This is a genomic window from Pseudomonas sp. 13159349, assembly GCF_013305685.1.
In the GTDB taxonomy this organism is placed as follows: domain Bacteria; phylum Pseudomonadota; class Gammaproteobacteria; order Pseudomonadales; family Pseudomonadaceae; genus Aquipseudomonas; species Aquipseudomonas asiatica.
The window spans coordinates 4,509,995-4,607,500 of the sequence record NZ_CP045553.1; the positions used below are offsets into that span (position 1 = coordinate 4,509,995).

Genomic DNA, 97,506 nt, shown 5'->3' on the forward strand with positions numbered 1-97,506 from the left:
CCACCAGCCCCACTGCTCGAGCAAGTACTCGGTATCGCCCAGCATCTTGTCCACGTAGGTTCTTTTCTTCATGCAGCCCTCCGGGGCGTTGGGTCGGTGTCCAGGCCGAACAGCTCGCGCAGCAGCTTGTCAGCGTGTTTGTTCTTGGCGTTGCCTTCGGTGATCCAGCCCTTGGCGAATTGCTCGAAGCCCACATTGGCGCGCGCGGCGTGCCAGTCAGCCACGATATCCATCAGTGCTGCCGAGGCGATCCGGCCGTTGTTCTGCTCCAGCAGCATGCGGTTGCCGACCTTGAGGAACTTGCACTCCACTGGGGTCAGGCTTTTGCGCGGCATTGCCGCTGCGACGTTACTCATGGTCGTCTCCTGGCTTGAAATCTTGATCGTGCATCCTCCCTTGGGATGGATGCTGTGAGGCGCTGCAACCCGCGCCGCTATTAGCGTCAACGGCTACAGTCCCGGTTTTCTGTCCCGGCAATGTCTCGGTGTGAATGGCGGCGAATCCCTGCCCGTCGAGGTGCTTGTGCCAGGCCTCCAGCGCCTGACGCTTCAGCCCTTCTGCCGTGGTGTGGATGTAGGTGGCGTCGAGATCCTTCATGGCGTGGTTCAGCAGCAGCTCGCCCACCATGTAGTCAACGCCAAGGTCGGTCCACGCCGTGCGTGCCACCTTGCGCAGGTCGTGGCTCGACCACTCGCCCTTGGCCAGATCGGTGAACAAGGTGTTGGCCTTGCTCGGGCTCAGCGGTGCACCATGGCTGCCCGGGAACAGCAGCAGGCCGGTGTAACCCTGGGCGGCCTGCAGGCGCTGGTACCGGCGCAGCAGTGCGCAGGCTTGGGTGGTCAGCGGCAGGGTGTGCTCGGCCTTCGTCTTCGTGTCACCCGCCGGAATGAACCAGCGCCCCGCTTCAAGGTTGACGTTGCGCCAGCGCGCCAGCCGGGTCTCGCCCAGCCGCGAACCGTGGCACAGCATCATCAAAGCCAGCATGCAGCCCGCCGGCTCCACCTCGAAGCGCTCGGCGACCACCATCAGTAGGCCCGGCACATCATCCCCGCGCAGTCGCGCAGGTCGCGGCCTGATCCGGGTCCGCACGAAGTCGGTGAACTTCAATGAGGCCATGGGGTTGGCGGGCAGCATGTCCAGACGCAGGGCCTGGCGGAACGCGACCGAAAGCACGCCGTAGACCGAACGCACGAATGACAGGGCATAACGCTCCTGCAGCGGCCACATCAGGCGTTGGTCGATCGCCTGCTTGTTGATCTCGGCCAGCAGCAGGTCACCCAGACGCGGCACCAGGTGGCGGTCCAGCGCCGACTTGGCACTGGCCTTGCGCTTGGCGGACAGGCCTCGATCACGGTTCATACGGTCGCGGTACCACGCCAGCACATCGCCCACCGTGGCCCAGCTGGTGGTGGTGGACTTGGCGTCGGCATCGGCGGCACGGCGGGCCAGGATCGCCGGCAACGTGGCCAGCATGGTCTTGGTGTTGATCCCAGGGTAATCGCCGGCCTTGCCCCAGCGACCGCGCACCACGACGTGCCAAGCGCCGCGGGAACGGTCAACTGTCGAGAACCGGAACCGCAGCTCCCGGTGGCGGGTATCGCGCAGCTGGAAGACCTCGCCGGTGGCATGCCGGCGGATCTCCGCATCACTGAGGGTCACGGTGAGAGTCTTGGCAGCGCTCATGTGTCCCTCCTCGGCCAGAGATTGAGGCCTTTCTGATCGCCAGCGTCGTAGCAGGCGCGGGCCTTCGCGTGGCGATTGTTCCAGCTCTCGACAGCGATCCGCATCACATCCGCCACCTGCAGGTCATACAGGTGCTCGAACGTGCCCAGGGTCAGCGTGTCGATGTTCGGCCCCTGTGCGCCGCAGTCGTGGCACCAGACGTGCGCCGAGACCATCGGGAACTCGTCAGAGGGGTCGAAGGTGTGGCCCTCAGAAATTTCGGTACCGGCCTCATCCTTCGCCGTGATGCAGGGCGGCCCTTCGCAGAATGGGCATGGCGCCATCTTGATTGGCTCGATCACAGGTCAGCCCCCTTGTAGCGCTGCGCATATGTGCCACGCCCCATCTCCACCTCGTCATCGCTTGGCGGGCGACCCTGAAACGGCACAAAGCGCACGTATTCGCCCATGGCCTGCACCAGGCAGGTGCCGGGCTTTCCGTGTCGGCATTTGCCCACGATCAGCTCGGTGACGCCGTTCTGACCCTCTTCGCTGTCAGGGTCGCGGTGCACCAGGATCACAGCGTCGGCATCCTGCTCGATCTGCCCCGAATCCCGCAGGTCGCTCGGGCGCGGGCGTTTGTCAGGTCGGTTGGCCGGGCCGCGGTTCAACTGCGCCAGCACGATCACCGGCACGCCGAGCTCCTTGGCCAAGTTCTTCAGCGCCGTGCTGATCCTGCCGACTTCCAATGCGCGGTTCTGGCCGCCCTCCGAAGCGATTAGGGTCAGGTAGTCCACCACCAGCACATCAAGGCCTTCACGCTTCTGGCACTGCCTGGCGATCGAGCGGATGCGCGCCATCGTCATCCCCGGCTGGTCGTTGACGAAGAGCCGGGCCTTGCCCAGCAGGCCAACCGCGCTGGTGATCCTGGGCCAGTCGTCATCTTGCAGGGTTGTACCGGCATCCAGGCGCGACAGGCTGACACCGCCCAAGGAGGCAATGCCCCGGGCGGTCAGTTCTTCCTTCGTCATCTCCATCGAGAACACCAGACCAGAATGGCCGTGGCGGGTAGAGACATGCTGAGCGATCTGCAGGCCGAGAATGGTTTTCCCCGAACCTGGCAGCCCAGCAACCACGATCATGTGCCCAGGCCGCAACCCGCACAGGATGGCATCCAGATCGTCCAGACCAGTCGTCAGTCCGCGCGAAACTGCGCCGTTGAACCGCGCGTCAATCCCGTCAATCACCGTCGGCAGCACCTCGCTGATGCGGTAGTACTCCGGCTCGCCACTGTCGAGGTTGCGGAGGTCGGCGGTAGCCTGCTGAGCCAGCGCGATGATTTCCTCGACGGGCTTGTCATCGTGAGCGCTATCGCGAATGACTTCGGCCACCTCAACCACCCGCCGTAGCGTCGAGCGCTCGAGCACGGTGTTGAGGTAAGACTTCCAGTTCGCCGTGCTGGGCGTGTTCTTGGCAATCGTGCCGGCGTAGAAGATCGTGCTTTCGCCGCTCGGCAGCGTCGGATAGCGCGTTCCCACGGTCACGGCGTCGACGGCATGGCCGGCATCATGGGTATTACGAATCGCCTGGTACAGCGCAGCGTTTTCTAGATCGCTGAAATCCTCGGTGGTCAGCTTGCTGGTGATCTCATCGAAGAGGCTGGCGTCGAGCAGCAGCGCTCCCAGCAGCGCGTGCTCCGCCTCGATACTGAACAGTTCCCTCATGCCACAGCCCTCATCGAGGACCAGGTGAAGCCAACCTGCTGGCCACCATTCTGACGCAAGCGGTCAAGGGCGCGGTCGCCGATGTAGGATTTCAGTCCGTCGTGCCCCAAGTTCGAGATCAGCACGGTAGGCCGCACGGCCTGGTACCGGCGATCGATGATGTTGTGCAACAGCCCCAGCTCGTACTCGCTACCTTTCTGACAGCCGATTTCATCGATAACCAACAGGTCAAGGCCGGCGAGGTGCATCACCACGTCGTGGTCGGTGTAGCCAGATCCAGGCGTCATCGACGCACGGGCAATGCTCACGATGTCGCCAGCCGGAATGATCAGCGCCTCGCCGCGGTCGGCCACCACCGCGCGGACGATCGCGCTGCCCAGGTGCGTTTTGCCGCACCCGACGTTACCGGTCAACAAGAGGCAACGGCCAGCACGGAAATTGGCCGGGAACTGATCGGCATACGCCCGGCACTTCGCCAGTGCCTTGCGCTGTGGATCGGTTTCAGCCCGATAGCTCTCGAAGGTCGCTTCAGCGAAGCGCGGCGTGATTCCGGCGCCGATCAGCGCGGCCATGGTGTCCTCGGCCTTACGCTGGGCGGTGGCGAGGGTGCGCTCTGCCGAGTCGCGAGGCGTGGTGTGCAGGGCCTCCCAGGCGCAGCGCTTGCAGCCACGCGCCAGCATCGAGCCGTCCAGCTGTTCGACTTCGGTCATATCGACTTGGCCGTGCACGGCGCACTCGCCGGAGAAGATGCGCATGAAGGGGCGACGGTGGAACAGATCAGAAATTCGAGCGGCCATCGTGGCTCTCCTGGTACATGTCATCGGTGTGGTGAGGGAGATTGTTGAATGCGCCGCCCTGGGCAGCTGCGCCAGCTGGTTGCAGAACGTCGTGCCAGCGCTCGCCGTTGAGCCAGGTGGAGGCCATCGGGATGTACTGGCCGGCATCCTTGGTCCAGTCCCGCGACACGCAGTGCTGCGCCAGAGCAGTGATCATCACCACCTGCAGTTCTGCGTCAGGGTTGATCTTGTTCCAGGCCTTCAGCGCGTCCTTCCGGCTCTTCTTTTTCGGGTACAGCTTCCAGAACTGCTCGAACCCATCCGCCACCGAAGTGCACGTAGGTTTAGGTTCATTGACTGGTTCAGAAGGGTGACTGGTTCTGGTGCTTTCTGGGCCTACACCCCCTGTAGGCTGTGGGCCTACCCCTGTGCTTTCTGGGCCTACAGGGGTGCTGTTTCGGCCTACACCGGAAAGGGTCAGGTAATACAGGTTGGTGGAGTTCCCTTTCGGCCCCTCTCTATTCTCGATACGCAGCAGGCCCTGAGCCGCAAGCTGCTTGATGTGCTTGCGCACGGTGCTGCGGTCGATCTCGCATTGATCGGCAACGTGCTGATAGGACGGCCAGCACTCGCCCTGGTCGCTGGCGTTGTCCGCCAGCTTGATCAGCACCAACTTGCGCAGCGGGTTACCGACCTTGGTCTTCATGGCCTTGACCATCAATTCCATGCTCATGGGTTCAGATCTCCAACTCAGCGGTAACCCGCTGGACAAACTGGTCGTAGGGTTCGGCCATGGTGATGCCCTGTTCTTCCATTGCGGCCCGATATGCTTTGGCCGTGCTGTAAACCACCCAACGCTCGCGCTCAGGCAAATGTCGAGCCCCGGCGTAACTGGGCCATGGGCCCATCACCAATGATTCGGCGCCGCAGGGCTCAGTCGCTGTAGCCAGTCCGTCCGGATCGATTGCAAGCCGTTCAAGAAACGCCTTGTTCACCTGCTCCCGAAGCTCAAGGGCAGGGAACCCGGTTAGTCGCCGAACCAGCACCCGCAAAGCCCACTGCGCCATGAGCACTTCAAACTTGGCTTCGCGTAGGGAGTCTTCCTCTGCCTCATCCGAGAAGAAGATTTCCTCAGCCAGGTCGCAGTGGTTCCAGGCTCGGTACGCGAGCTGGTCGTTGGTCAATGGTTCGAAATACGCCTCGTTGATCACCACCGGATCGGTGGGCTTCCGGCCAAACAGAGGAATCACGTTGTCGGTCATTGCGGCGCCCTCGGGTTGATCTTGAATCGCCCTTGTGGGATCTCCGGATGGGTTGCACGCTCGGATGTGACGTACGCGCATTGCTCCACGAACTGGTCAAATCGGCGCGTGATTGCCGGCTTGGGCCAGATCGCAAAAGGCTGTCCCCCTTCGTCGGAATGGCGGCTGCGCACCATGGCAAATGGCAGCGGTGCCCCTGGCACCTCACGCATCACCGCGTTGACCACCCAGGCCGGCAGGCCATGGCGATTGTTGATGCGGTCGCGGATCGTGGTGATGGTCTCGAAGCCGCTGGGCACGGAATCGAGATAGCGGACCTGTTCAAGCTTGGTCGTGCGATCTTCGACGCGCTCCAGCGCCACCTGTTGGGCCGCCTGCTGCCGCTCGATGGCGACCAGCTGGTTCGCACTGGCGGCGATGAGCTCGGCCTGGGTCATCGGTCGGGCCTGCTGCCCCTCCAGTTCGTTCAGGCGGGCAAGCACGCGACGGCGCACGCCCTTCGACTCGCGCATGGCGACCAGCTTGCATTGGTCAGCGGTGAGTCGAAGCCCTTCGGACTGCGTGTTGTTCAAATTTTGCACTACGAAAGTTTCGTAGTGCTCCCCGTCGAGCTCATCCCTGCAGCGAGCAACGAAATCGTTATGACGGACCGCCCCTTCGCCGAACGCAGCGCGGACTTCATTGACGATCGCCAGCAGCTCAGGGGTGTCCATGGTGGTGAAGGCGGTAGAAGGCAGATTCATGCCGCACCTCCCACATCTTTTGCATCATGGAAGGCAGCGGCGTTTCGGTGGGGGTACAGGAAATTCCGCGTGTCGAAGACGACTCGCTCCATCAGGCGCTCGAGCTCGCACACTACAGGATTATCAAATCCGCCAAGCCCTGGGACAATCTTCGACCAATACAGGCTTTTGATAGCCCGGAACGCTTCGCGGGCTTCGTTGAACTTCGCAATCTCTTCCGCCGAGAGGGTCACGTCCTGCAGAAGCTCGCCGGAAACCGCAACCGGTAATAGTTGGGTGCGCACAGTCAGCATGCCGCACCTCCCGCGCCACGAACTGGCGAAGTAGGTTCCTGTGGCGCAACACCGGCATGCGCAGCGATCACTAGCGCTAATGCACTTTCTGCTGCGAAGAAAACCAAGGATGCCTGGATCGATACTGAGGAGACCTGGATAAGCTCGCGAACTCCACCAATTGCCACCTGAAGTCGATCAATTGCCGCATCAAGAGATTCGTGAACTGGTATGCCTCCGGCAGCTTGCAGAACATCATGCCGGCCGTGCACTGAGAAAGGATGATCAACGGTTTCAGGGGTGGTATTCATCGTGCCCCCTCCGCTAGCTCGACCGAAATAACGCTAGAATCGATCAACGCCTTGGCCTCGCGCACCAGGGCCCGAATCGCATAGGCCTGATGAACGCTGTCGCCGTCGGCAACCAGGTCGCCGAGTAGAGCCTCAGCAGAGGAAAGACTGGCACTGGCTACATTCATAGCGTCACCGCAGCTGATGCCTTCTACGACGGCAAACAGACAGCCACCGCTGACCGGGCTGAATTCTGATACTCGAGTCACCAGCAGACTTGCAAGCACGCTCTCTTGCGCGCTTGAAGCTGTAGTGTTATTTTTTGAGTGCATGAAATCGTCTCCAAGTGACGAAGATTCAAGAAGGTCCCCGGCAAGGGACCGGATCTAAAGAACCCGCCGGCAAGCGGGTTTTTTGTTGCCTGCTGAAAAGTCAGCCGGATAACAAAAACTGGGCAGCGCAGGCGCTCATAAGCTCGCCCGCCCCGTACTGGATGAATTCACAGCAGATTCGTTGGGCTGCGCGTGATGGCTTCTTGCTGGTACCTTTTGTTCCAAGGTCGGAAGCGATTCCGCCAGCGATGGACGGATGCACGAAGCGGCGAAACGCCCATGAGTTTTCGCCTGAATGATCAGCGCCATATCAGCAGAGCAGCCATGGACGCCGCGCACCCAACCGCTGACAGTTCCTTGCGTCACGCCAAGCGCTTTCGCTGTTGCCACCTGGCCGCCAAAAAACTTGACCAGGTCATTGAAGATTTCATTCATGGGCTTAACGCCGAATAGAGGTATGCCTTTACTGTATTTTAGAGGCATACCTTTTTGCAAGGAAAAAGGCTAACCATTAGATTGGTGCGTTATGGAACTCAAAGATCGACTCAAACACGCCCGCCGCCTGAAAGGGCTTACCCAGACCGAGCTGGCCGAAAGGGCTGGCATCGCGCAAGCCTCAATCTCGGAAATCGAGAGAGGGCTCTCCCGATCCAGTAGCCACCTGGTGAAGATCGCCCAGATCTGCGGGGTTGACGCGCTATGGTTGGCGGAGGGAGTGGGTAGCATCCCCGCTCCAACCGAGCCTGGCTACGCTCTCGTCGGCGAGGAGATACAGAAGCTCTCGGCTGCTGACATGGTCAGGCAGATGCTGGCAAAAACGGGCTCGGGCCTGTCGGAAGAGGCGCGCAATCGTCTACTCCAAGCTGCCGAAGAGACCGACTCACACTCTAGCGGCGGCGCTGCAAAGGCGGGTGCTACTCATGGCTCCGCTGGCGATATGATCCGGATTGCACACTATGACGTGCGAGGAGCAATGGGTGGCGGCCAAGTGACGCACGACTACCCGGAAATGCTCAGAGACGTTCGCGTTAGCTTGAGCCACCTGCGAGAACTGGGGCTTGACTTCAAAGAGCCACATCACCTGAAGCTCGTCACTGGATGGGGCCAGTCGATGGCTCCAACCATCAAGGACCGCGATCCGTTGATTGTCGATGTGACTGTTCGCGAGTTCGTCGGCGATGGGGTGTATTTCATCTCCTGGGGTGGCCACGAATACATCAAGCGCCTACAGGTTGCTGATGATGAGCATTTTGAGATGATCTCCGACAACCCGAAACACAAGGATCGGATGATCCGCAAGGAAGAGACCTACATTCAGGCGAAAGTCCTATACGTCTGGAATGGCAATCTGCTGTAGCGCGCCGAGCCAGGACCCAGCGCGCCCCTCCCCCTAAAACGGGGCGGCGACCTCTTCCTCGACTTCTACTCCCTCCATCGCCAAGGTGGAGGTCTGCTCTTCATCAGCCTCCCACTGAAGCGTCACGTTTCCATCATCGCTGAAGGTCATTTCTATCCCTGGGGTTTCAGCGATCATGCTCATAACCTCCTCCCAATTCAGATCGCTATCTGTGTCAAGCTGGTGAATTGTGACCCATCTCTGGGTCTGCGCTATCGGGTGGTTGATCATCGACGAAACCCTCAAGACTAGACGCTCCATGCCTGTCATCTCCGTGCGCTGCTCTGCCGCTTGTTTTTTTTGCTTGGCCACAACCTTCTCCCGATTACTGTATATCCATACAGCCTAGGGTACTCAAGCGATACCTCCGGAGGGAAGCATCGAGAAAAAATAAAGGCATACCTGTTGACAGGAAAATAAAGGCAAACCATTATTTGCTCCATCAACTCACTCGCACGGAGCGAAGCACATGAACGCACTGACTTTCGGAAACTGGACTGGCAGCCTTGGGCTGGGCCTGGCGGAGCGGGAGCTCCAGTGCGTTATGGCTGTAGCATGTGGGCTGACAAGTAAAGAGGCCGCACGGGAACTAGGTATAGCCAAGGACACCATCGACAAGCGATTACTTGCCGCCAGCACTAAGCTCGGCGTCATCAAGCGTGCCCAGCTTGTGGCTGAAGCAATGCGCCGCGGACTGATCTCCCCGATGATTGTTGCTCTGTGTGCCATCCTCGTCGGCCACTCTGTCGCTAGCACTGATGAATTCACCCGCATCCGCCGAGGTGGCAACAGTGGCGAAAGAAAGATTGAAACCCGTGTAGCAAACCGGCGCGCCGAATGCGCCTTGGCGGTGGCGTGACGCTCCCCGCCTGACTTAATCCAACCCTGATTTTTGCGAAAGCCAACAAACGCGGCGGGCCTTTGCTCGCCCTGGAGAAAGTGATGAAGCCATCCCCCATTAGAACGCTGGACCTGCTGATCAGCCTGACCTGCGCATTTCTGTACGTGGTCATTTCGCTGGCGATACTGCGCTTCGTTGCGCCTGCCTTGGTCAGCAGCGACTCCGACGCCCTGGTGGCCATCGGCCTGGCACTGATCGCTATCTGGCTGATCGGATCGCTCACCCTCGCCTACCACCTTTTCAACAAGCGCCGCGTTTCTGCGGCAATCACCAAAGAGGAAGACCAATGAAGCGTTTACTCGCTGCTGTATCGCTGTGTGCTCTAGCCGTCCTGGGCGGATGCTCGAAGGTTCCGGCCGGCAACGTCGGCGTCATCGTGAACCTGTACGGATCGGAAAAGGGCGTCGAGCTCAAGGAAGTCGGTACCGGCAAGTACTGGGTTGGCATCAACGAAGAGCTGTATCTGTTCCCCACCTTCACCCAGACCGAGACCTGGACTGGCGACGAGACGATCACCTTCCAAACCGTCGAGGGCATGAAGGTCGGTGGCGACGTGGGCATCACCTATGCCGTTGCCCCGGACAAGGTCACCACCCTGTTCCAGAAGTATCGCGCCGGCATCGACGAGATCACCAACAAGTTCCTGCGCAACATGGTTCGCGACGCGTTCAACGACGTGGCCTCCACACTTCCAGTGGAAAGCGTGTACGGCGCAGGCAAGGCCGACCTCCTTACTGCAGTGGAAAAGCGTGTGCGCGCCCAGGTTGCACCGATCGGCATCAACCTCGAACGAATCTACTACGCGTCCGATCTGGCCCTGCCGCCTCAGGTTACCAACAGCCTAAACGCCAAGATCCAGGCAACCCAGATGGCTGAACAGCGCCGTAATGAGGTCGCACAAGCCAAGGCCGAGGCTGACAAGGAGCGCGCTCGCGCCCAAGGCGAAGCCGACGCCAAGCTGTTGATCGCGCAGGCAGACGCCAAGGCGATCGAGGTCCGCGCCCAGGCTCTGCGCGCCAACCCTGACGTAGTGACCCTGAATGCGGTGGAAAAGTGGGACGGCAAGCTGCCGACCTACACCGGCGGCCAAGCCCCACTGCCCTTCATTGGCATCAAGTAACAGCCACTTTGGGGCGGTAACCGCCGCCCCGTTCTAATACAGGAGTTTGAACATGTTGATCCTCACCCGTCGCGTTGGCGAAGCCATCAAGATTTCCGACAACATCACCGTAGTCGTGCTGGGCGTCAAAGGTGGCCAGGTCCGCCTTGGCATCGAGGCGCCGCAAGGCGTGGCAGTCGACCGCGAGGAGATTGCCGAGCGCAAGGCTGCCGGCCTGCCGAAGTCTGGAGCGCCAGCACCGAGCGTAGGAGCTGCGGAACGCGAGCAGCTTTACGGCAACCGCACTGAAGCTGAGTGGCGAAAGCTGCTGCAGGACGAGGCCGACCAACAAACACAGGGCGATCGGGAGAGTGGCCATGAAGCAGCCTGAACGCATCACCCTGGTGCTGCGCGCCTGCGACGCATCTCCCCTGTCGAACATCCTGCCGTACGCAGAGCCTGGCCAATTGGCCTCAGCTGGCCGTGGCCTGGCGGCGATCGTCAGCATCACCGAGGGCGACCTGCAGGCAAAGCTGGCAGAGCGCGAGGAGCAACTGAAAGAGGCTGATGTACTGCTGAGGGAGGCGATCGCGTTCATCAACGAGTACCAGGGCAATGACAATTTCCGCGACATGCTAATTGCCCGCATCGATAAGCTCATCGATCGCGACAAGGAGCCAGAGTCGGAGGAGCAGCCATGAGCCAGGCCGGCCTGCTCCTGCTGCTGTGGGATGCCCTGCAGCAGCGCGAAACCACCTTTGGGCAGGTCCTCGACCTGTCCGCCGCCTGCGGCTTGGACGGGCGACAAGTGCTGGCCGACCACTTCCGGGGGTGCTCATGAGCAAACGGGATGTGAGCCCGGCGGCGATGGAAATCATCGAGTCGATGGGGCTCAAGCGGGTCCTCGGCCGAGCGAACTCGATCGTGTCGAGATCGGCCGCAAAGGCACCGGCTCCGCATACCAACCAGGGCATCAAGGCCTCAGGCGTATCAATCCCTGCAACTGGGCCAATTAACCGGCTCATGTACTTGGAGGCGAGGCGCTGGGCCGTTGACTTGGTCGCCTCGCTGCGGGGGTCGCCGGTCGAGGTGGTAGTAGAGCGATTGGCCGGAGCGACGGCAGGCCGGCCTGGCAGCTATGTGGCTGGCATCGAATCAGTGATCAATGAACTGAAGACGACTGACGTGACAGATCAACGTGACAACCAGAATCTGGCGCGTCAGACCGGGAGGAAGGTATGAGTGAAGAGACTGAGGTGTTGACGGTCGATGGTCTGGCCAAGCTGCTGGGCCGCACCGAGGCGTCAATCAGGGAGGGGATTCGCCGCGGCGTGCCGTGGCTGCCCAAAAGCTTCAAGATGGGCAACCGGCACTGCTGGCTGAAAGAGGACGTGCGCACGTTCCTGCGCGAATTTAGGGATGGCGAGCACCAGAAGCCAAAGCCTGGCCGCAAGCGGAAAGCTCCGCCGTCTCTGCGTGTGGCCTAGCGAATCAGATCAATAGCCGTGACCAAATCGTCCAGCCAGTCAACATCTTCGATCGTCTGGTCAACGCTGATGTCATTGAACACCACATGTCGCGGCCTGGATTTCCTCATGATGTCTCCCTCATGAACAATCTGATTTCGCCTGTGAACTATGTGGTTCAGCCGAGCCTTGAGTGCTGCCGTTGGCTCTCCAAGTTGCTCGGAAATCTTCTTCCAGCCGCCACTAATACCTGCCATGGACATCGCCACACTCAGCTGGTCGAATGACTGGAAAGTCTCCGATAGCAGCTTCTTCTGCATAGCATTCTTTACTTGCACCCAAGGGCGAATCTTGTTCCTGTTCTCTACTACCGAGTCAGCCAGAAGCGCCATGCTCGAAAAGGGAACGGCCAACTTTGCCAATGCCGGAGGAAGGTCTTTCCCCTTTCGCACGTCAGATAGTTTGTCGTATACCAGCCAATGCATATATGAATCGACCGCACTGACTGCCATCACCAGAACGGACCGGCAGATATCATCCTTGACGTGATCCTGGCCTGGTTCAAAGGTTGAAAGCATGAGCAAGTTGCAACGCGCAAAGCAGGCGCCAGAAGCATCGATGGGCTTGAATGACAACTCAACGTTCCCTGTGTGTTAACCGAGTTTCTCAGCGAGGTCCTGCGGGCTGAGGTGTGTGTACCGCTTGAGCATCGCCAGGGTCTTGTGGCCCGTGATACTTGCGACTTCCATCATGGTGAATCCGCGCTCGAAGAAACGACTGGTCGCCTCATGGCGAAGGTCGTGAAGGCGTAGCCCTTCAATCCCGGCAGTCTGGCAGGCCCGGGGGAAGTAGTTGCTGATCGTGTTGAGTGCCAGGCTGAAGTATCGGCCGCCACCGATTGGCGTAGGCAAGCCCTCCAGCAGGGCGATCGCCCGGGAGGACAATGGCACGGCGCGCCGCTCGCCGTTCTTGGTGTCTTCCAGATAGGCCACTTTGCCGCGTACCTGGTCGCGACGCAGCATCAACAGCTCAGACCGGCGCATCGCCGTCTCCACCGCCAACTCAATGAACACGGGAAGCTGGGCATTCATCTGGCCGGCGGCCTTGTACAGCGCGGTGAGCTCCGCCGGCGTCGGGCGCCGATCCCTTTCCTTGCTGCCCTTGGGCATCCGGATAGCTCGGCACGGGTTGGTCAGTCCTTCGATTCCCCATTCCTTGGTGGCCACCGTGTAGAGATGGCTAATCACCGCCAGGTTGAGGCGCACTGTCGCCGTCGACTTCCCTTCCTTCAACTCAGCATCGCGATACGCGGCCATGTCGCTTGAGCGGATCGCGGCCAGGCCCTTGCTGGCCAGCTTGTGCTCTTTCCACTTCTTGATGCGGACCTGCTCCTGCTTGGCGCCCTTCTTGGTGGAAGTGACTTCTGACAGGTAGCGGTCCAGGGCCTCGGCGAGCGTGGTGCTCTCGGCCTCGCGCATGTCGACGAATCGAGCGCGCGACATATCGCCTTCGATCTCGGCGGCCCATCGCTGGGCTTCTGCCTTGGTGTCAAAGGTGGCGGAAAGGGTTGGATATCCTTTGCGGCGGATCTGGGCGCGCCAAGCGTCCCCGCGCTTCTCGTAGTAGGCCATGGGGGAAATGATAGCGAACGCTTGGGGGAAATACACGCTCCCCCATTCCCCCAAAATTCCCCCAAATGAAAAAGGCCCCGAGTGCTATACAGCGCTCGGGGCCTTTAATATGGCGGAGAGATAGGGATTTGAACCCTAGGTACTGTTGCCAGTACAACGGATTTCGAATCCGTCCCGTTCGACCACTCCGGCATCTCTCCAATGCCGCGCATCATACCAGCGTTCTTTTAAAACGCAAACCTTTTTTTAAAAAAAATCGCGTGGTATCAGGCGCTTGCGTGAACGCGCCGCTTACAGCGGCACGCCCAGGCGCTTGGCAACTTCTTCGTAGGCTTCGATAACGTCGCCCAGGCCCTGACGGAAGCGGTCCTTGTCCATCTTCTTGCGGGTCTCTTTGTCCCACAGGCGGCAGCCGTCCGGGCTGAACTCGTCGCCCAGCACGATCTGGCCATGGAATACGCCGAATTCCAGCTTGAAGTCGACCAGCAGCAGGCCGGCATCATCGAACAGCTTGCTCAGCACTTCGTTGACTTTCAGCGACAGCTTTTTCATTTCGGCCAGCTGCTCGGCAGTGCCCCAGCCAAACGCGACAACGTGGGATTCGTTGATGAAGGGGTCGCCCTTCTCGTCGTTCTTCAGGAACAGTTCGAAGGTGGACGGCTCCAGCTTGATGCCCTCCTCCACGCCCAAGCGCTTGACCAGGCTGCCGGCGGCGTAGTTGCGCACCACGCACTCGACCGGAATCATGTCCAGCTTCTTCACCAGGCACTCATTGTCGCCCAGCAGTTTGTCGAACTGGGTCGGCACGCCGGCTTCTTCCAGTTTCTGCATGATGAAGGCGTTGAACTTGTTGTTCACCATGCCTTTGCGGTCGAGCTGTTCGATGCGCTTGCCGTCGAACGCCGAAGTGTCGTTACGGAACAGCAGGATCAAGCGGTCGGCGTCGTCGGTCTTGTAAACCGATTTGGCCTTGCCGCGGTAGAGTTCGTCGCGTTTTTCCATGATTGGGCTCCGCTTGCTTGAGGTGTTGGGCTAGGCGATTTCGCGCCAGTCGAGCCCGTGTTCCTGATTCGCCACCTGGAGCCAGTCCGGGTCGCACCCAAGGGTATCGACGAAGCACTGGCGAGCCAAGTGTGGCAGGTTGTTCTTGCTGCTGAGGTGGGCCAGCACCAGGTGTTGCAGGTTGCTCCAGCCCAACTCGTGCACCAGGCGCGCGGCCTGGTGATTGTTCAAATGTCCTTGCATGCCACCCACCCGCTGCTTCAGGAAGGCCGGGTAGTGACCGCGTGCCAGCAGGTCGCGGCAGTGGTTGGCCTCGATCAGCAGCGCATCCAGGCCCTGGTAACGCTCCAGCAGCAGCGCGTCGTACGAGCCCAGGTCGGTCAGCATGCCGAAGCGCCGCTGGCCGTCACTGACCACATACTGCAGCGGCTCGTAGGCGTCGTGCTCGACCCGCGCCGCGGTCACTTCCAGGCTGCCGATACGCAGGCTTTGGCCACAAGCGAGAAAACCGGCCACCTCCACCGGCTTGCGCATGCCGCGCAAGGTCCCCTGGCTGAGGTAGACCGGTACATTGTAGCGCCGTGACAGCAAGCCGACCCCATGCACGTGGTCGGCATGTTCGTGGGTGACCAGTACCGCACTGAGCTGGGCTGCCGACACGCCGAGCAGCGCCAGGCGCCGCTCGGTCTCGCGCAGGGAGAACCCGCAATCGACCAGGATGAACGTGTCACCACTGGCGATCAGCGTGCCGTTTCCCTGGCTGCCGCTTCCGAGTACCGCGAAGCGCACTTAGCCCAGGTGGTCCTGAATGGCGCTCAGCACGCGGCGGGCGACATCGGCCGGGGCCACGGTGTTGATGTTCTTCTCGACCGTGACCTGCACGCTCTCACCCACCTTGCTCAGGCGAACCTGGTAGCGCTCGGCACGGGCTTCACGCTCTTCCTTGGTCGGTTCGCTGCCGAACATGCGGCCGAAGAAGCCAGGCTGGTTCTGCTTGTCTTCAGGCTTTTCAGACAGGTTGATGTAGTACAGGCCAAGGCTGCGGTTGATGTCCTCGACACGCCACTCGCCACCCTGCTCCAGGGCACGACCCACGCTGGACCAGGCGCGGTCCAGGTCGGCGCCCAGGTACAGCACCGGGTTGCCACTGCCGTCTTCGCTCAGGCTGACGCGGCTTGGCGCGTCGAAATCGCGCGCGGCCAGCAGCGATACCGAACCGCCCTTCTCGGCGCTGCGATTCATGCTGGCAAGCATTTCGTCGACCAGCAGGGCATCGGCACCGGTGTTGCTGGAGGTGGACGGGAAATCGGGCTCGGCAGTGCTGCCAGCCGGGCGCTCGACGCTGACCACATACACCTCGGAGGTGTTGCGCTGCACGCCAGGCTCCATGCGTACACGCACGCGCACTTCGCTGTCAGCGCTGCTGGCAGTGCTGGCCAGGCGCTGGCCGAGCGAAGCCGACAGTTCGTCGAAACGCTGCCAGGTGGTGTTGAATTCACCGGTCTGCGGGCGCTCTTCGGCGATGCGGAAGCCATTGTCCTCGAAGAACTGGCGAGCCACCGGCCATACCTCGGCCGGCGAATGCTGGGCCAGCACCCAACGGCTGCTGCCGCTGCGCTGCAGGCTGTAGTCGGTAACCTGGGCGGCGCCACCGGTCATCGGTTGCGGGCGAGGCACCTCGAATTCGCCGGTGGCGCTGTCGTCGGCGACGTTGCGTGGGATCGGCAGCAGCGGGTCAAGGCGCTTGACGTTGCTGGCGTCCGGCGGCAGCTGCATCGGCGCAGTCGGGCGCGCCTGCAGGTAATCGCTGCCGCGGTCGCGGAAATAGCCATCCTCGCCCCACAGCCAGCCACACCCACTGGTGCTGGAAATGATCAGGGCAAGGGCGGAAAGACCAGCCAGTCGCTTCATGCGGTGTACTTCCTCTTAAACCAGTACGCCGGACTGGCGCAAGGCAGTACGGACTTTTTCGTGGCAGCCTTCGCTCAGCCAGGTCAGCGGCAGGCGAATGCCTTTGTGCATCAGGCCCATTTCGACGAGCGCCCATTTCACCGGGATCGGGTTGGACTCGCAGAACAGGTCTTTGTGCAGCGGCATGAGTTTTTCGTTGATTGCGCGGGCCTTCTCGGCATTGCCCTCAAGGGCGGCCTCGCACAGGTCGGCCATTTCGCGCGGGGCGACGTTGGCGGTGACGGAGATGTTGCCCTTGCCGCCCATCAGGATCAGCTCGACGGCGGTCGGGTCGTCGCCGGACATGACGATGAAGTCTTTGTCGACGCCATCGAGGATGGCCTTGGCGCGTACCAGGTCGCCGGTGGCTTCCTTGATGCCGATGATGTTCTTGACCTTCGACAGGCGGATCACGGTATCGGCCTGCATGTCGCAGGAGGTGCGGCCGGGTACGTTGTAGAGAATCTGCGGGATGTCGACGGCTTCGGCGATGTGCTTGAAGTGCTGGTACAGGCCTTCTTGCGTCGGCTTGTTGTAGTACGGAACCACCAGCAGGCAGGCGTCGGCACCAGCGCTCTTGGCGTTCTGGGTCAGGTGCACGGCTTCGGCAGTGGAGTTGGCACCGGTGCCGGCGATGACCGGGATGCGGCGGCTGCTGCGCTTGACGCGCTCAACCACGTGCTTGATGACCAGGATGTGTTCTTCGACATCCAGCGTGGCGGACTCACCGGTGGTGCCGACAGCGACGATCGCATGGGTGCCGTTTTCCAGGTGGAAGTCTACAAGTTTGTCGAGGCTGTCCCAGTCAAGACGCCCTTGTGCATCCATGGGAGTGACCAATGCCACCATACTGCCCGCAATCATGTAACTGCTCCTGCCGGAAAAAGAGAGCGGTAATGGTACTGGGGGCATCGGCCTTGCACAAGCGAAGCAGGCGGGCGGAGCATTCCCCTCGGCGCCTTATTTCGCTACCCTTGATGCTTTGATCGGTGCAGCGCGGCCCGCCGGGCCGTCGACCTTGCTCCCCGCCAGCGTCCACGACCTCGCATGCGAGCCCCGGGCCCTGCCGACAGGAGGCTTTCGCCCGTCCTGTGCCGACCGCTCATCGCTTTAGGAATGCTGCATGTCCACCCCCACCGTCCGCGAACAATTCCTTGTCATCAGTGCCCTGGGCCCGAACCCCATGGAACTGGCCAACGTCCTCAGCCGCGCTGCGTTCGAGAACCGCTGCGCGGTGGTCACCTCGCGCCTGAGCCGCCACGGCGAGACCAGCGCCCTGGTACTGCAGGTTGGTGGCAGCTGGGACGCCCTGGCACGCCTCGAAGCCATGCTGCCGGGCCTGGGCAAGAAGCACGGCCTGACCCTGGACGTGGTGCGCAGCGCCGACCAGGAAGTGCGCCCGCAGGCCCTGCCCTACGTCGCCTACGTCAGCGCCGCCTACCGGCCGGACATCATCAACGAGCTGTGCCAGTTCTTCCTCGACCACCGCGTCGAGCTGGAAGCCATGACCTGCGATACCTACCTGGCACCGCAGACCGGCAGCAGCATGCTCAACGCCCAGTTCACCGTGATTCTGCCGGCCGGCACCCAGATCAGCTGGCTGCGTGACCAGTTCCTGGACTTTGCCGATGCCCTGAACCTCGATGCGCTGATCGAGCCATGGCGTCCACAGAACCCAATGTAAGGAAACCGACCATGGCCGTAGCACTCGACCAACCCGTTGCCGACTTCCAGGCCCAGGCCACCAGCGGGCAAACCGTCAGCCTGGCCGAGCTCAAGGGCCGGCAGGTGGTGGTGTACTTCTACCCGAAGGACAGTACCCCGGGCTGCACCACCGAGGGCCAGGGTTTTCGTGACCAGCACGATGCCTTTGCCGCAGCCAACACCGTGGTGTTCGGCGTGTCGCGCGATGGCATCAAGTCGCACGAGAACTTCAAGGCCAAGCAAGGCTTCCCGTTCGAGCTGATCAGCGACAAGGACGAAGCCCTGTGCCAGCTGTTCGATGTGATCAAGCTGAAGAAGCTGTATGGCAAGGAATATATGGGCGTTGACCGCAGCACCTTCCTGATCGACAAGGACGGTGTGCTGCGCCACGAATGGCGCGGGGTGAAGGTGCCCGGGCATGTGGATGCAGTACTGGCTGCTGCCCAGGCCCTGAACAAGGCTTGAGATCGTTGGGGGCGCTTTGCGCCCCTTTCGCGACACAAGGCCGATCCTACAGGAAATCGCGTATCCCTGTAGGAGCGGCCTTGTGTCGCGATGGGCTGCAAAGCAGCCCCAAAATTACAGCATCGGTGACACACTAGGCTCCTGCCGCGGCCAGGCATCCAGCACGGCCTTGATCAAGGTCGCCAGCGGGATGGCAAAGAAAATCCCCCAGAACCCCCACAACCCGCCAAACAGCAACACCGCGCAGATGATCGCCACCGGGTGCAGGCTCACCGCCTCGGAGAACAGCAGCGGCACCAGCACGTTGCCGTCCAGCGCCTGGATGATCGCGTACACCGTCATCAGGTAGATGAACTGGTCACCCCAGCCCCACTGGAACAATGCGATCAACGTCACCGGCACGGTCACCACAACCGCGCCCACGTAAGGCACCACCACCGACAGCCCCACCAGCAGCGCCAGCAACGCGGCGTAGTTGAGCCCCAGGCTGATGAAGGCGATGTAGGTGGCAATGCCGCAGATCAGGATCTCGATGCCCTTGCCGCGGATGTAGTTGGCGATCTGCCGGTTCATCTCGCTGCCCACCCGGTTCAGCAGGCTGCGCTGACGCGGCAGGTAGCCGCTGACCCAACGGCCGATCAGTTCGCGGTCCTTGAGAAAGAAAAACACCAGGATCGGCACCAGCACCAGGTAGATCATGGCGTTGACCAGTAGCGGCAGGCTCGATAGCGAGAAGGTCAGCGCCCACTGGCCGAACTTGCCGATTTCCCCGCGCACCGACTCGATGGCATGCAGCACCTGCTCGTCCGACACCAGGTGCGGGTAGCGCTCGGGCAACAGCAACAACAGCGACTGCCACTTGCCGAGCATGCCCGGCAGTTCGTTGAACAGGGTGATCAACTGGTGCCACAGCAGCGGCACCAGCACCAGCATGAACACCGCCAACGCGCCCATGAACAGGGCGAACACCAGCATCACCGCCAACCGGGTGGGTACCCGCAAGCGCTCCAGGGCATTGACCAGCCCCTGCATCAGAAACGCCAGCACCATGCCCGCCAGCACCGGCGCAAGCATGCCACCGAGGGTGAGTACCGCAGTAAAAGCCAGGAACAACAGGACCGCCAGCACCACCGCTTCCTCATCGGAGAAGTAGCGCTGCATCCAGTCGCGAAGCACTTTGAACATTGACGATCCTTGGAAAGACTCAGGCCTTGCGTAGCCAGTAAGTGTAGGTACCGGCCTCGGCCGTTTCCCGCAGCAGGGTATGACCGGCCAACTGGGCAAAAGTGCGGAAGTCGCGCTGGGAGCCGGCGTCGGTGGCGATTACCTTGAGCACCGCGCCGCTGGCCAGGCGGTTGAGTTCCATCTTGGCCTTCAGCAGCGGCAAAGGGCAATTCAGCCCGCTGGCGTCCAGTTCGGCGTCACAGGTCAGGGTTTCACTCATTGCGGGGCTCTCCAAAGGCATTGCCAGGCTGTATCTGGATTTGGCCGGCTAGGATAGCGCCACTGGTCGCCAACGTGTGAGCCCGCTACAGTAGGTATCTTTGACCGACGCGAGCTTCATGCATGAATCTACTGCGCCCTACCCTGCTGACGCTGGCCTGCCTGTTGGCCCTTCCTGGCCATGCTGACGACCTGCCATCACTGGGTGATGCCAGTTCCGCGATCGTCTCGCCGCAACAGGAGCACCAGCTCGGCCGTGCCTGGCTGAGCCTGCTGCGCGGCCAGGTCAACCAGCTCAACGACCCACAGCTGAAGGACTACGTCGAGACCAGCGTGTATCGCCTGGCCGAAACCAGCCAGCTGCAGGACCGCCGCCTGGAATTCATCCTCATCGATAGCCGCGAGCTCAACGCCTTTGCCGCCCCGGGCGGCATCGTCGGGGTAAACGGCGGGCTGTTCCTCAACGCCCAGACGGAAGGCGAGTACGCCTCGGTACTGGCCCACGAACTGGCGCACTTGTCGCAGCGCCACTTCGCCCGCGGCGTCGAGGCCCAGCAGCGCATGCAACTGCCGATGATGGCGGCGCTGCTGGCCGGTATCGTGCTGGCGGCCGGTGGCGGCGGTGATGCCGGTATCGGTGTGATCGCCGGCACCCAGGCGGCGGCGATCCAGGAACAGCGGCGCTTCTCGCGGCAGAACGAACAGGAAGCCGACCGTATCGGCATCCAGAACTTGGAAAAGGCCGGCTACGACCCACGCAACATGCCGACCATGTTCGAGCGCCTGGCCCGGCAGTACCGCTACGACGCCAAGCCGCCGGAATTCCTGCTGACTCACCCGGTAACCGAGTCGCGTATCGCCGACACCCGCAACCGTGCCGAGCAGGCCCCCAAGGGCGGCGTCGAGGACAGCATGCGCTACCAGTTGATCCGTGCCCGGGTGGCGCTTACCTACGAAGGCACCCCGGGGCTGGCGGCCAAACGCTTCCGCGCCCAGCTGGACGAAGACCCCAAGCTGGACGCCGCGCGTTACGGCCTGGCCCTGGCGCAGATCAAAGGTGGCCAGCTGAACGAGGCGCGCGAGCTGCTAAAGCCGCTGCTGGCCAAGGCGCCCAACGACATTACCTACAACCTGGCGCAGATCGACCTGGACATCACCAACAACCGCCTGGCGGATGCGCAGCAGCGTGCTGAACGCATGCAGGGGCTGTACCCGGGCAACTACCCGCTGAAGCAGGTGCGTGCCGATCTGCTGGTGAAACTGAACAAGCCCGCCGAGGCGGAAAAGGTGCTGAACGAACTGGTGAAGAGCCGGCCGGATGACCCGGACGTGTGGTACGACATGGCCGAAGTGCGGGGCCTTTCAGGAAATACCATTGGCTTGCACCGGGCGCGGGCAGAGTACTTCACCCTGGTGGGCGATTTCGACCAGGCGATCCAGCAGCTGGATTACGCCAAGCGCAGGTCGGGCGCAAACTTCCCGCTGGCAGCACAGATTGACCAGCGCCAGCGCGAGATCATGGAGCAGCAGCGCATGGTTCAGGAAATGATGGGGCGCTGAATATTGAGGGAGCGCTTCGCGCTCCATTCGCAGCACAAGGCTGCTCCTACAAGGGAATGTGATCTCTTGTAGGAGCAGCCTTGTGCTGCGAATGGGCCGCAGAGCGGCCCCAGCAATCTCAGGCGTTACCGGACAACTTCAGGCGCGCTGCCTGGGTAAAGTCCAGCATCCGGTTCAACGGCTTGATCGCCTTCGGCACCAGCGCCGGGTCGACAAAGATCTCGTTCGTGCCATTACGCAGGCAATCCAGCACACGCTCCAGGGTGTTCATCGCCATCCACGGGCAGTGCGCGCAACTGCGGCATGCCGCGCCGTTACCGGCGGTGGGGGCTTCGACGAACTCCTTGTCCGGGCACAGCTGCTGCATCTTGTAGAAGATGCCGCGGTCGGTGGCGACGATGAAGGTCTTGTTCGGCAGGGTCTGGGCAGCCTTGATCAGCTGGCTGGTGGAGCCCACCGCGTCGGCCAGCTCGATCACCGCTTCAGGCGACTCGGGGTGCACCAGAATCGCCGCATCCGGATACAGCGCCTTCATGTCGGCCAACTGGCGCGACTTGAACTCTTCGTGAACGATGCAGGCACCGTCCCACAGCAGCATGTCGGCACCGGTTTGCTTCTGGATGTAGCGCCCCAGGTGCTGGTCCGGGCCCCAGATGATGGTTTCGCCGTTGTCCATCAGGCTTTCGACGATTTCCAGCGCGCAGCTCGAGGTCACCACCCAGTCGGCACGGGCCTTCACGGCTGCGGAAGTGTTGGCGTAAACCACCACGGTGCGCTCGGGGTGCTGGTCACAGAAGGCCGAGAACTCTTCCACCGGGCAGCCCAGATCGAGCGAACAGGTGGCCTCCAGGGTGGGCATCAGCACGCGCTTTTCCGGGGTTAGGATTTTCGCCGTCTCGCCCATGAAGCGCACACCGGCAACGATCACGGTTTCGGCCGGGTGGTTCTTGCCGAAACGGGCCATTTCCAGCGAGTCGGACACGCAGCCGCCGGTTTCTTCGGCCAGCGCCTGGATGACCGGGTCGCAGTAATAGTGGGCGACCAGCACGGCGTTCTGGGCCTTGAGCTCGGCAGCGATGGCCGCACGGTATTCGGCCTCCTGCTCGGCTGTCAGCGGGTTTGGCTGCTTGGCGTCGAGGTGGGCCTGAACCAACAGGCGTTCGGAAATCTGGGTCATGATCGCTGGACCTGCAGGCGCGTGCGCGCGTCAAATCGAGTGTATCACCCGGCCCTGACAGATCGGCTAAGGGTGCCGGACGGCACAAAGGCCGCCACGGCCCTCTGCGGGCGCGGATTATTATCGGAGGCCGAAGGCTACAGACAATCCAGCGAATTCTAAAGTGGTTTTTGTGTTGCCTGTGCTGGCCCTATCGCCGGCAAGCCAGCTCCCACAGGATCACTACTGCCAGCAACATTTGTGCAATCCCTGTGGGAGCCGGCTTGCCGGCGATAGGGCCGGTACAGGCCTAGCCGATCAGCCCTGCGGAGACAGGGCCGCCAGCTGCGCCGCCATGAGCATGGCAAACTCTTCCACGGTCATCTTCTTGCCGTTGAAGTCGACCATGCCGTCGGCATAGTGCAGGCTGCTCACCACATCATTGCCCTGCACGGTGGCCATGCCGCTCTGCAGCGCCATCATGCCGACCATTTCCCCGGCCTGGCTCGATTGCATGGCGATGGCCTGGGCGTCGGTCTGGCCATCCAGCAGTGCCTGCAAGGTTGCCAGGTCACCGATCATCGGCTTGGACAACGACAGCTTGCTCTTCACCTCGGTGATCAGTTGCTTGCTCAACTGGTCAGGCGGCAGGTCGAAGCTGGCCGGGGCGGCGAAGCCCATCGACAGGTCGAAGCGGCTTTCACCATTGGCAGTCCTGAACGACAGGTTTTCCACCGCCACCCGGGGCTTGGCAGCCAGCAGTTTCTGCAGCTCGCCCTGGAACCTTGCCTTCTCCTCATCGTCCATCTGGATTTCCGGCACCGGCTGGCCAGCGGCAGCTGCGGCCTCGAATTCCGGCAGATGCGCCTGGTACCACGTCGACAACGCCTGTAGCGCCGGCGCGTTGACCGACGTGATGCTCACCGCCATCTGCGCCTTGCCCACCGCACGGCCATCCCAGGTGATATCCCCGACCTTGTACTCCACGCGGCCACCCACGGTATCCGGGCCCTCAAGGGTTTGCAGGGCGTTCTGCTCCAGCCCCTTGACCACCAGCACCTGCTGTTTCGGCCCTAGGGTGACCTTGGTTTCGGCCAGCGCCAGGTCGACGTTGCCCACGTAGATGGCCTCGTGCGCGGTGGCCGCCAGTTGGCCGCCGACCTTCAGCCCATTGAGCTCGAAGGTGGCAGGCGGCTGGTCATCGCGTACCAGTTTCATCACGAACCGATCGGCCTGGCCGTGGAAGCTCGAGGCCTTGCCTTCCTGATCACCACTGACTTGCAGTTGCATGCCCGAGAAGTCGAGGCTGTTGCCATCCGCTTGGTCGAGCTTGACCGGGGCCAGGTGCACCTGGCTGACCACATTGCCGTCGTAGCCCAGGCTGGTCTGTGCGCTGACCGGGGCCTGCTCGCCCGCTGCGGCGAACCACGGCGCGGTGGCGTCGTCCTTCTGCAACGTGCTGTTGCTGACTGCCAGCACCGGCATCAGCTTCAGTGCCTTTACCCGCGACCAGGGGAACGGGCCGTGCTCGATCTGGTCGGTCACGCCAACGTCGAAACTCACCACTTCGCCTTCGCCCAGGTTGATATCGCGGGCCTTGAGCCGGTACTGGGCGGTACTGCTGAAGAAATGCTGCTCCAGCGATACCCGTTCGATGCTCATGCTGCCACCGGTACTCACCAGGGCCTTCTTGAGTTCCGCGTTGCTGCGGACCAGGGCGTTGTCCAGCTCCGCAGGCAGCTGCTTGCCGGTGTACCAGGCGCCAGCGGTGGTTGCGACGGCGATGGCGATAGCCAGGCCGGAAAGGATGCCAACTGATTTCTTCATGAATAGAACCGATTGCTGTCCATATGGGCTTCGTAGGCGGCCAAGGGCCACACAGGACGCCAAGAGTACCACTGCCGCCCAGCCCTGGCGCTGGCCAGGCTCGAGAAATCCGGTTTTTGGGAAACGCCTGACAGACCTGCCAAGGGAGACGGGCATTCGTTAATTTTTGCGAACACCAAAATTGATCACAACCGCAAAAAAACGCGCAAAAACCGAACAAAACCCCACTTTAATCGATAAGTATTTCAATCCAGCAACATCTTGTCATGTTTAACTTGACACTAAGCTACCCATCGTTTTTTATTTTCACCACTTTGCGCGCTCCCCCGCGCCCCCGCTGCTCCAACAATAAAGGTGAACAACATGGAGCCCACCCGCTCGCCCTTGCCGCATGCGCAGTACACCGTGCCCGCCGTTTACGCCCAGCCGCAGGAGCCATGCCAGCATGCAGCCTGACCACAGCGCTTCCGGCAACGGCCAACTCCGTAAAACCCTGCGTCTCTGGCACGTTATCATCATCGGTCTGGCCTACCTGACCCCGATGACCGTGTTCGACACCTTCGGCATCGTTTCCGGTATAACTGCCGGCCACGTACCCAGCGCCTACATCCTGGCACTGGCGGGGATCCTGTTCACCGCCGTGAGCTACGGCACCCTGGTAAGGCGCTTCCCGCAGTCGGGCTCGGCCTACACCTACACCCAGCGCGCGATCAACCCGCACGTCGGCTTTCTGGTCGGCTGGTCGTCGTTGCTGGACTACCTGCTGCTGCCAATGGTCAACGCCTTGCTGGCCAAGCTGTACCTTTCGGCCATGTTCCCGGAAGTACCGGAATGGATGTGGGTGGCAGGCTTCGTAACCCTGATCAGCCTGATCAACATGCGCAGCGTGAACCTGGTGGCGCACTTCAACCTGCTGTTCGTGGCCGTGCAGGTGGCGATCATCGCCGTGTTCATCTACCTGTGCGTGCGCGGCCTGGACCAGGGTGAAGGGCTAGGTACCGCCTGGAGCCTGCTGCCGTTCGCCGACAATCAGACCCAGCTCAGCGCCCTGGCCGCCGGTGCGACCATCCTGTGCTTCTCGTTCCTCGGCTTCGACGCGGTGACCTGCCTGTCCGAAGAAACCCGCGACCCGGGCAAGACCATCCCTCGCGCGATCTTCCTCACCGCCCTGATTGGCGGCCTGGTGTTCATCACCGTGTCGTACTTCATCCAGGCCTACTTCCCGACCATGTCCCGTTTCCACGACCAGGAAGCAGCACTGCCGGAAATCGCCCTGTACGTCGGCGGCAAGCTGTTCCAGTCGATCTTCATCGCCTGCACCGTGATCAACACCATCGCCTCGGGCCTGGCCTCGCAGACCAGCGTGTCGCGCCTGCTGTACGTGATGGGCCGCGACAATGTGATCCCGGCCAGCCTGTTCGCCCGCCTGCACTCGCGTTACAAGACGCCAGTGCTGAATATTGCGGTGGTGGGGCTGATTTCACTGTCGGCGATCTTCTTCGACCTGGTTACCGCCACCTCGATCATCAACTTCGGTGCGCTGGTCGCGTTCAGCTTCGTCAACCTGTCGGTGATCAACCACTGCTACCTGCGCGAAGGCAAGCGCCAGGGCCTGGCCAACCAGCTGACATACCTGGTGGCACCCACCATCGGCTTCTGCATCATCGTCTCGCTGTGGCTGGACCTGAACGCACACTCGCTGCTGTTCGGTGGCGTCTGGGCACTGCTCGGCCTGCTGTACCTGGCCTGGCTGACCAAAGCCTTCAGGGACTCTCCGCCCAACTACATCGCTGAATGACCCATGCTGCCGACAACGCCCGCGCCTGATCGCGGGCGTTGCATTTGCTCGAAAAGGAAAGCCCTCATGCCGCTGCGTCGCCTCTCCATCCAGTGGAAGATCACCCTGCTCGCCGGCCTCTGCCTGCTGGCCATCGTCGCCCTGCTGGTAACCACATCGCTGGCCCAGGCGCGGCGCAGCGCGGCTTTGGTCAACCAGGCCAATACCGAAATGCTCGACAGCAGCGCACGCCTGCGCCTGCAGGCCCATGCCGAAACCCAGGCCCTGCGCATCCAGCGCTATTTCATGGACGCCTACCAGTACGGCAATGGCTTTGCCCGCCTGGTGCAGGTGCTCAAGGCCCGTGGCGGCAACGACCTGCGCGCCGAACTGACGCGCCAGGCCCGTGCCAGCCTGGCGGGCAACCCGGATGTGATCGGCCTGTACCTGGTGTTCCAGCCCAACGCCCTGGACCCGGACAGCCAGTACCTCGGCCAGGATGCATTGGGCAGCAATGAGAGCGGGCGCTTCTCGCTGTACTGGTCACAACCCCGCCCCGGCACCCTGGAGCTTGAAGCCATGCCGGAGTCGATGCTCGGAGACGCCAGCATCGGCAGCAACGGCGTGGCGAAGAACCGCTGGCTGACCTGCCCGCAGGACACCGCCAGAACCTGCATGCTCGAGCCATATCTCGACGAGGTGAATGGCCGCCAGGTACTGATGACCAGCATCGCCCTGCCGCTGCAGGAGCACGGCAAGGTGGTCGGCGTGGTCGGTCTGGACATCGGCCTGGCCAACCTGCAGCAGTTGAGCGTGGATGGCCGCCGGGAGCTGTTCGACGGCCAGGGCCAGGTCAGTATCGCCAGCGCGGCCGGTTTGCTGGCCGGCAACAGCCGCGACGACAGCAAGCTCGGCGAGCCGATGGACAAGGCGGTAGCCGACGGCCTGCTGCGTGTTGCCCACCCGTTCACGCCAATCCCTGATGCAGCCCCTTGGCAGGTATTGCTGGAACTGCCGGAAAGCGTGCTGCAGGCGCCTGCCGTCGCCCTCAACCAGCGCCTGGATGCGCACAACCACAGCGCCAACCTCACCAGCCTGCTGGTTGGTCTGGGCGCTGCGGTAGTCGGTTTGCTGCTGGTGTGGCTGACCGCACGCGGGGTGACCCGGCCAATCCTGGCCGTGGCCGCGCGCCTGGAAGACATCGCCAGCGGCGAAGGCGACCTTACCCGCCGCCTGGAGTATGCCCGCCAGGACGAACTGGGCCAGCTTACCGGTTGGTTCAACCGCTTTCTCGACAAGCTGCAGCCAGTCATAGCCCAGGTCAAAGGCTCACTGCAGGAAGCCCGCGGAACCGCCGACCAGTCGGCAGCCATCGCCAGCCAGACCAGCACCGGCATGCAGCAACAGCACCGCGAAATCGAACAGGTGGCCACCGCCGCCAATGAAATGAGCGCCACCGCCCTGGATGTCGCCCATAACGCCTCGCAGGCGGCCCAGGCCGCACGCGCTGCCGACCAAGCCAGCCGCGAGGGCCTGCAGCTGATCGACAGCACCCGGCAGGGCATCGACCGCCTGGCCGCTGGCATGAACACCGCCATGGACGAGGCGCGCGCGCTGGAAGGCCGCAGCGGGCAGATCGGATCGGTGCTGGAAGTGATCCGCACCATTGCCGAGCAAACCAACCTGCTGGCGCTCAACGCCGCCATCGAAGCCGCCCGTGCAGGCGAAGCCGGGCGTGGTTTTGCCGTGGTGGCAGATGAAGTGCGTGGTCTGGCCCAGCGTACCCAGTTGTCGGTGGAGGAAATTCGCCAGGTCATCGAAGGCTTGCAGCAAGGCACCCAGGATGTGGTGGGCGCGATGCAGGAAGGCCAGCGCCAGGCCCAGGACAGCGCCGCGCGGATGGAACAGGCGCTGCCGGCGCTACAACGTATTGGCGAGGCAGTGGCAGTGATCAGCGACATGAACCTGCAGATTGCCTCGGCGGCTGAAGAGCAGAGCGCAGTAGCCGAAGAGGTGAACCGCAATGTGGCTGGCATTCGCGATGTGACCGAATCGCTGGCAGGCCAGGCCGATGAGTCAGCGCGGATCAGCCAGGCCCTGAACCGGCTGGCCAACCAGCAGCAGGCGCTGATGGAGCAGTTCCGCGTCTAACCTGTCAGGGCCAGTGCGCCTTCTTCGCGGGCATGCCCGCTCCCACAGGAAATGCCCAGCCCTTCGGGGTGGCGCCATACCCTGTGGGAGCGGGCGAGCCCGCGAAGAGGCCCCAACAGGCAATACAGCATTATTGATTTTATCGAGTACAACCTATGCAAAACCCGACTCGCCCCACCTTCTTCGACATCAGCAGCGAACAGGGCCTGTTACGCACCTCGATCGCCGTCACCCTGTTCATCGCCGTCATCGGCATCGCCTTCGGCCTGGCCTCCGGCTCGTTCTCCATCGTGTTCGACGGCGTCTATTCGCTGGTCGATGCCAGCATGAGCGGGCTGTCGCTGGTGGTGGTCAGGCTGATTACCGCGCATACCACCAGCGTGCAGATGTCACGCAAGTTGCGCGAGCGCTTCACCATGGGCTTCTGGCACCTGGAGCCGATGGTGCTGGCGCTCAACGGCATCCTGCTCAGCGGAGTGGCCATCTATGCGCTGATCAACGCCGTCAGCAGCCTGCTGCAAGGCGGGCGCCACCTGGAGTTCGGCATCGCCATGGTCTACGCGGTGCTGACCGTGATCGCCTGCGTGACCATCGCTGTTGTCGAGGCCCGCGCCAACCGCAAGCTGGGCTCGGACTTCGTGCGCATGGACGTCAAGGGCTGGGTGATGTCGGCCAGCATCACCGCCGCGCTGCTGATCGCCTTCTGCTTTGGCTATGCGGTGCAAGGCACATCGCTGGAGTGGGTGTCGCCGTATATCGACCCGGCGGTGCTGGCGCTGGTCTGCCTGGTGATCGTGCCGTTGCCGATGTCGGTGGTGCGCCAGGCCCTGTCGGAAATTTTCCTGGTGACCCCTGGCGACCTCAAGCTGCACGTGGATGAAGTCGCCAAGGCCTTCGTCGCACGCCATGGGTTGCAGTCGTACCGCGCCTATGTGGCCAAGGTCGGGCGCTCGCGGGAGATCGAACTGTATTTCATCGTGCCGAAGGCCATGGCCGCGAAAACCATCGATGAATGGGATGCGTGGCGCAACGAGATCGGTGATGCCGTGGGTGGTGAAGGGCCGGACCGCTGGCTGACGGTGGTGTTTACCGGGGATCCGGAGTGGGCAGAGTAAGACATCTGGAGTCTGCACAGCCCCCTGTAGGAGCGGCCTTGCGCCGCGATCGGGCTGCGCAGCAGCCCCAGGGCTTCAGCAAAAACGCACAAATTGCTGGGGCTGCTACGCAGCCCGATCGCGACGCAAGGCCGCTCCTACAAGCAATCGCGTAAACCGAGCAATAAAACTCGGCCAACGGAAAACGAAAAAGCCCGCCACCGTTGCCGGTAGCGGGCTTTGACGTACTGCATATGGTGGGTCGTGTAGGATTCGAACCTACGACCAATTGGTTAAAAGCCAACTGCTCTACCAACTGAGCTAACGACCCGTTGGATGGCGCGTATAATACTGATTTCTAACGGGAAATCAACACCCCATAAACTTTTTTCAAAAGTACCGCGTCGGGTCTTCGACACCAGCTGCCTTGAAGCCGTCGGCACGCAGGCGGCAGCTGTCGCATTTGCCGCAGGCACGGCCGTCATCATCAGCCTGGTAGCAGGAAACGGTCAGGCTGTAATCCACACCGCGAGCCATGCCGGCCTGCACGATCTGCGCCTTGCTCAGGTTCTGCAGGGGCGCCTGGATACGGAAGCCCTGCCCTTCGACGCCGGCTTTGGTCGCCAGGTTGGCCATGCGTTCGAAGGCTTCGACGAACTCGGGGCGGCAATCGGGGTAGCCGGAGTAATCCACGGCGTTCACACCAATGAAGATGTCGCGGGCTTCCAGCACCTCTGCCCAGCCCAGGGCCAGGGACAGGAACACAGTGTTGCGCGCCGGCACGTAGGTGACCGGGATGCCTTCACCCGGGGTTTCCGGTACGTCGATGCTGCTGTCGGTCAATGCCGAGCCACCGATGCCGTCAAGGTTCAGGCCAATCACCTTGTGCTCGACCACGCCCAAGTCACGGGCAACGCGGGCGGCGGCGTTCAGTTCGGCGCGGTGGCGCTGGCCGTAGTCGAAACTCATGGTGTAGCAGCTGTAGCCTTCGGCCTTGGCCATGGCGACCACGGTGGCCGAGTCCAGGCCGCCGGACAGCAGGATTACTGCGCGTTTGTCGGTCATGTGTACTTGCTCCTCAATCAACGTCCGGGTTCGTCGTTCCACAGCAGCTTGTGCAGCTGCAGCTGGAAGCGTACGGGCAGGTTGTCGGCGACGATCCAGTCCGCCAGCTCGCTGGCGTTCACCTGGTGGTGGCTGGGCGAGAACAACACCTCGCCGGCACGCTCGGCCAGGTTGTACTGGATCAGTTTGGAGACCGCCCAGTCATAGTCCTCACGGGAACAGATGACGAACTTGACCTGGTCGTTGCGGGTCAGCTGCTCGATGTTCTCGTAGCGGTTACGGTGCGACTCTTCGGAGCCTGGGGTCTTCAGGTCGACCACGCGGCTGACGCGGGTGTCGGTGCCGGCAATATCCAGCGCGCCGCTGGTTTCCAGCGACACTTCGTAACCGGCGTCACACAGGCGCTGCAACAGCGGCAAGGCGTTGGGCTGGGCCAATGGCTCGCCGCCGGTGACGCAAACGTAGCGCGGCTTGAAGCCGGCGACCTGCTCAAGGATCGAATCGAGGGTGCGAACGGTGCCGCCACTGAAGGCATAGGCACTGTCACAGTACTGGCAGCGCAGGGGGCAACCGGTGAGGCGCACGAATACCGTGGGCAACCCAGCCGTTCGCGTTTCACCCTGCAAGGAGTAAAAGACTTCGGTGATGCGTAATGTGTCTTGCATGCTCGCCACGGGCGTGACAGCTAAACAGGCTGCCCGCCTCCGTCAGGCACTGTCGCGGACTCGACATAGCGTTATCCGCAGCAGCGTGTTTACGAAAAAAGGGCATTGATTCTAACGAAAAAACCCGCGACAAGCGCGGGTTTCTTTCAAACGTAACTGCCTAGAGCTTTTGCAGGTCACGCTGGGCCAGTTGCGCGGCCGAGGTGCCAGGGTACTGGGTAATGACCTGCTGCAGGATACCCTTGACCTTGTCGGTGTGGCCCATGCGGCGCTCGACGTCGGCCAGCTTGTACAGCGAATCCGGCACCTTGCTGTGCTTCGGATACTTCTGGCTGACTTGGGCGAAGGCCTGGCTGGCAGCCGGCAGGTCGCCCTTGGCCAGGTTCACTTCCCCCAACCAGTACTGGGCATTGCCGGCGTACTGGCTGTTGGGGTACTTGCGCAGGAAGGCGTTGAACGCCTGGCTGGCCTTGTCGAAGTCTTTCTGCTTGATCAGGTCGAAAGCGGCATCGTAGTAGAGCTTTTCTTTCGCCGGATCACCGGGCTCGCTACTGGCGGCCGGTTGTTGAGCAGCAGCACCTGCTGCTGCATCGGGGGCGGCATTGGATGCACCACCACCGGAGGAATTGTCAGGGGTCGCGGCAGGCGCGGCGCCACTGTTGATGCGACGGTCCAGGTCCTGGTAACGCTCCAGGTTTTCCTGCTTCATGCGCGACACATCGTTCTGCAGTTCTTCGATGATGCCTTGCTGGCGGGAAAGCTGATCCTGCATCTGTTGCAGCTGCATGAACAGCTGGCCCTGTGCAGAGGCAGGGGCCGAAGCCCCTGACCCGGCATAGGCGCCGCTCGTGCCATAACCCGCAGGCGGATAGCTGCCTGCGTTGTCATCAACTACAGGGACCTCAGCCCAGGCCGCAAGCGGCAGGCTGAGTGCGAGGACGGTTACTACACGGCGGCCCATACGCATGAGAACTTACTTACGCAGTTCTACGCGACGGTTCTGAGCCCAGGACTGCTCGTCGTTGCCAGTGGCAACCGGACGCTCTTCACCGTAGGAGACCAGTTCCAGCTGAGCAGGGGAAACGCCCTGCAGAACCAGGTAACGCTGAACGGCCTTGGCACGACGCTCACCCAGAGCCATGTTGTACTCGCGGGTGCCGCGCTCGTCGGTGTTGCCTTCCAGGACAACGCGGTTGCCGTTGGCTTTCAGGTCCTTGGCGTGAACGTCCAGGGCGCGCATGGCTTCTGGCTTCAGGTCCGAGCTGTCGTATTCGAAGTAGAAGGTGGTGATTGCGCGCAGGGCAGCTTCTTCGCTCAGGGAGCCGTCAACAGCGCCAGTGTTGGCACCGTAGCCAGCATTCGGATCTACAGCAGCGCCTTCGCCTGCGTTGTCACCGCCCTTCGAGGAGCAACCTACAGCTACGGCCATGGCCAGAGCCAGCGCAGCAAATTTACCAAACTTCAGCATTTCCATCGTGAAACTCCTAATGAAACCCCAGTGTGTTAAGCAAAAGTATTACGCCGCAATCAGTTCAGGTAAGGGGACCAGGACGGTTCTCTGACTTCGCCTTGAGCGGTAGGAAGTGGGAGCCTCACGCGGCCATTAAGCGACACGAGCATCAAGACTCCCCGGCCCTGCTGGCGGGTGGCGTAGATTAGCATGGTGCCGTTTGGCGCAACAGTGGGAGACTCATCAAGACTCGTTTCAGAGAGAATCTTTACACTTCCGCGTTGCAAATCCTGGGCCGCAACTTTGAAGTTGGTGAAGCCCTGCTGGCGATGGATCATCACCAGGGTCTTTTCGTCCGCCGACAGTTTCGGGTTGGCGTTGTAGTTACCCACGAAAGTTACACGCTCGGCACCACCGCCACCGACCGACTGCTTGTAGATCTGCGGCTTGCCGCCACGGTCGGAGGTGAAGTACAGAGTGTTGCCATCCTTGCCCCAGAACGGCTCGGTGTTGATGCCCGGGCCAGCGGTGACACGGCTGATTTGACGCGAAGCCACGTTCATCACGTAGATGTCCGGGTTGCCGTCCTTCGACAGCACGAATGCCAGGCGCGTGCCGTCCGGCGACCAGGCTGGCGCACCGTTCAGGCCTTCGAAGTTGGTGACCTGCTCGCGGCGACCGGTATCGATGTGCTGGACGAAGATGCGCGGACGCTTCTGCTCGAACGAGACATAGGCGATGCGCTTGCCATCCGGTGCAAAGCGTGGCGACAGGATCGGCTCGCGCGATTGCAGCAGGGTGACCGCACGTGCACCGTCATAGTCCGAACGCTGCAGGGTATAGCGGGTGTTGTTGGTGGAGAAGCGCTCGGCCGTCACGTACAGCATGCGGGTGGAGAAAGCACCCTTGATGCCGGTGAGCTTCTCGAACGACTGGTCGGCAATGTAGTGCGCCATGTCGCGCAGCTGGTCGACGCTGCCCGCCACGCTACCGGTCAGCACTTGCTGCTCGGTGGCGACGTTGAACAGCGCGTACTGCACCTGCAGGCGACCGCCCGACGGCACGATGCTGCCGACCATCACGTACTGCGCACCCAGCGCTTTCCAGTCACGGAAGATCACTTCGCTGGCCTGCGACGGCTGGCTGATCATGTTCTGCCGCGGAATCGGCGAGTAGTAGCCGGAGTTGCGCAGGTCGTTGCCGATGATGTCGGCCATGTCTTCCGGCAGCACGCTGCCGCCCTGCAGACCGAACGGCACTACCGCGATGGGCGTGGCCCGGTCGCTGCCGCTGGTGACCAGGATGTTCTTTTCCTCTGCAACGGCCATGCCTGCCACGCAGCACAGCATGACCAGCAGTCCTCTCAGACGTTTAATCACAACGCTAGATCCTCAGGTGTAAATGTCATCTTGAACGAACGATATTGGTTGAAATCGCTCGGCTTCATACCCTGCATCTCGGTCAGACGACCGATGTTCTTCACTGCTGCCACCGCCGAGCTGTCGTACGGGCCGTCACCACTGGACCGGGCCACGCTGACGCTGGTGATGGTACCGTCCGGCAACATGTTGATCTGCAGGACCACCGTCATGCCCTTGCGCGCGGAAGGCGGACGAGCCCAGCCCTCGGCCGCGCGCATGCGGATCAGGTCGTCGAAGTCGCCGGCCACCTGGTCACCCTGCTCGTCGGCCAGCGCCTGCTGCCGTTCGGTGGTGTCGGACAACAGCTCGGCCAGGGCCTGGGCTTTCTTGTCTTCCGCCGCCTTGCGGGCCGCTTCCTGTGCCTTTTTCTTCTGGGCATCTGCAGCGGCCTTTTTCTTGGCCTCTTCAGCTGCCTTCTTCTTCGCTTCCTCGGCCGCCGCTTTCTTCTTGGCGTCCTCGGCGGCTTTCTTCTTGGCCTCTTCGGCTGCCTTTTTCTTGGCATCCTCGGCGGCTTGTTTCTTCGCCTCTTCAGCGGCCTCTTTCTTGGCCTCTTCCTCGGCTTTTTTCTTGGCTTCTTCCTCGGCCTTCTTCTTGGCGATGTCGGCCTGCTGCTTCTCGGCAGCCTTCTTCGCCTCTTCAGCCTTCTTGGCTTCGGCTGCTTTCTTGGCCTCGGCGGCCTTGGCGGCTTCGGCAGCTGCCTCGGCTTTCTTGGCTTCGGCGGCCTCGCGGGCCTCTTCGGCCTTTTGAGCAGCGTCGGCTTTCTTTTGTTCCGCGGCCTTCACGGCCTCCTGCTCGACCTTCTTCTGTTCCAGCTGCTCGACCTCGGTCTGACGCGAAGCGGTTTTCTTCGCTTCCCCCGCAATCTTCTGATTGGTCTGGGTGGTTGCCTGGCTCTTGGACTTGAGCTGGTACAGGGTAGCCTGGACGATCGGTTTGGATGGTGGCAGCTCAGGCGTCATGGCAAAACTGACGAACAGCAGGGCGAACACCAGCACATGCAGGCCGATGGCCCAGACACTGGGCCAGAAGTAGCTTTCCGAGGCGGATGGCTCTCGCTGTTGCATCAGGGCGCCTCGGTAATCAGGCCAACGTTACCGACACCGGCCTTCTGCAACCCGCCCATGGCACCCATGACCGCGCCATAGTCGACAGCCTTGTCGCCACGAATGAACACCTGGGTCTGCTTGCCCTGGTCACGGCCGGCGGCAATGATCTTGGTCACCGCGTCGGTCATGGCTGGCAAGGTCATGGCCTTGTCCATCTGCTTGTCGGTATCGACTTCGCTGCCGAGGTTCCAGTAGTAGGTCTTGTCGGCCTTGATGGAGATGGTGAGGATCTGGACGTTGTTGTCCTGCGGCAAGGCTTCACTGGAAACCTTGGGCAGGTCTACCTTGACGCCCTGGTTGAGCATGGGCGCCGTCACCATGAAGATGACCAGCAGTACCAGCATCACGTCGATGTAGGGCACCACGTTCATCTCGGCGACGGGCTTGCGTTTGTGGCGAACTCGGGCCATGGGCTTCTACCTGATTACTCTTCGCTGGTGTGCACTTTGCGGTGCAGGATCGCCTGGAACTCGTCGGCGAAGGTGTAGTAACGGCCGATCAGCACTTCGCTGCGCGCCGAGAAGCGGTTGTAGGCGATGACCGCCGGAATTGCCGCGAACAGGCCGATGGCGGTGGCGATCAGCGCTTCGGCAATACCCGGGGCGACCGTGGCCAGGGTGGCCTGCTGGGCGCTGGCCAGGCCGCGGAAGGAGTTCATGATGCCCCATACGGTACCGAACAGGCCGATGTACGGGCTGGTCGAACCGACGGTGGCCAGGAACGGCAGGCTCTGCTCGAGCTTTTCTTCCTCGCGCGAGATGGCTACGCGCATGGCACGGGCAACGCCCTCCATGACCGCGTCCGGGTCAACACCTGGCTGCTGGCGCAGGCGCGAGAATTCCTTGAAGCCGGCACGAAATACCTGCTCGACACCAGAATCCGGGTCTGGGTTACTGCCTGCCTGGCGGTACAGCTTGGACAGGTCGATGCCCGACCAGAAGCGCTCCTCGAAGGCATCCAGCGCACGACGACCGGCGCGCAGCATGGTGCTGCGCTGGAAGATCATGACCCATGAGGTGACCGAGGCGGCCACCAGGGTCAGCATTACCAGCTGTACCAACACGCTGGCATTGCTGACCAGACTCCACATGGAGGTATGGTCGACGACGTTAGCTTCCACGCTTATTCTCCTGCATTCGATTGAGTACCCGAGCCGTCCGCCGCAAAGGCGTCACGCAGCTCCGGGGGTATGGCTCGGGGTTTGAAAGTGTCGGCGCGCACGGCGGCCACCAGGAACTGCCCTTCACAGAGCAGCGTTTCATCCTTTTCCCGCCAGACCTGCTGCACGAAGCGCAGGCTGGCGCGATTGAGTTCAAGTACTTGCGCGGTAACCCGCAGCTCGTCGTCCAGCCGCGCCGGCGCGTGATAGCGCGCTTCGCTGGAGTGGACTACGAACAGCAGGTTGTCTTCGGCCAACTGCGCCTGGGAAAAGCCCAGGTGCCGCAGCCGCTCGGTACGCGCGCGCTCCATGAATTTCAGGTAATTGACGTAATACACCACGCCACCGGCATCGGTATCTTCGTAATAGACACGACAACGGTGTGCGAACGGTTCCAGGCCATTTTGCGCGCGCATACTCTAGTGCTTACTCCTCAGCTTGCCAATCCGCTATGGCAACTGTTTTTTCTTCATTAATGTCTTATTGCCAGCGCACCCTCGGCATGCCAGCGGTAGGACCACGAAAAGCCGTTTTCGATCTGTCACTCATCGCCCGTTTCGGAAAAATCACCACCCTCCCCCAGGCGCCCGGGCACGTTCAGGCCAAAGTGCAGGTAGGCATGCCGGGTGACCACGCGGCCGCGCGGCGTGCGCATGATGTAGCCTTGCTGGATCAGGTACGGCTCGAGCACGTCCTCGATGGTGTGGCGCTCTTCACTGATGGCTGCCGCCAGGTTGTCCACGCCGACCGGGCCACCGTCGAACTTCTCGATCATGGTCAGCAGCAGGCGGCGGTCGGAGTGGTCAAAGCCGCGCTCGTCCACGTCCAGCAGGTTGAGCGCCATGTCGGCCACGGCCTTGGTGATCTGGCCCTTGCCGCGCACTTCGGCGTAGTCGCGCACGCGGCGCAGCAGGCGGTTGGCAATACGTGGCGTGCCGCGGGCCCGGCGGGCGATCTCGTAGGCACCCTGGTCTTCGATGGCCAGGCCGAGGATGCCGGCCGAACGGCTGACGATGGTGGCCAGGTCCTTGTCGCTGTAGAACTCCAGGCGCTGGACGATACCGAAGCGGTCCCGCAGCGGGTTGGTGAGCATGCCGGCACGGGTGGTGGCACCGACCAGGGTAAACGGCGGCAGGTCCAGCTTGATCGAGCGGGCCGCAGGCCCTTCGCCGATCATGATGTCGAGCTGGAAATCCTCCATCGCCGGGTACAGCACCTCTTCGACGACCGGTGACAACCGGTGTATCTCGTCGATGAACAGCACGTCGTGCGGTTCGAGGTTGGTCAGCATGGCCGCGAGGTCGCCCGGGCGCTCGAGGATAGGCCCCGAAGTGCTCTTGACCGACACGCCCATTTCCTGGGCGATGATGTTGGCCAGGGTGGTCTTGCCCAGGCCGGGCGGGCCGAAGATCAGCGTGTGGTCGAGCGACTCGCTGCGGCCACGGGCGGCCTGGATGAACAGCGCCATCTGCTCGCGCACCACCGGCTGGCCGATGTACTCGTCCAGCCGCAGCGGGCGAATCGCACGGTCCTGGACTTCTTCACGGTCGCGGCCACTGGCGGCGATCAGGCGGTCGGCTTCGATCACTTGGTAATCATCCCTTTCAGGCTGCGACGAATCAGTTCCTCACTGCTCAGGCCGGCCTTGTCCTTGATCGCGGCGATTGCCTTGCTGGCTTCCTGCGGCTTGTAGCCCAGCGAAACCAGGGCGCTGACGGCATCGGCTTCGGCTGTGGATGCGCTGGCGACCGGCAGCGGCCCGTCGGAGACCAGGGTAAACATGGCCGGGGAGGTTTCCCAAGCCTTGAAGCGGTCCTTGAGCTCGACCAGCAGGCGTTCGGCGGTCTTCTTGCCGACACCGGGCACGCGCACCAGGGCCGAAGTATCCTGGGCCTGCACGCAGCGCACCAGCTCGTCCACTTCCAGCCCGGACATGAGCGCCAGGGCCAGCTTCGGCCCTACGCCGTTCAGGCGGATGAGCTCGCGGAACAGCTCGCGCTCACGCTTTTCGGCAAAACCGTAGAGCAGGTGAGCATCCTCGCGCACCACCAGGTGGGTGTGCACGGTTACGGGTTCGCCCACCTTGGGCAGACGGTACAGCGTGGTCATGGGAACTTCCAGTTCGTAACCTACGCCGTTGACGTCGATAATCAGGTGCGGCGGCTGTTTTTCCGCCAGGGTGCCGCGCAAACGTCCAATCACGTTCCGATCCTTCCTCTCGGGGAGCCGGTCAAAGACCGCTCAACCCTATCAGCAAATGCAGCGGGTGAACGCATCACCCGAACAAAATGTGTATCAGCGCATGAAGCGCCTACAGACGCAAGCGCCCGCCGCGCCGCCGTGCCGTGGCCAGGCCATGCGGCACCAGGCTGGAACGGGTGTGGGCGTGGCACAGGGCGATAGCCAGGGCGTCGGAAGCGTCGATCTGCGGCTTCTGCGTCAGTTTCAGCAGGTGCATGACCATCATCATCACCTGCTCCTTGTTCGCCCCACCGGTACCGGCTACCGCCTGCTTGACCTGGGTGGCGCTGTACTCGGCGATTTCCAGGCCGGCTTCGGCGGCTGCGACGATGGCCGCGCCACGGGCCTGGCCGAGTTTGAGCGCCGAGTCGGCGTTACGGGCCATGAACACCCGCTCGATGCCCATGGTTACCGGGCCGTGCTGGGCGATGATTTCACCCACGCCACGAAAAACGATCTGCAACCGTTCGTGCAGCTCGCCGCTGCCGGTGCGAATGCAGCCCGACGCCACGTACTCGCAACCACGGGCGGTCTGGCGTACCACGCCATAGCCGGTGATGCGCGAGCCGGGGTCGATACCAAGAATCAGAGTCATAGTGCCTGTCGAAAAATTGATGCATCTCTGCAAACTGTACCGGCCCTTTCGCGGGTAAACCCGCTCCCACAGGTACTGCACCGACTCTGAATGTGGTGCAGTACCTGTGGGAGCGGGTTTACCCGCGAAAGGGCCGGTACAGGCGCTGACAAACTTGAAGAACTGGCATGGATCGCCAGGACACGTTAGCCGAGGTTTTCCATGATCTCATCGGAAATCTGGGCATTGGAGTAGACGTTCTGCACGTCATCCAGGTCTTCGAGCATGTCGATCAGCTTGAGTACTTTCTCGGCACCGTCCTGGTCGAGTTCGGCGCTGGTGGTCGGCTGCATGACGATTTCAGCGTCAGCGGCCTTGAAGCCAGCCTCTTCCAGGGCATTGCGCACGGCGTAGAAGCTGTTGAACGAGGTGAACACGTCGAACGAGCCGTCGTCGTTGGCCACCACGTCGTCGGCATCGGCTTCCATCGCCGCTTCCATCAGCGCGTCTTCTTCCACGCCCGGAGCAAAGCTGATCTGCCCCTTGCGCTCGAACAGGTAGGCCACCGAACCGTCGGTGCCCAGGTTGCCACCACACTTGGTGAAAGCATGACGCACGGCGGCGGCAGTACGGTTGCGGTTGTCGGTCATGGCCTCGACCATGATCGCCACGCCACCCGGACCGTAACCTTCGTAACTGAGCTCTTCGACGTTGTCGCTTTCGTTGGTGCCGGCACCACGGGCCACGGCACGATCGATGATGTCGCGGCTCATGTTGGCGCCCAGGGCCTTGTCCAGCGCCAGGCGCAGGCGCGGGTTGGATGCCGGGTCAGCACCACCCTGCTTGGCAGCGACCGTCAGTTCGCGGATCCACTTGGTGAAGATCTTGCCTCTCTTGGCATCCTGGCGCTCTTTGCGGTGCTTGATGTTCGCCCACTTGGAATGACCAGCCATAACGACTCCGAATCCTTTGAATCACAAACAGCCCCGCCCCTGTAGGGGCGGGACGGGAAATTGCCTGCGCCGGAACGCAAAGGCGCATCCATGTGGATGCGCCCGGGGACTGCTTACTCGACCTTTGTCTGTTCGCGCAGTCGGATGTGCAGCTCGCGCAGGGCCTTGGCGTCGACCAGGCCAGGGGCCTGGGTCATGACGCACGCGGCGCTCTGGGTTTTCGGGAAGGCGATCACTTCACGAATCGACTGGGCACCGGTCATCAGCATGACCAGGCGATCCAGGCCGAAGGCCAGGCCACCGTGAGGCGGTGCACCGAACTTCAGGGCGTCGAGCAGGAAGCCGAACTTCTCTTCCTGTTCTGCCGCTTCGATGCCCAGCAGGCGGAACACGGCCTGTTGCATCTCTTTACGGTGGATACGGATCGAACCGCCACCCAGCTCGGTACCGTTCAGGACCATGTCGTAGGCACGGGACAGGGCCACGACCGGGTTGGCCTCGAGCTCTTCCGGGGTGCACTTCGGCGCGGTGAACGGGTGGTGCAGCGCGGTGAAGCTGCCGTCCTCGTTCTCTTCGAACATCGGGAAGTCGACCACCCACATCGGTGCCCACTCGCAGGTCAGCAGCTCGAAGTCGTGGCCCAGGCGGATACGCAGCGCGCCCAGGGCTTCGCTGACCACCTTGAACTTGTCGGCACCAAAGAACACGATGTCGCCGTCAACGGCGCCAACCCGGTCGAGGATGGTGTTGAGGTTGGCCTCGGGGATGTTCTTGACGATCGGCGACTGCAGGCCTTCGACACCCTTGGCGCGCTCGTTGACCTTGATGTAGGCCAGGCCCTTGGCACCGTAGATACCGACGAACTTGGTGTACTCGTCGATCTTGCTGCGCGGCATGCTGGCGCCGCCAGGCAGGCGCAGGGCGGTAACGCGGCACTTCGGATCGTTGGCCGGGCCGGCGAACACCTTGAAGTCGACATCCTTGAGCTGGTCGGCAACGTCGACCAGTTCCAGCGGGATACGCAGGTCCGGTTTGTCAGAGCCGTAGCGGCGCATGGCTTCTTCGAAGGTCATGTGCGGGAATTCGCCGAATTCCAGGTCCAGCACTTCCTTGAACAGCTTGCGGATCATGCTTTCGGTCAGGCCCATGATCTCGCTTTCATCGAGGAAGCTGGTCTCGATGTCGATCTGGGTGAATTCCGGCTGGCGGTCGGCACGCAGGTCTTCGTCACGGAAGCACTTGGCGATCTGGTAGTAGCGATCGAAGCCAGCGACCATCAGCAACTGCTTGAACAGCTGCGGCGACTGCGGCAGGGCAAAGAAGCTGCCGGCATGAGTACGGCTAGGCACCAGGTAGTCACGCGCGCCTTCCGGGGTGGCACGGGTCAGGATCGGCGTCTCGACGTCAAGGAAGCCGTTTTCGTCGAGGAAGCGACGGATGCTGCTGGTGATACGCGAACGCAGGCGCAGCTTGTCGGCCATTTCCGGGCGACGCAGGTCGATGAAACGGTAGCGCAGGCGGGTTTCTTCGCCGACGTCGGAGTATTCGTTCAGCGGGAACGGTGGGGTTTCCGCTTCGTTGAGCACGTTCAGCTGGTAGCCGAGGATCTCGATGGCACCGGAAGCCATGTTGGCATTCACCGCACCTTCAGGGCGCTTGCGGACCTTGCCGGTGATCTGCACGACGTATTCGCTGCGCACGCGGTCGGCAGCGGCGAAGGTTTCGGCGCGATCCGGGTCGAACACGACCTGGGCCATGCCTTCGCGGTCACGGATGTCGAGGAAGATCACCCCGCCGTGGTCGCGGCGACGATGGACCCAGCCGCAAAGGGTGACTTCCTGGCCGTCCAGGCTCTCGTTCAGTTGGCCGCAATAATGGCTGCGCATCATGATGGTGGTTTCGCTTCTCGTGATTCGTGTATTCGGTGGAGGCCTTGGCCGCCCGGAGAGGGCTAATACTGCAAGACCCGGTCACAGCATTCAACTCAGTCGGCCTTGTCGCCGCCTGCCAGATTCTTTTTCGCCCCGGTCTTGAAGTCGGTTTCGTACCAACCGTTACCGCTCAGGCGGAAGCCTGGCACCGACAGCAGCTTCTTCAGCGCCGGCGCCTGGCAGGCCGGGCAATCGGTCAGCGGCGCGGCGCTGATCTTCTGCAGCACTTCCATGCGGTGCTCGCAGGATGCACATTGATAGTCATAAAGGGGCATGGGTGTCTCTCGTCAACCACAACGCTGGCTGCCGGGGCAGCAAAAAGCGGGATTATATATGGTTAACAAGCACTGCGCAGCCCGCCAGGCGATCAGCGCACACTTGGCGGGTCCAGCAGCCAGGCGACGCAGATCACCCGGATCAGCCCGCTGAAGTTGCGCACCCCGCCTTGTCGCAGGTGCACCTCACGGTCCACATAGGACAGGACCGCACTGACCGAGCAGCGGTTGGCCGCGGCGATGCGCTCCAGGATACCCCAGTAGACGGCCTCCAGCCGCAGGCAGGTGGAAAAACCGTTGAGCCGCACCGAGCGTGACACGGGCTGGGTCTGCAACATGTCGAAATCCGCCTTGAACGGGTCGATGCACTGTTTACCCGGCCAACGCCCCTGGCCAGCCACACGCTTGCTTGCTTGCGTCATGCGCCACACTTCCTCGTCACAGGTACCAGGTGGCCTATGAAGCGCTGTTGGGCGAGCTTAAAGCAGCGGCAAAATCTTCCTGCACAAAATTGCGCAGGACCTGCAGGAGCGGCCTTGTGTCGCGATGGGCTGCGAAGCAGCCCCGGAAATTTGTGCAATGCGCTCAAACCGTGGGGCTGCTTCGCAGCCCATCGCGACACAAGGCCGCTCCTACAAGGGCCGGTACAGCGCTGGGTATCTACTTGCCGTCGAGCAGTACCCGCAGCATCCAGGCGGTCTTCTCGTGCACCTGCATGCGCTGGGTCAGCAGGTCGGCGGTCGGCTCGTCACTGACCTTGTCCACCACCGGGAAGATGCTGCGCGCGGTACGCACCACGGCTTCCTGGCCCTGCACCAGCTGGCGGATCATCTCGTCGGCATGCGGCACCCCTTCCTCCTCCTTGATCGAGGAGTGCCGCGCATAAAATGCATAGGACCCCGGTGCCGGGAAGCCCAGGGCGCGGATGCGCTCGGCAATCGAGTCGACCGCCAGCGCCAGTTCGTTGTACTGCTCTTCGAACATCAGGTGCAGGGTGCGGAACGACGGACCGGTGACGTTCCAGTGGAAGTTATGGGTTTTCAGATACAACACATAGGTATCCGACAACAGGCGGGACAGCCCATCGACGATGGACTTGCGATCTTCTTCACTGATACCGATATCAATTGCCATGAAGTTCCCCTTTCCATAAGGCGTGAGACCCAAGCGGGTGCCGACCACTGTAGCAACACTTGGTTTGCACCGCATGTGACATGGCGCAACACATCGCCCCTCGGGGACAGCGGTTTGAGTAGCCTGCGGCTTTACTGTTAAATAGGCATGGTGCCACCCGTGCGGATTGCCATTTGCCGGGTGCATAGGCTGGCCTGCCGCGTGTTCGCGCTCTACACCTCATGCGCACCGTGCTACCAGCTCTTCCTGTGATCGGCCTTATCAACTGTGAGCCAACCCCATGTTCAAAATCGTCCATCTGGTGACGGGCGTGGCAGCCTTGCTGCTATCGCTCATGCCCAGCCTGAAAACCGATGCGTTACCCTTCCTGCAACAACCCGACGCGGTCTACCTCGCCCTGCTCGGCCTGCTCAACCTCGTACTGGCCCCCGTCGTGCCACTGTACTACCGCGGCGCGCGGCAGCAACTGCAGCATCTGGCCTGCGCCCTGCTGGTGGTGGCTGTGGTGCTGCAGACCCTGACACTGCTGGCCCGCCCGGAAATGGGCAACCTGGCCGCACTGGTCTGCGCAGCGCTGGCCGTGGCCGTGCACCTGGCCGTGGGCTTTGCCCGCAGCCCCCGCAAGGCACGCACCAGCCAGCACGCGGCGCAGGATGCCGGCAATCGTGATACCGGCACCGTGAAATGGTTCAACACGTCCAAAGGCTTCGGCTTCATCTCCCGCGACTCGGGCGATGATATCTTCGTGCACTTTCGCGCCATTCGTGGCGAAGGCCACCGCATCCTGGTGGAAGGCCAGCGCGTGGAGTTTTCCGTGATGCACCGCGACAAGGGCCTGCAGGCCGAGGATGTGGTCGCGGTAACCCGCCGCTGATCCTGTTTGCAGAAACCATCCCTTGTGGGAGCGAGCATGCCGCGCCCACAAGGTTTGTGTGCATCCAGCGGAATATGTGTAGCAGGTTCAGGTATCAATAATGAGGCGGCGGCGCCTCGTCCCCTTCGCTGCCATACTGGCCAACCATCTCTTCGTAGCGTTTGATCAGCTCGGCCATCTGCAACTGCAGCCGCTCGATCACCCGGCCCTGCTCGACCACCACGTCATTCAATGCCTGGATGGTGTCATCCTGAAACGCCAGGCGGGTTTCCAGTTCGACCACTCGTGATTCAAGCGGCATATCAGGCCTCCTGGTAACCGGCGAGATGCAGCCCGCGCAGGCGCTGGCGGATGGCTTGCACCTGGTCGTCGGTGTAGGCCGCCACCGGGCACTTGCCCCACACCGGTGCCGGCCAGGCGGCGTCGTCGCGCTGGCGCACGATCACGTGCATGTGCAACTGGCTGACCACATTACCCAAGGTAGCCACGTTCATCTTGTCGGCGCTGTAGCTGGCTTTCAGCGCTTCGGCCAGGCCGATGGTTTCCTGCCACAACTGCTGCTGCTCTGCAGCATCGAGCTCGAACACTTCGCTGATGCCAGCGCGCTTGGGCACCAGGATGAACCATGGATAGTTGGCATCCTTGCTCAGCAGCAACTGGCACAGCGCAAACTCCCCCAGCACCAGCGAATCCTGCTGCAAACGCGAATCGAGGACGAACACGGCAAATCTCCTTCAGGCAGAACCAACCCGCTTCACGCGGAAAACAGGCCTGCAAGGATACCCTGCACGTTCCCGGTAACACAGCGCTACTTTTCGCACCAAAATGAGGCTACCGATACCCCTCGCACCACACTTGTCACCCCGCGGGTGACGCGGCATGAACAAGTTGCGGTAACACATTGACTTTCATGACAGCTTTTCAAATTTTAACGATTCTTGACTGCGCTACCGCATCAGGCGGCTCCCGCCCCGTGTTTACGGCACTTTCCGACCCCCGGTAGCAGGTTTTGTGAAAATTTCATGAAGCGTTGTGAATTTTGAGCACGCTTGTTGCATTCCTTTCACGCCAAGTCGGCACGACATCTGCATCGGCGGGTGAACGCGACAAATAACAACAGCGACAGTGGTTACCAGGGAGTTTCCCAACCGGAATCGGTAGTTACAGGTTCTTTACGGTGAAAGAAGCAGCGCTGGTGTTGACGACCCTTAAACCGGGGCGTGATTTGCGACATGGAACTACCTAAAAGCGACATGGAGAAAAAGTTCCGAAAAGGATGCTTATACCCATATCGCCAAGAACAGTCAGCGTGCTATACATTTTCGCCGACATAACAAGAAAGAGCTGCCCCATATAACTAGAACACTTGGACGCAGCGGTACTCTTCCTAAAAACCAAAGGAGCAAATCACGATGCGCGTGATGAAGTGGAGCATGATCGCCCTGGCCGTTGCGGCAGGGACCTCGCAGTTGGCATTGGCCTCTTCCCAGGACGAGTCCAAAGGTTTCATCGAAGACAGCAAGCTGAACGTCAAGACCCGCATGCTGTACTTCAGCCGTGACTTCCGTAACAACCCAGCCGGCACCCAGAGCCGTCGTGAAGAAACCGGCCTGGGCTTCCTCGGCACCTTCGAGTCCGGCTTCACCCAGGGCACCGTGGGTGTGGGTGTCGATGCCATCGGCATGCTCGGCCTGAAACTGGACAGCGGCAAGGGCCGCGCCGGTACCGGCCTGTTCCCTACCGGCTCTGACGGCCGTTCGCAAGATGACTACTCCAAGGCCGGCGGCGCGGTTAAATTCCGCATCTCCGACACCGTGCTGAAAGTGGGTGACCAGTTCACCGCTCTGCCGGTCTTCGCCACCGACGACAGCCGCCTGCTGCCTGAAATCGCCCAGGGCACCCTGATCACCAGCAACGAGATCGAGGGCCTGACCCTGCACGCTGGTCATTTCACCAGCCTGACCGCCCAGGAGCAGACCAACCGCGACAGCTTCGGCCTGAAGGAAGCCAACGTGGTAGGTGGTACCTACGCCTTCACCGACAACCTCAGCACCAGCCTGTACTACTCGAAGGTTGAAGACTACTGGCGCAAATACTACGCCAACGTCAACTGGGCTCTGCCGATCTCGGACAAACAAGGCCTGGTGTTCGACTTCAACATCTATGACACCAAGAGCGAAGGCTCGGCCGAGTACCGCGCATTCGATGGCGACAAGCTGGACAACCGCGCGTTCAGCCTGTCGGGCGCCTACAACATTGGCGCTCACACCTTCACACTGGCCTACCAGAAAGTCACCGGCGACGGCGACTACGGCTATGGCATCGACGGTGGCGGCACCATCTTCCTGGCCAACTCCGTGGCCCGTTCCGACTTCAACGCCGAAGACGAGAAGTCCTGGCAGGCTCGCTACGACCTGAACTTCGCCGAATACGGCATCCCGGGCCTGACCTTCATGACCCGTTATGTACGCGGTACCGACGCCAACGTCGCCGGCACCAGCAACGGCAAGGAATGGGAACGCGACGTCGACATCAAGTACGTGCTGCAGAGCGGCCCGGCAAAAGACCTGAGCTTCCGCGTGCGTCAAGCCACCTATCGCTCTTCCGATGGCGTCTACTACGATTCCCCATCGATCGACGAACTGCGCCTGATCGTAGAGTACCCGCTGAGCATCCTGTAAGCCTGGCTTGCAGTGCCCCGCACTTGAAAAAGCCCGGCGATCACGCCGGGCTTTTTCTTGGCTGACAAGCGTCACGCCCTGGGGCATCCTGTACGCCTTCGTTTCGCCCCCGTACAATGCGGGGTCATTTCAATGTCTTAGGCAATCGACACGGCTCACCATGCGCACCAGTCAATATTTGCTCGCCACCCAGAAAGAAACCCCTGCCGACGCAGTGGTCATCAGCCATCAGCTCATGCTGCGTGCCGGCATGATTCGCAAACTGGCCTCTGGCCTGTACACCTGGCTGCCGATGGGCTTGCGGGTTATGCGCAAGGTCGAGGCCGTGGTGCGTGAGGAAATGAACGCCGCCGGCGCCCTGGAAGTGCTGATGCCCAGCATCCAGCCCGCCGAACTGTGGCAGGAATCCGGCCGCTGGGAACAGTATGGCCCCGAGCTGCTGCGCCTGAAGGACCGGCACCAGCGCGACTTCTGCGTCGGCCCGACCCACGAGGAAGTGATCACCGACCTGGCCCGCAACGAGCTGTCCAGCTATAAACAGCTGCCGCTCAACATGTACCAGATCCAGACCAAGTTCCGTGACGAGATCCGCCCGCGCTTCGGCCTGATGCGCGGTCGCGAGTTCATCATGAAGGACGCCTACTCGTTCCATGCCGACCAGGCTTCCCTGCAGGAAACCTACGACCGCATGCACCAGGCGTATAGCAACGTGTTCACCCGCCTGGGCCTGGACTTCCGCCCGGTGCAGGCCGACACCGGCTCCATCGGTGGCAGCTATTCGCACGAGTTCCACGTACTGGCCGAGTCCGGCGAAGACGACGTGATCTTCAGCGACAGCTCCGACTACGCCGCCAACATCGAGAAGGCAGAGGCCATCCCGCGTGAAACCGTGCGCCCAGCCCCTACCGAGGAGCTGCGCCTGGTCGACACGCCAAACGCCAAGACCATCGCCCAGCTGGTGGAAAACTTCGGCCTGCCGATCGAGAAGACCGTCAAGACCCTGATCGTGCGCGGTGCCGAAGAAGGCAAGCTGGTAGCACTGATCGTGCGTGGCGACCATGAGCTCAACGAAATCAAGGCGGCCAAGCTGGAACAGGTTGCCGACCCGCTGGTCATGGCCACCGACGCCGAACTGCGCGAGGCCATTGGTGCCGGCGCCGGCTCGCTCGGCCCGCTGAACCTGCCGCTGGAAATCGTCATTGACCGCTCGGTTGCCCTGATGAGCGACTTCGGCATTGGCGCCAACATCGACGACAAGCACTACTTCGGTGTGAACTGGGAGCGTGACCTGCCGGTTCCACAGGTCGCCGACCTGCGTAACGTGGTCGAAGGCGACCCGAGCCCGGACGGCCAGGGTACCCTGGTGATCAAGCGCGGCATCGAAGTGGGCCACATCTTCCAGCTCGGCACCAAGTACAGCGAAGCGCTGAAGTGCCAGGTACTGGGCGAGAACGGCAAGCCGGTAACCCTGTCCATGGGCTGCTACGGCATCGGTGTGTCCCGCGTGGTCGCAGCTGCCATCGAGCAGAGCTACGACGAAAAGGGCATCATCTGGAACGACGCCCTGGCCCCGTTCCAGATCGCCCTGGTACCGCTGCGCTACGAAACCGAGGTGGTTCGCGAGGCGACCGACAAGCTGTACGCCGAGCTGACTGCTGCCGGTTACGAAGTGCTGCTGGACGACCGTGACAAGAAGACCAGCCCAGGCATCAAGTTTGCCGACATGGAGCTGATCGGCATCCCGCACCGCATCGTCGTCAGCGATCGCGGCCTGGCCGAAGGCAACCTGGAGTACAAGCACCGCACCGAGCAGGACGCCCAGGCGTTGCCGCTCAATGAAGTGCTGACCTTCCTGCAGGCCCGCGTTCGCCGCTGATAACCAATGCACGAGTGATCATGTTCAAGCGAAGTACCTTTCCCCTGGGGGGCGCCGCACTGTGCGGCGCTCTGCTCGTCAGCGGCTGCGCCAACCAGATGTCCCAGCGCAGCGACCATGAGGAGCGCGTCGAGCGCAAACTGCTCGAGCACACCCTGCAGATCGATGTCGGCGAGCCGAAGGTGATGGAGCTTCCGCAACGACGTGTGCGCGTGCATGAGCAGAAGCGCTTCGAAGTCACCGAATTCGAAGTCACCCGCAGCTATGACCGCTACACGCCTTACCAACCCTGGCGGGAGATCTACGAGATCCCGCTGGGTGCGGTGGCCGTGGTGGCAGGCGTGGGTGCCAACGTGGTCAATGTCTTCGCCCTGGGCAACCTCCCGGAAAGCATCACCCACGACTGGCTCAGCTACGGCGTGGACGGGCTCAACCCGTTCATGAACGTGCCGTCCAACGGCCGTGCCCAGCAGAACCTGGCCGGAATCAGCGAAGTGCAGAAAGGCAAGCGCGAGGAATCTACCAGCGTGCCCTGGAGCGAACGCCTGGTCGAGGTCAAAGCCGGCAAGATGACCCACGAGCTGACCACCGACAGGAACGGCGTGCTGCGCCTGAACCTGCTCGACAGCCCGTTCTCCGAGCAGAACCTCAACCACATCGGTACCCTGCACCTGCAGGTGCTGGATGAGGACAACGCGGTACGTGGCGATGCCAGCCTGCTGGTCAGCGCCACCCTGCGCAACAAACTGCTCGAAGCCCATGAACTGATCTTCGATGACCTCGAAGATGACGATGTCGGCCAATGGGTTCACCGGGTCAAGCGCTTGTCCGAACTCGGCCTGGAAGAAGAAGCCAGTGAAATGGAACAGAGCCTGATCGAACTGACCCGCAACGATCCGGAGTTGCAGCAGGAGTTTCTGCAGTCGCTGACCAAGGCCACTGGCCGGTTGGTGGCCGACCCGGGCGCGCAGTAACCCGCATCACGCAATACCTTGTAGGAGCGGCCTTGTGTCGCGATGGGCTGCGAAGCAGCCCCATGATTTCAGCCTTGATGCATGAATTGCCGGGGCTGCTTCGCAGCCCATCGCGACACAAGGCCGCTCCTACAGGGACCGCGTTAAATTGGCGGGCCATTTACTGAGGCGGGAACAGCTCCAGCTGCTCATGCGCCCCGCGCAAGTCGCGCAACCTCACGCCTACCCCAAGCAAGCGCACCGGCTTGCCACCACGGGCAAACGCCTGACCCAGCAACTGGCGATAACTCTCCAGGTCCCTGCCCGCCCCCGCCTGCTCCATGGTGGTCTGGCTGAAGTCATGGAACTTGACCTTGACGAAGGGTTTTTCCGGCCGGTAACTGCTGTCCATGCGGGCGATACGCTCGTTCAGGCTCTCCAGAAGTTCGGGCAGCCGTGCCAGGCAACTGGCCAGGTCCGGCAGGTCGGTGTCGTAGGTGTTTTCCACGCTGACCGACTGCCGGCGACTGTCATTGTGCACGGCACGCTCATCGACACCCCGTGCCAGCCCCCACAAACGCTCGCCAAAGCTGCCGAACTCGCGCACCAGCGCCAGACGCGACCATTCGCGCAGCTCCAGGCAGGTTTCGATACCCAACCGCGCCAGCTTGTCTGCCGTTACCTTGCCCACCCCGTGCAACCTGGCCACCGGCAGGGCGGCGACGAATGCCTCCACTTCGCCCGGGGTAATCACGAACAGGCCATTGGGCTTGCGCCAGTCACTGGCGATCTTGGCCAGGAACTTGTTTGGCGCCACACCGGCCGAGACAGTGATATGCAGGGTGCGGGCGACACGGCGGCGGATATCCTCGGCAATGCGCGTGGCGCTGCCCGAGTACCACTGGCTGTCACTTACATCCAGGTAGGCCTCGTCCAGCGACAGCGGCTCGATCAGTTCGGTGTAGTCACGGAAGATCGTGTGGATTTCCCGCGAGGCTTCACGGTAGGCCTCGAAGCGCGGCTTGACGATCAGCAGGTCCGGGCACAGCTTCAGCGCGTGCCGCGACGACATGGCCGAACGCACGCCGTAGGCACGCGCTTCATAGTTGCAGGTGGCGATCACCCCACGGCGGTCGGCCGAGCCCCCCACCGCCATGGGCCGCCCGGCCAGGCGCGGGTCGTCACGCATTTCGATCGCGGCATAGAAGCAATCGCAGTCGACGTGGATGATCTTGCGCAAGGACATGGATGACCGTCAGCACTGTAAATTCATACAGATAGTATCGCATGCGCCCTCGGGTATGCAGCCTGTGCGCGACATTGCTCGATAATCGGCCTGAAAGCCCCGTCGCGCCTGAGCTGCGGGCCATATACAGACGCTAAGAGTTTGAACAGGAAAGGTTTTTTCAGAAAAAAGCTTGACACCCACGGGTAAATCCGTAGAATTCGATCTCACAGGCGCGGGATGGAGCAGCCTGGTAGCTCGTCGGGCTCATAACCCGAAGGTCGTCGGTTCAAATCCGGCTCCCGCAACCAGATTCGAGAAAAGGCCACTGTTCACGCAGTGGCCTTTTTCTTTGCGTCAAATAATGCGCTGATAGAATTTTCAAAAAAATCAACGACTAGCGCTTGACACCCATTCTGAAAACTGTAGAATGCGCCCCACTGACGCGGGATGGAGCAGCCTGGTAGCTCGTCGGGCTCATAACCCGAAGGTCGTCGGTTCAAATCCGGCTCCCGCAACCATATTCGTCAGAACAAACCCCGCCTGTGTAACAGCAGCGCGGGGTTTGTTGTTTCTCCCCTCCTGCTTTTCGTCGCCCCCGATTCTCCCGTCCTCCAGCCAACCCGCAGGCTTGAGAGGTCGTGCCCAGGATGAACTATCTTTAACCCTGCCAGGCCGCTGAAAGCGCTCGAGGCCGGAGTAACATTGGATACGTTTTTCCTAAGGGACTTTCACTTGGCCACACTTTTCCCTCACCTCGCGCTGCATGCCCGGGGCAATCCATGACTTCGCACAACCCCGAATCCCCGGTGCCGCTTGCCACAACGCTGCCTGGCGCCGCGCAACGTTTGCCCTTGCTGGAGCGCATGAGCCGTTACCGCCAGCCCATCGGCCTGGTAGTGACACTGGTGTTGTTCACCATGGCCTTGGTCGCCTGTCGCCACCTGTTGAGCGAGTTGGACATCTATGCCTTGCACGATGCCATGCTCAGCGTGCCTACCCAGTCGTTACTTGGCGCCTTGCTGGCAACTGTGCTCGGTTTCGTGATCCTGCTTGGTTACGAGTGGTCGGCCAGCCGCTATGCCGGCGTGAAACTGCCCGCGAGCAGCCTGGTGCTGGGCGGCTTCAGCGCTTTTGCCATAGGTAACGCCATCGGCCTGTCGATGCTTTCGGGCGGTTCGGTGCGCTATCGCCTGTATGCGCGCCAAGGGGTTGGCGCAGGTGAAGTTGCACGGATGACCGTTTTTGCCAGCCTGTCACTGGGCTGCGCGCTACCGCCCCTGGCCGCCTTGGCGACCTTGAGCGACCTGCCGGCGGCCTCGGCCGCACTGGGTTTGGCGCCAGGCTTGCTGGCGGGTATCGCCATAGCGGTGTTGCTGGTGTGCAGCGTGCTGATGTTCGGCCTGTACCGCCGACGCCTGGCTGAACAGCCACTGGCCAACAACCTGCTGGTACAACTGGGCCGCCGCACGCTGCGCCTGCCGGGCGCACGCCTGGCCGCCCTGCAATTGCTGATCACCGCACTGGATGTCGCCGCTGCCGCCACCGTGCTGTATCTGCTGCTGCCCGAAGCACCGCCGTTCGGTGCCTTTGTCCTGGTGTACCTGCTGGCCTTGGCCGCAGGTGTGCTCAGCCACGTCCCGGGCGGCGTCGGGGTATTCGAAGCCATACTACTGGCGGCTTTTGCCGACCAACTTGGCGCGGCGCCGCTGGCAGCGGCACTGCTGCTGTATCGGCTGATCTACGTGGTGCTGCCGCTGCTGCTGGCCTGCGCGCTGCTACTGGCCAACGAGGCCCGGCGCCTGCTGTTCGCGCAACAGGCTATCAAGGCCGCTTCCGGGCTGGCTGCACCGATCCTTTCGATCCTGGTATTCCTGTCCGGGGTGGTGCTGCTGTTCTCCGGTGCCACGCCCGAAATCGACACCCGCCTGGAGCACATGGGCTTCCTGGTTCCGCACCGCCTGATCGATGCTTCGCATTTTGGCGCCAGCCTGATCGGCGTGCTGTGCCTGCTGCTGGCCCAAGGCCTGCGCCGGCGCCTGTCCGCCGCCTGGCTGCTGACCACCGTGCTGTTGCTGGTCGGTGCCCTGCTGTCGCTGCTCAAGGGCTTCGATTGGGAAGAGGCCTGCTTGCTGACCCTCACTGCCGCCCTGCTCGCTCTGTTCCGCCGTTCCTTCTACCGTCCCAGCCGCCTGCTCGAGTTGCCGTTCTCGCCGGTGTTTCTGGTAGCCAGCGCCTGTGTGGTCGGCGCATCGGTTTGGTTGTTGCTGTTCGCCTACCAGGATGTTCCCTACAGCCATCAGTTGTGGTGGCAGTTCACCCTCGATGCCGATGCCCCGCGTGGCCTGCGCGCCGCCATGGGCAGCGCCTTGCTGCTGGCGGCCGTGGCCCTGACCTGGCTGCTGCGTACCGCACCACCGGTGATCCACTTGCCTGACGAAGAAGAGCTGCTGCGTGCCAACCGCATTCTGCTGGCATCCGACCAGCCAGATGGCGGCCTGGCGCTGACCGGTGACAAGGCGCTGCTTTTCCACCCTGGCAACAACGCCTTCCTCATGTACGCCCGTCGCGGTCGCAGCTTGGTGGCCCTGTACGACCCGATCGGCCCGGCCCAGGAGCGCGCCGAGATGATCTGGCAGTTCCGCGACCTGTGCGACCTGCACCATGCCCGCCCGGTGTTCTATCAGGTGCGCGCCGAGAACCTGCCGTTCTACATGGACATCGGCCTGACCGCGCTGAAGCTGGGTGAAGAAGCCCGGGTCGACTTGCGCCGCTTCGACCTCGAAGCCAAGGGCAAGGAGATGAAGGACCTGCGCTACACCTGGAACCGTGGCGGCCGTGACGGCCTGAGCCTGGAAATCCATGAACCCGGGCATGCCCCGCTGGCAGAGCTGAAGGAAATTTCCGACGCCTGGCTTGGCGGCAAGAACGTGCGCGAGAAAGGCTTCTCGCTGGGGCGCTTCAGCCCTGAATACCTGCAGCATTTTCGCATTGCCCTGATCCGCTTCCAAGGCCGCCCGGTGGCTTTCGCCAACCTGCTGGAAACCCATGGCAAGGAACTGGCCAGCCTCGACCTTATGCGTGCGCACCCCGAGGCCCCGAAGCTGACCATGGAATTCATGATGATCGGCCTGATCTTGCACTACAAAAGCCATGACTACGCCCGCTTCAGCCTGGGCATGGTGCCGCTTTCCGGCCTGCAGCCACGGCGTGGGGCGCCCTTGACCCAGCGCCTGGGCTCGATGGTGTTCCGCCGTGGCGAGCAGTTGTACAACTTCCAGGGGCTTCGACGCTTCAAGGACAAGTTCCAACCGGACTGGGAACCCCGTTACATGGCCGTGCCGGCCGGGCTCGACCCGCTGGTGGCACTGGCCGACACCGCCGCCCTGATCGCAGGCGGCCTGACTGGATTGGTGAAACGTTGATGACCCGACGCTTTTGGCTGTACCTGCTGGTTCCCCTGCTGTTGGCTGCCCTGGGAGGCGCGCTGGCATTCTGGCTATGGACGCGCCCGGCTCCCGAGGCACGCCTGGAACAACTGAGCATCAATGACACCCGCATCACCCGTGTGACCCCAGCCGTGCACCCCAAGGCCCGGGTGGCCATCGGCGTACCTCAAGACCAGGCGCTGACCGACAGGCAGCTGCTGGACCTGGCCCAGGCTGGCGAAGCGCAACTGGTGCAGGTGATCCTGCCGCCCAATGACTGCAGCAAACAACAACAGGCCCTGGACCAGGCCTTGGGCCAGTTACCGGAGAAGCCGACCCTGGTTGCCGGTATCGGCCCTGGCGCCGCCCAGGCCTGGCGCTGGCTGGCCAGCCAGAACAACGACAAGGCGCGGGCGATTTCCGTGGGCTTCAGCCTGGAACAGCCGGGCTGCCAGACAGCGCTGCCGAAGTCGGCCGCCCACGGCCACTGGAACGTCGCCTGGAACGACAACCCGGATGACGCCAGCGCCGCCTTCGTGCGCGACCAGGCCAATGCCGAAACCAGCATCAGTGACTACGACATCCACCTGCCACAAGTGCTCAAGGCCCAACTGACCCAGGCCCTGGTCGGCCACGACGGCAACGCCCTGGCCATTCCGGTAGTCGAGGTGCCAGCCGGGCAGACCACCGACACGGTCACCCTGTTCCTTTCCGGTGATGGCGGCTGGCGAGACCTGGACCGCGACGTGGCCGGGGAAATGGCCAAGCTTGGTTACCCGGTGGTCGGCATCGACACGCTGCGCTACTACTGGCAACACAAGACCCCGGAACAAAGCGCCGCCGACCTGTCCGAGCTGATGCAGCACTACAGACAGAAGTGGGGCACCAAGCGCTTCGTGCTGACCGGCTATTCGTTCGGTGCCGACGTCCTGCCGGCGATCTACAACCGCCTGCCGGCCGAGGACCAGCAGCGTATCGACGCGGTGATGCTGCTGGCCTTTGCACGCAGCGGCAGCTTCGAGATCGAAGTCGAGGGCTGGCTGGGCAAGGAAGGCCAGGAAGCGCCAACCGGGCCGGAAATGGCCAAACTGCCGGCGTCCAAGGTGGTGTGTGTGTATGGCGTGGAAGAAACCGACGAGAGCGGTTGCACCGACAAGACTGCGGTGGGTGAACGCCTGAAGCTGCCGGGGGGGCACCACTTCGACGAAAACTACCCGGCACTGGCCAAGCGCCTGATCGGTGAGATCGAGACGCGCCAGGGCAAGTCGAGTGTGGCTGAGCAGAACTGATAAGGCTTGCGGCCCATTCGCGGGTAAACCCGCTTCCACAGGTACAGCGCAAGCTTTGAAAGCTATGCGCTCCATGTGGGAGCGGGTACTGCCTTGAAATCTGTGTTGCCCCTCAGATCTCGACCTGGGTCCCCAGCTCGATCACCCGGTTCAGCGGCAGGTTGAAGAAGCGCAAGTTGCCGTTGGCATTCTTCAGCAGGAACGCGAACAGGTTGCCCCGCCAGCGCGACATCCCCTCCAGCCGTGAGGCGATCACGGTCTCGCGGCTGAGGAAGAAGGTGGTGCGCATCGGGCTGAAGTCCAGGTCTTCCAGGTGGCACAGCTTCAACGCCGCAGGCACGTCCGGTTCGTCCATGAAGCCGAAGTGCAGCAACACGCGGAAGAACCCATCGCCATAGGCCTCCACTTCAAAGCGCTCCTGTTCCGGCACGCGTGGCCGGTCCTCGCTGACCACCGTCAACAGCACCACCTGGCTGTGCAGCACCTGGTTATGCAGCATGTTGTGCAACAGCGCATGGGGCACCGCATCGGAGCGTGCCGTGAGGAACACCGCCGTGCCTTCGACCCGGTGCGGTGGCTGAATGCGGATACTGCTGATGAACAGCTGCAGCGGCAGCGCGCCTTCGTCGATGCGCTCCATCAGGATCTGCTTGCCACGCTTCCAGGTGCTCATCAACAGGAACAGCACAGCGCCGGCCAAGACCGGGAAGGCCCCGCCCTGGATGATCTTCGGCACGTTGGCGGCAAAGAACAGCCCATCCACCAACAGGAAACCCATCAGGATCGGCACCGCCAGCACCGGTGGCCACTTCCATAGCAGCAGCATCACCGCCGCAACCAGGATGGTGGTCATGAGCATGGTACCGGTCACAGCCACCCCGTATGCCGCCGCCAGGGCACCGGATGACTCGAAACCGAGCACCAGCAGTACCACGCCGACCATCAGTGTCCAGTTGATCGCACCGATATAGATCTGCCCCTGTTCATCGCTGGAAGTGTGCTGGATCTGCATGCGTGGGATGTAGCCCAGCTGGATGGCCTGGCGGGTCAGGGAGAACGCCCCCGAGATCACCGCCTGCGAAGCGATCACCGTGGCCATGGTAGCCAGGCCGACCATCGGCAGCAGTGCCCAGTCCGGCGCCAGCAGGTAGAACGGGTTACGTGCAGCATCCGGGTCCTGCAGCAGCAACGCGCCCTGGCCAAAGTAGTTGAGCACCAGCGCCGGCAGCACCAGGGCAAACCAGGCCCGAGCGATCGGCTTGCGGCCAAAGTGGCCCATGTCGGCGTACAGCGCCTCGGCACCGGTCAGCGCGAGGACCACCGCGCCGAGAATGGCAACGCCCATCCCGGGGTGAACCACGAAGAAGTTGACCGCCCAGGCCGGGTTGAAAGCCTTGAGCACTTCCGGGCTCTGCGATATGCCGTACACGCCCAGCGAGCCCAGCGCCAGGAACCAGGTGACCATGATCGGGCCGAACAGCTTGCCGATCTTCTCGGTGCCGTGCTTCTGCACCAGGAACAGCGCCACCAGGATCACCAGCGAAATCGGTACAACCCAGTGATCGATACCATCAAACGCCAGGCCCATGCCTTCCACCGCCGACAGCACCGACACCGCCGGCGTGATCATGCTGTCGCCATAGAACAGCGAAGCGCCGATCAACCCGCACACCACCATCAACGTACGCAACCTCGGGTAGGCCGCCGTGGCCCGCCGCGCCAGCGCGGTCAGCGCCATGGTGCCGCCCTCGCCCTGGTTGTCGGCGCGCAGGATGAACATCACGTACTTGAACGACACTACCCATAGCAGCGACCACAGGATCAGCGACAGGATCCCCAGCACGCCGTCATGGTTGACCGGCACTCCGTACCCGCCGCTGAAGACCTCCTTGAGGGTATACAACGGGCTGGTGCCGATATCGCCATAAACCACCCCGACCGCCGCCACGAGCAGGCTCAACGACCGCGTCGCACCCTGCTTCCCCTCGTGCCCGCCCTCGGCGTGACTGCTTGCCTGAACCATCGACCACTCCCGCAGACGGCCTTGCAAGGCCAGTAAAATTCCCGATGCGCCAGGTGATACTGATACCCCCGGCGCAATGGCGCGAAGCATAGCGCAGCGTTCGTCGCATTTCTGCTGGTCAAGCGACCCTGCGCTCGCTAGAATTGTGCACTTTTTGATCAGAGGCGCCAAAAGCGCCCGTCAAGATCGCCCCCGATTCCGGCCGGGCGACCTGCATTCAATACCGAGGTTAGTCATGTCCACCACGCCCGCCACCCCCAAGGTAGGTTTCGTAAGCCTGGGTTGCCCAAAAGCCCTGGTCGATTCCGAGCGCATCCTGACCCAGCTGCGCATGGAAGGCTATGAAGTCGTGCCCACCTACGAGGACGCCGACGTAGTGGTGGTCAACACCTGCGGCTTCATCGACAGCGCCAAGGCCGAGTCGTTGGAAGTGATCGGCGAAGCGATCAAGGAAAACGGCAAGGTCATCGTCACCGGCTGCATGGGTGTCGAGGAAGGCAGCATCCGTGACGTACACCCGAGCGTGCTGTCGGTCACCGGCCCGCAGCAGTACGAGCAGGTGGTCAACGCCGTGCACGAAGTGGTGCCACCACGCCAGGACCACAACCCGCTGATCGACCTGGTGCCACCGCAGGGCGTCAAGCTGACCCCGCGCCATTATGCGTACCTGAAGATCTCCGAAGGGTGCAACCACAGCTGCAGTTTCTGCATCATCCCGTCGATGCGCGGCAAACTGGTCAGCCGCCCGGTCGGCGAAGTGCTGAGCGAGGCCGAGCGCCTGGTCAAGGCCGGGGTCAAGGAGATCCTGGTGATTTCCCAGGACACCAGCGCCTACGGCGTCGACGTCAAGTACAAGACCGACTTCTGGAACGGCCGCCCGGTCAAGACCCGCATGCTCGAGCTGTGCGAAGCCCTGAGCAGCCTGGGTGCCTGGGTACGTCTGCACTACGTGTACCCGTACCCGAACGTCGACGACGTGATCCCGCTGATGGCCGCCGGCAAGATCCTGCCGTACCTGGATATCCCGTTCCAGCACGCCAGCCCGAAAGTGCTCAAGGCCATGAAGCGCCCGGCCTTTGAAGACCGCACCCTGGCACGTATCAAGAACTGGCGCGAGCAGTGCCCGGAGCTGGTGATTCGCTCCACCTTCATCGTCGGCTTCCCGGGCGAGACCGAGGAAGACTTCCAGTACCTGCTGGACTGGCTGACCGAAGCCCAGCTGGACCGCGTGGGCTGCTTCCAGTACTCGCCGGTGGAAGGCGCCCCGGCCAACGACCTGGGCCTTGAAGAAGTGCCGGACGACGTCAAGCAGGACCGCTGGGACCGCTTCATGGCCCACCAGCAGGCCATCAGCGCCGCCCGCCTGCAACTGCGTATCGGCAAGGAAATCGACGTGTTGATCGATGAAGTGGAAGAGCAAGGTTCGGTTGGCCGCAGCTTCTTCGATGCCCCGGAAATCGACGGCAGCGTGTTCATCGATGGCGACCACGGCTTCAAGCCGGGTGACAAGGTACGTTGCCGCGTGGTGGATGCCGACGAATACGACATGTGGGCTGAACCCATCTAACGCAGCAGCAAACTGAAAAGCCCCTGCCCCGCCATTCCCCACAAGGAACTCCCGGGCCAGGGGCTTTTTCGTCAGAACGCGTGAAAAAGCATCAGGCCGCCCTCTGCATCCGGGCTGGCATCCGAGAAGCCTTTGACTGCATAGAGTTGCACTTTCCACTGCTGGTTGAGCTTGTGTGTCAGGAACAGGGTAAGTTCCTTGATCTGCGCCCCCGTCGAAACGACTTTCTGCCGCCAGTCGTAGGAGGCACCCGCCGAAGTACCTTCACCCACGGGCATGGCAAAGCCGAGACTGGCAAATATCGGGTCGTCGAAATCACTGTCGGGCGGGTCGCCGAACTTCTTCCAGCCCAAGGTCGCGAAACCGGTCACCGGTCCGAAGGCCTTGGCGATGTCGACCTGGCCGGTGTAGTCGTATTCACCGGTGCCCAGGCACTGGTCTTCATCGGCAGTGGGGAATTTGACCTTGCCGATCAGGTCCAGCATCAGGCCGCCGTCACTGCCGTCGAGCAGGGCGTAACCGGCGCTGGCAACCGTGTCTCCCAGCCCGCTTTCCACATCCCGGCAGCCACCGGGCAAGGGGTCACCATTCGGGCCCACTTCAGGGTTGGTGATGCGCAGCCAGGGCACAGTGACCTTGTAGGTCATTGGGCCGGTTTCATACTTGCCGACCACGGGGATGTACCAGATTTCCGAGGTTGTACCCGTGCCATAGTCGCCACTTGAATAGTCCATACCTATGGCGGCGCTGAAGGTATCGCCCAGGACCGACGCGCTGGCGCATGACAGCAAGCAGGCGAAAAGAGGGAGCGTGGGTCTCATCTGCACCTCGGTATCCCGGACGGGAAGGGTGATCGCACTTACCCAGCCTAGTTGCCTAATGCCCGGATCGCTCTGGATGCTCCACTTTTTCGGCTTTCTCTACTGTCTCGGGTCTTTCGACCTTTTCGACCTTCTCTACTTTCTCGACCTTCTCAACTTTTTCTACCTTCTCGACTTTCTCAGGCTTTTCGATCTTCTCGACCTTCTCGACTTTCTCAGGCTTTTCGATCTTCTCGACCTTTTCGGGCTTCTCGGCTTTCTCGATCTTCTCTACTTTTTCTACTTTCTCTACCTTTTCAACCTTCTCTGCTTTTTCAATTTTTTCCACCTTTTCGAGCTCGACCTTCTCTACCCGGTCAGAGCTTCCGCTATTGCTGCTCTCGGGTCGCTCCATGGTGTCGACATGTTCCGACTTTCCGGACTTGTCCACGCGGTCAGTACCGTCCCGACCACTGGAATCGTCAACACCGCCGTGCCCGCTGTGGTCATCACTGCTTTCAATGCGATCACTGGTCGCATCTCGTCCGCCGTGCCCGCTATTGCTGGAACCTTCAGCGTCACGGGTGCCGTGCCCGCTGCCACGCCCCGAATGCCCTCTGTCCGGGTTGTCGGCGCGGCCGTCATCGAACTCCACGCGGGTTGCCCGCAGCTCGTGCTTGCCATTGAACACCCCGCTCACCCGCACACGTTGATCGAGCGCCAATGCCGCGGGCTGCTTGCCGACGATCACGGTACCCTGCCCCAGCGTCACCTTGATGCCTGCCACCACCAGTTGTTGAGCGTGGCTGCGCTGTACCAGCCCCTCGATCACCGCCGTCTGCACACGGCCAGCAAAAGGCAGGCTCGGGTCTGGGCGGGTTTGCGCCACTTCCAGCTGGCGTCCGGTCCACTGCCCACGTACCAGCACTTCCCTCGCAGGTGCCACACGGGTTCCCAGCTTCAGCCCCTGGAGGCTGCCGGCACGGTCTACCGCACCGATGGCACTGGCTTCCCTGAGCCCCGGCGCCCGTTCGATACGGCTGGCTACCACTTCGCCCCTGGCATCGCGCAGGCCACTGACCCTGACCGGATCGCCCGGGCGCAACCCTTCAGCCACCCGCGCCCCTGCAGCTAGCCGCACAGGTTGGCCCATGACCCGCAGGGGGGCCGATGCATTGGGCAGTGCCGTCAGCGGCCCTTCGTAAACGTTGAGGATCGAGATGCGCCCTGCTTGCAGGCCGCGTTTGCCGGCAAATGCCTCAACCGCGACAACCTGGCCGATTGCCAGGTGAGCGGTACTGGCAGGCGCACCGTTTTCACTCACCGGTACGTCCTTGCCAAAGTGCACTTCCAGGCCATTGACGCAGATCGAGGCGAACCCGGTAATGGTGCCGACGATGCCCGTGCCACCGGTCCCACCCGGGCGCAGGATCGGTGCGCCGGTACCACCTGCCCCACCGTGATCGATGAGGGTACCGTCCACACCGTCGGCCACCGCACCGGTCCCGCCCGTGCCGCCGGGACGCTGCGGCAGCGGCGCACCGGTGCCACCTACTCCGCCGTTTTCGCTGCGTACACCGGTACCACCGACACCGCCCGTCCTGGCCCCGGCACCACCAATACCGCCGGGAAACTGCAAGCCCGCCGCCCCCGCCATACCCACTTCGTCACGGCTGACACATACCGGTGCTGCGGCCACTTCGGCAGGCGCCACCAGATTCAGCCCGAAACCCAGGACCAGTGTGACCACACTGAGGCAGCGCGCGAGGGAAGTCATGGGTCGGGTGTCTTCGACAAATCGGGGTCGGTAGCTTCAGTGTAGAAATAAAGCCCTACCGTGATGCGCTGACGTTGCTCGGCGCTGGGCACATTGGCATCTTCCAGGCCTGATGCGAGCCGGCTGAAGGCAAGCAGCATCTGCATGCCGTCCTTGTCCACCGCTGCACGCAAATGGTCGACGCTGGCCGGGCTCAAGGCGTCGTAGTGCACACTGCGTTCAAAGAACGGCTGGCCGTCCCCACTCAGGTTGTGCACTGCTGCGCAGGCATGGTCATGCAGGTTGTGGCCAAAGTACGCGGCCTTTTCGTCGAAGCCCTTCTGCGGCACGAATGCCTGGGCTTTCAGGTGGACACAGTCCTGGTCGTCGAGCCGGACGATACCCAGGCGCAACCACTCATCCAGCACCACCCGCCCGCGGATGTCGGTGCTGATCTTCGCCACCAGCGCATCGAAGGAACGATCGCCGCCAACGCTCGCCAGACGCGGCAACGGCAGCGCCTGGCCAGGCTCCGAGCAGAACGGCTTGCCAGTGGTCCACATATTGACCAACTGTGCACCTAACGTAATGTTTGCCGGCAGCGCGGCGAGCGATGTGCCCCCCTCGCTACGCAAACGCCGGACATCCTTGCGATGCACGCCCGTGAGCAGGCTGATGCGGCTGTCGGTCGGCACTGTACCGTCCAGGCGAAACTCGCGATGGGCCACATCGACGAACACTTCCTTGAGCAGGTCGGCGAACATCGTGTAGGTGACCCCTTTGCGCAGCATCAGGCGCACCAGAGGACGCATGACACGCCGCAGTGCGCTTAACATCGAAGGGGGGATGGTAGGCGATTGCATTGAGCGCATTCCTTGACAGATGAACCCAGTATACGACGCGGGAAAAGATCCCACACCAACTGTGACCATATCCCTGACGAGATAAGGGATAGTCGTCGGCGCTCATTGCATTCGCGTTGAGTGGGGCTGCCGTGTATCCGAACCTGGCCTCATACAGGCCCGCCCCGTGGGCGCTGCATGAGACCGTTCAGAGCCAGTCAGCTCCTGCTGTTGTCATCACCCGGTTCGCCACCCAGATGGTCGCCACGATCATCACCAGGTTCACCACCAACGTGATTGCCGTGGTCATCGCCAGGCTCACCGCCAACATGATTGCCATGATCGTCCCCGGGCTCACCGCCAACGTGATTGCCATGATCGTCACCGGGCTCACCGCCAACGTGATTGCCGTGATCGTCCCCAGGCTCACCGCCAACGTGATTGCCATGATCGTCACCCGCTTCAGCGTGGTTGCCGCTGCGCCCAGAGTTCGAGGAGCCGTCATGGCCGCGCCCACTGTTGCCGGCATGGCCATCTCCATCCCCGCCAGTGCCGTGGCCGCCGCCCTCACCGCCATGGCCGCCACCACCACCGCCGTGACCACCACCGCCACCGCCATGGCCGCCACCACCACCGCCGTGACCACCACCGCCACCACCGTGGCCTCCACCGCCGCCACCGTGACCACCGCCGCCGCCACCATGGCCACCACCACCCCCACCATGGCCACCGCCACCCCCACCATGGCCACCGCCGCCACCTCCGTGACCGCCTCCACCACCACCATCCTTGGCGTAGGCGCTGGAGCCATTGGAAATCGAGTCAGGGACCAGAACGATGGAAGTCGACAGCACGCCAGCAACGGCAGCCGCCAATATCGCTTTTTTGAACAGCACATGGATTTGCATATTTCGTCTCCAGGTCGTCGCCGTGAGAACGCCAAATCAAGCCGGGAATCCTGTGTCAGGTTCTTGCTTTTCATTTTGTGGGAATTTTTCCCACATGAAATTAATAGACCGCCAAACCCCGAGATTCAAGCAGCGCACGGAGAAGCCGACCGGTGGTTGACCTGCTATGTTTGCCTTATCGTCATGGAGGAACACCGGCATGCATTCGGTACTGACGCTGCAAACCCCGCGCTTGAGTGACTACGGCGAACTGGTACAGGTGTGGGAAGAATCGGTACGCGCCACCCACGACTTCTTGCCGGATAGCTATATTGCCTTGCTGCGCGACCATGTGCTGCTTCGCTACCTCGACGCAGTGATGCTGATCTGCTGCAAGGACCGCCAACGCATCTGTGGTTTCGCCGGCGTTGCCAACGGGCGCGTGGACATGCTGTTCGTCGCACCGGACTACCGTGGCAAAGGGGTTGGCAAGCGCCTGCTGCACTATGCGATCGACGAACTGAATGCCGAGCGCCTGGACGTCAATGAACAAAACCCGCAAGCCCTGGGCTTCTACCTGCATGAGGGCTTCGAGGTGATCGGCCGTTCGGAAACCGACGGCCTGGGGCAACCCTACCCGCTGCTGCACATGCGCCTGCGCAAAACGGCGTAAATGACACAGATTCCCAGCCCCTCTGCCGCGCGGGCAGGTACAATGCAGGTCTTTCCCTGCCTTTGCGAATTACCGTCATGTCCGAACCCGTCCGCCTGTCCAAACGCCTTATCGAGCAGCTTGGCTGCTCCCGCCGCGAGGCCGAGTTGTATATCGAAGGCGGCTGGGTCACGGTCGATGGCGTGGTGGTCGAGCAACCGCAGTTCAAGGTCGAGCAGCAGCGCGTCGAACTGCTGCCGGGTGCCCGTGCCGAAACGCTGGAACCAGTAACCCTGCTGCTGAACCAGGCGGCCAACGTGGACAGCGAAACCGCCCGCGCCAGCATGAACATGGGCAACCTCAGCGAAACCCACCGCGAAGGCGTGCGCGCACTGCACGGGCATTTTGCCCGGCAGGCCTGCGTGGCGCCGCTGGAGCGCGGTGCCAGCGGCCTGCAGGTATTCACCCAGGACTGGCGGGTAACCCGCAAGATCGAAGCCGACCTGCGCCGCCTGGAACAGGAATTCATCGTTGAAGTGCGCGGCGAGACCACACCCCAGGCGCTGGAACGCCTGGCACGCGGTGCCACCCGCAATGACCGCGAGCTGCCTAAAGCCAAGGCCAGCTGGCAGAACGAGACCCACCTGCGCATGGCCCTGAAAAACCCGCAGCCCGGGCAGATCGCCGAGCTGTGCGCCTACCTGCGCCTGGAGCTGGTAGGCATGCGCCGCATTCGCCTGGGCGGCGTGTCTATGGGCAAGCTGCCCCTGGGCCAGTGGCGCTACCTGGCCACTACCGAACGTTTCTAAGCAATACGCCGCGCCACAGGTGCGGCACCTGAACAGGATTCTGCAACAATGAACCACAACGACGTCCTGCGCAGCCTGCGCTACATGCTCAAGGTGAATGACGCCAAGATGGCCGAAATCATCGGGCTATCCGGCCTCGACGTGCATCCCCTGGTGCTGGCCACCTACCTGAAGAAGGAAGACGAGGAAGGCTTCGTGCGTTGCCCGGAACGGGTCATGGCGCACTTTCTCGACGGCCTGGTGATCTACCGCCGCGGCAAGGATGACAGCCGCCCGCCGCAGCCGATCGAGCTGCCGGTGACCAACAACCTCATCCTCAAGAAGCTGCGGGTGGCCTTCGAGCTCAAGGAAGACGACCTGCATGCCATCCTCAAGTCGGTCAACTTCCCGGTCAGCAAGCCCGAGCTCAGCGCACTGTTCCGCAAGGCCGGCCATGACAACTACCGCCCGTGCGGCGACCAGTTGCTGCGCAACTTCCTCAAGGGCCTGACCCTGCGCGTGCGCGGCTGATTGGCCATGCAGCATTCGGTTACCCCGGTCGGCATCATCCGCTCCTGTTTCAAGGAGAAGTTCGCCATCCCGCGCCAGCCGCAACTGGCGCCCGCCGCACGCGGTGTGCTCGAGCTGCTGCCGCCGTTCGACCAGGGCGATGCGGTCGAGGGGCTGGAACAGGTCAGCCATGTCTGGCTGCTGTTCCTGTTCCACCAGGCACTGGAAGACAAACCTCGCCTGAAGGTGCGGCCACCGCGCCTGGGTGGCAACAAGAGCATGGGTGTGTTCGCCACCCGCGCCACTCACCGGCCCAATGGCATCGGCCAGTCGGTGGTGCGCCTGGAAGGCGTGGAGCCAGGGCGCCTGTTGCTGTCTGGTATCGACCTGCTCGACGGTACGCCGGTGCTGGACATCAAACCGTATGTGCCGTACGCCGATAGCATCCCTGGCGCCAGCAACCAGATGGCCAGCCAAGCGCCTGCCGCGATCGCCGTGCAGTGGGGCGACAACGCCCTGCCCCAGGCCCGCGAACATGCACTGCGCCTGGGTGAACCGCTGGTGGAGCTGATCGAGCAGTGCCTGGCGCAGGACCCACGGCCGGCCTACCAGGTGCCACCGGCCGAGCGGGTGTATGGGGTGAAGTTTTGGGATGTGCAAGTAAGGTGGCATTACCCGCAGCCGGACGTGATCCGGGTGCTGGAGGTGGTGAAAGATTGAAGATCACAGGCCCGGCCCTATCGCCGGCAAGCCAGCTCCCACAGGGACCTCACAATGCTCACGCCTGTGGTGGCCCTGTGGGAGCTGGCTTGCCGGCGATAGGGCCGGGCCTGAAAGCACAATAATCACCCACAAAAAAGGCGACCCTGAGGTCGCCTTTTTCTTTTCACCATCCCGCGATCAACGAGCCGGGCCTTCAGCCACGCCCAGGTCGTCGGTCGGACGGGTATCGACCAGCGGCGCACCACCGGAGGCCAGCTCCGATGCCAGCTTGTCGTCGTCCATTTCCTTCACCCACTTGGCCACGACCACGGTGGCAACGGCGTTGCCAACCAGGTTGGTCAGCGCGCGGGCTTCGGACATGAAGCGGTCGATGCCGAGGATCAGCGCCAGGCCGGCAACCGGCAGGTGGCCAACGGCCGACAGGGTGGCGGCCAGGACGATGAAGCCCGAACCGGTAACACCGGCAGCACCTTTGGAAGCCACCAACAGCACCAGCAGCAAGGTGATCTGGTGAGTGATGTCCATGGTGGTGTCAGTGGCCTGGGCGATGAACACCGCAGCCATGGTCAGGTAGATCGAGGTGCCATCGAGGTTGAACGAGTAACCGGTCGGGATCACCAGGCCAACCACCGACTTCTTCGCACCCAGGCGCTCCATCTTGGCTAGCATGCGTGGCAGGGCCGACTCCGAGGACGAAGTACCCAGCACGATCAGCAGTTCTTCACGGATGTAGCGGATCAGCTTGAGGACACTGAAGCCGTGGGCGCGGCAGATACCGCCCAGCACCACCAGCACGAACAGCAGGCAGGTGATGTAGAAGCAGGCCATCAGGTAGCCCAGTTGCACCAGCGAACCAACGCCGTACTGGCCGATGGTGAAGGCCATTGCACCGAAGGCACCGACCGGGGCCAGTTTCATGATCATGTTGATGATGTTGAACATGACATGGGCGAAGCGGTCGATCATGTCCAGCACCGGCTTGCCATAGCTGCCCAGGCGGTGCAGGGCGAAGCCGAACAGCACGGAGAACATCAGCACTTGCAGGATGTCGCCGTTGGCGAAGGCGCCGACCACGGTGTTCGGGATGACGTTGAGCAGGAAGCCGACAGTGGTCTGCTGCGCGCCGGCGGCGGCGTAGGCAGCCACGCTGCTGGCGTTCAAGGTGCTGACATCGATGTGCATGCCAGCGCCCGGCTTGACCACGTTGACAACGACGAGGCCGATGATCAGGGCGACCGTGGAGACGATTTCGAAGTACAGCAGCGCGTAGCCGCCAGTCTTGCCGACCGACTTCATGCTCTGCATGCCGGCGATGCCGCTGACCACGGTGCAGAAGATGATCGGGGCGATGACCATCTTGATCAGTTTGACGAAGCCGTCCCCCAAGGGTTTGAGGGCGACGCCCGTCTCCGGATAGTAGTGGCCGAGCAGGATACCGATGGTGATGGCGACCAACACCTGGACATACAGGGATTTGTACAGCGGCTGACGTGTCGTCATGGCTAATTTTCCTCAAGTGTGCCGGTTCACCCTTCCCAGGGCGATGGGGCACCTGAATCGCTAACCCTCCTGCACCCGGAGGGATTTGTCGTTGTGTTCGAGCTGCCTGGGCAGGCCTCTGCGAGGATCAATAGCAAGGGTGGTGCCAAAATGCCCACGAAGGGTGCAAGTGCCGTATTTGCGAGGGATAAACGCCCAACGACGGGGCGAATTGCCTGAGGAAGGCTGGCGGATTTCCGCCCGGTGGCGGGATTTGTACAGGGGCATTGGCGGGAATCCGCCCATTGTGGTTTGCCTGTTCCGGCGCGGGTAAACCCGCGAAGAGGCCGGCCAAGCCAGCAAATCACTCGAGGTTGAAGGTAATCCTGAACGCAGCGCCCCCCAGAGGAGAATCCCCCAGGCTCAGCTCGGCGTCATAGCTGTCGACGATATCCTTGACCACCGCCAGCCCGATCCCCTGCCCCGGGTGCTGGCTGTCCAGCCGCTCCCCACGCTCCAGAATCCGCTCACGCTGGTCCGCCGGCACCCCCGGCCCGTCGTCCTCGATGCACAAGGTCAACTGCCCAGGCGCCTGCTCCAGGCTCACGCGCACCTGGCGCAAGCTCAGGCGGTAGGCGTTCTCCAGCAGGTTGCCCAGCAGCTCCAGCAACGCGCCCTGCTCCATCGGCACCTGCGCCGCATCGGGCAGTTGCAGGGTCACGTCCACCCGCTTGTCCCGGTACACCTTGGCCAAGGTGCTGCACAGGCTTTCGAGCAACGGCCGCAGCAACACGCTGTGGCGTACCAGGCCGCTCTTGCGCAGGCTGGCGCGTTGCAACTGGTAGTCGATCTGCTGGCTCATGCGCTCGATCTGGCTCTGCAGCACGCGCGCCTGCTCGCGCTCGCCGCTACGCTGCTGCAGGCTTTCGCCCACCCCTTGCAACACCGCCAGCGGCGTCTTCAGGCTGTGCGCCAGGTCATCGAGCGAATCACGGTAGCGCTGACGCTGCTCGCGCTCGCTGCGCAACAGGCGGTTCAGCGAGCCGGTCAGACGCAGCAGCTCCCGTGGGTGTTCGCCGCTCAGGCCATCCCGCACTCCCGACTCCACGTCGTCCAGCTCGCGACTGAGCCGGCGCAACGACCGCAAGCCCCAGGTCAAACCGGCCCACAGCAGCACCAGCAGCGCCAGCAAGGCCGCGCCAAAGCCCAGGTAGAGCTTTTCGCGCAGGCCATCAAGGGTGTGCTGGTACTCGCGCACAGGTTGCAAGGCAACGATGCTATAGGCGGCGCTCTGGCCACCTAGCAGCTTGATCTCGACGTCGTACACAAAGAACTCTTCGCCGTCGGCCTGGTGAATGCGGGCGAATTCGTTGCCGCGGCCGTCGTAGCGTGGGCGGTAGTTGATGTTTTGCGCGGCGGTTGCCCGCGACTGCCAGACCAGCTTGCCGTCGCGGTCGAAGATATAGCCGAGCAAGCCGGTGTACGGCAGGTTGTAGCGCTCGTCCGGCAGCAGCGTCGGCATCTGCAATTGGCCGTGTTCGATACGCGCTGCGGAAATCAGCGTGGTCACATCCGAGGCCAGGCGTTGTTCGATCGACTCCTGCAGGGCCAGGCTGAAGGCCTTCTGCAAGGCCGGCAGCAACGCCAGCATGAACAGCAGCGCCAGCACCGCGGCCGCCAGCATCAGGCGCACCCGCAGCGAACGGATCATCGGCAGCGCTCGGTGAACAGGTAGCCCAGGCCGCGCACAGTGTCGATCGGTTTGAAGCCGTGCTCGCCCTCGAGCTTGCGCCGCAAGCGGCCGACCAGCACTTCGATGACATTGGGGTCGCGTTCCTCGTCACCTGGGTACAGCTGCTCCATCAGGCGGTCCTTGGCCACCACCTGCTGGTGATGGCGCATGAGGTATTCGAGGATGCGGTATTCGTAGGCGGTCAGGGCCAGGGGCTGCTCGTCCAGCATCGCCTGCTTGCGGTTGAGGTCGAGCACCAGCGGGCCGGCGGCAATGGTCGACTGGGTGAAGCCGCTGGAGCGGCGCAGCAGGGCGTTCAGGCGTGCCTCGAGTTCTTCGAACTGGAACGGCTTGACCAGGTAGTCGTCGGCACCGGCGGCCAGGCCCTCGACCTTGTCCTGCCAGTTGCCGCGGGCGGTGAGGATGAGAATGGGGAAGGTCTTGTCCTGGCTGCGCAGGCGCGTGATCAGTTCCAGCCCGCTGATGCCGGGCAGGCCCAGGTCGATGATGGCCAGGTCGAAGTGGTATTGCCCGGCCTGGTAAAGCGCCTCCTCGGCATCGGCGACCGCCTCGACCACATGGCCGCCTTCGCCCAGGCGGGTGCAGAGGTGATGGCGAAGCAGGGCTTCGTCCTCGACCACCAGCAGTTTCATGTGCAGCTCCTTGATATGTATTGCCTGTACCGGCCTCTTCGCGGGCACGCCCGCTCCCACAGGGATCGCACAGGCTCCAAGGCTCGTGCAGTACCTGTGGGAGCGGGCGTGCCCGCGAAAGGGCCGGTACAGGATAACCCGGCTCGCCCGTCAGAACTTGTAGCTTGCAGCCAGGTAGGTCTGCGCGCTGCTGGTCAGGCGCAGGGTGCCGTCCTTCGGCCCGCCGTGCGCACCCACTTCGGTAGCAGCATTGGTACGCAGGTAACGGTAGCCCAGTTCCACCGAAGCCTTGTCGGTGATGTCCTGGATCACGCCGGCCTGCAGGCCATAGGCGTAACCGTAGTCGGTATCCCGGCTGGCCCCCGGCGAGTCCTGGGTCAGCTTGGTCACGCCCAGGCTGCCGCCGCCGAACAGCTTGGTGGTATCTCCCACCGGCAGGAACAGGTCGTAGCTGCCCAGCAGGTTTTCCTGGCGCAGCTTCAGGCCGCTGTGGTCGCCCGAGACATTGTCGTAAGTCATGTAGTAGCGGCCCTGGTCATTGATCTTGCCCACTCGCACGCCCCAGGTGTCGTCCTTGCCGATGATGCCGTCGGCGTTGAGGTGGTCGGTGTTGCGCTGCAGCAGGCCGGACTTGCGAACCTTGTCGCTGGTCTGGCCGTAGGTCAGGCTGGCGAAGTTGTCGTCAGCGGCCTGTGCGGTGGTAATGCCAGCGGCGCAGACGGCCATGGCGGCAAGCAGGGTGTTGAAGGTTTTCATGGCTGGATACTCCAGTTGAGTGCGCTGTTTCGGTCTGGAAGCTAGAGTAAGCAGGGCACCCTGAACCGCGACTGAACCCTGGCTGAACCCCGGCTGAACGAACCGTTTGAAGAACAAGGAGTAGTGACCATGCGCGCCCTGCTGGCCTTGACCCTGATGTGCAGCGCCGCCCTCGCCCAAGCGGCGGTACAAACCCGCGAGATCCCCTACCAGGACGCCGACGGCAATCGCCTGGTCGGCTACTACGCCTATGACGACGCCATCGAAGGCAAGCGCCCCGGCATTGTCGTGGTGCATGAATGGTGGGGGCTGAACGACTATGCCAAGCGCCGCGCCCGCGACCTGGCAGCACTGGGCTACAACGCCCTGGCCATCGACATGTATGGCGACGGCAAGCAAACCGAGCACCCTGCCGACGCCAAGGCATTCATGACAGCAGCGATGAAAGACCCCAAGGCCGCGGAGCGGCGCTTCGATGCCGGCCTTGAACTACTGAAACTGCAGCCGAACACCAACAAGCACCAGTTGGGGGCGGTCGGTTATTGCTTCGGCGGCAAGGTGGTACTGGATGCCGCACGCCGCGGCGAAAAGCTGGACGGCGTGGTGAGCTTCCATGGCGCACTGGCCACCCAGACCCCGGCCAGGCCTGGGGTGGTACGCGCGGAGATCCTGGTCGAGCACGGCGCGGCAGACAGCATGGTTACTCAGCAGCAGGTGGAGGCATTCAAGGCCGAGATGGATGCAGCCAAGGTCAACTATGAGTTTGTCAGTATCGAAGGGGCCAAGCATGGGTTTACCAACCCGGATGCAGACCGGCTGAGCCATGGCGAGCATGGCGGGCCGGATATCGGCTACAACAAGGCGGCGGATGAAAGATCGTGGGCGGATATGCAGGCGTTCTTCAAGAAGGTGTTCAAGTAAACAACGCGAGGGGCCGCTTTGCGGCCCAATCGCTGGCAAGCCAGTTCCCACAGGGGCCGCGCAAAGCTTGGGCCGTGCCCTGTACCTGTGGGAGCTGGCTTGCCGGCGATTGGGCTGCAAAGCAGCCCCTGCGATCCGATCTCCCACACCGTCGCCTCGGCTGGCACAATACCCCCCCATGAACACACTCCCCGCCTGCTGCGCCCCGCTCCAGCACCACTGGCCCCTGCCCCGCCCCCTACCCGGCGCAGTGCTGGTCAGTTGCTACTTCGACCCCACCCGCCTGGCACCCGACGACTTCCAGCGCGCCGGCGTCGTGCCAGGCGCCAGCCTGCAGCGCTCGGTGGCCAAGCGTCAGGCCGAGTACCTGGCTGGCCGGGTATGTGCCCGCGCCGCGCTGCAGCGCCTGGACGGCCGTGACTACGTGCCCGGCACCCACGAGGACCGCTCACCCATCTGGCCCGCCGGCATCCACGGCTCGATCACCCACGGTAAAGGCTGGGCTGCTGCCGTGGTTGCTGCCGAGGGCAGTTGCCAGGGCCTGGGCCTGGATCAGGAAGCGTTGCTGGATGACCAGCGTGCCGAGCGACTGATGGGCGAAATCCTCACCCCGCCCGAGCTCGAACGCCTCGACCGCCGCCAGCCAGGCCTTGCAGTCACCCTGACCTTCTCGCTGAAGGAAAGCCTGTTCAAGACGCTCTATCCGCTGACCCGCCAGCGCTTCTACTTCGAGCATGCCGAAGTACTGGACTGGTCCGCCGAAGGCCTGGCCCGCCTGCGACTGCTCACCGACCTGTCGCCGCAGTGGCGGCATGGCGCCGAACTGCAGGGCCAGTTCTGCCTGCAGGACGGCCACCTGCTCAGCCTGGTCAGCGTCTGACCGTCACAGCGGTGCCTGCTGCCGTGGCCAGTTCAGGCTGAAGCAGGCGCCACCCAGCGCGGCGCTGCGCCCCACCGTGGCTCGGCCCGCGTGCCAGTAGATGATCCGCCGCACGATCGACAAGCCCAGGCCATGCCCGCCCGAAGCGCGGGTACGGCTGTCGTCGAGGCGGGTGAACGGTGTGAAGATACGGTCCCAGACGCCCTCGGGGATCCCCGGGCCGTCATCCTCCACATCGATGCGGCAGCGTTGCTGCCCCAACTGGTAGCTCAGGCGCACCTCGGCCTCGGCGTGACGCATGGCGTTGCCCACCAGGTTCTGCAGCGCCCGGTGCAGGTAGCGCGGTTCAGCTTCGACCCAGGCGCCTTCGCCAGCGGCGCCCTGGCACTCACCGCGCACCACCCTTACCTCGGCACGCAACGGCGCGAGTTCTTCGATCACCCGGTCGAGCAAGGCATCCAGGTCTACCCGCTCGAACTTCAGCGCCGGCGCGCCCTGCTCCAGGCGGGCGTAGGTGAGCATCTCGTCGACCAACTTGTCGAGGTCCTGGATATCGCCATCCATGCCCGCCAGGTGCTTGGCCCGGGCCTGCTCGTTGGTGGCACTTTCGATCATCTCCAGGCCAAAGCGCAGACGTGCCACTGGCGTGCGCAGCTCGTGGGAAACCGCCCGCACCAGTTCGCGCTGCATGGTCAGCGAGCGCTGCAGGTGCTCGGCCATGCCGTTGAAGGCCGCGGCCAGACGCCCCACCGAGTCGGCGCCGCCGGCCGGCACGCGGGTGTCCAGGCTGCCTTGGGCGATGCGCGTGGCGGCAATCTCCAGGCCCGACACGCGCCGCTCCAGTTGGCGTACCAGCAGGTAGACCACCAGGCCGATCAGGCACAGACCAAGAAAGGTTATCAGGATCAGCAACTGCGGCGGATAGGGGTTGAGCTGGTACAGCGGGCCGATTTCCAGCACCCAGGGCGAACCCGCCAGCCCGGCGAACACACGGATCGAGTCGCCATCCTTGCCCAGGGCCATGACCGTATCGCCCTCCTCGACCCGGCGCCGCTGGTCATCGTCCAGGCTCACCCGCTCGATGCGCTGCAAGGCCACGCCAAAGCCGAAGCCCTTTTCTTTCTTGATCTGTGCCAGGCGCTGCTGCTGTTCGGTCACCGGGTAGCGCACCAGTTCGTCGGCCAGCAGATAGAGGGTGGCCCGCGCCAGTTGCTCGCTGATCTGTTTGATCTGCGCCACAAGCATCAGGTCTTCCTGGCCGACCTTGCGTAGCACCTCGGCCGCATGCGGGCCGGTCTTCTCGACCACCACCAGCCCGCGGTACAGGCGCGCCCGCTGACCGCCATCGAGTGTGCGCGCGGTCATGGGCTGCAGCGCCAGTGGCACGCCGAGCAGGCGCTCCCAGATCAGCAGCGAGCGCTTGCGCTCGGTATCGTTCTGCAGCGCCAGGTTGTCGGCCATCAGGCTGAAGGTGCCCTGGGCCAGGCCTTCTCGGTGCTGGGCGGCACGCACTTCGTTGACCAGGTGCAGGCTGAGTACACCGAGCAGGGCCACCAGCACCAGCACGGCCAGCATGCCGCCATAGATACGCAGGAAGATCGAATTGTTCATGGGGCCTCGCCGACGAACAGGTAGCCCTTGCTGCGAAGTGTCTTGATCAGCCTTGGCTGGAGCGGGTCGTCGCCGATCTTTGGGCGGATCTTGGAAATGCGTATGTCGATGGAGCGGTCCTGCCCGTCGTAGCCGACCCCCCGTAGCGCGGTGAAGATCTGCTCGCGCGTCAGCACCCGGCCGGCATTGCTGGCCAGCAGCCAGAGCAGGTCGAATTCGGCGCCGGTCAGCTCTATCAGCTGTTCGCCCAGGCGCGCCTCGCGCAGGCGATTGTCGATGCGCAGCGCGCCGAAGGCCAGGTCCTGGCGCTTGCTGTCCGGTGCTTCGCTGCGGCGCAGCAGTGCCTGGATACGCGCAAGGAGGAGCCGTGGGCGTACGGGTTTGCAGACATAGTCATCGGCCCCAAGGTCCAGGCCCTGGACTTGGTCGAGTTCATCGCTGCGGGCGGTCAGCATGAGGATTGGGCCGGGGTACTGGCTGCGCACCCGGCGACAGATGCTCAGGCCGTCCTCGCCGGGCAGCATCAGGTCGAGAATGACCAGGTCGGGCTGGCTGTCGACGATGCGCCGCGCGGCGCGGGCGCCATCGCCCTCGACGCTGATTTCGTAGCCGTTGGCCTGCAGGTACTCGGCGGTGAGCTCGGCCAGGCGCTGGTCGTCTTCGACGATGAGGATGCGGGGTGCGGGGTGGTCCATGGCTTGTGCCTTATCTTGTTGTTCTTCTGTTGCCTGTACCGGCCCCTTCGCAGCACAAGGCTGCTCCTACAAGGTATGGCGCTCCCCGGTAGGAGCAGCCTTGTGCTGCGAAGGGGTCGGTGCAGGCAACATAACCCTTTAACCAAAAGGCAACATCTGCTTCGGATACTACGTCCCACCCCCGGCACTGCCAAGCCGCCTCGCAGCCCCTCGACTGAACCGTTTTTTGTGATAGGGTTCGCGCCCGAAAAATTCTGCCCCGGGGCTGCAAGACGCAGAAAAATACTGCAAACCACTTGGCACAAGGCCTACAGCGAATACCCACCATTCACTCACAAAGTACGCACAAGTTATCCACAGGCGCTCGCCTTGCAAAGCCCCCGATACCGCATTATCTTGTATCCCGATCGCAGCGAACCACTAGATATAGGGTTTCGTGCAAAATCACACACAAAAGTCAACCCGCAAAATCAAGCGATTTATCGGGTGAACTTCAAGTGATTCCAGCAGCCAAACCGCTCCTGCGGAGGCGACCGAGGCAAGCCCCTCCAGGGCCTTGTTCGGGTATGGGTGTTGCAGGCCAGGCCTGGCATCCATCAGCAACAGTTTTTGGGCCCGGCCCAGAACCTTTGACTTCGGCCAGGGAGCGGCGAGCCATTGCCCCTTTTTCCTGAGTCTGTCCCGAAGTTGGTACGCCCGCGCGGGCGGATGCGCATGCATTGCCCATCCCCGCCAGGCCATCGAGCAAGTGGACGGAACGGTGGGCGCCCAAAAGGCGCCTGAACAATATAGAAACTGTGGAGACACCCACCCATGCAAACCGACACAACTCGCGAGAACCCGCAGGCCAAGGTGCCGCAGGCCGCCGATTCCAACCAGGATCTGGCCGCCACCGCTCCCGGCCAACTGCGTGTGATCAAGCGTAACGGCACTGTCGTCCCCTACACCGACGACAAGATCACCGTTGCCATCACCAAGGCGTTCCTCGCAGTTGAAGGCGGCACCGCCGCCGCTTCGTCGCGCATCCACGACACCGTCGCGCGCCTGACCGAGCAGGTCACCGCCACGTTCAAGCGTCGTATGCCATCGGGTGGCACCATCCACATCGAAGAAATCCAGGACCAGGTCGAACTGGCCCTGATGCGCGCCGGCGAGCAGAAAGTCGCCCGTGACTACGTGATCTACCGCGAGCAGCGCGCCAAGGAGCGTGCCACCCGCGTGAACGCCGAGTCCGTGGTCGAGCCGCACCCGACCATCCGCATCACCCTGGCCGACGGCAGCCTGGCGCCGCTCGACATGGCCCGCCTGAACACCATCATCAGCGAAGCCTGCGAAGGCCTGGCCGAAGTCGATGGCGACCTGATCCAGCGCGATACCCTGAAGAACCTGTACGACGGCGTGGCCATCAAGGACGTCAACACTGCCCTGGTGATGACCGCCCGTACCCTGGTAGAGCGCGAGCCGAACTACTCGTTCGTGACCGCCCGCCTGCTGATGGACACCCTGCGTGCCGAAGGCCTGGGCTTCCTGAACGTGGCCGAGAGCGCCACCCACCACGAAATGGCCGACCTGTACGCCAAGGCCCTGCCGGCCTATGTCGAGAAAGGCGTCGAGTTCGAGCTGCTGGACCCGGCCCTGAAAGGCTACGACCTGGAGCGCCTGGGCAAGGCCATCGACCACGAGCGTGACCAGCAATTCACCTACCTGGGCCTGCAGACTCTGTACGACCGCTACTTCATCCACAAGGATGGCGTGCGCTTCGAGCTGCCACAGGTGTTCTTCATGCGTGTGGCCATGGGCCTGGCGCTGGAAGAGAAAGACAAAGAAGCCCGTGCCATCGAGTTCTACAACCTGTTGTCGTCCTTCGACTACATGGCCTCGACCCCGACCCTGTTCAACGCCGGCACCCTGCGCCCGCAGCTGTCCAGCTGCTACCTGACCACCGTGCCGGACGACCTGTCGGGCATCTACCACGCGATCCACGACAACGCGATGCTGTCGAAATTCGCCGGTGGCCTGGGCAACGACTGGACCCCTGTGCGTGCACTGGGCTCCTACATCAAGGGCACCAACGGCAAATCCCAGGGCGTGGTTCCGTTCCTGAAAGTGGTCAACGACACCGCCGTTGCCGTCAACCAGGGTGGCAAGCGCAAGGGCGCCGTGTGTGCCTACCTGGAAACCTGGCACCTGGACATCGAAGAATTCATCGAGCTGCGCAAGAACACCGGTGATGACCGTCGTCGTACCCACGACATGAACACCGCCAACTGGATCCCTGACCTGTTCATGAAGCGTGTCTTCGATGACGGCAAGTGGACCCTGTTCTCGCCTTCGGAAGTGCCAGACCTGCACGACCTGACCGGCAAGGCCTTCGAAGAGCGCTACGAGTACTACGAAGCCCTGACCGAGTACAACAAGATCAAGGTGTTCAAGACCATCCAGGCCAAAGACCTGTGGCGCAAGATGCTGTCGATGCTGTTCGAGACCGGCCACCCGTGGCTGACCTTCAAGGACCCGTGCAACCTGCGTTCGCCGCAGCAGCACGTGGGCGTGGTCCACAGCTCGAACCTGTGCACCGAGATCACCCTGAACACCAACAAGGACGAGATCGCGGTCTGCAACCTGGGCTCGATCAACCTGCCGAACCACATCGTCGACGGCAAGCTGGATACCGCCAAGCTGCAACGCACCGTGAACACCGCCGTGCGCATGCTCGACAACGTGATCGACATCAACTACTACTCGGTGCCGCAAGCGCGTAACTCGAACTTCAAGCACCGCCCGGTCGGCCTGGGCATCATGGGCTTCCAGGATGCGCTGTACCTGCAGCACATTCCGTACGGCTCCGATGCTGCCGTCGAGTTCGCCGACAAGTCGATGGAAGCGGTCAGCTTCTACGCCATCCAGGCGTCCTGCGACCTGGCCGACGAGCGCGGTGCGTACGAGACCTTCCAGGGTTCGCTGTGGTCCAAGGGCATCCTGCCGCTGGATTCGCAACAGATCCTGATCGAGGCCCGTGGCGCCAAGTACATCGACGTCAACCTGGAAGAGTCCCTGGACTGGGCCCCGGTGCGCGAGCGCGTCAAGAAAGGTATTCGTAACTCGAACATCATGGCCATCGCGCCGACCGCGACCATCGCCAACATCACCGGCGTGTCGCAGTCCATCGAGCCGACCTACCAGAACCTGTACGTGAAATCGAACCTGTCGGGCGAGTTCACCGTGATCAACCCGTACCTGGTCCGCGACCTGAAGGCCCGTGGCCTGTGGGACTCGGTAATGATCAACGACCTGAAGTACTACGACGGTTCGGTGCAGCAGATCGAGCGTATCCCGCAAGAGCTGAAGGACCTGTACGCCACCGCGTTCGAAGTCGAGACCAAGTGGATTGTCGATGCCGCCTCGCGTCGCCAGAAGTGGATCGACCAGGCCCAGTCGCTGAACCTGTACATCGCCGGCGCCTCGGGCAAGAAGCTGGACGTTACCTACCGCATGGCCTGGTACCGTGGCCTGAAGACCACCTACTACCTCCGTGCCCTGGCCGCGACCAGCACCGAGAAGTCGACCATCAACACCGGCAAGCTCAACGCCGTTTCCAGCGGTGGCGACAGCGCCCCGGTCCAGGCAGCCGGCCCTGCGCCAGTGCCGAAGGCCTGCGCGATCGACGAGCCTGACTGCGAAGCCTGCCAGTAAGGCCAGGCCGAGGCTTCCTGCGGGAAGCCTCAATGCGTTTTCCGCACCACTGCGGACCCTGTGGGAGCGGGTTCACCCGCGATGAGGCCGGCACTCCCGCCGCCTCTCCACAGCAAGACACAACAAGCCGTGGCTGCAAAGCCGCGGCCAGCCCTTTTCGGGCACCTCAGATTTGCGTGCACCGCACCGCAACCAAGATCCACCGGCCATACTTGATAGATGGCCCTCAAGCAGGAGCATCTCACCATGCTGAGTTGGGACGAATTCGATAAAGAAGACGGCGAAGTAGCCGCCAAAGGCAACACCCCTGCGCAGGCCGCTGCCGCCGCCACCCTCGACAAGCTCGACAGCGCCGGTGGTGCCGCCGCCCTGGAAGCCCGTGCCGCCACCGCCGACGACTCCGACGCCGTCAAGCGCGCCAAGGCTGCCCTGAACGACCTCGACATCGCCGAAGGCCTGGCCGAGCTGGAAGGCTCCAGCGCCCGCGTGCGTGTTGACGAAAAGCGCATGATCAACTGCCGCGCCGACCTCAACCAGCTGGTACCGTTCAAGTACGACTGGGCCTGGCAGAAGTACCTGGACGGCTGCGCCAACCACTGGATGCCGCAAGAGGTCAACATGACCGCCGACATCGCCCTGTGGAAGAGCATGGACGGCCTGACCGAAGACGAGCGTCGCATCGTCATGCGCAACCTCGGCTTCTTCTCCACTGCCGACTCGCTGGTAGCCAACAACCTGGCCCTGGCCGTGTACCGCCTGATCACCAACCCGGAGTGCCGCCAGTACATCCTGCGCCAGGCCTTCGAAGAGGCGATCCACACCCACGCCTACCAGTACTGCATCGAGTCGCTGGGCATGGATGAAGGCGAGATCTTCAACATGTACCACGAGATCCCGTCGGTAGCGAAGAAAGCCGCCTGGGGCCTGAAGTACACCCGCGCCATCTCCGACCCGGAATTCAACACCGGCACCGTCGAAACCGACAAAGAGCTGCTGCGCAACCTGATCGCCTACTACTGCGTACTGGAAGGCATCTTCTTCTACTGCGGCTTCACCCAGATCCTGTCCATGGGCCGCCGCAACAAGATGACCGGCGTGGCCGAGCAGTTCCAGTACATCCTGCGTGACGAGTCGATGCACCTGAACTTCGGTATCGACGTGATCAACCAGATCAAGATCGAGAACCCGCACCTGTGGGACGCGGCGATGAAGGAAGAAGCGACCCAGATGATCCTGCAAGGGACCCAGCTGGAGATCGAATACGCCCGTGACACCATGCCACGCGGCGTGCTGGGCATGAACGCAGCGATGATGGAAGACTACCTCAAGTTCATCGCCAACCGTCGCCTGACCCAGATTGGCCTGAAGGAAGAGTACCCAGGGACTACCAACCCGTTCCCGTGGATGAGCGAGATCATGGACTTGAAGAAAGAGAAGAACTTCTTTGAGACGCGTGTGATCGAGTATCAGACTGGCGGGGCGTTGAGCTGGGATTGATAGTCCGGGCGAAGCACAGAGAAGGCTGCCGATTGGCAGCCTTTTTTATTGGCAGGAAAAATGCCGAAGAGGAAGCTTCCTACAAGGTTCTCATTGTGACTTTTGTATCGTCGCGATAACGTCTGTTGGCGCTTAAGAACGCTCACGCAGCGGTATTCCGTTCCCGTTAGCAGCGGCTCTCCAAATCAGGATGGCCAAGATGAACAGTTTCAATACACCTACCCTATTCACCCGCCACAACCGCCCCCTCCACACCCTCTGGCTCGAATCCCAAGCCTGGTTTTGCGCCCACGAACTCGGCCGGCTGAGTGGTCACTTCTACGACGAACACTGCATGCGCAAACTCGACCCGGATCAGTACCGCTCCGTGCAGTTGCTGCGCTATGGCAAGTACCAGGAAACCACGATGGTCAGCGAATCCGGGGCCTATACCTTGTTGGCGCATCACCATGTGCCGGAGAACCGGCATCTGCGTTGGTGGCTGACGCATGAGGTGGTGGCGGTGTTGCGTGATCGGCAGGAAGACGGGGTGGAAGATGTCCCGCGACTGGGGCAGATGTGCTGGCCTGGGGGACAGAGCGCGACGTTGTTGTATTGGCAGAGTGAGCCTTGGGTGAGGATGCGGGATATGCCGGTGGTGCTGGCTGGGGAAGTGCAACAGCTGCCGCCAGTAGAGCAGCCGAAGTTGAGTTGGCGGGAGTGTGCGCAGCGGGCGCTGCGATTGCATGGGGTTTAAGCGGCGGGTTTGCCTGGGCGGGCCTCTTCGCGGGTGAACCGCTCCCACAGGTACTGCGGTGGCTTCAGGTTAATGCTGTACCTGTGGGAGCGGCCGTGGCCGCGAACACCGGCACAGCCGGTGCCATCCACCGCGTCGCCTGTTTCGCGGGCTTGCCCGCTCCCACAGGTACTGCGCTGGCTTCAGGTTAATGCTGTACCTGTAGGAGCGGCCGGGTCCGCGAACACCGGCACAGCCGGTGCCATCCACCGCGTCGCCTGTTTCGCGGGCTTGCCCGCTCCCACAGGTACTGCGCTGGCTCCGGGCTTACGCTGTACCTGTGGGAGCGGCCGTGGCCGCGAACACCGGCGCAGCCGGTGCCATACACCGCGCGGCGCACATTCATACAGAAGCCTCGCTACACCAGCAAAAATGTTACTTGGCAGCTTTCGCCGCCTGCCGGTTGGCCCTGCGAATGTCCCGGTAGCCGACCAGGCGCACGCGCATTTCCCGGTAGCGCTGGGTATTGATGACCAGCAAGGCCAGCAGCCCGAACAGCAAAACCGAGACGTAGCCGCCCATGTGCGGCCGGTAAGCGTAGCTCGGCAGCGCGGCCAACACGGCCAGCCCGTTCAGGCCGATCAGCCCCCGCAGGCCCCAGGCGTATCCACGCACCAGCGCGATATGCGAAGCGGCGCTCACCGTGCATGCCAGCGCCAGGGCCAGTACCGACAGCGACTGGTCCGGGCTGCGCAGCCAGGTGGAGAACACCAGTGAAACACTGCCGCCAATGGCAAAGCAGGACAGCTGGAACTCGGCGATGAAAACGCCGAAATAGCGGGAAAGAAATCTTTGCAGTTCCTGACCCTTTTGAAACTTCGATCCATTCATATGAGTGAGCGCTGTCGTCCTTGAAAACCGTAGAGCGCGGCTAGCTTACCTTGACAATTGCGAATGAATAAACCATAAAACCCGACTTCGAAGTGCCTGCCAGCGCGATATCACTTTGGCACTTTATGTAAGTTTCGCACCTGTGCACATTAACAACTCCGCACAGGCACACGCCCTCCCCAGGGCCGATAGGAGATCGAATTCTGGTGAATGAATCGCCGTTGCTTTCAGCGCTGTTCCCGCAGGCCGGTTCTGGGGAACTGAAATGAAGCGTGTGTCCAAAGCCCTGCCGACGCTGCTGGCTGCAATCGCCCTGAATGCATGCGCGCATGCGCCCGCCCCGTCATCGAATGCGGGGCCTGAAGTTATCCTTGCCGGGCACAAGCTTGCACTTGTGAACCACGAAGGTCGTTGCGCACTGCGCAGCTCCGATGCATCACTGCTAGAGCTGGACATGCCCTGGCCCTGCCAATTCAGCCCGGATAGGGATGGAGGCAAGCCTCGCGTGGAACAGTTCAATGGTGTGCAGATCATCATTGTCAGCCATGTGCAGCCAGCCCTGTCGCTGCCCGGACGTTGCGATAGCCAGTACCAGGCTGTTCGCCAGATGGGCAACCGCCTCGAGCCTTCCATCCTGGCACGTGGCGCCAGTTGCTCAAGCGGCCCTGTGGACCAGAAAAACTTCGTAGGGCTGTTCGAGTGGTAACCGAAATCGCGGACTACCAGTCGCTACGCCAAGTCGTCCGCAAGCGCAAAGGGTGTTACCAGCCATGAAGAAAATCCTCTTGTCCCAACAAGATCGCGGCTTCGGCCAGATCGGTGGCGCGGCTTTGCTCAAGGACCTCTCCTTGTGGCCGAAAAACCCGGAAACCGGCATGTTGATGACGCCCATCCTGACCCTGAGCGAGCGTTTCCAACCGGCCATGTTTGTCCCACCCGGCATGGCCATCACGGTTTTCCTCGCCGTCGAGCAACATCAGGATGGCAGTTTCAGCCGCCCTCTCCAGCGTCGCTATACGGTCAATCAACAAGCCGAACTGCTGAACGTCCTCAGTAGCGGCTTTGCCCGGGTCATCCTGCATGAACTCGCCAGCCAGCCACTGGAACCCGCCAATCCCCCTTTGCTGCTGGAGCGAGCGTTCATAGATTTCGAAGAAATGACTGACGAAGAGCATGACGAGGAACATCAGGATGAGGACAGCGGGATCGGCCTGAGCAAACCCAGCGGTTGGCCCTGCTGGCTGCAGGACCCGATCTACGAACCAACGCGCTACATGTTCATGATGCAACTGATAGATGCTGACGTGGCCGAAGCCAGCCCTCAGCATGCGGGGCTGTTCGGCGAAGGTAACGGCTATCTGTTCGTGGACATGCAGGCACGCCGTGGCAAGCAAGGCGACGACGCCGGTTTCTTCTTCATTCAGTTCGCCTGAATGACCAGCCAGGATCAAGGTCCGCCCATGAACATAGCTACGGCACGAACGGCAAGATCTCGGGGCCTGGTATGAATATCTACCATTTAGACAACGCGCCAACGCCTTGGGGAGACTGGGGCGCGGCACTGGTCCAGGGCATGATCGCCTGGGACGAAGATACCGATGTAGACAGCATCAAGCGCGCCGGCCCGTATACCCCGGCCGCCTACATACGTTCGGGTTCTCTGGTGCTCACCCAGCCGGTCAAGGAAGCCCTGGAAAAAAGCGGGCTGAAGGGGGTCGGGCGTTACGAGCACCTGGAGAAGACCCATATCGTGCACATCGACTGGCTGCACTGGGATACCAGCAAACCCATTACCGAATACCTCGATCTGGAAGGCGAGCCGACCTGGATCATCGATTCCCTGCCCCATGACCCTGAGCTTGCCGCACGTATGCCGGAGTACTGGCAGGCATTCGTGGTGGGCAAGCTCTACCTGCTCAAGGACCCGCAGCATGACCCTGCCGACCTCGGCCAGTATCTCAAGGTGCTCAAGGCCGACGAGCAAGCCGATTTATTCAAAGGGGATGTCTATCGTGGGTATTTCCTGAGCGAACGCGCCAAGGAGTGGCTGGAACAGCAGTGCCCAGGTTGCTTTACATTCACCCTGCTCGGTTGAATCAGTCCAGCTGCCGAGCCCTCAGCGCCTGCGCCAGCATGTCAATGAAGGCGCGGACCTTGGCCGAACCGTACTTGCTCTCCCGGTGCAGTATATGGATTGGCCACGGCGCCTCTTCGTATTCGGCAAGGATCACCTGCAACTGCCCACTGGCCACCTCATCCGCTACCTGATACGACAGCAGGCGGGCAATGCCCAACCCGCCGCTGGCGGCAGCGATTGCCCCGTCATTGCTGGTCACCGTCAAGCGAGGCTTCATGCGCACCAACGTTGGTTCATCGGTTACTCCGAAACGCCAGCCGGCTCGCGGCGACAGGTTGGTGGTGCCGATCACCGCATGCCCCGCCAGGTCGGACGGGTGCTTCGGCACGCCGTGGCGCGCCAGGTACTCGGGAGAGGCGCACAGCATGCGCCGTACCCTGCCCACCCGCAGTGCTTTGAGCCCGGAGTCGGGCAAGGGGCCGATACGAACGGCCACATCCATGCCCTCTTCGACCATGTTGACGATGCGGTCGAGGAAGTAGGCGGAAACGTCAACCTCGGGGTACTGCTGCAGGTAGTGGACGATGCACGGCATGACGAACTTCTTGCCGAACAGGATGGGCGCGGTGACGGCCAGGTCGCCCTTGGGCGTGGCGTTGATGCCGGCGGCGGCTTCGTTGGCCTCGTTGATGCTGGCGAGGATATGGCGGGTGTCTTCCAGATAGCGGCCACCGGCTTCGGTCAGGCGTACGCTGCGGGTGGTGCGCAGCAGCAGTTTGACCCCCAGCTGATCCTCCAGGGCGCTGACGGCGCGGGTGACTGCGGCAGGGGAGATGTCCAGACGGCGGGCAGCGGCGGCGAAGCTTTCCAGCTCGCCTACGGCGACGAACACCTTCATCAGGTGGATCTGGTCCATGCGGGTTCCTGGGAGGCTATGAAGTGCCGGGATTATCTTTCATCTGGGCGTTTTGTGTTGCCTGTTCTGACCTCATCGCCGGCAAGCCAGCTCTCACAGGTACTCCACAGGTTTCGGCAACGGTGGAGTACCTGTGGGAGATTGCCCAGCCCTTTGGGCTGCGCTTTCGCGCAGAGAACCAATATCGCTCGTCTGACGCGTCCTTTGTAGGAGCAGCCTTGTGCTGCGAAGAGGCCGGTACAGCCAGTAGACAGGCTTTGTCAGCCCCGGCCTCTTCGCAGCACAAGGCTGCTCCTACAGAACCTCGCCGAACCAATGAGTCATGTGTTGTTCTATGAGAGCTGGCTTGCCGGCGATGAGTCGGTAAAGGCATATCAGATATCCAGTACCAACGCCTGCCCTCCCTCCTCCACCCGCGCCGGTATCGCGCAACAGATTAGCGCAGTCCCACTTTCCGGCATTTCCGCCGGCGGATTCGGGTAATGCACCCGGCCACTGACCAACCGTGTCTTGCAGGTACCACACGACCCACCTCGGCAACTGAACTCCGGCGACAATCCGCGAGCCTCGGCCAGCTCCAGCAGCGTCCCGCTACCAGGCGCCCAGCGCGCCTCCTTGGCCGAAGCCGCAAAGTACACCGGCACCGGCTCGCTGGCCGCGGGCGGCTGTTGCAGGGTGGGCTGGTCATCGTCGGTGTGCCGCCGGAGCGTTGACGGGCCAAAGGCTTCGGCATGAATCCGCGCATCCGGCACATGCAGCCCACGCAGCCCTTCATACAGGTCCTGGGTAAAACTGCCTGGGCCGCACAGGTAGAAATCGTAGTCGTCCAGCGCCAGCGTCGCCTTGACCTGCTCGATACCCAGCCGACCGGCAAACTCGTAATCACGCCCCACCAGCGCATGCTCTTCCGGCTGGCTCAGGGCGCAGTACACGTGCAGCAGGCCGCCGGCCTGTTGCCGCAAACTTGCCAGCTCCTCACGGAACGGCAGGTCGGCCAGGCTGCGCGCACCATGGAACAGATGAATGCGCCGTGCCTGCCCCTTGCTCAACTGCTCGCGCAGCATGGCCAGTAACGGCGTGATACCCACACCCGCGCCGATCAGCACCAGCGGCCGCGTACTCTGCTGGTCCAGCGTGAAGCTGCCCATCGGCGAGCGCACGTTCAGCACATCGCCTGCCACGACGTGCTCATGCAGGTGCCGCGAGGCCCGACCCTGGGCTTTGACGCTGATGCGCAGGTAACCGTCGGAAGGCGCGCTGGACAGGCTGTAGGTGCGGATCAGCGCCGCCTCACCGTCGAGCTGGACTTGCACCGGAACATGCTGCCCGGGCGCAAAGGCCATCGCACTGCCAGCAGGAGGCTCAAGGTAGAACGAGCGGATCTCACGGCTTTCCTGCTCCACCCGCAGCACACGCCAGGCCTGCCATTGGCGCTGCCGCTGGCGTTGCTGCAGACGTATGTCGGCCTCGGCCCAGGTGCCGGTCATCAGGCTGGTCGGGGCGTACTCCTTGAAGGCCCAACGCAGGGAAACGGCAGCCGGGCGCCGCACCACCTGCTCGACCTCCAGCGTCCACAAGCGCTCGGCGCCTTCGAACGCCTGGATGGCGGGGCTGTCCAGCAGCAACTCGACATGCCCGTATAGCTGCAACACGTTGCCGTTGCTGAAATCGATGAATAGCAACCCTGCTTGCGGGTTCACCAGCAGGTTGCCCAAGGTGTTGAAGTGCAGGTTGCCAGCATAGTCGGGGATGGTCAGGCGATTGCCTTCGACCTTGATGAACCCGGGCCGCCCGCCACGGTGAGAGACATCCACCGAACGCTGGCCGTCGACATGCTCGACATAGCTGGCGACAAAGAAGGTGTCGGCTGCCTGGATCATGCTGACAGCCGAGGCATCGAGTGTCGTCGCATCGACACGCCCTTGGGCGGGTTCCGCGACACGGGTGTAGTCACGCAGCTGGATGTACTGCGGGCAGTTGCCGAACGACTGCTCCACAGTCACCTGCAGTTGCCCGTCGCCGGCCTGGTGGATCTGGCCGTTGAGGCGGTTGCGCCGGCGGGTGTGCAATTCGATCCCCAGCAGGCCGACCGCCTGCCCGGCAGCCAGCCCCGGGGTGGCGGGATCGTCTGCTGGCAGTTGAGTGTCGATCGTCAGCTGGCGCGGGTCCGGCGAGCTGACGAAACCTTCCGGCCCTTCCAGCAGCGTTGCCCAGGGCCGCCCCAGTGCGTCCACGCTGGCGGCGACCATGAACGGCAACTGGTGATAGAAAATACGATGCTGGTCGGGCATGTAGTCACGAATGACCTTCTGCCCGAACGCCTCCATGCGCTCCGAGACACCGGCTTTTTCCTGCAGGGTCTTCTCCCCCGCATGCCAGGGCGAGGAGTGGTGGTCCGGGTTCTGTTGCATGGCGGCGTTCCTCGCAGTGGCGGGATATCAGGCGCTGGTCTGCAGGCCGATCACGGTGCGTGGCATGGGCACGAAGCGCGGCAGCGCCTCGATCCGCGCCAGCCAGCTGCGTACGTTGGCATAGGGCTCCAGCGACACATTGCCCTCCGGTGCGTGGGCGATGTAGGAGTAGTTGGCGATATCGGCGATGGTGGGTGTGCTACCGGCCAGGAAGGGCGTTTTGGCCAGCTCGGCGTCGATCACCTTCAGCAGGGTATGGGCGCGGGTAATCACTTCGTCGGTGTTGAACGAGGCTCCGAACACCGTGACCAGACGCGCGGCAGCAGGGCCGAAGGCCAACGGACCGGCAGCGACCGACAGCCAGCGCTGGACGCGGGCGGCGGCAGCGGGCTCCTCGGGGAGCCAAGTGCCGTTGTCGTACTTCTTGGCCAGGTACACCAGGATGGCATTGGAGTCGGCGATCACCGTGCCGTTGTCGTCTATGACCGGGACCTGGCCGAACGGGTTGAGGGCCAGGAAGTCCGGCTGCTTGTGCGCGCCTTTGGCCAGGTCGACGAACACCAGCTCGGTGGGCAGGTTCAGCAGCGAAAGCATCAGCTCGATGCGATGGGCGTGGCCGGACTTGGGGAAGTTGTAAAGCTTGATCGGGTTCGACATTGGCTTGGCTCCTGATCAGCACCGGGGTGGGCTGGTGGAGCACATGCTGCACCGGTTCGGCTGGCAGCAGAATCCGTGTGGCGGGGAAACCATAATTTCGCGGAGCGGAATAATGGAAGTATCCAGATCCGCGTATGCCCTGTGTAGGAGCGGTCCTATCGCGACACAAGGCCGCTCCTACAAACCGATATTGGCCGGTATTATCAAGGCAGGTGCAAGATCAGTGCAGCTTGTTGAAATACCGGAACAACCCACGCGCAGCCTCGATCACCTGCGGCACACAGGCCTGGATGTCCTCTTCGCTCATCTGGTCCAGCAGCTCGAAGTTGTCCTCCAGCCCATGCAGCGAAATGGCCTTGAGCAGTCGGTCCTGCTGCGGCGGCAGCTCGGCCCAGCCAGCGACCTGGGTGCCGCGCATATAGCCGAAGCACCATTCCTCCATCACGACTACCGTGCCTGCCTCGCCTTCACTTTCCTCGAACAGCGGCTCGAAGTGATCGACGTCGTCCCCCAACTCCTCCGCCACCTGGCTGGCATAGCGCAGCATCAATGCCGTATACGCCTCTTCATGCGCCGGCTTCTTGAATTTCGGCACCTTGCCACCAGCCACCGAGGGCAGCCACTGTTCCGGGGTGACAGTGGTCGGTGAGCTGGCCAGTGCAGTGAAAAAGCCATTGAGCTCGGCCAGGTTGAGTACCGAGTAGTCATTGCCGTAGGTGATCAGCAGGTCTTCGAGGCGGTCGAGTTCTTTTTCGCTGAGTGCGGGGAGCATGGGTGAACATCCTGGGAAGCAAAAGTGTGTGCACCCTAGCACAGCAACGCCCGAAGGGCTGCCCGCGCTTACAGCTTTGCGGGCAGATTGCTTAACGTGGCAACCAGCCATGCAGCAGCTGCTGCCTGCCAGTTCCGATCAACAGCCATAGCAGAATGCGACACTTGCGCGGACACAACTGCCCCGCCATATGTACCCCCTTGCTCTGCAGATCGATCTCGGCACCGGCAAAACCGTAAGAGGCCGTGGCTGTTGGGCCACTGCCTGTGCGGGTAGCAACAATCACTGGCAAGGTAGGCGCGAGATGGCCAAGCACTTCGGACCAGCTACTGGAAACGTGGCCGGCACCAAAACCGGCGATGACCAGCCCCTCGTAGCCCAGTGCCGCTGTAGCCTTCAACAACGCCGTATCTGCGTCCAGGCACGCTTCCAGCATTGCAACCCGGTGCTCGGTGCGATGCGGTAACGGCAGCACCTCTCGTGGGCCAGGTGGCTGACGATATTCCACGGCACCTTCCACAACATCGCCCAGCGCTCCACACCCGGGCGATTCGAATGCAGCCATCGCGAGGCTTGCCGTCTTGCGAACCCTTGCAGCACAGTGAACCTGATCATTCATCAGTACCAGAACGCCGCGCCCACGGCTGCCCGGCGCCAGTGCAACCTGCGCCGCAGCCAGCAGGTTGGCCGGGCCGTCGTTGCCCGGCTGGCTGGCCGCGCGCATGGCACCGGTCATTACCAATGGCGCATCGAACGGCCAGAGCAGATCGAGGAAATACGCCGTTTCCTCGAGGCTGTCGGTACCTTGTGTCAGTATCACCGCGTGTGCTCCGCGAGCCACCTCGCCCCGGGCCCAGGCCAGCACCTCGAGCATCGCCGCAAAGCCCAGCGAGGCACTGGGGAGCAGACCCAGAGTGGCAGCTTCAAGCTGGGCCATCTCACGCAGTTGCGGCAACTCGGCCAGTTGTTCATCGCAGTCAAGCTTGGGCATCACCCCCCATTCGCTCGCACTTGCCCGCATGCTCACCGTCCCTCCAAGGCTGGCAATCGCCAACTTGGGCAGGTTTGCATGCGCTTTCATACGCCACCTCCAGCAAGCAGCCCGACCAGCGGAACGATCGCCAGTGTGCTGATGGCCATCGACACTACATTGCCGATGTAACCATGCATGTAGGCCGGCAAGCGCTGACTGATGGCCACTGCCAACGGTGGCGCTACCAGCGCGCCCAGCACTGCACTGGCTACGACCACTTGCCAGCCTCCACCGTGGGTGAGCACAGCGGCAGGTACGATAGAGACGATGGGAATGTAAGTGGGGTACCAGCCTCGCGCCTGCCATTGGCGACGCCAGAACACGACTCCCACCAGTGATGCCAGCGCCTGCCCGGCAACCAGCGGTATCAGCAGCAGCGAACCGTAGACTGGCGCAGCGGGGGCCAGCATGTATGCCAGGAACACCCCCAACAGTAGCCCGAGGCTGGCCAGTTCATTACCGAAGAATGGCGCTTCGCTGAAATCGGCCAGTACACGCCGCAAGGTCCAGGCCACACCGAAGTCGGGCTGGGCCGCATCGGATTCAGGTGCGGCGGTCGGGTGGCTGGGCCGTACCCATGATGGAAAGCGCCAGCACAGCATGAACGCAATCACGCTTGCCAGCGCCATGCCACTTACGTTGCCGACTACCACCGGCAACTGCAGGGGATAGCACAGGTAGTTGACCATCAACAGGCTGGCTGGTGTTACCAACAGCGCTCCCAGCAGTGCGCCGGTGATGGTCACCTGCCAACCCGCACCAAACAACAGCACCATGGCTGCTGGCAAGGATACGAAAGCAACGAAGGTTGGTTGCCAGGTGCCACTGGCCAAGGTCCATCCCCACAACGCGTGACTGAGCAACAAGCCCAGCAGTGAACTGGTGAACACCCACGGCCATAGTCCGCTGCCGTAGCAGATGGCAAAGCCGTGCCAGCGATACCCATGCACATGGGCCCAATGCGCCAGGCAAGCTCCCAGTAGCAAGCCCAGGGCGGGCAACTCGTGCTTATAGAAGGCCACTTCGCTGATATCACCAACTATCCAACGCAAGCGGCTTAGCGGCTGATCAAGCGTCGCTGCCAATTGCGTGTAGTCCGGCCATTGGCCCTGTACGAGGCTGGCGGCCAGCAGCACCAGCAGGCAGGCAAGGATCAACACCGACGAACGCTGCCGGTTGGGGAAGAGTTGCGTTTTCATGTGCAACTCCTCAGCGGGGCATAGGTGCATGAAGGCGATAGCCAAGCGTCGCATCGTAAAGATCGGTGCGCCTGTCCCGCGGCAAGTCGTTGAGGCTGTTCCAGATCGGCGCCGAGCGGGCGCTGCTGAGGTCGACATCGGCGTAGAGAATACCCTCCTCCTCTGCACTGGCCACCTCGCCAATAGGCCAGCCATTGGTACCGGCAATCAGTGAACAGCCCAGGAAGCGACCACCCCGCTCGCTACCTATGCGATTGGCGGCAGCGATATAGACGTTGTTGGCGTGTGCCGCCGTCATGGTCAGGTAGGACGCCATGCAGCGCCCTGATTCATCGAACAGCGGTGGCGGCGTCCATACCCAGTTGTTCAGGCTGCAGATGATGTCGGCGCCTTGCGCAGCCATCAGCCGCGGCACTTCCGGGAACCAGATATCCCAGCAGATCAGCAGGCCGATACGGCCGATCGGTGTCTCGAACACTGGGAAGCCCAGGTCACCAGGGGTGAACCAGAGCTTTTCCTGGTTCCACAGGTGCGCCTTGCGGTAATGCCCGAGCAAGCCTTGCGGACCGAACAGTGCGGCACTGTCGAAAAGTTTCAGTCCCTCGCGTTCGGCAAAACCCGCAGCCAGATATACCTGGTACTCCTTGGCGAAATCCGCCCAGGCTTTCAGGCTGCGCCCCTCCTCCAGCGTTTCGGCATGGGCATAGGCCTCTGCACGCGTGTGGAAGGTGTAGCCGGTGTTGGCCAGCTCGGGTAGCACGATCAGGTTGGCGCCTTCACGCGCCGCGCACCGGGCCAATGCCAGGCCCTTGCTCAGGTTGCCATCGCAATGCTCCAGCCCGACCTGAGGGTCGTACTGGATGACAGCGATACGTACGGGGCTAACGGGCGTGCAGTGTTCAGACATGGCGGCTTCCTTTTATGGTTGTTTTGGAAGGGCGCCAGTAAAGCGGGGTTGGGCGGGGGAGTGACAGTCGGGGAGTTCCTATGGGATCGAAGGACAAGAGAAGTGTTCCAGTAGGAAATTCCCCACAAAAACTCCCGGATGCAGCTATTTCCCAGCTTGATAATGTGGGTAGTGGTTCAGGGTAAAGCCACCATTGAACGATGCCGATGTTCTGTTGCATAGGTTGATGACCACATCAAGCGCCGTGCGTAAACACGGCTCGGTCCAGCCGGCGTCAACAGAGAAGGACTCTCCAGCCAGATACAACCCTGAACTGGCACTCAGATCACGGTTGTACTTCATCAGGCTCACTGCATCGTAATAGGTCCCAGCCCGATACAACTTTGCGCAGCCAAGCGCGTTTCGATCAGTCATCCAACGCTGTATGCGAATGTTTCAGGTATCGATATAAGGCGATATGGGTTCAGCCACGTTGCTCCCCCATTTCAAAAGGGGTTACAGGTTGCTTGTGATTTCCTGCGTTATTCACCAGCGTAAGGTGACGCCCACCCACACGTCGGGACTGCTCGATCAAGGTGATACGGGTAAAGCCGCAACGTAGCAATTCTCGGGCTGCAGTTAGCCCGGTAACACCAGCACCGACAATACATATCCGGTGATCCGGCTGAGTGGCGTATGCAACTCCGCCCTCTTGTTCGAGTAGACGGCGATAATCAAAGCAAAGATCAGGAGGGTTAGGGTAACGCGCAGCCCACGGCTTTACGGACAGGGATGGCTCGATAGCCAGATCAGCAGGGTGGTTGTGTGTTGAGCCGATGGTCATGGTCTCGTGTTCTCAATGAGTTGGGAACATGAGAATGATCAATCAAGAGATGCGTGAGGAGGTTGTTAATTAGCACCAACTGGCCACCACAGGATCGGGAGATATCTGTGGTGGCCGGGTTGATGTAAATAAAGCCGTTACACCTTACACCGCCAGCGCGCGCTCACGCAGCTCGCTATTGAGGATGCGGTCGTTCTCGCTGTAATCGACCGGGCAGTCGATCACGTGCACGCCAGGGGTCTTGATGCAGTGCTCCAGCAGCGGCAGCAGGCCTTCGGCGCTTTCCACGCGGTGGCCGTTGGCACCGTAGGCTTCGGCGTACTTGACGAAGTCCGGGTTGCCGTAGTCCAGGCCGAAATCGGTGAAGCCCATGTTGGCCTGCTTCCAGCGAATCATGCCGTAGCCGTCGTCACGCAGGATCACCACGGTGATGTGCATGCCCAGGCGTACCGCAGTTTCCAGCTCCTGGCTGTTCATCATGAAACCGCCGTCGCCGCAAACCGAGATCACCGGGCGGTCCGGGTGTACCAGATGCGCGGCCATGGCCGATGGAAGGCCGGCGCCCATGGTCGCCAGGGCGTTGTCCAGCAGTACGGTGTTTGGCTTGTGCGCCTTGTAGTTGCGGGCGAACCAGATCTTGTAGATGCCGTTGTCCAGGGCAACGATGCCTTCGGACGGGAGCACGCGACGGATGTCGGCCACAAGGCGCTGCGGATAGACCGGGAAACGGTTGTCGTCGGCACCTTCGGCGATCTGCGTTTCGTTCGCTTCACGGATCGCCATCAGGCGGGTGAAGTCCCAGTGTGTGGTTTCTGTCAGCGCTTCGCTGATCTGCCACACGGCGTTGGCGATGTCACCGATCACTTCCACCTGCGGGAAGTACACGGCATCAACTTCGGCGGAGCGGAAGTTGATGTGGATGACCTCGGTGCCGCCACGGACCATGAAGAACGGTGGCTTCTCGATCACGTCGTGGCCGATGTTGACGATCAGGTCGGCGGCTTCGACGGCGCGGTGCACGAAGTCGCCCGACGACAGTGCGGCGTTGCCCAGGAAGCGTGGGTGGCGCTCGTCGACCACACCTTTGCCCATCTGGGTGGTGATGAACGGGATGCCGGTCTTGTCGATCAGCTGCTTGAGGACCTTGGCGGTCATCTTGCGGTTGGCGCCGGCGCCGATCACCAGGATCGGGTTGCGAGCTTTCTGCAGTTTTTCCACGGCGGCTTCGATGGCCTTGTGCTCGGCCAGCGGGCGGCGGCTCAGGCTAGGCGGAATCGGCAGGCTTTCGGTCTGCTCGGCGGCGATGTCTTCCGGCAGCTCCAGGTGCACGGCACCCGGCTTCTCTTCTTCGGCCAGGCGGAAGGCTTCGCGCATACGGGCCGGGATGTTGTCGGCGGAGGCGAACTGGTGGGTGTACTTGGTGATGGGGTCCATCATGCCGCACACGTCGATGATCTGGAAACGGCCCTGCTTGGACTTCTTGATCGGCTTCTGGCCGGTGATCATCATCATCGGCATGCCGCCCAGGTAGGCGTAGGCGCTGGCGGTGACCAGGTTGGTGGCGCCAGGGCCGAGGGTCGACAGGCTGACGCCAGTCTTACCGGTCAGGCGACCATAGGTGGCAGCCATGAAGCCTGCGGACTGCTCGTGGCGAGTCAGTACCAGCTTGATCTTCGACTTGCGCAGGGATTCCAGCAGATCGAGGTTTTCTTCACCGGGAATACCGAATACATACTCGACACCTTCGTTTTCCAGGCATTGCACAACGACATCGGCGGCCTTGGCCATCTTGCTTGCTACCTCAAGTGATGGGACGGTGGAAGTCCGGAAATGCGCAGCACGGTACGCTGGCATCGCTCAGCCCGGGGCCAAGAGTGCCCCGAACCAAAGTCTTGACGTAGGGTGGATGCGGGAAAGTCACGTGAATGTGACGGGAATATTTTCGCAGCTGGGTATTGCGCGCTCAGAGTAGGAGTTGTGGGTGCGGGCAAGTCGAGGCGTCGAACCGCGAACACCGGCGAAGCCGGTGCCGTACACCGCGTCGCCTGCTTCGCGGGCGCGCCCGCTCCCACAGAGGAAGGTTGTGCAGGTCTGGGACTTATTGGCCAGAAAGACAAAACCCCTACCTGCATGCGCAGATAGGGGTTTTGCGAAATGAATCTTGACGATGACCTACTCTCACATGGGGAAACCCCACACTACCATCGGCGATGCATCGTTTCACTGCTGAGTTCGGGATGGGATCAGGTGGTTCCAATGCTCTATGGTCGTCAAGAAATTCTGTTGCCAGAATGTCCAGATGGACAGCCCAGCGAATTCGGATATGCGATATTTGTGATGTTGCGAACTTTCGGTTGTTTCGTCTTCACCACCGCAATCTGCGCTAGCAAATTGCTTGGGTGTTATATGGTCAAGCCTCACGGGCAATTAGTATTGGTTAGCTCAACGCCTCACAGCGCTTACACACCCAACCTATCAACGTCGTAGTCTTCGACGGCCCTTCAGGGGATTCAAGATCCCAGTGAGATCTCATCTTGAGGCAAGTTTCCCGCTTAGATGCTTTCAGCGGTTATCTCTTCCGAACATAGCTACCCGGCAATGCCACTGGCGTGACAACCGGAACACCAGAGGTTCGTCCACTCCGGTCCTCTCGTACTAGGAGCAGCCCCTCTCAAATCTCAAACGTCCACGGCAGATAGGGACCGAACTGTCTCACGACGTTCTAAACCCAGCTCGCGTACCACTTTAAATGGCGAACAGCCATACCCTTGGGACCGGCTTCAGCCCCAGGATGTGATGAGCCGACATCGAGGTGCCAAACACCGCCGTCGATATGAACTCTTGGGCGGTATCAGCCTGTTATCCCCGGAGTACCTTTTATCCGTTGAGCGATGGCCCTTCCATACAGAACCACCGGATCACTAAGACCTACTTTCGTACCTGCTCGACGTGTTTGTCTCGCAGTCAAGCGCGCTTTTGCCTTTATACTCTACGACCGATTTCCGACCGGTCTGAGCGCACCTTCGTACTCCTCCGTTACTCTTTGGGAGGAGACCGCCCCAGTCAAACTACCCACCATACACTGTCCTCGATCCGGATAACGGACCTGAGTTAGAACCTCAAAGTTGCCAGGGTGGTATTTCAAGGATGGCTCCATGAGAACTGGCGTCCCCACTTCAAAGCCTCCCACCTATCCTACACAAGCAAATTCAAAGTCCAGTGCAAAGCTATAGTAAAGGTTCACGGGGTCTTTCCGTCTAGCCGCGGATACACTGCATCTTCACAGCGATTTCAATTTCACTGAGTCTCGGGTGGAGACAGCGCCGCCATCGTTACGCCATTCGTGCAGGTCGGAACTTACCCGACAAGGAATTTCGCTACCTTAGGACCGTTATAGTTACGGCCGCCGTTTACCGGGGCTTCGATCAAGAGCTTCGCTTGCGCTAACCCCATCAATTAACCTTCCGGCACCGGGCAGGCGTCACACCCTATACGTCCACTTTCGTGTTTGCAGAGTGCTGTGTTTTTAATAAACAGTCGCAGCGGCCTGGTATCTTCGACCGGCATGGGCTTACGGAGCAAGTCCTTCACCCTCGCCGGCGCACCTTCTCCCGAAGTTACGGTGCCATTTTGCCTAGTTCCTTCACCCGAGTTCTCTCAAGCGCCTTGGTATTCTCTACCTAACCACCTGTGTCGGTTTGGGGTACGGTTCCCAGTTATCTGAAGCTTAGGAGCTTTTCTTGGAAGCATGGTATCAACCACTTCGTCGCCTAGAGGCAACTCGTCATCAGCTCTCGGCCTTGAAATCCCGGATTTGCCTAAGATTTCAGCCTACCACCTTAAACCTGGACAACCAACGCCAGGCTGGCCTAACCTTCTCCGTCCCTCCATCGCAATAACTGGAAGTACAGGAATATTAACCTGTTTTCCATCGACTACGCTTTTCAGCCTCGCCTTAGGGACCGACTAACCCTGCGTCGATTAACGTTGCGCAGGAAACCTTGGTCTTTCGGCGTGCGAGTTTTTCACTCGCATTGTCGTTACTCATGTCAGCATTCGCACTTCTGATACCTCCAGCAAGCTTCTCAACTCACCTTCACAGGCTTACAGAACGCTCCTCTACCGCGTCATCAAAGATGACACCCGTAGCTTCGGTGCATGGTTTGAGCCCCGTTACATCTTCCGCGCAGGCCGACTCGACTAGTGAGCTATTACGCTTTCTTTAAAGGGTGGCTGCTTCTAAGCCAACCTCCTAGCTGTCTAAGCCTTCCCACATCGTTTCCCACTTAACCATGACTTTGGGACCTTAGCTGACGGTCTGGGTTGTTTCCCTTTTCACGACGGACGTTAGCACCCGCCGTGTGTCTCCCATGCTCGGCACTTCCAGGTATTCGGAGTTTGCATCGGTTTGGTAAGTCGGGATGACCCCCTAGCCGAAACAGTGCTCTACCCCCTGGAGTGATACATGAGGCGCTACCTAAATAGCTTTCGAGGAGAACCAGCTATCTCCGAGCTTGATTAGCCTTTCACTCCGATCCACAGGTCATCCGCTAACTTTTCAACGGTAGTCGGTTCGGTCCTCCAGTCAGTGTTACCTAACCTTCAACCTGCCCATGGATAGATCGCCCGGTTTCGGGTCTATACCCAGCGACTAAACG

General features: G+C 62.1%; 98 protein-coding genes, 4 tRNA genes, 2 rRNA genes and 3 pseudogenes (2 of these 107 only partly in view). 37 read left to right on the forward strand and 70 right to left on the reverse strand.

The genetic code is table 11. The features are described 5' to 3' along the window. From GEV38_RS20765 to GEV38_RS20825, 13 genes are all read right to left on the reverse strand, one after another. Positions 1 to 72, reverse strand: partial view of an antiterminator Q family protein gene (locus tag GEV38_RS20765; RefSeq protein ID WP_054572660.1) — the 5' portion only. Its footprint begins 318 nt before the window's first position; only the first 72 of its 390 coding nucleotides appear in the window; the start codon lies at positions 70 to 72; the stop codon falls past the left edge of the window. After that, positions 69 to 356 (reverse strand): hypothetical protein, encoded by a 288-nt coding sequence (locus GEV38_RS20770; protein ID WP_103469962.1) that lies wholly within the window; start codon positions 354 to 356, stop codon positions 69 to 71. Before GEV38_RS20770 ends, GEV38_RS20765 begins: the two co-directional genes overlap by 4 nt. Beyond that, positions 349 to 1,683 (reverse strand): site-specific integrase, encoded by a 1,335-nt coding sequence (locus GEV38_RS20775; protein WP_173895981.1) that lies wholly within the window; start codon positions 1,681 to 1,683, stop codon positions 349 to 351. The genes GEV38_RS20770 and GEV38_RS20775 overlap by 8 nt, the downstream gene beginning before the upstream one ends. Next, positions 1,680 to 2,024 carry a Lar family restriction alleviation protein gene (locus tag GEV38_RS20780; RefSeq protein ID WP_103469964.1) on the reverse strand — a complete coding sequence of 115 codons (345 nt, stop codon included), beginning with the start codon at positions 2,022 to 2,024 and terminating at the stop codon, positions 1,680 to 1,682. Before GEV38_RS20780 ends, GEV38_RS20775 begins: the two co-directional genes overlap by 4 nt. Continuing rightward, positions 2,021 to 3,385 (reverse strand): replicative DNA helicase, encoded by a 1,365-nt coding sequence (locus GEV38_RS20785; protein ID WP_103469965.1) that lies wholly within the window; start codon positions 3,383 to 3,385, stop codon positions 2,021 to 2,023. Before GEV38_RS20785 ends, GEV38_RS20780 begins: the two co-directional genes overlap by 4 nt. Then, on the reverse strand, positions 3,382 to 4,182 hold the full coding sequence (locus GEV38_RS20790) for an ATP-binding protein (protein WP_173895983.1): 801 nt from the start codon (positions 4,180 to 4,182) through the stop codon (positions 3,382 to 3,384). Before GEV38_RS20790 ends, GEV38_RS20785 begins: the two co-directional genes overlap by 4 nt. Continuing rightward, the gene (locus GEV38_RS20795; protein ID WP_129932392.1) at positions 4,163 to 4,894 is read right to left on the reverse strand and encodes a helix-turn-helix domain-containing protein; all 732 of its coding nucleotides are present in this window, start codon (positions 4,892 to 4,894) and stop codon (positions 4,163 to 4,165) included. The genes GEV38_RS20790 and GEV38_RS20795 overlap by 20 nt, the downstream gene beginning before the upstream one ends. Before the next feature lie 4 nt (positions 4,895 to 4,898). Further along, positions 4,899 to 5,423 carry a hypothetical protein gene (locus GEV38_RS27815; RefSeq protein WP_256674106.1) on the reverse strand — a complete coding sequence of 175 codons (525 nt, stop codon included), beginning with the start codon at positions 5,421 to 5,423 and terminating at the stop codon, positions 4,899 to 4,901. Beyond that, positions 5,420 to 6,166 carry a phage antirepressor gene (locus GEV38_RS20805; protein ID WP_173895985.1) on the reverse strand — a complete coding sequence of 249 codons (747 nt, stop codon included), beginning with the start codon at positions 6,164 to 6,166 and terminating at the stop codon, positions 5,420 to 5,422. Before GEV38_RS20805 ends, GEV38_RS27815 begins: the two co-directional genes overlap by 4 nt. Further along, the gene (locus GEV38_RS20810; protein ID WP_173895987.1) at positions 6,163 to 6,459 is read right to left on the reverse strand and encodes a hypothetical protein; all 297 of its coding nucleotides are present in this window, start codon (positions 6,457 to 6,459) and stop codon (positions 6,163 to 6,165) included. The genes GEV38_RS20805 and GEV38_RS20810 overlap by 4 nt, the downstream gene beginning before the upstream one ends. Next, a complete protein-coding gene (locus GEV38_RS20815) occupies positions 6,453 to 6,749 on the reverse strand; it encodes a hypothetical protein (RefSeq protein WP_173895989.1) in 297 nt (98 codons plus the stop codon). Before GEV38_RS20815 ends, GEV38_RS20810 begins: the two co-directional genes overlap by 7 nt. Next, positions 6,746 to 7,060: a hypothetical protein gene (locus GEV38_RS20820; protein ID WP_173895991.1), complete on the reverse strand. Its 315-nt coding sequence runs from the start codon at positions 7,058 to 7,060 to the stop codon at positions 6,746 to 6,748. Before GEV38_RS20820 ends, GEV38_RS20815 begins: the two co-directional genes overlap by 4 nt. Before the next feature lie 135 nt (positions 7,061 to 7,195). After that, on the reverse strand, positions 7,196 to 7,495 hold the full coding sequence (locus tag GEV38_RS20825) for a Cro/CI family transcriptional regulator (protein ID WP_173895993.1): 300 nt from the start codon (positions 7,493 to 7,495) through the stop codon (positions 7,196 to 7,198). A gap of 91 nt (positions 7,496 to 7,586) precedes the next feature. On the opposite strand from GEV38_RS20825, the gene GEV38_RS20830 reads away from it, so the two are divergent. Then, positions 7,587 to 8,417 (forward strand): S24 family peptidase, encoded by an 831-nt coding sequence (locus GEV38_RS20830; protein ID WP_103469971.1) that lies wholly within the window; start codon positions 7,587 to 7,589, stop codon positions 8,415 to 8,417. Between the two features lie 33 nt (positions 8,418 to 8,450). Here the strand turns inward: GEV38_RS20830 and GEV38_RS20835 are convergent, their stop codons facing one another. Continuing rightward, positions 8,451 to 8,768 carry a DUF1654 domain-containing protein gene (locus GEV38_RS20835; RefSeq protein ID WP_103469972.1) on the reverse strand — a complete coding sequence of 106 codons (318 nt, stop codon included), beginning with the start codon at positions 8,766 to 8,768 and terminating at the stop codon, positions 8,451 to 8,453. 157 nt (positions 8,769 to 8,925) lie between these two features. Between GEV38_RS20835 and GEV38_RS20840 the strand changes: the two genes are divergently transcribed. From GEV38_RS20840 to GEV38_RS20875, 8 genes and pseudogenes are all read left to right on the forward strand, one after another. Then, complete coding sequence (locus GEV38_RS20840; protein ID WP_009681853.1) at positions 8,926 to 9,315, forward strand: LuxR C-terminal-related transcriptional regulator; 390 nt, start codon at positions 8,926 to 8,928, stop codon at positions 9,313 to 9,315. A gap of 83 nt (positions 9,316 to 9,398) precedes the next feature. Continuing rightward, complete coding sequence (locus GEV38_RS20845; protein WP_103469974.1) at positions 9,399 to 9,647, forward strand: hypothetical protein; 249 nt, start codon at positions 9,399 to 9,401, stop codon at positions 9,645 to 9,647. After that, positions 9,644 to 10,477: an SPFH domain-containing protein gene (locus GEV38_RS20850; RefSeq protein ID WP_054890605.1), complete on the forward strand. Its 834-nt coding sequence runs from the start codon at positions 9,644 to 9,646 to the stop codon at positions 10,475 to 10,477. The genes GEV38_RS20845 and GEV38_RS20850 overlap by 4 nt, the downstream gene beginning before the upstream one ends. A gap of 52 nt (positions 10,478 to 10,529) precedes the next feature. Then, a pseudogene (gene csrA, locus GEV38_RS27820) lies at positions 10,530 to 10,706 on the forward strand (carbon storage regulator CsrA); the annotation flags it as partial. A gap of 127 nt (positions 10,707 to 10,833) precedes the next feature. Beyond that, positions 10,834 to 11,157 (forward strand): hypothetical protein, encoded by a 324-nt coding sequence (locus GEV38_RS20860; RefSeq protein ID WP_173895996.1) that lies wholly within the window; start codon positions 10,834 to 10,836, stop codon positions 11,155 to 11,157. Continuing rightward, the gene (locus tag GEV38_RS20865; protein ID WP_173895999.1) at positions 11,154 to 11,297 is read left to right on the forward strand and encodes a hypothetical protein; all 144 of its coding nucleotides are present in this window, start codon (positions 11,154 to 11,156) and stop codon (positions 11,295 to 11,297) included. The genes GEV38_RS20860 and GEV38_RS20865 overlap by 4 nt, the downstream gene beginning before the upstream one ends. After that, entirely contained in the window at positions 11,294 to 11,698 is a 405-nt protein-coding gene (locus GEV38_RS20870; protein WP_103469977.1) for a hypothetical protein, read from the forward strand. Before GEV38_RS20865 ends, GEV38_RS20870 begins: the two co-directional genes overlap by 4 nt. Next, entirely contained in the window at positions 11,695 to 11,943 is a 249-nt protein-coding gene (locus GEV38_RS20875) for an AlpA family transcriptional regulator (RefSeq protein WP_173896000.1), read from the forward strand. The genes GEV38_RS20870 and GEV38_RS20875 overlap by 4 nt, the downstream gene beginning before the upstream one ends. On the opposite strand, the gene GEV38_RS20880 is transcribed toward GEV38_RS20875, so the two are convergent. From GEV38_RS20880 to dapA, 7 genes are all read right to left on the reverse strand, one after another. After that, positions 11,940 to 12,557, reverse strand: a complete 618-nt coding sequence (locus GEV38_RS20880; RefSeq protein WP_019438261.1) for a HEPN domain-containing protein — start codon at positions 12,555 to 12,557, stop codon at positions 11,940 to 11,942. The two genes, GEV38_RS20875 and GEV38_RS20880, sit on opposite strands and share 4 nt — an antisense overlap. 18 nt (positions 12,558 to 12,575) lie before the next feature. Continuing rightward, entirely contained in the window at positions 12,576 to 13,553 is a 978-nt protein-coding gene (locus tag GEV38_RS20885; RefSeq protein WP_173896002.1) for a site-specific integrase, read from the reverse strand. A 110-nt stretch (positions 13,554 to 13,663) separates the two neighbouring features. Further along, positions 13,664 to 13,753, reverse strand: a tRNA-Ser gene (locus tag GEV38_RS20890). A gap of 91 nt (positions 13,754 to 13,844) precedes the next feature. Next, positions 13,845 to 14,555 (reverse strand): phosphoribosylaminoimidazolesuccinocarboxamide synthase, encoded by a 711-nt coding sequence (gene purC, locus GEV38_RS20895; protein WP_004375217.1) that lies wholly within the window; start codon positions 14,553 to 14,555, stop codon positions 13,845 to 13,847. 30 nt (positions 14,556 to 14,585) lie between these two features. Then, positions 14,586 to 15,344, reverse strand: coding sequence for an MBL fold metallo-hydrolase (locus GEV38_RS20900; RefSeq protein ID WP_015271459.1), 759 nt, complete (start codon positions 15,342 to 15,344; stop codon positions 14,586 to 14,588). Further along, positions 15,345 to 16,466, reverse strand: a complete 1,122-nt coding sequence (gene bamC / locus GEV38_RS20905) for an outer membrane protein assembly factor BamC (RefSeq protein WP_004375223.1) — start codon at positions 16,464 to 16,466, stop codon at positions 15,345 to 15,347. A 15-nt stretch (positions 16,467 to 16,481) separates the two neighbouring features. Beyond that, a complete protein-coding gene (gene dapA / locus GEV38_RS20910) occupies positions 16,482 to 17,369 on the reverse strand; it encodes a 4-hydroxy-tetrahydrodipicolinate synthase (protein WP_015271460.1) in 888 nt (295 codons plus the stop codon). Between the two features lie 259 nt (positions 17,370 to 17,628). Between dapA and GEV38_RS20915 the strand changes: the two genes are divergently transcribed. Both GEV38_RS20915 and GEV38_RS20920 read left to right on the forward strand, forming a co-directional pair. Further along, positions 17,629 to 18,189: a glycine cleavage system protein R gene (locus GEV38_RS20915; RefSeq protein WP_013973793.1), complete on the forward strand. Its 561-nt coding sequence runs from the start codon at positions 17,629 to 17,631 to the stop codon at positions 18,187 to 18,189. 11 nt (positions 18,190 to 18,200) lie between these two features. Continuing rightward, positions 18,201 to 18,674: a peroxiredoxin gene (locus tag GEV38_RS20920; RefSeq protein ID WP_004375231.1), complete on the forward strand. Its 474-nt coding sequence runs from the start codon at positions 18,201 to 18,203 to the stop codon at positions 18,672 to 18,674. A 114-nt stretch (positions 18,675 to 18,788) separates the two neighbouring features. On the opposite strand, the gene GEV38_RS20925 is transcribed toward GEV38_RS20920, so the two are convergent. After that, entirely contained in the window at positions 18,789 to 19,859 is a 1,071-nt protein-coding gene (locus GEV38_RS20925; protein ID WP_015271461.1) for an AI-2E family transporter, read from the reverse strand. A 19-nt stretch (positions 19,860 to 19,878) separates the two neighbouring features. Continuing rightward, a complete protein-coding gene (locus tag GEV38_RS20930) occupies positions 19,879 to 20,118 on the reverse strand; it encodes a sulfurtransferase TusA family protein (RefSeq protein WP_004375233.1) in 240 nt (79 codons plus the stop codon). Between the two features lie 122 nt (positions 20,119 to 20,240). Between GEV38_RS20930 and GEV38_RS20935 the strand changes: the two genes are divergently transcribed. Beyond that, complete coding sequence (locus tag GEV38_RS20935) at positions 20,241 to 21,677, forward strand: M48 family metalloprotease (protein ID WP_015271462.1); 1,437 nt, start codon at positions 20,241 to 20,243, stop codon at positions 21,675 to 21,677. Positions 21,678 to 21,795: 118 nt separating this feature from the next. Here GEV38_RS20935 and nadA read toward each other — a convergent pair whose 3' ends face one another. Further along, positions 21,796 to 22,854: a quinolinate synthase NadA gene (gene nadA / locus GEV38_RS20940; RefSeq protein ID WP_003254747.1), complete on the reverse strand. Its 1,059-nt coding sequence runs from the start codon at positions 22,852 to 22,854 to the stop codon at positions 21,796 to 21,798. 297 nt (positions 22,855 to 23,151) lie between these two features. Further along, positions 23,152 to 24,660 (reverse strand): YdgA family protein, encoded by a 1,509-nt coding sequence (locus tag GEV38_RS20945; protein ID WP_054572636.1) that lies wholly within the window; start codon positions 24,658 to 24,660, stop codon positions 23,152 to 23,154. 445 nt (positions 24,661 to 25,105) lie between these two features. Between GEV38_RS20945 and GEV38_RS20950 the strand changes: the two genes are divergently transcribed. The 4 genes and pseudogenes from GEV38_RS20950 (at position 25,106) to GEV38_RS20960 (ending at position 29,703) form a co-directional block, all read left to right on the forward strand. Next, a complete protein-coding gene (locus GEV38_RS20950) occupies positions 25,106 to 26,458 on the forward strand; it encodes an APC family permease (protein ID WP_015271464.1) in 1,353 nt (450 codons plus the stop codon). Positions 26,459 to 26,743: 285 nt separating this feature from the next. Beyond that, positions 26,744 to 27,730: pseudogene (locus GEV38_RS28085) on the forward strand (HAMP domain-containing protein); the annotation flags it as partial. A gap of 102 nt (positions 27,731 to 27,832) precedes the next feature. After that, positions 27,833 to 28,588 carry a methyl-accepting chemotaxis protein gene (locus GEV38_RS28090; protein WP_371035244.1) on the forward strand — a complete coding sequence of 252 codons (756 nt, stop codon included), beginning with the start codon at positions 27,833 to 27,835 and terminating at the stop codon, positions 28,586 to 28,588. Positions 28,589 to 28,743: 155 nt separating this feature from the next. Further along, positions 28,744 to 29,703, forward strand: a complete 960-nt coding sequence (locus GEV38_RS20960; RefSeq protein ID WP_015271466.1) for a cation diffusion facilitator family transporter — start codon at positions 28,744 to 28,746, stop codon at positions 29,701 to 29,703. Between the two features lie 234 nt (positions 29,704 to 29,937). Here the strand turns inward: GEV38_RS20960 and GEV38_RS20965 are convergent. The 18 genes from GEV38_RS20965 to GEV38_RS21050 all read right to left on the reverse strand — a co-directional run bounded on the left by GEV38_RS20965 (position 29,938) and on the right by GEV38_RS21050 (position 43,656). Then, positions 29,938 to 30,013, reverse strand: a tRNA-Lys gene (locus GEV38_RS20965). A gap of 59 nt (positions 30,014 to 30,072) precedes the next feature. After that, a complete protein-coding gene (gene queC / locus GEV38_RS20970) occupies positions 30,073 to 30,747 on the reverse strand; it encodes a 7-cyano-7-deazaguanine synthase QueC (RefSeq protein ID WP_015271467.1) in 675 nt (224 codons plus the stop codon). A gap of 17 nt (positions 30,748 to 30,764) precedes the next feature. Then, a complete protein-coding gene (queE, locus tag GEV38_RS20975) occupies positions 30,765 to 31,412 on the reverse strand; it encodes a 7-carboxy-7-deazaguanine synthase QueE (RefSeq protein WP_015271468.1) in 648 nt (215 codons plus the stop codon). Positions 31,413 to 31,572: 160 nt separating this feature from the next. Next, complete coding sequence (gene ybgF / locus GEV38_RS20980) at positions 31,573 to 32,379, reverse strand: tol-pal system protein YbgF (protein ID WP_054572634.1); 807 nt, start codon at positions 32,377 to 32,379, stop codon at positions 31,573 to 31,575. Positions 32,380 to 32,385: 6 nt separating this feature from the next. Continuing rightward, positions 32,386 to 32,886 carry a peptidoglycan-associated lipoprotein Pal gene (gene pal / locus GEV38_RS20985; protein WP_003254755.1) on the reverse strand — a complete coding sequence of 167 codons (501 nt, stop codon included), beginning with the start codon at positions 32,884 to 32,886 and terminating at the stop codon, positions 32,386 to 32,388. Positions 32,887 to 32,939: 53 nt separating this feature from the next. Beyond that, positions 32,940 to 34,211: a Tol-Pal system beta propeller repeat protein TolB gene (gene tolB, locus GEV38_RS20990; protein WP_038408273.1), complete on the reverse strand. Its 1,272-nt coding sequence runs from the start codon at positions 34,209 to 34,211 to the stop codon at positions 32,940 to 32,942. 26 nt (positions 34,212 to 34,237) lie between these two features. Further along, positions 34,238 to 35,347 (reverse strand): cell envelope integrity protein TolA, encoded by a 1,110-nt coding sequence (gene tolA, locus GEV38_RS20995; protein WP_054572633.1) that lies wholly within the window; start codon positions 35,345 to 35,347, stop codon positions 34,238 to 34,240. Beyond that, on the reverse strand, positions 35,347 to 35,799 hold the full coding sequence (tolR, locus tag GEV38_RS21000) for a protein TolR (RefSeq protein ID WP_003254760.1): 453 nt from the start codon (positions 35,797 to 35,799) through the stop codon (positions 35,347 to 35,349). The genes tolA and tolR overlap by 1 nt, the downstream gene beginning before the upstream one ends. A 14-nt stretch (positions 35,800 to 35,813) precedes the next feature. Then, entirely contained in the window at positions 35,814 to 36,509 is a 696-nt protein-coding gene (gene tolQ / locus GEV38_RS21005) for a protein TolQ (protein WP_015271471.1), read from the reverse strand. A 2-nt stretch (positions 36,510 to 36,511) separates the two neighbouring features. Further along, positions 36,512 to 36,964, reverse strand: coding sequence for a tol-pal system-associated acyl-CoA thioesterase (gene ybgC, locus GEV38_RS21010; protein WP_015271472.1), 453 nt, complete (start codon positions 36,962 to 36,964; stop codon positions 36,512 to 36,514). Positions 36,965 to 37,089: 125 nt separating this feature from the next. Then, positions 37,090 to 38,136 carry a Holliday junction branch migration DNA helicase RuvB gene (ruvB, locus tag GEV38_RS21015; RefSeq protein WP_004375289.1) on the reverse strand — a complete coding sequence of 349 codons (1,047 nt, stop codon included), beginning with the start codon at positions 38,134 to 38,136 and terminating at the stop codon, positions 37,090 to 37,092. Continuing rightward, positions 38,133 to 38,750, reverse strand: coding sequence for a Holliday junction branch migration protein RuvA (gene ruvA, locus GEV38_RS21020; protein WP_015271473.1), 618 nt, complete (start codon positions 38,748 to 38,750; stop codon positions 38,133 to 38,135). Before ruvA ends, ruvB begins: the two co-directional genes overlap by 4 nt. A gap of 109 nt (positions 38,751 to 38,859) precedes the next feature. Continuing rightward, entirely contained in the window at positions 38,860 to 39,384 is a 525-nt protein-coding gene (ruvC, locus tag GEV38_RS21025; protein WP_004375291.1) for a crossover junction endodeoxyribonuclease RuvC, read from the reverse strand. 185 nt (positions 39,385 to 39,569) lie between these two features. Then, positions 39,570 to 40,316 carry a YebC/PmpR family DNA-binding transcriptional regulator gene (locus GEV38_RS21030; protein WP_013973810.1) on the reverse strand — a complete coding sequence of 249 codons (747 nt, stop codon included), beginning with the start codon at positions 40,314 to 40,316 and terminating at the stop codon, positions 39,570 to 39,572. Between the two features lie 113 nt (positions 40,317 to 40,429). Next, the gene (gene aspS / locus GEV38_RS21035; protein WP_173896004.1) at positions 40,430 to 42,205 is read right to left on the reverse strand and encodes an aspartate--tRNA ligase; all 1,776 of its coding nucleotides are present in this window, start codon (positions 42,203 to 42,205) and stop codon (positions 40,430 to 40,432) included. Positions 42,206 to 42,300: 95 nt separating this feature from the next. Continuing rightward, complete coding sequence (locus tag GEV38_RS21040) at positions 42,301 to 42,522, reverse strand: FmdB family zinc ribbon protein (RefSeq protein ID WP_003254776.1); 222 nt, start codon at positions 42,520 to 42,522, stop codon at positions 42,301 to 42,303. A 92-nt stretch (positions 42,523 to 42,614) separates the two neighbouring features. Beyond that, positions 42,615 to 42,944, reverse strand: a complete 330-nt coding sequence (locus tag GEV38_RS21045) for a ribbon-helix-helix domain-containing protein (RefSeq protein ID WP_015271475.1) — start codon at positions 42,942 to 42,944, stop codon at positions 42,615 to 42,617. A 238-nt stretch (positions 42,945 to 43,182) separates the two neighbouring features. Beyond that, positions 43,183 to 43,656: a Dps family protein gene (locus GEV38_RS21050; protein WP_013973814.1), complete on the reverse strand. Its 474-nt coding sequence runs from the start codon at positions 43,654 to 43,656 to the stop codon at positions 43,183 to 43,185. Between the two features lie 280 nt (positions 43,657 to 43,936). Here GEV38_RS21050 and GEV38_RS27935 point away from each other — a divergent pair, with 280 nt between their 5' ends. Beyond that, positions 43,937 to 44,530, forward strand: coding sequence for a cold shock domain-containing protein (locus GEV38_RS27935; RefSeq protein ID WP_015271476.1), 594 nt, complete (start codon positions 43,937 to 43,939; stop codon positions 44,528 to 44,530). 94 nt (positions 44,531 to 44,624) lie between these two features. On the opposite strand, the gene GEV38_RS21060 is transcribed toward GEV38_RS27935, so the two are convergent. Next, positions 44,625 to 44,831 carry a SlyX family protein gene (locus GEV38_RS21060; protein ID WP_015271477.1) on the reverse strand — a complete coding sequence of 69 codons (207 nt, stop codon included), beginning with the start codon at positions 44,829 to 44,831 and terminating at the stop codon, positions 44,625 to 44,627. A gap of 1 nt (position 44,832) precedes the next feature. Next, on the reverse strand, positions 44,833 to 45,252 hold the full coding sequence (locus tag GEV38_RS21065) for an HIT domain-containing protein (RefSeq protein ID WP_054571827.1): 420 nt from the start codon (positions 45,250 to 45,252) through the stop codon (positions 44,833 to 44,835). A gap of 690 nt (positions 45,253 to 45,942) precedes the next feature. On the opposite strand from GEV38_RS21065, the gene GEV38_RS21070 reads away from it, so the two are divergent. From GEV38_RS21070 to GEV38_RS21080, 3 genes are all read left to right on the forward strand, one after another. Then, entirely contained in the window at positions 45,943 to 47,211 is a 1,269-nt protein-coding gene (locus GEV38_RS21070; protein ID WP_013973818.1) for an OprD family porin, read from the forward strand. 160 nt (positions 47,212 to 47,371) lie between these two features. After that, positions 47,372 to 49,087, forward strand: a complete 1,716-nt coding sequence (locus GEV38_RS21075) for a proline--tRNA ligase (protein ID WP_015271479.1) — start codon at positions 47,372 to 47,374, stop codon at positions 49,085 to 49,087. Between the two features lie 20 nt (positions 49,088 to 49,107). Beyond that, positions 49,108 to 50,061 carry a hypothetical protein gene (locus GEV38_RS21080; RefSeq protein ID WP_023661807.1) on the forward strand — a complete coding sequence of 318 codons (954 nt, stop codon included), beginning with the start codon at positions 49,108 to 49,110 and terminating at the stop codon, positions 50,059 to 50,061. A 160-nt stretch (positions 50,062 to 50,221) separates the two neighbouring features. On the opposite strand, the gene dinB is transcribed toward GEV38_RS21080, so the two are convergent. Beyond that, a complete protein-coding gene (gene dinB / locus GEV38_RS21085; RefSeq protein ID WP_161551482.1) occupies positions 50,222 to 51,280 on the reverse strand; it encodes a DNA polymerase IV in 1,059 nt (352 codons plus the stop codon). Between the two features lie 219 nt (positions 51,281 to 51,499). Here dinB and GEV38_RS21090 point away from each other — a divergent pair. The 4 genes from GEV38_RS21090 (at position 51,500) to GEV38_RS21105 (ending at position 55,982) form a co-directional block, all read left to right on the forward strand. Beyond that, positions 51,500 to 51,576: transfer RNA gene (locus GEV38_RS21090), tRNA-Met, on the forward strand. Between the two features lie 133 nt (positions 51,577 to 51,709). Further along, a tRNA-Met gene (locus GEV38_RS21095) sits at positions 51,710 to 51,786 on the forward strand. Positions 51,787 to 52,047: 261 nt separating this feature from the next. Further along, the gene (mprF, locus tag GEV38_RS21100) at positions 52,048 to 54,690 is read left to right on the forward strand and encodes a bifunctional lysylphosphatidylglycerol flippase/synthetase MprF (RefSeq protein ID WP_015271482.1); all 2,643 of its coding nucleotides are present in this window, start codon (positions 52,048 to 52,050) and stop codon (positions 54,688 to 54,690) included. Continuing rightward, positions 54,690 to 55,982: a virulence factor family protein gene (locus GEV38_RS21105; protein ID WP_015271483.1), complete on the forward strand. Its 1,293-nt coding sequence runs from the start codon at positions 54,690 to 54,692 to the stop codon at positions 55,980 to 55,982. Before mprF ends, GEV38_RS21105 begins: the two co-directional genes overlap by 1 nt. Before the next feature lie 112 nt (positions 55,983 to 56,094). Here GEV38_RS21105 and GEV38_RS21110 read toward each other — a convergent pair whose 3' ends face one another. Beyond that, positions 56,095 to 58,005, reverse strand: coding sequence for a potassium transporter Kup (locus GEV38_RS21110; protein ID WP_054571829.1), 1,911 nt, complete (start codon positions 58,003 to 58,005; stop codon positions 56,095 to 56,097). 235 nt (positions 58,006 to 58,240) lie between these two features. Between GEV38_RS21110 and rimO the strand changes: the two genes are divergently transcribed. Beyond that, positions 58,241 to 59,572 carry a 30S ribosomal protein S12 methylthiotransferase RimO gene (gene rimO, locus GEV38_RS21115; protein WP_013973825.1) on the forward strand — a complete coding sequence of 444 codons (1,332 nt, stop codon included), beginning with the start codon at positions 58,241 to 58,243 and terminating at the stop codon, positions 59,570 to 59,572. 71 nt (positions 59,573 to 59,643) lie between these two features. Here rimO and GEV38_RS21120 read toward each other — a convergent pair whose 3' ends face one another. From GEV38_RS21120 to GEV38_RS27825, 4 genes are all read right to left on the reverse strand, one after another. Then, positions 59,644 to 60,393 (reverse strand): hypothetical protein, encoded by a 750-nt coding sequence (locus GEV38_RS21120; protein WP_054571830.1) that lies wholly within the window; start codon positions 60,391 to 60,393, stop codon positions 59,644 to 59,646. Positions 60,394 to 60,448: 55 nt separating this feature from the next. Further along, the gene (locus tag GEV38_RS21125) at positions 60,449 to 62,149 is read right to left on the reverse strand and encodes a DUF5666 domain-containing protein (RefSeq protein ID WP_054571831.1); all 1,701 of its coding nucleotides are present in this window, start codon (positions 62,147 to 62,149) and stop codon (positions 60,449 to 60,451) included. After that, positions 62,146 to 62,991 (reverse strand): DUF6502 family protein, encoded by an 846-nt coding sequence (locus tag GEV38_RS21130; protein WP_015271487.1) that lies wholly within the window; start codon positions 62,989 to 62,991, stop codon positions 62,146 to 62,148. Before GEV38_RS21130 ends, GEV38_RS21125 begins: the two co-directional genes overlap by 4 nt. Before the next feature lie 197 nt (positions 62,992 to 63,188). Continuing rightward, positions 63,189 to 63,878 carry a hypothetical protein gene (locus GEV38_RS27825; RefSeq protein WP_235891287.1) on the reverse strand — a complete coding sequence of 230 codons (690 nt, stop codon included), beginning with the start codon at positions 63,876 to 63,878 and terminating at the stop codon, positions 63,189 to 63,191. A gap of 199 nt (positions 63,879 to 64,077) precedes the next feature. Here GEV38_RS27825 and GEV38_RS21140 point away from each other — a divergent pair, with 199 nt between their 5' ends. The 4 genes from GEV38_RS21140 (at position 64,078) to tsaA (ending at position 66,527) form a co-directional block, all read left to right on the forward strand. After that, a complete protein-coding gene (locus tag GEV38_RS21140) occupies positions 64,078 to 64,530 on the forward strand; it encodes a GNAT family N-acetyltransferase (protein ID WP_015271489.1) in 453 nt (150 codons plus the stop codon). Between the two features lie 77 nt (positions 64,531 to 64,607). Continuing rightward, positions 64,608 to 65,318, forward strand: a complete 711-nt coding sequence (locus GEV38_RS21145) for an rRNA pseudouridine synthase (protein WP_015271490.1) — start codon at positions 64,608 to 64,610, stop codon at positions 65,316 to 65,318. A 48-nt stretch (positions 65,319 to 65,366) separates the two neighbouring features. Further along, a complete protein-coding gene (locus GEV38_RS21150; protein ID WP_015271491.1) occupies positions 65,367 to 65,828 on the forward strand; it encodes a DUF1456 family protein in 462 nt (153 codons plus the stop codon). A gap of 6 nt (positions 65,829 to 65,834) precedes the next feature. Further along, positions 65,835 to 66,527, forward strand: a complete 693-nt coding sequence (gene tsaA, locus GEV38_RS21155; protein ID WP_054571834.1) for a tRNA (N6-threonylcarbamoyladenosine(37)-N6)-methyltransferase TrmO — start codon at positions 65,835 to 65,837, stop codon at positions 66,525 to 66,527. Positions 66,528 to 66,707: 180 nt separating this feature from the next. Here tsaA and GEV38_RS21160 read toward each other — a convergent pair whose 3' ends face one another. The 4 genes from GEV38_RS21160 to GEV38_RS21175 all read right to left on the reverse strand — a co-directional run bounded on the left by GEV38_RS21160 (position 66,708) and on the right by GEV38_RS21175 (position 71,150). Then, positions 66,708 to 68,030, reverse strand: coding sequence for a dicarboxylate/amino acid:cation symporter (locus tag GEV38_RS21160; RefSeq protein ID WP_015271493.1), 1,323 nt, complete (start codon positions 68,028 to 68,030; stop codon positions 66,708 to 66,710). Between the two features lie 343 nt (positions 68,031 to 68,373). Further along, positions 68,374 to 69,720 carry an ATP-binding protein gene (locus GEV38_RS21165; RefSeq protein ID WP_015271494.1) on the reverse strand — a complete coding sequence of 449 codons (1,347 nt, stop codon included), beginning with the start codon at positions 69,718 to 69,720 and terminating at the stop codon, positions 68,374 to 68,376. After that, positions 69,717 to 70,394 carry a response regulator gene (locus GEV38_RS21170; RefSeq protein WP_173896006.1) on the reverse strand — a complete coding sequence of 226 codons (678 nt, stop codon included), beginning with the start codon at positions 70,392 to 70,394 and terminating at the stop codon, positions 69,717 to 69,719. Before GEV38_RS21170 ends, GEV38_RS21165 begins: the two co-directional genes overlap by 4 nt. A 150-nt stretch (positions 70,395 to 70,544) precedes the next feature. Next, entirely contained in the window at positions 70,545 to 71,150 is a 606-nt protein-coding gene (locus tag GEV38_RS21175) for an outer membrane beta-barrel protein (RefSeq protein WP_013973837.1), read from the reverse strand. A 129-nt stretch (positions 71,151 to 71,279) separates the two neighbouring features. Between GEV38_RS21175 and GEV38_RS21180 the strand changes: the two genes are divergently transcribed. Continuing rightward, the gene (locus GEV38_RS21180; protein ID WP_015271495.1) at positions 71,280 to 72,071 is read left to right on the forward strand and encodes a dienelactone hydrolase family protein; all 792 of its coding nucleotides are present in this window, start codon (positions 71,280 to 71,282) and stop codon (positions 72,069 to 72,071) included. 178 nt (positions 72,072 to 72,249) lie between these two features. Next, positions 72,250 to 72,951, forward strand: a complete 702-nt coding sequence (locus tag GEV38_RS21185) for a 4'-phosphopantetheinyl transferase (RefSeq protein ID WP_015271496.1) — start codon at positions 72,250 to 72,252, stop codon at positions 72,949 to 72,951. A gap of 3 nt (positions 72,952 to 72,954) precedes the next feature. On the opposite strand, the gene GEV38_RS21190 is transcribed toward GEV38_RS21185, so the two are convergent. Together GEV38_RS21190 and GEV38_RS21195 are read right to left on the reverse strand one after the other, a co-directional pair. Beyond that, complete coding sequence (locus tag GEV38_RS21190; RefSeq protein WP_015271497.1) at positions 72,955 to 74,562, reverse strand: ATP-binding protein; 1,608 nt, start codon at positions 74,560 to 74,562, stop codon at positions 72,955 to 72,957. Beyond that, positions 74,559 to 75,257, reverse strand: a complete 699-nt coding sequence (locus GEV38_RS21195; protein ID WP_015271498.1) for a response regulator transcription factor — start codon at positions 75,255 to 75,257, stop codon at positions 74,559 to 74,561. Before GEV38_RS21195 ends, GEV38_RS21190 begins: the two co-directional genes overlap by 4 nt. An 813-nt stretch (positions 75,258 to 76,070) precedes the next feature. Between GEV38_RS21195 and GEV38_RS21200 the strand changes: the two genes are divergently transcribed. The 3 genes from GEV38_RS21200 (at position 76,071) to GEV38_RS21210 (ending at position 81,183) form a co-directional block, all read left to right on the forward strand. Then, positions 76,071 to 78,950, forward strand: a complete 2,880-nt coding sequence (locus GEV38_RS21200) for a ribonucleoside-diphosphate reductase subunit alpha (protein WP_015271499.1) — start codon at positions 76,071 to 76,073, stop codon at positions 78,948 to 78,950. Positions 78,951 to 79,196: 246 nt separating this feature from the next. Then, on the forward strand, positions 79,197 to 80,447 hold the full coding sequence (locus GEV38_RS21205; RefSeq protein WP_015271500.1) for a ribonucleotide-diphosphate reductase subunit beta: 1,251 nt from the start codon (positions 79,197 to 79,199) through the stop codon (positions 80,445 to 80,447). A 199-nt stretch (positions 80,448 to 80,646) separates the two neighbouring features. Further along, a complete protein-coding gene (locus tag GEV38_RS21210; RefSeq protein WP_015271501.1) occupies positions 80,647 to 81,183 on the forward strand; it encodes a Bro-N domain-containing protein in 537 nt (178 codons plus the stop codon). Positions 81,184 to 81,597: 414 nt separating this feature from the next. Here the strand turns inward: GEV38_RS21210 and GEV38_RS21215 are convergent, their stop codons facing one another. Further along, positions 81,598 to 82,053 carry a hypothetical protein gene (locus GEV38_RS21215; RefSeq protein WP_015271502.1) on the reverse strand — a complete coding sequence of 152 codons (456 nt, stop codon included), beginning with the start codon at positions 82,051 to 82,053 and terminating at the stop codon, positions 81,598 to 81,600. 505 nt (positions 82,054 to 82,558) lie between these two features. Between GEV38_RS21215 and GEV38_RS21220 the strand changes: the two genes are divergently transcribed. The 3 genes from GEV38_RS21220 to GEV38_RS21230 all read left to right on the forward strand — a co-directional run bounded on the left by GEV38_RS21220 (position 82,559) and on the right by GEV38_RS21230 (position 84,148). Continuing rightward, positions 82,559 to 82,759: a hypothetical protein gene (locus tag GEV38_RS21220; RefSeq protein ID WP_052329232.1), complete on the forward strand. Its 201-nt coding sequence runs from the start codon at positions 82,559 to 82,561 to the stop codon at positions 82,757 to 82,759. 79 nt (positions 82,760 to 82,838) lie between these two features. Continuing rightward, a complete protein-coding gene (locus tag GEV38_RS21225) occupies positions 82,839 to 83,486 on the forward strand; it encodes a hypothetical protein (RefSeq protein WP_239688248.1) in 648 nt (215 codons plus the stop codon). A gap of 71 nt (positions 83,487 to 83,557) precedes the next feature. After that, on the forward strand, positions 83,558 to 84,148 hold the full coding sequence (locus GEV38_RS21230) for a hypothetical protein (protein WP_170304005.1): 591 nt from the start codon (positions 83,558 to 83,560) through the stop codon (positions 84,146 to 84,148). A 1-nt stretch (position 84,149) separates the two neighbouring features. Here the strand turns inward: GEV38_RS21230 and GEV38_RS21235 are convergent, their stop codons facing one another. The 12 genes and pseudogenes from GEV38_RS21235 to GEV38_RS21285 form a co-directional block, all read right to left on the reverse strand. Next, the gene (locus GEV38_RS21235) at positions 84,150 to 85,046 is read right to left on the reverse strand and encodes a LysR family transcriptional regulator (protein WP_015271506.1); all 897 of its coding nucleotides are present in this window, start codon (positions 85,044 to 85,046) and stop codon (positions 84,150 to 84,152) included. A 374-nt stretch (positions 85,047 to 85,420) separates the two neighbouring features. After that, positions 85,421 to 87,457 carry a pyridoxamine 5'-phosphate oxidase family protein gene (locus tag GEV38_RS21240; RefSeq protein ID WP_054571837.1) on the reverse strand — a complete coding sequence of 679 codons (2,037 nt, stop codon included), beginning with the start codon at positions 87,455 to 87,457 and terminating at the stop codon, positions 85,421 to 85,423. A 27-nt stretch (positions 87,458 to 87,484) separates the two neighbouring features. Beyond that, positions 87,485 to 88,114 carry a glutathione S-transferase family protein gene (locus GEV38_RS21245; RefSeq protein ID WP_015271508.1) on the reverse strand — a complete coding sequence of 210 codons (630 nt, stop codon included), beginning with the start codon at positions 88,112 to 88,114 and terminating at the stop codon, positions 87,485 to 87,487. Positions 88,115 to 88,334: 220 nt separating this feature from the next. Continuing rightward, on the reverse strand, positions 88,335 to 88,886 hold the full coding sequence (locus GEV38_RS21250) for a UPF0149 family protein (RefSeq protein ID WP_054571838.1): 552 nt from the start codon (positions 88,884 to 88,886) through the stop codon (positions 88,335 to 88,337). A gap of 91 nt (positions 88,887 to 88,977) precedes the next feature. Next, complete coding sequence (locus GEV38_RS21255) at positions 88,978 to 89,967, reverse strand: asparaginase (protein ID WP_015271511.1); 990 nt, start codon at positions 89,965 to 89,967, stop codon at positions 88,978 to 88,980. Beyond that, positions 89,964 to 91,118 (reverse strand): hypothetical protein, encoded by a 1,155-nt coding sequence (locus GEV38_RS21260; RefSeq protein ID WP_015271512.1) that lies wholly within the window; start codon positions 91,116 to 91,118, stop codon positions 89,964 to 89,966. Before GEV38_RS21260 ends, GEV38_RS21255 begins: the two co-directional genes overlap by 4 nt. Positions 91,119 to 91,128: 10 nt before the next feature. Further along, a complete protein-coding gene (locus GEV38_RS21265; RefSeq protein ID WP_054571840.1) occupies positions 91,129 to 92,025 on the reverse strand; it encodes a nitrilase family protein in 897 nt (298 codons plus the stop codon). Positions 92,026 to 92,169: 144 nt separating this feature from the next. After that, positions 92,170 to 92,502 (reverse strand): annotated as a pseudogene (locus GEV38_RS28095) (amine oxidase); the annotation flags it as partial. After that, the gene (locus GEV38_RS28100) at positions 92,489 to 92,848 is read right to left on the reverse strand and encodes an FAD-dependent oxidoreductase (RefSeq protein ID WP_223998001.1); all 360 of its coding nucleotides are present in this window, start codon (positions 92,846 to 92,848) and stop codon (positions 92,489 to 92,491) included. The gene GEV38_RS28100 and the pseudogene GEV38_RS28095, both read right to left, overlap by 14 nt. 144 nt (positions 92,849 to 92,992) lie before the next feature. Beyond that, positions 92,993 to 94,636: an acetolactate synthase large subunit gene (locus tag GEV38_RS21275; RefSeq protein ID WP_015271514.1), complete on the reverse strand. Its 1,644-nt coding sequence runs from the start codon at positions 94,634 to 94,636 to the stop codon at positions 92,993 to 92,995. Positions 94,637 to 95,007: 371 nt separating this feature from the next. Further along, positions 95,008 to 95,123 (reverse strand): 5S ribosomal RNA (gene rrf, locus GEV38_RS21280). A gap of 131 nt (positions 95,124 to 95,254) precedes the next feature. Next, positions 95,255 to 97,506 (reverse strand): 23S ribosomal RNA (locus tag GEV38_RS21285) (it continues 640 nt past the right edge of the window).

Bases quoted from the DNA above. Each gene is read 5' to 3' on its own strand.
- GEV38_RS20770 (WP_103469962.1), bottom strand. From the start codon at position 356: ATGAGTAACGTCGCAGCGGCAATGCCGCGCAAAAGCCTGACCCCAGTG.
- GEV38_RS20775 (WP_173895981.1), bottom strand. From the start codon at position 1,683: ATGAGCGCTGCCAAGACTCTCACCGTGACCCTCAGTGATGCGGAGATC.
- GEV38_RS20785 (WP_103469965.1), bottom strand. From the start codon at position 3,385: ATGAGGGAACTGTTCAGTATCGAGGCGGAGCACGCGCTGCTGGGAGCG.
- GEV38_RS20790 (WP_173895983.1), bottom strand. From the start codon at position 4,182: ATGGCCGCTCGAATTTCTGATCTGTTCCACCGTCGCCCCTTCATGCGC.
- GEV38_RS20795 (WP_129932392.1), bottom strand. From the start codon at position 4,894: ATGAGCATGGAATTGATGGTCAAGGCCATGAAGACCAAGGTCGGTAAC.
- GEV38_RS27815 (WP_256674106.1), bottom strand. From the start codon at position 5,423: ATGACCGACAACGTGATTCCTCTGTTTGGCCGGAAGCCCACCGATCCG.
- GEV38_RS20805 (WP_173895985.1), bottom strand. From the start codon at position 6,166: ATGAATCTGCCTTCTACCGCCTTCACCACCATGGACACCCCTGAGCTG.
- GEV38_RS20810 (WP_173895987.1), bottom strand. From the start codon at position 6,459: ATGCTGACTGTGCGCACCCAACTATTACCGGTTGCGGTTTCCGGCGAG.
- GEV38_RS20815 (WP_173895989.1), bottom strand. From the start codon at position 6,749: ATGAATACCACCCCTGAAACCGTTGATCATCCTTTCTCAGTGCACGGC.
- GEV38_RS20820 (WP_173895991.1), bottom strand. From the start codon at position 7,060: ATGCACTCAAAAAATAACACTACAGCTTCAAGCGCGCAAGAGAGCGTG.
- GEV38_RS20825 (WP_173895993.1), bottom strand. From the start codon at position 7,495: ATGAATGAAATCTTCAATGACCTGGTCAAGTTTTTTGGCGGCCAGGTG.
- GEV38_RS20830 (WP_103469971.1), top strand. From the start codon at position 7,587: ATGGAACTCAAAGATCGACTCAAACACGCCCGCCGCCTGAAAGGGCTT.
- GEV38_RS20840 (WP_009681853.1), top strand. From the start codon at position 8,926: ATGAACGCACTGACTTTCGGAAACTGGACTGGCAGCCTTGGGCTGGGC.
- GEV38_RS20845 (WP_103469974.1), top strand. From the start codon at position 9,399: ATGAAGCCATCCCCCATTAGAACGCTGGACCTGCTGATCAGCCTGACC.
- GEV38_RS20850 (WP_054890605.1), top strand. From the start codon at position 9,644: ATGAAGCGTTTACTCGCTGCTGTATCGCTGTGTGCTCTAGCCGTCCTG.
- GEV38_RS20860 (WP_173895996.1), top strand. From the start codon at position 10,834: ATGAAGCAGCCTGAACGCATCACCCTGGTGCTGCGCGCCTGCGACGCA.
- GEV38_RS20865 (WP_173895999.1), top strand. From the start codon at position 11,154: ATGAGCCAGGCCGGCCTGCTCCTGCTGCTGTGGGATGCCCTGCAGCAG.
- GEV38_RS20870 (WP_103469977.1), top strand. From the start codon at position 11,294: ATGAGCAAACGGGATGTGAGCCCGGCGGCGATGGAAATCATCGAGTCG.
- GEV38_RS20875 (WP_173896000.1), top strand. From the start codon at position 11,695: ATGAGTGAAGAGACTGAGGTGTTGACGGTCGATGGTCTGGCCAAGCTG.
- GEV38_RS20885 (WP_173896002.1), bottom strand. From the start codon at position 13,553: ATGGCCTACTACGAGAAGCGCGGGGACGCTTGGCGCGCCCAGATCCGC.
- purC (WP_004375217.1), bottom strand. From the start codon at position 14,555: ATGGAAAAACGCGACGAACTCTACCGCGGCAAGGCCAAATCGGTTTAC.
- bamC (WP_004375223.1), bottom strand. From the start codon at position 16,466: ATGAAGCGACTGGCTGGTCTTTCCGCCCTTGCCCTGATCATTTCCAGC.
- dapA (WP_015271460.1), bottom strand. From the start codon at position 17,369: ATGATTGCGGGCAGTATGGTGGCATTGGTCACTCCCATGGATGCACAA.
- GEV38_RS20915 (WP_013973793.1), top strand. From the start codon at position 17,629: ATGTCCACCCCCACCGTCCGCGAACAATTCCTTGTCATCAGTGCCCTG.
- GEV38_RS20920 (WP_004375231.1), top strand. From the start codon at position 18,201: ATGGCCGTAGCACTCGACCAACCCGTTGCCGACTTCCAGGCCCAGGCC.
- GEV38_RS20925 (WP_015271461.1), bottom strand. From the start codon at position 19,859: ATGTTCAAAGTGCTTCGCGACTGGATGCAGCGCTACTTCTCCGATGAG.
- GEV38_RS20930 (WP_004375233.1), bottom strand. From the start codon at position 20,118: ATGAGTGAAACCCTGACCTGTGACGCCGAACTGGACGCCAGCGGGCTG.
- GEV38_RS20935 (WP_015271462.1), top strand. From the start codon at position 20,241: ATGAATCTACTGCGCCCTACCCTGCTGACGCTGGCCTGCCTGTTGGCC.
- nadA (WP_003254747.1), bottom strand. From the start codon at position 22,854: ATGACCCAGATTTCCGAACGCCTGTTGGTTCAGGCCCACCTCGACGCC.
- GEV38_RS20945 (WP_054572636.1), bottom strand. From the start codon at position 24,660: ATGAAGAAATCAGTTGGCATCCTTTCCGGCCTGGCTATCGCCATCGCC.
- GEV38_RS20950 (WP_015271464.1), top strand. From the start codon at position 25,106: ATGCAGCCTGACCACAGCGCTTCCGGCAACGGCCAACTCCGTAAAACC.
- GEV38_RS28090 (WP_371035244.1), top strand. From the start codon at position 27,833: ATGCAGCAACAGCACCGCGAAATCGAACAGGTGGCCACCGCCGCCAAT.
- GEV38_RS20960 (WP_015271466.1), top strand. From the start codon at position 28,744: ATGCAAAACCCGACTCGCCCCACCTTCTTCGACATCAGCAGCGAACAG.
- queC (WP_015271467.1), bottom strand. From the start codon at position 30,747: ATGACCGACAAACGCGCAGTAATCCTGCTGTCCGGCGGCCTGGACTCG.
- queE (WP_015271468.1), bottom strand. From the start codon at position 31,412: ATGCAAGACACATTACGCATCACCGAAGTCTTTTACTCCTTGCAGGGT.
- ybgF (WP_054572634.1), bottom strand. From the start codon at position 32,379: ATGCGTATGGGCCGCCGTGTAGTAACCGTCCTCGCACTCAGCCTGCCG.
- pal (WP_003254755.1), bottom strand. From the start codon at position 32,886: ATGGAAATGCTGAAGTTTGGTAAATTTGCTGCGCTGGCTCTGGCCATG.
- tolB (WP_038408273.1), bottom strand. From the start codon at position 34,211: ATGCTGTGCTGCGTGGCAGGCATGGCCGTTGCAGAGGAAAAGAACATC.
- tolA (WP_054572633.1), bottom strand. From the start codon at position 35,347: ATGCAACAGCGAGAGCCATCCGCCTCGGAAAGCTACTTCTGGCCCAGT.
- tolR (WP_003254760.1), bottom strand. From the start codon at position 35,799: ATGGCCCGAGTTCGCCACAAACGCAAGCCCGTCGCCGAGATGAACGTG.
- ybgC (WP_015271472.1), bottom strand. From the start codon at position 36,964: ATGCGCGCGCAAAATGGCCTGGAACCGTTCGCACACCGTTGTCGTGTC.
- ruvC (WP_004375291.1), bottom strand. From the start codon at position 39,384: ATGACTCTGATTCTTGGTATCGACCCCGGCTCGCGCATCACCGGCTAT.
- GEV38_RS21030 (WP_013973810.1), bottom strand. From the start codon at position 40,316: ATGGCTGGTCATTCCAAGTGGGCGAACATCAAGCACCGCAAAGAGCGC.
- aspS (WP_173896004.1), bottom strand. From the start codon at position 42,205: ATGATGCGCAGCCATTATTGCGGCCAACTGAACGAGAGCCTGGACGGC.
- GEV38_RS21040 (WP_003254776.1), bottom strand. From the start codon at position 42,522: ATGCCCCTTTATGACTATCAATGTGCATCCTGCGAGCACCGCATGGAA.
- GEV38_RS21045 (WP_015271475.1), bottom strand. From the start codon at position 42,944: ATGACGCAAGCAAGCAAGCGTGTGGCTGGCCAGGGGCGTTGGCCGGGT.
- GEV38_RS21050 (WP_013973814.1), bottom strand. From the start codon at position 43,656: ATGGCAATTGATATCGGTATCAGTGAAGAAGATCGCAAGTCCATCGTC.
- GEV38_RS27935 (WP_015271476.1), top strand. From the start codon at position 43,937: ATGTTCAAAATCGTCCATCTGGTGACGGGCGTGGCAGCCTTGCTGCTA.
- GEV38_RS21060 (WP_015271477.1), bottom strand. From the start codon at position 44,831: ATGCCGCTTGAATCACGAGTGGTCGAACTGGAAACCCGCCTGGCGTTT.
- GEV38_RS21070 (WP_013973818.1), top strand. From the start codon at position 45,943: ATGCGCGTGATGAAGTGGAGCATGATCGCCCTGGCCGTTGCGGCAGGG.
- GEV38_RS21075 (WP_015271479.1), top strand. From the start codon at position 47,372: ATGCGCACCAGTCAATATTTGCTCGCCACCCAGAAAGAAACCCCTGCC.
- GEV38_RS21080 (WP_023661807.1), top strand. From the start codon at position 49,108: ATGTTCAAGCGAAGTACCTTTCCCCTGGGGGGCGCCGCACTGTGCGGC.
- mprF (WP_015271482.1), top strand. From the start codon at position 52,048: ATGACTTCGCACAACCCCGAATCCCCGGTGCCGCTTGCCACAACGCTG.
- GEV38_RS21105 (WP_015271483.1), top strand. From the start codon at position 54,690: ATGACCCGACGCTTTTGGCTGTACCTGCTGGTTCCCCTGCTGTTGGCT.
- GEV38_RS21110 (WP_054571829.1), bottom strand. From the start codon at position 58,005: ATGGTTCAGGCAAGCAGTCACGCCGAGGGCGGGCACGAGGGGAAGCAG.
- rimO (WP_013973825.1), top strand. From the start codon at position 58,241: ATGTCCACCACGCCCGCCACCCCCAAGGTAGGTTTCGTAAGCCTGGGT.
- GEV38_RS21120 (WP_054571830.1), bottom strand. From the start codon at position 60,393: ATGAGACCCACGCTCCCTCTTTTCGCCTGCTTGCTGTCATGCGCCAGC.
- GEV38_RS21125 (WP_054571831.1), bottom strand. From the start codon at position 62,149: ATGACTTCCCTCGCGCGCTGCCTCAGTGTGGTCACACTGGTCCTGGGT.
- GEV38_RS21130 (WP_015271487.1), bottom strand. From the start codon at position 62,991: ATGCAATCGCCTACCATCCCCCCTTCGATGTTAAGCGCACTGCGGCGT.
- GEV38_RS27825 (WP_235891287.1), bottom strand. From the start codon at position 63,878: ATGCAAATCCATGTGCTGTTCAAAAAAGCGATATTGGCGGCTGCCGTT.
- GEV38_RS21140 (WP_015271489.1), top strand. From the start codon at position 64,078: ATGCATTCGGTACTGACGCTGCAAACCCCGCGCTTGAGTGACTACGGC.
- GEV38_RS21145 (WP_015271490.1), top strand. From the start codon at position 64,608: ATGTCCGAACCCGTCCGCCTGTCCAAACGCCTTATCGAGCAGCTTGGC.
- GEV38_RS21150 (WP_015271491.1), top strand. From the start codon at position 65,367: ATGAACCACAACGACGTCCTGCGCAGCCTGCGCTACATGCTCAAGGTG.
- tsaA (WP_054571834.1), top strand. From the start codon at position 65,835: ATGCAGCATTCGGTTACCCCGGTCGGCATCATCCGCTCCTGTTTCAAG.
- GEV38_RS21160 (WP_015271493.1), bottom strand. From the start codon at position 68,030: ATGACGACACGTCAGCCGCTGTACAAATCCCTGTATGTCCAGGTGTTG.
- GEV38_RS21165 (WP_015271494.1), bottom strand. From the start codon at position 69,720: ATGATCCGTTCGCTGCGGGTGCGCCTGATGCTGGCGGCCGCGGTGCTG.
- GEV38_RS21170 (WP_173896006.1), bottom strand. From the start codon at position 70,394: ATGAAACTGCTGGTGGTCGAGGACGAAGCCCTGCTTCGCCATCACCTC.
- GEV38_RS21175 (WP_013973837.1), bottom strand. From the start codon at position 71,150: ATGAAAACCTTCAACACCCTGCTTGCCGCCATGGCCGTCTGCGCCGCT.
- GEV38_RS21180 (WP_015271495.1), top strand. From the start codon at position 71,280: ATGCGCGCCCTGCTGGCCTTGACCCTGATGTGCAGCGCCGCCCTCGCC.
- GEV38_RS21185 (WP_015271496.1), top strand. From the start codon at position 72,250: ATGAACACACTCCCCGCCTGCTGCGCCCCGCTCCAGCACCACTGGCCC.
- GEV38_RS21190 (WP_015271497.1), bottom strand. From the start codon at position 74,562: ATGAACAATTCGATCTTCCTGCGTATCTATGGCGGCATGCTGGCCGTG.
- GEV38_RS21195 (WP_015271498.1), bottom strand. From the start codon at position 75,257: ATGGACCACCCCGCACCCCGCATCCTCATCGTCGAAGACGACCAGCGC.
- GEV38_RS21200 (WP_015271499.1), top strand. From the start codon at position 76,071: ATGCAAACCGACACAACTCGCGAGAACCCGCAGGCCAAGGTGCCGCAG.
- GEV38_RS21205 (WP_015271500.1), top strand. From the start codon at position 79,197: ATGCTGAGTTGGGACGAATTCGATAAAGAAGACGGCGAAGTAGCCGCC.
- GEV38_RS21210 (WP_015271501.1), top strand. From the start codon at position 80,647: ATGAACAGTTTCAATACACCTACCCTATTCACCCGCCACAACCGCCCC.
- GEV38_RS21215 (WP_015271502.1), bottom strand. From the start codon at position 82,053: ATGAATGGATCGAAGTTTCAAAAGGGTCAGGAACTGCAAAGATTTCTT.
- GEV38_RS21230 (WP_170304005.1), top strand. From the start codon at position 83,558: ATGAATATCTACCATTTAGACAACGCGCCAACGCCTTGGGGAGACTGG.
- GEV38_RS21235 (WP_015271506.1), bottom strand. From the start codon at position 85,046: ATGGACCAGATCCACCTGATGAAGGTGTTCGTCGCCGTAGGCGAGCTG.
- GEV38_RS21240 (WP_054571837.1), bottom strand. From the start codon at position 87,457: ATGCAACAGAACCCGGACCACCACTCCTCGCCCTGGCATGCGGGGGAG.
- GEV38_RS21245 (WP_015271508.1), bottom strand. From the start codon at position 88,114: ATGTCGAACCCGATCAAGCTTTACAACTTCCCCAAGTCCGGCCACGCC.
- GEV38_RS21250 (WP_054571838.1), bottom strand. From the start codon at position 88,886: ATGCTCCCCGCACTCAGCGAAAAAGAACTCGACCGCCTCGAAGACCTG.
- GEV38_RS21255 (WP_015271511.1), bottom strand. From the start codon at position 89,967: ATGAAAGCGCATGCAAACCTGCCCAAGTTGGCGATTGCCAGCCTTGGA.
- GEV38_RS21260 (WP_015271512.1), bottom strand. From the start codon at position 91,118: ATGAAAACGCAACTCTTCCCCAACCGGCAGCGTTCGTCGGTGTTGATC.
- GEV38_RS21265 (WP_054571840.1), bottom strand. From the start codon at position 92,025: ATGTCTGAACACTGCACGCCCGTTAGCCCCGTACGTATCGCTGTCATC.
- GEV38_RS28100 (WP_223998001.1), bottom strand. From the start codon at position 92,848: ATGACCATCGGCTCAACACACAACCACCCTGCTGATCTGGCTATCGAG.
- GEV38_RS21275 (WP_015271514.1), bottom strand. From the start codon at position 94,636: ATGGCCAAGGCCGCCGATGTCGTTGTGCAATGCCTGGAAAACGAAGGT.